The following is a 115,343-nucleotide window of genomic DNA, read 5'->3' on the forward strand; positions in this document are numbered from 1 at the left end:
GACGTTCCAGCAGGTTGATGCACTGGACCAGGGTGCTCTTGCCGGCCCCGCTGGGGCCGATGATCCCGAAGACTTCACCCTGCGCGATATCCAGGTTGATGCCGCGCAGGGCTTCGAACCGGCCATGCGGCGTGGCATAGGTCTTGTTGAGGTTTTTGATGTGAATCATGGCGCGACGACATTGTGAACGAGCGCGATACGTAGCAGAACGACAGTTTCGTGCCGGCCTTATAACTTTTGGTTATAAATCGCGCACGCATGCCGCCCTGCCCCGGTGGGGAGAGCGTGATCGGACGTACGGTATCAGCGGGCCCGGGAAATCCGGACTTCCGCGCCGCGACGCTTGACCTCCAGCCCTTCGGAAGGAAGGATGCGCAGGCCTTCCAGGCCCTTGATATAGCTGGAACCCTGCATTTGCATGACCCGGATCTTGTTGCGCATGACCACGGGGTTGTGCATGGGCATGCCGAACATCCAGACCTCATCGAGGATACGGGCGGAATTGAATTCGCCCGTGTGATGCGCGGCCGGGCCCAGGCACAGCATGTGGCCTTCGCGACCGAATACCGGGTATTGGCCAGGATCGCACGTCACGGTCCAGACCGAGCCGCCTTCGTAACGATGGCCGGTGTTCAGATCCCACCAGGCTTCGCCCTTGGGCAGGTAGACACGGACCTCGTTGCCGGGCTTGACGATGGGCGCGACCAGCAGCGCGGGGCCGAGCAGATACTGCAGATCCCAGGCGTGCGCATCCTCGTCGCCGGGGAAGGCCATGGCCATGGAGCGCTGGACCGGCAGGCCGGTACGCACGGCGTCTTCCACCGCGCCCAGCACGTATGGGATCAGCCGATAGCGCCATTGCAGCCAGGTGCGCGCATGGGCGAGGGTTTCTTCGCCGAAGGCCCAGGGCAGCAGCTTGTCGACGCCTTCGAAGATCAGATTGGAAGAGAACACGCCGAAGGTCAGCCAGCGCAGGTAGAGCTCCGGCGTCATCGCGTCCGTCGAGGCCGCGGCATTGCCGATGGCGTGGACTTGCACGGGCAGGCCGCTGGCGCCGATCGACAAGGCGGTGCGCAGCGTATGCTCCAGGCCCTGCCAGTCGTTGCTGACGCGCGGGCCGTTCTGCCACGGCAGGCGTTGCGCCGCGGGGAAGAGATCGGTGCTCGGCACCACGCCTTCCGGCGGCACCTTGTGGCCGGCGACGGCGTCGAACAGGGCACGCCGGGCCAATAGCGGATAGATGGTGCGGAGCGCCGGGCCGGATTCGCCGCCACGCGCGGTGATGCCGTCGGGTATGGCCAGCTGGATGTCACAGGCCGGCGCGTCCAGACCGTCTTCGATCAACTGGCGCTGCCGTTCCGCCCACAATGCGTAGACGTCGCGGTTGGTCAGGTCCAGCAGCCCGAAGGGCTGTCCCGACGATGCGGCGGTGCCATCGAATACCTGGGCGTTGCCGTCGTCGCGCGCCAACAGCCAGCCACGATCTTCCAGTTCCTCGAACAGCGCCGTATGGCGCAGGATTCCCGGGAATCCGGGCGCGCACACGTGCACGTGATGCTTGTGGAACAGGGCGAACAACTGGCGCGCGTCGGGAAAGCGCGCGGCGTCCCATTCGAGCTGCGGCTTGTCGGCCTGGAATGCCCAGGCGGCCGGCGGCGCCAGCTGCACGGCATCCAGCGGCAGCTCCTGCGCGCGCATGCGTTCGATCAGCGCGGTGGTCTGCGTGGCCATTTCGCCTTCGGCCTGGCGCAGCCAGACCCCCATGGCCCACAGCACGGGCTGGCCGGCGCGGCCGGTCAAGGCCGTGTATTGATTCAGGATTTCAGTGGGCTCGCCGACGAAGAGGAACAGGTCCAGCACCGCGCCGTCCATCGTGACGACGTAGGCGCTGTCGGCAGGCTCCGCGCCCAGCGCATGCTGTACGCGCCGCACGGTGTTGACGTAGACGCCCCAGCCCTTGGGGCTCCACGCGAGCGGCAGCGCGCGATGCTCGGGATCGTCGGATACGACGTGTTCGTCGCGGCGATCGAGATCGCCCGGGGTTTCGCCCAGGCCATAGATACGGTCGGCCCCATCCAGCGCGAAGCTGACGGTCCACACGGCTTCGTCCGCTTCGTCCAGCGCGTTGTGGCCGAAGCCGGGCGCATGCTCGGAGTCATCCGACACGAAGACCTGGGCGTCGCCCTTGAACAGCGCGACGCGCACCGGATCGGTCATGACTTCCAGCGCGGTGTCGCCCTGGGCAATGCGCCAGCCGCCGCCATCGCGCGGCGCGATCGTGGCTTCTCCCACGGCCTCCTGCCGGGCGAGCAGCATTTCGGCAATGGCCTTTTCACGCGTGCTGGGCTTGTCATCCGCCAACGCATGCGGATGTCCACAGCGGATCCGGAAAACGCCCGGCGCGTGCGGCTCGACCACAAAACGCAAACCGTCGCCCGTATCGAAATCAATGCGGCTGGGGCGAGCGGTCAACAGCTCGACGCTTTCGAGCTGGTTTGTATGCGCAAAATCGAACTTGGGCGGCACCTAGCATCCCCCGCTTAGCCAAATAGCACCAAAAGGCGCTATTTTGACGGATTTGTCGTCTGAAATAAACTCGGCATTGGATTTGCGCCTTGCGGGGCTGGCGCCGGACAGGCTGTACTGGCCGTGCCTGGGGCCGAAGCGGCCGCTTACCTCGCCGGCCGGCGGCACGGGCGCCCACCGCCGCCGGCCGAGCGGAGGGCCCAACGCGCGGCAACGTCTGGCAATTTCCGGCTTCCACCCCATTTCGGCTGAGGCGGGTATCGATCAGTCAGGCTTGGCGACGCCAACCCTGGCTACCCCGGATCCGCGGCCCGGCGCGATGGCCGCCATCAGGTCGGATTCCAGGACGGCGGGCTCGCCGCACAGCTGCGCTGCGATGGCGTCCCCCGCCAGGGCGGCCCAGCTCAATCCGCGCGATGCATACCCCGTGGCCAGGTGCAAGCCCGGCGCATGCGCCGCCGGCCCGATCGCCGGCAACCTGCCGGGCAGCACGGCCCGCCATCCCGCCCAGCCCGGCAAGGACCCGGCGGACGCCTCGAAAGCCCGCATCGCGCCTGGCGCGAGCAGGCCCGCCGCCTTGGCGATATTGGTTTCCTGCCCCGCCGCCGTCACGAGGCTTGCCGACGCGCCGTGGGCGTAGGTACTGCCGGCGACGCATGCGCCATCCACGGCGGGCAGCAGATAGCCTTCGCCGCCCACAATGCAGCGCGGGCCACCCGCCAGTCCGCCGGCCGGCAGCAAGGTCACTTCTCCCGCCAGGGCGTGCATACGGGCGACCAGCGGGAAGCTATGGAGCAGCTCGCTCGCCGCCAGGATGTCGCGCGCGCCGATGGCATTGGCCAACACCACGTGGGAAGCCTGCCCGACCTCCCGGCCGGCGTCGTCGTACAGGCGCCAGAGGTCCGCACGATGTTCGATGCGGCGGACCGCGGCCGGTACGAAGGCGGCCGCCGATACGGCGATCAGGGCCTGGATCAAGGCGGGCGGGCGCACCAGCATGCCGGCCGAGAAGTAAAGGCCGCCGCGCGACAGCGGCAAGCCGGCCAATGCGCCAGCCTCGGCCGCGTCGACGCCGCGCACCCATGAATCCGGAAACGCGAGTGCCCGCAGGACCGACGCGGCGTCCGCGGCACGGCCGGCGTCGCGCGACAGCTGCAGGGTTCCGCACTGCCAGGGACGCACTTCGACGGGCAGGCCGCGCCAGCGGGCCTGCACGCGCTGGCTGCCGGCTCGCGACAGGCGCGCGCGAACATTGTCATCGCGCGCGACGAGCGGGGTCAGCGCGGCCGCCGCATGCCCTTGATGCACCGAAACCGGACGCGCATCGAACAGCGTGACGGGAACCCCGCGCAAGCCCAGCGCATGGGCCAGCGCGGCGCCGGCAATCCCCGCACCGACGACCGCGACATGCGACGGCGGCGGCGTGGCAACCGGCCGCGCGCCCGGGTGGACCGCCACCGTCATATGGACCTTGCCCGCGAAGCCCCGCCGTTTGGACACGGCGAAGCCGGCCTCCTGCAGACCGCGGCGCACGGTGCCGGCGCTGCACCAGGTCGCGGCGGTGGCGCCCGCCGCCGCGTGCGCCGCCAGGGCCCGCATCAGGGCTGGCGTCCACATGCCGGGATTGCGGTCCGGCGCGAAACCGTCCAGGAAAAATGCGTCGGCGACGAAATCCAGCGCCGGCACCAGGGCCGCGGCATCGCCGCAGCCGAGTGTCAGCGTCACCGCCCCACCATCGAATTCCAGTCGATGCACGCCCGGCAGCAACGGCGGCCATTGCGCCAGCAGTTCGCTCGCCAGCTCCGCCAGTGGAGCGGCGCCGGCGTAGCGGCGCAGCACGGCCGCCAGATCGTCCGGGCGCAATGGATGGGCCTCGAACGACACCATATGCAGGCGTGCCGGCCGCCGCGGATCGTCACGCCAGGCGCGCCATAGCGCCAGGAAGTTCAGGCCCAGGCCGAAACCGGTTTCGCAGACGGTGAATGCAGCGCGCTCGCGCCAGCGGTCGGGCAAGCCATTGCCCTGCAGGAACACGTATTCCGCCTGCGCCCAGGCGCCGTCGACGGGGTGATAGACATCGTCGTACTCGCGGCTGTACGCGACTCCGCCCTCGTCGATGACGGGATCGGCGGGAATCAAGGGCCGATAAGCAACACTGGAGGACTCGAACATGGGGGGTTACATCGTGTGGATACTATGTGCGGCGTAGAATCGGTCTATCGGGCAGCCATCTTGACCGCCCGCCGCATCGCGCCGCGCGCGACGCGGAACAACCCTGATTATCGCCAGACAAGCATGCAACCCTCCGCGCAAGCCGCTTCCCATCAAGTGCCCATGGATCTGTGCGCAGCCCTGGATGCCGCCGTCAACGCCGCGCACGCCGGAGCCGCGATACTGCAATCGTACGCGCATCACCGTGCCGACCTGGTCATCGACCGCAAGGCGCGCAACGACCTGGTGTCCCAGGCCGATCGGGAAGCCGAAGCCGCCGTCATCGAAGTCCTGCGCGAACGCACGCCGCAGTACGGCATCGTCGCCGAGGAGACCGGCGGCAAGGTCGAGGGCGAGGCCACCTGGTATATCGATCCGCTGGACGGCACCACGAATTTCCTGCACGGCATACCGCACTACGCGGTGTCCATCGCGTTGATCGCGCGCGCGGGAGCCAAGGTGGACGGCGGTGCGCCGCTGGCCGCGGATACCCCTGTGGTGGGCGTCGTCTACGACCCCTGCCGCGAAGAACTGTTCAACGCCATCCACGGCGTCGGCGCATGGCTGAACGGCCATCGCATCGCCTGCTCGCGCACGCCGTCGCTGGACGACGCGGTATTGGCGACGGGTTTCCCGTTCCGGGACTTCTCGTTCGCACAGCAATACATGCCCACGCTGCACGATGCCATCAACCAGACCCGCGGCGTGCGCCGCCTGGGCGCCGCCGCGCTGGATCTGGCGTGGACGGCGGCGGGCCGCTACGACGGCTATTGGGAAATGGGCCTGGCGCCCTGGGACGTCGCCGCGGGCACGGTCATCGTGCGCGAAGCCGGCGGCGTGGCGGAAGATATGCATGGCGTCGACAGCTGGCCCATCGGCGGCTACGTGGTGTCCGGCAACAAGGACATCGCCGCCGCCTTGAAAGCCATGATCGCGCCGCACCTGGTCAGGAAAACAGCGGGCTGAGCCGGTCCGCCCGCGCCAGGCCGCGCCGCGATCCGGGGTGCATCCCCCCGGCACATCCGAACGAAAAATGGACGCGCGCCTCGCTGCCTAGCGGACGGCGGCCTCCCGCGGGGAGCTTGCGCACGAAGCGGCCTGCCCGGCCGCGGGTTCGCGGGCACCGGATTCCCGCGCCGCTGCTTCTCGCAGTTCACGCCGCAGGATCTTGCCGACATTGCTTTTGGGCAGTTCGGTGCGGAACTCGATCTCGCGCGGACACTTGTAGCCCGTCAGCTTCTCGCGGCACCACGCGTTGATTTCGGCTTGCGACAGGGCCGCATCGCGCGGCACGATGAAGACCTTGACCACTTCACCCGACCGTTCGTCTTCCACGCCGATCGCCGCGGCTTCGAGCACGCCGGGATGGGACACGATGACTTCCTCGACTTCATTGGGATAAACCTTGAAGCCGGACACGGTGATCATGTCCTTTTTGCGATCGACGATACGGATATAGCCGCGCTGGTCCATCGTACCGATGTCGCCGGTACGGAAATAGCCGTCCGCCGTCATGACCTCGCGGGTTTCCTGCGGGCGCTGCCAGTAGCCCCGCATGACCTGCGGGCCCTTGATGCAGACCTCGCCGCGCTGGCCTTCCGGCACGGCCTCGCCGCGATCGTCCAGGATGGCGACGTCGGTGGACGGCACGGGCAGGCCGATGGTGCCGGAAAACGCCAGCGTATTGGTGGGATTGACCGTGGCGACCGGTGCGGTTTCCGACAGGCCGTAGCCTTCGATGATGGGGCGCCCGGTGATCGCGCGCCAACGTTCCGCCACGGTGCCCTGCACCGCCATGCCGCCGCCGAACGTCAGGCGCAGCGCGGAGAAGTCCAGCGCGGCAAAGGCGGGATTGTTGGCCAGCGCGTTGAACAGGGTATTGACGCCGGGGAAGATATTCACTGGCAGATCGCGCCAGGCCTTGATCAGCGCGGGCTGGTCACGCGGATTCAGTATGAGCAGGTTGCGCATGCCGGCATGCATGCCATACAGGCCGCAGACGGTCATCGCGAATACGTGATACAGCGGCAAGGCGCTGATGATGGTGAGCTGCCCCGGCACGTCGTGCAGCGCCGGCCAGGCCACGGCTTCGGTCTGCAGCACATTGATCGCCAGGTTGCGATGCGTAAGCATGGCCCCCTTGGGCGTACCCGTGGTGCCGCCGGTGTATTGCAGGACGGCCAGGTCGTCCATGGACAGCACCGGCGGCTCGAAACCGTGCCGCCGGCCGATCGCCAGCGCCCGCGACAAAGGCAGAGCGCCTTCTATCCGCCACTGCGGCACGGCCTTCTTGACGTGCCGCGCCACCAGATTCACCACCGTTTCCTTGACCCCGCCCAGCAGGTCGCCCACCGCGGTGACGACGACATGCCTCAGTTCGCCGCGGTCGGCGACGTCCTGCAGGGTGTGCGCGAAGTTTTCCAGCACGACGATGACCTGCGCGCCGCTGTCCAGCAGTTGCCGCTGCAGTTCGGCAGGCTTGTAGAGCGGATTGACATTGACCAGCACATGGCCCGCGCGCAGCGTACCCAGCATGCAGGCCAGGTAGGCGGGCACATTGGGCATCATCAGGGCGACGCGCGTCCCCTGTTGCAGCCCCAGCGACTGCAGCCATCCGGCGAAACACCTTGCGTGGCGGTCCAATGTCTCGTAACGGATGTCCGTGCCCATCGCCGTGCATGCCACGCGGCTGGCGTAGCGTTCGCAGGCCCGATCCAGCAGATCGACCAGCGAAACATAGGCATCGACCGACACGTCTGCGGGCACGCCGGCGGGATATTCGGCCAGCCATGGACGCTGCATGGTGTTGTCTCCAATTTAATAAAGGCCGTGTTTGATGATACGCTCAATCGTCCAGCCGCCGCCACGCGGTTGCCGGCCGTTCCGACGGCCCCAGGCGACCCCTTGCGGTCTCCTGCCCCAGTCCAATTTTGCCGCGCCCGCGCAGGCGCGCAACCCTATCGGTGCCTCATGAAACTGCTCGAACCCATCATTGCCTGGCAAGCGGAACTCGCCGCCATCCGGCGCGACCTGCATGCCCATCCGGAATTGTGTTTCGAGGAATTCCGGACCGCCGACGTGGTGGCCGGCAAGCTCGAGGAATGGGGTATCCCCGTGCACCGCGGCCTGGGCGGCACCGGCGTGGTGGGCACCATCCGCGGCAATGGCCCGGGCACCCGGGCCATCGGCCTGCGCGCCGACATGGATGCCCTGCCGATGCAGGAAATCAACACGTTCGAACACGCCAGCCGCCACCCGGGCAAGATGCACGCATGCGGCCATGACGGCCATACGGCCATGCTGCTGGGCGCCGCCCGCTACCTGGCCCAGCACCGCGATTTCGACGGCACCGTCTACGTGATCTTCCAGCCCGCCGAAGAACACGGGGGCGGGGCCAAGCGCATGATCGACGATGGGCTGTTCCGTGAATTTCCCATGGAAGCGGTGTTCGGCATGCACAACTGGCCGGGCATGGCGCAGGGCGCCTTCGGGCTGACCGATGGGCCCATCATGGCGTCCAGCAACGATTTCCGCATCACCATCACCGGCAAGGGATCGCACGCCGGCATGCCGCACCTGGGCATCGACCCCGTCATGACGGCGGTGCAGCTGGCGCAATCGCTGCAGACCATCATCACGCGCAACCGCAACCCGCTGGATGCCGCGGTGTTGAGCATCACGCAGATCCATGCCGGCAGTGCCGACAACGTCGTTCCCACGCAGGCCGTCATGCGCGGCACAGTGCGCACCTTCACGGTCGAATCGCTGGACCTGATCGAGGAACGCATGCGCGATATCGCCGTGCATACCTGCGCGGCGCTCGCCTGCGAGGTGGATTTCGATTTCCAGCGCCACTATCCGCCCACCATCAATCACCGCGAGGAAGCCGCGGTGTGCGCGGAGGTGATGCGCGAATTGGTGGGCGCGGACAACGTGAACGACCACGTCCAGCCTTCGATGGGCGCGGAAGACTTCGCTTTCATGCTGCAGGAAATCCCCGGCTGCTACGTCTGGATCGGCAATGGCTGGGGCGACCACCGCGTGGCGGGCCATGGCATGGGCCCCTGCATGCTGCATAACGGCAGCTACGATTTCAACGATGAATTGCTGGGGCTGGGCGCCACGTATTGGGTCCGGCTCGCGCTGGCGCGCCTGTCAGGCGCGGCACATCTCCAGGAATAGCGCGGCCGCGCGCGCCGGGGCGGATGCGTGCGGCAGCAGGATGCTCAAGGTGCGGGTCAGGCCGCCCGCGCCGACGCGCAACGCCACCAGCGCGCCGTCTTCATGGCGCATCGACATGATGGATACGAAGCCGATGCCCAGGCCGGCGCGCACGGCCTGCTTGACGCCTTCCACACCAGCCAGTTCCAGCGCCACATCCGGCGCCAGCCCTTCGGCCTGGAAGGCGCGCTCGACCAATCCCCTCACCCCCGAGCCCTGTTCACGCATCACCAGCGGATAGGCGGCGATGTCGGCCAGCGTGGCGCTGCCATGCGCGGCCAGGGCATGATCGGCCGGCACCACGGCGACGACTTCGTCGGCGCGCCATTCGTACACCGCGGTATCGGCCGGCAAGCCCGCCGGGATATCGCCTTCGATGAACGCCATGTCCAGTTGCGGCAATCGCTGCACGATTTCGCGGGTATTGCCGTCCGATAGCTGTAACGCCACTGCGGGATAACGGGCGCGGAAAGCCGCCACCAGGGCGGGCAGCACGTAGCTGGCGGGCGTGGTGCTGGCGCCCAGTTGCAGCGAACCGGACGCGATGCCGCGCCATGCATCGCGGACGCCGCGCGCCTGCGCATACGCATGGCGCAATTGCCGCGCATGTTCGACCAGGCCTTCGCCAGCGGAGGTCAGCGCGATACCGTGACCGCTGCGGCGGTACAGGGGCTCGCCGAACCATTCCTGCAATGCCCGCAACTGGCCGGATACCGCCGGTTGGGACAGGTGCAGGAGTTCCGCCGCACGGCTGATATTCCCCGCTTCGGCGACATACGCGAAGGTCAAGAGTTGTTCCGGCGTCATCGTCTCGCCAAGATATCGGAATTCCTGATATTAAACATCCGATATGCAAAGTTTTCAAATGAATCGTGCAAACGTAACATTACCACCAGTTATTTAGGTCTGCCGCGCGGTCATAACAGGAAGGGCTTTCCTGTCGCGGCGGGACTTGGGAATCGACGCGTATGAACACCACCACCGCCAGCCTGCCGCTGGCAACCCCCTGGCGCGACAAGCTCAACGGCGTGCTGTTCGTCGGCCTGCTGTCCGCCGCCGTCGTCCAGCTGGCCAGCCTGCCGTTTCTCCGCAACCTGGGCTTTTCGCCCCTGGTCGTCGGCATCGTCTGCGGGATGATCTACGGCAACTTCCTGCGCGGCACCATGCCGCACGACTGGAGCACCGGCGTGAACTTCGCGGCGCGGCGGCTGCTGCGCATCGCCGTCGCGTTCTATGGGCTGAACATCAGCATCCAGCAGATCGCGGCCGTCGGGTTGCCCGGCCTGGCGGTTTCCGTGGCGGTGGTAGTGGGCACGCTGGTCATCGGCACCGTCGTCGGCCAACGCCTGCTGGGCCTGGACCGGGATACCGCCATGCTGACCTCGGCGGGCAGCGCCATCTGCGGCGCCGCGGCGGTGCTGGCCTTCGAGCCGACGCTGCGCGCCCAGCCCCACAAGAGCGCGGTGGCGGTGGCGACGGTGGTGCTGTTCGGCACCTTGTCCATGTTCCTGTACCCGGTCCTCTACCATGCGGGATGGCTGAACCTCGACACCCAGCACCTGGGCATCTATATCGGCGGCACGGTGCATGAAGTGGCGCAGGTCGTCGGCGCGGCCAGCAATGTGGATCCGGCGACGACCGAAGTCGCCACCATCGTGAAAATGACGCGCGTCGCCCTGCTGGTGCCGGTGCTGCTGGTGCTGGGACTCTGGTTGCGCCGGGCTGCCGGGGCCAAGGCCCAGGGCGGTCATGGGGGCGCCACGCGCCTGCCCATTCCATGGTTCGCCGTCGGTTTCCTGGCACTGGCGATCGTCAATTCCTTGAACGTGGTGCCCGCCGACGTAGTGACGCAGGTGCGCAAGCTGGACGTTTTCGCCTTGACCATGGCCATGACCGCGCTGGGCATCGAGACCCGCTTCAGCCAGATCCGCAAGGCCGGACCGCGCGTACTGGCGCTGGGCCTGATCCTGTACGTGTGGCTGGTCTTCGGTGGCTACGGCCTGGTGAAGCTGCTCGGCTGAACGGTCAGGCGGCTGTCACGCGACGACGACGAAATTCCGTCATAATCGGCCGGTTATCCGTAAGGAGCCGGCCCTATGTCCGCCAGTCAAACATCGCCCTTCGTCACCCTGCCCAAGGATCGCGACCCGGTCCTGCGCGTCATGCCCATGCCCGCGGACGCCAATGTGCATGGCGATGTGTTCGGCGGCTGGATCATGGCCCAGGTGGACATCGCCGGATCGATTCCGGCGGCGCGCCGCGCGGCCGGCCGCGTGGCCACCATCGCCGTCAACAGTTTCGTGTTCAAGCAGCCCGTCTTCGTCGGCGACCTGTTGAGCGTATATGCCGACGTGGTCAAGACAGGCACCACGTCCATCACCGTGTCCGTGGAAGTCTACGCCCAGCGCCAGCGCCTGGACGCCGAAGTCGTGAAGGTCACGGAAGCCACCCTGGTCTACGTCGCGACGGACGACGCCCGCCGCAGCCGTCCCCTGCCCGCGCTATGACAGGCGAGCGCGTATGACCGAAGCCGACATCGTGCAAAAGCCGGCCGCCGCGCCGCGCCGCCTCGACCCGGAAGACGCCCAGCACGCACTGGGCGAAGTGCAGGAACTGCTGCGCCGGCAGGAGCTGGTCGCCAGCCTCGTGCATCGCCAGGAAGAAGGCGATACGCGGCAGAACCTGGTCGAACAACTGGTGCAGCGGCAGCACGAAGCCGAACTGAAGGCGCTGGTCGACGGGCTGCACCCGTCCGACATCGCCTTCATCCTGGAATCGCTGCCGAAGGACGAGCGCCAGGCCGTCTGGAAGCTGGTCAGCGCCGAGCATGATGCCGACGTGCTGCTGGAAGTCGAGGACTGGGTCCGCGAGTCGCTGATCGAAGCGATGGATCGCCAGGACCTGGTGGCGGCGACCGAGAACCTGGACGCCGACGAGCTGGCGGACCTGGCGCCCGACCTGCCGGCCGACGTCGTTGCCGAAGTCCAGAAGGGCCTGACCGACGAGGAACGGGCGCAGTTGCTCGAAGCCATGGGCTATCCCGAAGACAGCGTCGGGGCCATCATGGATTTCGAGATGGTCCGGGTGCGTGAGGACGTCACGCTGGAAGTCGTCTTGCGCTACCTGCGCCGGCTGCATGAACTGCCCGATCACACCGACCAGATTTTCGTCGTGGATCGCCAGGACAAGCTGCAAGGCATCCTGCCATTGTCGACATTGTTGGTCAGCGAGCCCGATATCGCCGTGCGCGACGTCATGAGCACCGATTACCTGACACTGGCCGCGCTGGATTCGGACGCCGATGCCGCCGGCGCCTTCGAACGCTACGACCTGGTGTCGGCGCCGGTGGTCGACGACCAGGGCCGGCTGATCGGCCGCGTCACCATTGCCGACGTCGTCGACGTGATGCGCGAAGACTCGCAGGAACAGGCCTTGTCGCGCGCCGGTTTGCAGGAAGAGGACATCTTCGCGCCGGTGGCCATGGCCCTGCGCAACCGCGCGCCCTGGCTGCTGTTCAACCTGTGCACCGCCGCCACCGCGTCCTTCGTCGCCTCGCGCTTCGAGGGTACCGTCAGCCACATCGTCATCCTGGCCTTCCTGATGTCCATCGTGGCCGGCATCGGCGGCAACTCCGGCAACCAGACCATGACGATGATCATCCGTGCCCTGGCCGTCGGCCGGATCACCGGCCGCAACCTGTGGCAGCTGGTCAAGCGCGAGCTGCTGGTCACGCTGCTGGTGGGGCTGTGCGGCAGCCTGGTGGCCGCGCTGTTCGCCTGGGGCATCTCCGGGTCGGTGCCCATCGCGCTGGTGATGATGGCGGCCATGATCTGCAACATGCTGGTGGGCGCCTCGGTCGGCGTCCTGGTGCCCATGCTGCGTGACCGCTTCGGCAAGGACCCCGCGATCGGGTCTTCCGTATTGCTGACCTTCGCCACGGACTCGCTGGGGTTTTTCATTTTCCTGGGCCTGGCCACCCTGTTCCTGCTCTAGGACCCTGGACGCAGCGGCGGGCCCTTGCCATTCGTCAGCGCTCAATCATCGAACTTGACGATCCGCTGTCCCTGTACGCCCAGCCCGGCCATCAGCCCCTCCTGGCCGAAGATGAAGGCATAGACATCGGCCTTCAAGGTCGTGGTCGTCAAGGACTTGGCCGCGCCGACGTCCACCACCACCACGCTGGGTCCCACGCCCAGCGACAAGCCGGCGCCGCTGGTCAGTTCGGTGATGGCTTCATCCGTCATAAGAAACAGCGCCTCCGAGTAGGCCTGCGCGCCGGCCTGCAGCCCATACGAGACGCCTCGCACCCGGTAGTACGCGACCACCTTGCCGTCCCGGTCGAACATCACCCCCTTGCCGCCCTGCGCGCCAAAGATGAATCCCGCCTTGACGATATTGGGAAACACGACGACCGCCTTGGCCTTGGGCCGCACCACGGAATTCGCTTCGGGCGTCTGGGCGAACAGCTGTTCCAGCGCCTGGCGCGCTTCACGGTCCAGGGTCGGATCGCCGCCGGTGGCGACCGTCGGCCCGCCGCAGCCGGTCAGGGCCAGGAGCAAGAAGCAGGCGAAAGCGAGACTCGGAATCCTGTTCATGATGTGCGTTCCTCGTAGAGAACCTGTCGCCACCACGCGGTTCCGCGGATCGACTCGCCGGAAACGCGCTCACGGCAAATACTGAAAGAGGCGGGCGACCCTCACCATTGGACCTTGGTCCAATTGCGGCCTCGATGCCGCTGCGCGTTCATAGTTGGCGGGGCGTTCCGTGCTGAACGACGGTGCGCACATGTCAATGTCCGCCGGGGACGCGACGCGGCCTTCCGGGGTGACGAGCAAATGGGGAAACACCATGAAGACGGAAGCCGCCGGAGACCAGCACCTGGATCACCTATTTTCGAACTCCGCCGCCCGCATGGATCGCTGGCGCGAGCTCAATGCGAAGGCGCAGGCCTGGGCCGCCGACACGCGCAGCGGCAAGAACGGGCGCGTCAGTGCGGCGGTACGCGACGCGCTGGCGGCTGTCCGACCCATGGAAAGCTACTTCGCCTATCCCGGCGCGCAGTTGCTGCACCTGCTCGATGAACGCATCGCGGACGACGACGCCAAAGGCGCCGCACGGCTTGTCCTGCGTATAAGCAGCGCTCTGCTGTCCGGCAGTTATCGATACGAGGAAAGCGCGTGGGACGAGGGCGACGAGGCGGCCGCGGATGTACCCGACCGCATTCCGCCGGGGCTGCGCGGCGATGGCGCCAGACGGCCGTACTTCGAGACACTGTTCGTCACCTCGGCCCCCGCGGCACGCCTGGCGGCGCTGGCGCAGGAGATTCGCCGTCTTCGGCGGCGCGAGGACGTCATGATCTACGAGCCCGTCATGGTCGGGAGCTTCGAGGACGCCTTTCTTGCCACCATCTTCAATGGAAAGCTGGAAGCCGTTGTGATTTACGACGGCATCCCCGTACCGTCGCAGCACGACGTGCCGCTGCTGCGCGATTTCCTGCAGGTGTACCAGCGTCTCGACACCGCCAGCACGGCGCCCCGCGAGGTGGGCGTCAAGCTGGCGCAACTGATCAAGCGCATACGCCCCGAGCTCGACATCTACCTGCTGACCGACCGCAGGGTCGAAGAGCTGGCCGGTGACCGCAATGCCGCGGACATCCGCCGGGTGTTCTACGAGGTAGAGGAGCCGATGGAGGTGCACCTGAATATCCTGGAAGGCGTAATGGATCGCCAGGCCACGCCCCATTTCGACAACCTGAAGCGCTATGCGGCCCGTCCCATCAGCACCTTCCACGCTCTGCCGATCGCCCGCGGAAAATCCATCATCAAGTCCAACTGGATCCGCGATTTTGGCGAGTTCTACGGCCTGAACCTGTTTCTGGCCGAAAGCAGCGCCACGACGGGCGGCCTGGACAGCATGCTGGAGCCCACGGGGAACATCAAGCTGGCGCAGGAAAAGTTTGCCCGCGCGGTGGGCGCCGACCACGTCTTCTTTGTCACCAACGGCACGTCGACCTCCAACAAAATGGTCTACCAGGCGGTCACGAAGCCGGGCGACATCGTCATCGTCGATCGGAACTGCCATAAATCCCACCACTACGGCATGGTGTTGTCCGGGGCGCAACCGCTCTACGTGGAGGCCTTCCCGATGACGGAATACTCCATGTACGGCGCCGTACCGCTGCGCACGATCAAGAAGGCGCTGCTGGACCTGAAGGCCGAAGGCCGGCTGGACCGCGCGGCCATGGTCACCTTGACGAATTGCACCTTCGACGGCCATATCTACAACACCCGGCGCGTCATGGAGGAATGCCTGGCCATCAAGCCGGACCTGATTTTCCTGTGGGACGAGGCATGGTTCGGCTTTGCCCGATGGTCGCCGTTCCTGCGCCCGCGCACGGCCATGGGCGCGGCGGCCGCGTTGGCGCAATGGCGGGAGGATCCCGCGTCCATGCAGGCATGGGAGTCGCAGGCCAAGGAAGTCGGCGAGGACCTGGACCCGGCCGATGAAAGCCTGCTCCACCGGCGTTTGGTCCCCAACCCCAAGACGATGCGGATAAGAGTCTATGAGACCGACTCCGTCCACAAGTCGATGTCCAGCCTGCGGCAGGGTTCCATCGTGGCGGTCCGCGACGACGACTACGACCGCCATGTCTCGGCCTTCCGCGAGGCGGTATTCATCCATGCCTCGACCTCGCCGAACGCCCAGATTATCGGCTCGCTGGACGTGGCGCGCCGGCAGATGGAGCTCGAAGGATACGAGCTCGTCATGCGAGCCATCGAAACCGCGCTGGCGATCCGCCGCGAAGTCGCGAGGCATCCGCTGATTTCCCGGTACTTCAGCATATTAGGCGCCGACAAGATGGTCCCGGAAGAATTCCGGCCGTCGGGATTCGTCGACTACCTTCAACCAGGGGCGAACTGGATGACCGCCGCGAAAGCGCTGATGGAAGACGAGTTCTGCCTCGATCCCACGCGGTTGACACTGGTTTGCGGGACGGCCGGGTTCGACGGCACCACGTTCAAGAACCTGCTGGCGAACCGCTACAACATCCAGTTGAACAAGACGTCGCGCAATAGCGTGCTGCTCCAAAGCAATATCAACAATACGCGCAGCGACGTCGCATTGCTGATCAAGGTCCTGCTGGAAATCGCCGAGGAAATCGAGGCGCGGCTCAAGGAAGAAGGAGACGCCGGCCGCGAGGCATTCGAAAGCAGGGTCAGGGGCCTGATGGAGGACGTGCCGAACCTGCCCAACTTCAGCCGCTTCCATGACGGTTACCGCGACGATCCCGGCAGCGTGACGCTGGAAGGCGACATGCGCTCGGCATTTTTCGCCGCCTACGACGAAAGCGAATGCGAGTACCTGCCGCTCAAAAGCGAAACATTGGACGAGCGGCTCAAGAATGGACCGGAATTGGTGTCCGCGAACTTCGTCATCCCCTATCCGCCCGGCTTTCCGATCATGGTGCCCGGCCAGTTGGTCGACGCCGACACCATTGGCTTCATGCGCAAGCTCGACGTCAAGGAGATTCACGGCTACAACGCCGCGCGCGGTCTCAAAGTGATCAAGCCATCGGCCATCAAGTCCCGCCATCGCGTCGGCTGATGCGTCGCGGCCGCCGGCCCGGACCGCGACGGGCGGCCCACCTTCCTTCAACAAAAACCAGGGAGCAACGGCCATGCAGTGGTTTTTTGAGTTTCTGAAAAGCAGCCCCTACATACTGTTGTTTTTCACCGTTGGACTGTCGGTATGGTTGGGGCGGGTGACGATCAAGGGATATGGACTGGGCATGGTCGCCGGCGCGGTGATCGTCGGCGCCGTGCTCTCCATATGGGCGTCGACCTATGGGGTCAAGTTGCAGCTGGACAACTTCGTGCGGCTGCTTTTTTATTACCTGTTCATGTACGGCGTGGGACTGCGTGTCGGGCCTTCCTTCATCAATAGCCTGGGCCGCGACAGCATAGGCTTTACTTTCCTGGCCATCCTGGCGCCGGTGCTCGGCCTGACCCTGGTCGTGCTTGGCGTGAAATGGGCGGATCTGCCGGTGGGCACCGCGGGCGGCATCCTGGCGGGCAGCCAAACCATGTCCGCGGCCATAGGGTCGGCCGAGCAGGCCATCTCCGATGGCGTCGTCAACCTGCCGGCCGGCATGACGCGCGAGGCCGCCACCGGGATGATCGCGCTGTCCTACGGCATTACGTATATCTGGGGCACGGTGGGCATCATTCTCATCGTGAAATACCTGCCGCGCTGGTGGGGCGTGGACGCCAGGGCCGCCGCCCGGAAATACGAGGACGAAGTCGGTGTGCGCAATGTCGACGACGCGGGCCTGTCCGGCTACCGCGCGGGCGGGTTGCGCGCATACCGGCTCGAAAACCCGCAAACGGCGGGGATGAGCATCCGGAAATTCCGTGAAGCGAACCCGGAGTACCGCGTCGTGAACGTACGGCGCGGCGACCAATCGCTGGGCGCGGACGCGGAGCTGGTGTTGCAGCAGGGCGATATCGTGGCCTTGGGAGGACGCCTGGAAGTGCTGACGGACAAGATGGGCCTGATCGGCCCGGAGGTCGCCGACCCGAAAGCGCTCAATGTCCCGCTGGATCAGGCGGAAATCCTGGTCACGTCCAGCGACGTCGTGGGCAAGCCGCTGAAGTCCTTCCGCGACGCCGACATCGCGGGCCAGGTGCAGCTGACCAAGATCGAGCGGTCCGGCGTGCCGGTGCCGATGGGCCTGGAGACCACGCTGAAAAAGCGCGACGTGCTGTACGTCACGGGCCTGAAGCCAGCGGTGCAGCAGGCTGGGAAGTTGTTCGGAATCATTGCCCGGCCCAGTACGGCAACCGATCTGCTGACGCTGGCGAGCGGCATGATACTGGGCTTCCTCATCGGCAAGATCGAGTTTCCCGCGTTCGGGAGCAAGGTGGGGCTGGGTAATGCCGGCGGCCTGCTGGTATCGGGCATTATCGTGGCGTCCATTTCGTCGCGGCTGCGCTTCTTCGGCAGCACGCCGAACGCCGCGCGCAATATCCTGGAGGATCTCGGCCTGGTCGTCTTCGTGGCCATCGTGGGCCTGAACGCCGGCGCGACGCTGCTCGAACAGTTGACGGGCGCGATTGCGCTCAAGATATTCCTGGTCGGTTTCGTCGCCTGTACCGTGCCCCCCTTCATCGTCTGGGCCATCGGTTACCACCTGCTCAAGACCAATCCCGCCGTGCTGATGGGCGTGACCGCGGGTGCGCGCAGCCATTCGGGTCCGTGCCGGGAAGCGGCAAAGGAAATCGACAGTTCGGTGCCTTGGATGGGCTTTCCTGTCGCCTATGCGATATCGGGCGTGCTGCTGACGATATTCGGGTACTTCGCCATGCTCATGGCGCATTGAGCAATGCCTGCGGCGCGGGAGCCATAGATGTCCTTGGACTGGCTGGTCATCGTCTTGCGCAAATCGCCTGAGCTGGCGATGTTCCTGGCCGTTCCCATCGGCTATGTGCTGGGCAACATCCGGTTCGGCTCCCTTTCGCTCGGAACCGTGACGGGTGCACTGATCGCCGGCCTGGTCATCGGCCAGGCCGGCGTCGACATCAACCGGGAATTGCGCTGGAGCTTCTTCTACCTGTTTCTGTTCGCCAACGGCTACTCGGCTGGGCCGCAGTTCTTCCAGGCCCTCAAGCGGGATGGCGTGAAGCCCATGGTGCTATCCCTGGTGGTCGTGGCAACCAGCGTCTCGCTGGCGGTGGCCATCAGTCGCATAATGGGCCTGGACGCAGGGCTGGCCGCTGGCGTGTTCAGCGGCGCGCTGACGCAATCGTCAGCGATGGGTACCGCCACCGACGCCATCATGAACCTGCCCGTGTCACTGGAAATGCGTCGGATATTGGTCAGCCACGTCGTCGTGGGCGACGCGCTGACCTACGTCTTCGGCGCCATCGGCGGCATAGTCTTCATCAGCATCATCGCGCCCAGGATATTGCGCCTCGACCTGCGCCGCGAGTCGGCCTTGCTCGAAGCCCAGTACGGCATCAAGACCGGGGTGGAAGGCCTGCTCTCCGGCTACCAGCGATTCGCGGTCCGGGCGTACGTGGTCGCACCGGGAAGCGCCATGACGGGCCGGCGGGTCGACCAGGCCGAGCGTGGGGCGGGCGAACATCGTTATTTCGTCGAGCGCATCCGGCGCGGCGGGCACGATATCGACGTCCGGCCGGACGTCACGCTGGCGGACGGCGATGAGCTCGTGCTGTACGGCCGCACGGAGGCGCTGGTCTCGGCCGGGCCGCTCTTCGGCCGGGAACTGCACGAACAGGAATTGCTGGACTTCCCGATCTGCATCGCCAAGGTCATCGTCGCCAATTCCGCCCTGATCGGTCCGACCCTGCAGGAGCTGCTCACCGACAAGACCCTGAACGTGCGCAGCGTAGGCATGCGTTCCTTGACGCGCGGCGGACAGGACATCCCCTTCGGCACATCGACCCGGCTCAGCCGGGGCGACGTGGTGGAACTCATAGGCCCCACGCAGGCCGTCCAGCGCGCAGCGAAAGAAATCGGCCATCCGGTTCCGGCCAGCAGCGCGACCCGGTTGTCGACGCTGGGGTTCGGGATAGTCGTCGGCATCGTGATGGGGCTTCCCTATGTCGATATCGGCGCGTTCAGGCTGACGCTCGGATCCAGTGTGGGCGTACTGCTGGCCGGCCTGCTATGTGGCTGGTTGCGCACGGGTTGGCCCCGGCTGGGAGAAATACCGCGACCGGCCCTGGATTTCATGACGACCTTCGGCCTGGCCGTCTTCGTGGCGGGCGCCGGCCTGCAGGCCGGGCCAGAATTCGTCCATGCGGCCATGACGCTGGGGCCGGGCATCATCCTGGCCGGCGTGATGCTGACCTTGGCGCCCCTGGTGGCGGCTTTTCTGGTGGGGCGCCATGTGCTCAGGATGAATCCGCTGCTGCTGCTCGGCGCGCTCGCCGGCGCCCAGACATTCACCGCCGCCCTGGCGGCGGTACAGGAGAAAGCGGGGAGCAAAATCGCCGTTCTCGGATACACCGTGCCCTACGCCACGTCGAACATCCTGCTTACGACGGCGGGCGCCGTCGTGGCGACGCTGGCGCACGGTTGAGAGCCGCGATGACCTGCGCGATGTCGGCGCTGACATTCGCGAGCGCGCGACTGTGCGCATCGACCAGGGCCTCGTAGTCCTGTCCGCGCACCGACTCTTGTATGGTGGTAAGCCCGCGGCCAGGCGCGGCGCCGTCCGGCGGACGCACCGTCCACAGCGCGACGATCGTTGCGGCTCGACCCTGCGCGGATTCGAAGGTCTGCACATCCACCGACACGTGAAAGGACTGTTCCTGTCCCGCCCATTGCGGCGAGGTGGAGACCACTCCCCCCGGGAAGGTCCGTGCCAGATCGGCCGCCAGGACACCCGCGATCTGCTGTTTCAGCGGCTCGGCCCATCGGGCGAATTCATCCACCCTGACCTCGGCGGGCCCGGTCCGCAATACCATTTGCTGCCGGTCGACGATCTCCGGCACGCGGACTTCGTCGATGACGATGGACAGGGTCGCGGCATCGAACATGTGTACGCGCGGCGCATCGCCGGCCGCGGCTGGCTGCGCCTGGGCGCCATCGCCCCTCTGTGCATGCAAGGTGTAGAAGCGCGCGGGCGGCGAGGATGCGCAGGCGCAAAGCAAGACCACCAGGAGTACCGGGGCCGGACGTGGGCATTTCATGGTCGGGGCTCCGCCTTGCCACGCACCAAGGCCTCGGGGTGGCGCTCCAGATAATCGGCCAGTGCGCGGAAGGCGGCCGCCGTCCTGGAAAGTTCGCGCATGGTTTCGGTCGTGCTCTGCGCCAGTGACGGGACGGGCTGCATGGACCGGCTGGCCGACTCCAAGGCGCTACGCGCCGCCACCAGCGCGGCGCGCGCGTCGGGCGCGACATTCCTGGACAACGTTCTCATCAAGGCACTGGCGTCCTTCATGGCCTGGCGTACGTCCTTCGCCAGATCGTCCAGCGGCAGGCGGTTGACCTTGTCCACGATGCCCGTGATCGAGTCCTGCAGCGACTGCAGGTTGCCGGGAACGGTAGGCAATTCGGGGCGGCCGCTTTCCCAATTCACCGTCGCCTTGGGCGCGTTCGGAAAGAAATCCATGGCGACATAGAGTTGCCCCGTCAGCAGATTCCCCGTCCGCAACTGGCCGCGCAAGCCATTGTCCACCAGCCAACGCGCCATCTCGCGGGGATCGTCGCCCAGACGTCCGCCCCCCTTACCGGATTCGTAGCGCGACGTGAAGCGCTCCGGATACAGCTTGACCTCCACCGGAATACTGAATTCCCGCCTGGCCCGATCGAATCGCGTGTAGATGCCGGACACTTCGCCGATGACGATGCCGCGGAAATCGACAGGGGCGCCGATGGCCAGCCCGCGTACCGATTCCTGGAAATTGAAGACATAGGTGTCGACGATGGCATCCTTGCGCTGCATCGCCTCGGCGCGATTCTGGAACAGCTGGAATTGCGTGTCCGCATCGGCGGCTTGCGCGTTGGCCGCCGCCGGCGGACTCTGGAATGCCAGTCCGCCGCTGAGGATGGCCACCACGGATTCCGTGTTGACCTTCACGCCGCTCGCGTCCAGCGACACATCGACCCCGCTGGCGTGCCAGAAGCGGGTATCGACCTTGACGTAGCGGTCGTACGGCGCGTTGACGAAGATCCGTACCGTGACGCCATTGCCCGCCGGGTCCAAGGCATAGGACACGACTTGCCCCACTTGCAGGCGACGGAAGAAAACCGGCGCGCCGACGTCGAGCGAGCCCAGGCTCTCGCTCTTGAGCACGTATTCACGGCCGGGGACGTCGCTGGTGAATACAGGCGGTTCCCGCAGGCCCACGAAATCGCGGCGTTTTTTCGTCTGTGAGCCACTGTCCATGGCGATGTAGGCGCCCGAGAACAAGGTATTCAGCCCCGATACGGAACCGCCAGAGATGCGCGGGCTCACGACCCAGAAGCGCGTATCGTCCACCAGCAGGTTGGCGGCGCTTTTGGCCAGGTCCGCCGTCGCGATGACGCTTTTGTAGTCCGGTGCCAGATCGACGCCGTTGATGACGCCGATATCGACGTCCTTGAACTTGATCTTGGTCTTGCCAGCCTCCAGGCCCTCTCCCGTGGCGAAGCTGATGGTGATGGTCGGTCCTTTTTCCATGATCGATTGCACCGCCAGCCAGGCTCCGATCAGCACCGCCACCAGCGGCACCACCCATACGAGCAGCGCGCCGCGCCGTGACGGCGGCCTGGTCAAGGCTTCGGGAAGCGCCGCATGGTCCTCGGCGCCTGGGCGTACTCCAGGCGGCTCAGGCATGGACGTTCTCCGTTCGGTCCCAGAGCAGACGGGGATCGAAGGCATGCGCGGCCAGCATCGTCAAGACCACCACGGCGCCGAACGCAATCGCCGCCGGTCCTGCCTTGATGGTTGCCAGCGCGCTGAATTGCACCAGCGCGACCAGGATGGCGATGACGTAGATATCGAGCATGGACCACGGTCCAACGACTTCCAGAACGCGGTAGATGCGTGTGCACCTCAGAGGCATGCGCCACCAGCGGAATTGCACGGTGACCGCCAGGAATCCCAATGCCAGGATCTTCAGCATGGGCACCGCAATGCTGGCGATGAAGACGATGATCGCCAGCGGCCAGGACCCCGAGACCCACAGGTAGACGACGCCGCTCATGATGGTGTCGTTCTGCGCGCCGAACAGCGAACTGGTGTACATCACGGGAAGCACATTGGCCGGCACGTACAGGACGATGGCCGCCAGCAGCAAAGCCCAGGTCCGTGCGATGCTTGCCGGCTTGCGGAAGTGCACGCGGGCCCCGCAGCGCGGACAGTCGCCATCGTGCGCGCCGGGCGACGGCCTGGAAAGCAGACCGCACTCGTGGCAGACGAACAAGCCCGCCGCCGCGGCGGTCGGCGCGGCAACTCCTGTTTCTCCGGCGGGCGCGGCTGCCGCCACGAGCCCGGCGCCGGATGCCGGCCGGTCCTGCCGGCCCGCCTGCCGCATGGCGGCGATCCGCGCCCATGCATCGTCCGGATCGAACGCCAACGCCATGGCGACGATGAAGACCATGGCCGCGCCCAGCGTCCAAAGCCCGATGCCCGGCACCACGCTGGCCAGGTGCACCAGCTTCACCAGCGCGACGAGGATGCCCAAGGTCAGCACTTCGGTCATGCTCCATGGACGGGACGACTGCAGGATCCGGAAAGCCAGGTGAGGACGCGGCGGTACGCGCCGCACGCGCAGGGGAAGCAGCAGATAAAGCACGGCCAGGATCCTGACCAGCGGCATCAACTGGGTGGTGATGAGCACCAGCGCGGCGATCGGCCACATGCCGTCCAGGTACAGCAGGCGTACCGCGCCGAACAACGTGGTCTGGACGATGTTGCCGCTGACTTTCAGGCCCAGGATGGGAAAGGCATTGGCGATGGCAAAGAACACCAAGGCCGCGAGCGCGTAGGCCAGCGATCTGTCCATGCTGTCCGGAAGGTTCCGATAGAGCTCGGCGTTGCAGCGGCGGCAGCGGGCGGTGCCGCCCGGCGGCGGCGACGACGGGCGCTGGAGCAGATCGCATTCGTGGCAGGAAGCAAGGCCGGTGCTGCTCATGGTGTTTCATGTCCGGTTGCCGCCGGCCAGGTTCCGGCGTCGCTATTCGTCGCCATCCGACCGGATGGACGCCTTGATGGCTCGGATGAATACATCGTCATTGAAAGGCTTGCGCAGATAGGCTGCGGCACCGCCCGACAGGGCGTGCTCGCGGACGTCCGCCTCGTCATGCGCCGTGATGAATACCACCGGAATGCCGCTATCGGCCAGCCGCTGCTGCACCTGCAGCCCGTTCAATCCTGGCATCTGCATGTCCAGGACGATGCATGCGGGCCGATAGGACGGAATCGATTCATAGGTCTCCAGAAACGCGTCGCCCGTCGCAAACGTATCCGCCGCCACGCCGACGGAAGACAGCAGCCGCTTGATTGCGCGGCATACCGAAGCGTCGTCATCCACGATGGCGACGAGCGGCTTCGCATTGTTCATGGGGAAGGCTTCCCTGGTCGGTGCCGCGCACGTAGCGTAAACGACGTTGGCCCTAGCTTAGGTCGGCCCCGCGGGGCCCGGTATTGGACCTTGGTCCAAGTCGTGGATGTGCCCGCGGGCGCACATGAGACGATGCGGCTCAGGGCCGCTCGAAAGCGGCCGGCAGCGCGACGCCTGCCTTGTCGGCGGCGCGCGCCAGCTCGACGAGAGTATGGACGTTCATCTTTTCCATCACGTGCGCGCGATGCACCTTGATGGTTTTCTCGGTAATGCCCAGCTCGTAGGCGGCCTGCTTGTTCAGGCGCCCCTGTACCAGCAAGGCCAGCACTTCGCGCTCGCGCGGTGTGAGCCGGTCCAGGCGATGCCGAATCAAGTCCTGTTCCGCCCGCTTATGCAGGTCACTCGCCGCACGGCATAGCGCCTGGTCCACCGCGCGCAGCAGCGCGGATTCCTCGACCGGCTTGGTCAGGAAATCATTCGCGCCCTCTTTCATGGCCTGTACCGTGGTGGCGACGTCACCGTGTCCGGTGATGAAGATGATAGGCAGCGGGGCGCGCGCGGCATTGAGTTCGCGCTGCAGATCCAGTCCGCCCACGCCTGGCATGCGGACATCCAGGACCAGGCAGGCCGGCGTGCGGCCGTCATAACGGTGATCCAGGAACTCGGATGCCGAGTCGAAAGTCATTACACGATGGCCGGCGACGGCGATCAGCCGGGCCAGCGCGCAGCGGACGGCGGCATCGTCGTCCACCAGGAAAACGACGCCCGCGGCGGCGGCCTCGCGCCGGGCGGGGATCGAAGCACAGCATTGCACCTGCCAACTCAGGTCCGGCTGGCGCTCCGGCGCCGCCCCCGCATAATGGCCGGTAAGGTGAAATGAATCGCCGCGCCCTGCCCCTGGTTCTGTTCTACCCATATGTGGCCCCCGTGCAGTTCGACAATCGAGCGGCTGATATACAGGCCCAGCCCAAGGCCTTCGCGCTTGGAGGTGACATAGGGCTTGAAGAGCCGAGGCAACGTATCGCTGGTGAAGCCGCAGCCGCGGTCGCGCACGGTGATACGCACCGTGCCCTCATCGGCCATCATGGCTTCGATGGTCACCATCCGCTCGGGCGACGGCCGCGGCGCCAGCGCTTCGAAGGCATTGAGGACCAGATTCAAGACGACTTGCTGCAATTGCACCTTGTCGCCGGACACCGGCGGTAATCTCGCGGCGACGTTCACGGAAAGCCGTATGCCTCGTACGATCGCATCGCTATGCAGGAGCAGCACGACGTCATCGATGAGATCCGGAAGGTCGACGGGCTCGGTTTCACGGTCGCCGGGCCTGACCAGCAGGCGTATTTTCCGGAGCACTTCACTGGCGCGCCGATTGTCCTTGACCAGGTCGTCCAGGATCTCGCGCAGCGCGTCCAGGTCGGGCGCCATGTCGATGAGACGCTGCGCCGCTTGTACGTTGCTCAGTATGGCCGTCAGCGGCTGGTTCAGCTCATGGGCCAGCGAGCCCGCGAGCTGCCCCAAGGTGGACACACGGGACAGATGAACCAGCGCGCATCGATTGCCATCCAGTTCCTGCTGCACGGTCAGGTCGGTCACCGTCATCAGATAGTCGCAGGCCGTGCCCTCGGACGGCCGCGCGACAGAGAGGCGTACGGAAAACTCCGTGCCGTCCATGCGCCGGGCCACCGTTTCGCCGTCGGTGTCCGACGCCCATCGCGGCAGCAATGCGCCGGCCGGGGTGCCGTTCAAGACTTGGAGGGGATAGCCGAATAGCGCGGCGGCGGCGGGATTCGCGTGGAGGATCGCCTTGTGCCGATCGGCGCAAAGCACGGCGAACGGCAGCAGGTCCAGGATCGCGTGCAGGTTGTCGTCATCGCACGGAGCCGTGCGGCGCGCCGCTGGCGCGCCCGGCAGGCCGACCGACATTTCGCCACGGTGCATCCGGGCACCTGAGCGCCGGCTCGGGTTGGTCCTTGACGCAGCCGGAGAAACCTTATCGTTGGAGATAACCATCAGGTCACGCTCCCGTGTGGAGTCCATCCAACCGGAGCGGGGACACCGTCACCGGGGAGCCGCCGCTGCCATGGTCCAGCTGACGTACAGCTTACGCCCAACCATGGTGCAGGTAAAGGTCCGACGAGGATTTAGCCTATGAGACACCATCCGCGAACGGTGCGCCCCGCCTTATCGGGACGCCGGCGCCGCGGATGCGGCCTCCGCCGCGCCCTGATCTGCCGCTGGCGCCACGACGGCTTCCTCGCCGCCGCTCATTCCGAGCTGGCTCATTTGCTCGGCGTCCTCGACCCAGCCGCCTCCCATCGCCTTGTAAACCCTGACCATGGCCGCGAACACGTATCCCTGCGTCTGGGCATAGGCCAGCTGGGCGTTGAACAGGCTACGTTCCGAATCGAGCACCTCGATGTAACTGGTATAGCCCCCTTCGTAACGCAACCGGGCCATATGCGCATAGGTGCGCAGGGCGTCGACCTGCCGCCCTTGCACCACCTGCGCTTCCTTGGTCTTCTGCAGGCTCACCAGTGCGTCGGAGACCTCCTGGAACGCGACCTGTATGGCTTTCTCGTACTGGTACAAGGCCTGTTGCCGCTGCGCTTCGGCCTGCCTGACCTGCCCCGCGATGGAGCCCGCCGTGAAGATCGGTACGGTCGCCGAGCCGACATAGCTCCATACCTTGGACGGCCCGGTGAAAAGGCTGGAGAATTGTCCGCTCGCGGTACCGAGCAGGCCCGTCAATGAGATCGACGGAAAGTACAGTGCGCGCGCCGCGCCGATCAGCGCGTTGGCGGCGATCAGGTTCTGTTCGGCTTGCCGCAAGTCGGGCCTGCGGACCAGGAGCTCCGACGGCAAGCCGGCCGGTACGACAGGCAGGACCAGCCCGTCCAGCCCGCGGCCTCGTGCGATAGCCGCCGGATTGTGGCCCAACAGCACCGACAGTGCGTCCTCCTGTTGCGCGATCTGCATTTCCAGCTGCGGGATAGTGGCCAGGGAAGCCTCGTATTCGGAGCGGCTCTGCGCCAGCTCCATCTCGGATACCTCGCCGTACTGGAACCGCAGCTCGAATACGTGCACCGATTCCGCCCGGCTTTGCGTGGTTGCCCGGGCGATGTCCAGCTGCCTGTCCAGCGACAGCAGATTCACGTAACTCGAGGCCACCGATGTCACCAGGGTCAGTATCGTGGCGCGCCGCCCTTCTTCCGTGGCCAGCAGGGCGGCGCGCGCGGCTTCGGTCTGCCTCCGGAGACCGCCGAACACGTCGAGCTCCCAGGACGCCGACAACGAAGCGGAAAACCCGTTGAAGACCGTGTCGACGCCTTCGGGCCGGCCTGCCGCGCCGAGCGGCAACCGCCGGCGCTGCGCATCCACGCCAGCGCCGATTTGCGGGAACAGCAGGGCGCGGGTGGTCTCGAACTGGCCCAGGTATTGATCGACGCGCGCCGCCGCAATCTTCACATCCTTGTTCTCCGCCAGCGCAATGGTGATCAACCCGTTCAGCTGGGGATCGCCAAACTGCGCCCACCAACGCGTATCCACGATCTGCCGTGCATCTTTATCGCTGAAACGGAAAGACGCGGGCACCGGCACTTCCGGCCGCTGGTAATCCGGTCCCAACGTACAGCCGCCCAGCGCGACGACAATGACGACCGATGTGGCCAGGGCGCGCATGTCAGTCACCAGGATGCTTGGCGGTCGGGCCCAGGGCGGTCCCGCCCGCCCCGGTTCCGCGCGGCTGCGCCGGCGGGCCGGCGGACGGCGGCGCCACCGGCGAAGCTTCCGTATCGGACGCCGGCCCGGGCGTCTTCTTGCCGCCCCCCTTCCGCTCCGACATTCGTTCGAGCACATAAAAGAACATCGGGATGAAGAAGACCGCGATGACAGTGGCGCCCAGCATTCCGCCGATCACGCCCGTGCCGATGGAATGCCGGCTATTGGCCGATGCGCCGGTCGCGATGGCCAGCGGCACGCAGCCCAGGATGAAGGCCAGCGAAGTCATGACGATGGGGCGCAGACGCTCCCCCGCCGCGATCAGCGCTGCATCGTGGACGGACTTTCCCGCCTCCCGGTTCAGTACGGCAAACTCGAAAATCAGGATCGCGTTCTTCGCCGCCAACGCCACCAGCATCGTCAGCCCGATCTGGAAATACACGTCGTTATCCAGCCCGCGCAGCATGGTCGCGGCCAGGGCGCCGAATATCGCGAAGGGCACCGTCAGCAGCACACCCAGCGGCAGACTCCATTTCTCGTACTGCGCCGCCAGGATCAGGAAAACCATGATGAGGCCGAAGGCGAACACCAGGGCCGACGTGCCGCCGGCCTGCCGCGCCTCGAAAGCCTCTCCGCTCCATCCCGTACCATAGCCCGCCGGCAGCACTTCAGCGGCCACAGCCTCGAGCGCGGCGATGGCCTGCCCGGTGCTGTATCCCGGCGCCGCATCGCAGGTGATCTTGATCGCGGGGAAATTATTGAAGCGTGTCAGCAGGTCCGGACCGGTGACGAACCGGCTGGTGACGACGGACCTGAGCGGCACCATCGTGCCTGTCTTGCTGCGAACGAAAATCTGCTCCAGGTCCTCCGGCCGCAGCCGATACGGCGCGTCGGCCTGCAGAATGACTTGCCACAAGCGGCTGGACCGGTTGAACTGCGAAACGTAAAGCGAGCCGAACATGGTCTGCATGGCGCTATACACTTCCTCGATCGGCACGCCCAGGGTTTCCGATTTGTCGCGGTCCACTTCCACCTGCAGCTGCTGCGACGATGCGTTGAAGGTGGAAGTGATACGTGCCAGCTCAGGCCGCTGCCTGGCCTTCGCGATGTACTGGTCCACCACGGCCGCCAGTTGAGTGATGGTGGCATCGCCCATGCTCTGGATCCACATTTCCGTGCCCCCCGTGGTGCCCAGGCCGGGTATCGCGGGAGGGTTCACCGGCAGAATGATTCCTTCCTGCACCTTGGAAAGATTCTGGTATGCGCCTTGGATGACGGCGCGGGCGTTCTGGGTCTTGATGTTCGCAGAGCTGTAGCGCTCGTCGAAGCCCTTGAAGCCGATGAAGAACGTCGCCGCATTGTTCTTGTTCTGGTTGTCCAGCAGGCTGTAGCCGTCCACCATGGCGACACTGCTGACGGCTGGCTGCTGCAGGAAGTAATCGGTGACGTGCTTCGACACCCCGCCCGTGCGGTCCAGGCTGGCGGCGTCGGGCATGATGACCGCGCCCAGCAGGTAGCCCTGGTCTTCCGGGGGCAGGAACGACGTCGGGACCGCGCGCATCATGACCACCGTCATCGCCACCATGCCGGCGAATACCAGCAGGCCGATCAGGAAGTGCCTGATGACTGCCCTCACGGCCGAGGAATACCGTTCGGTCATTCGCGCGAATGCATTTTCGAACCATCGGAAGAACCCTTTTTTCTCATGATGGCCCGGCTTGAGCAGCAAGGCGGCCAGCGCTGGCGACAAGGTCAGGGCCACCACCCCGGAAATGATCACGGAGATGGCGATGGTGATCGCGAACTGCTTGTACATCTGGCCCGTGATGCCGCCCAGGAATGCCACTGGAACGAATACCGCGCACAGCACCAGCACGATCGCCACCACCGGGCCCGCCACTTCATCCATGGCCCGCTTGGCCGCGGACTTGGGGTCCAGCTGATGCACGGTGATGTTGCGTTCCACGTTTTCGATGACCACGATGGCGTCGTCCACCACGATGCCGATCGCGAGGATCATGCCGAACAGGGTGAGCATGTTGATGGAAAAGCCCAGGGCGAGCATGCCGCTGAACGTGCCGATGATGGACACCGGCACCGCCAGGATGGGGATCAGGGTGGCGCGCAGGCTCTGCAGGAAGACGTACACCACCACAACCACCAGCACCAGCGCCTCGAAGAAGGTATGGACCACGTCCGAAATCGAGGCTCGCGTGAACTCCGTGGTATCCATGGCGATGCTGTAATCCAGCCCTTCGGGGAAGGAGTTCTTCAACTGCGCCAGCATGGCACGCACCTGCTTGGATACCTCCAGGGCGTTCGCCCCCGGTTGCTGGTAGACCGCCATGACCGTCGCCGGCTTGCCCTGGTAGCGGCTACGGATCGAATAGTCCTTCTGCCCCAGCTCGGCACGGCCGATGTCGCGCAGGCGCACGATGGATGCCCCGCCGCTGGCCGCCCGGATGATGATGTTGTCGAATTCCGCCGGTTCGGCAAGCCGGCCCGTCGTCGTCACGGGAAACGACTGCTCGACGGGTCCGGCGGTCGGCGACTGCCCGATGCGGCCGACCGCGAACTGCTGGTTCTGATTGCTGACCGCTTTCTGTACGTCGCCCGCGGTCACGCCCAGTTGCGCCATGCGGTCGGGCTTGAGCCAGATGCGCATCGCATAATCCGGCGTGCCGAAGATGGCCGATTGGTTGGCGCCGGAAATGCGCTTGATGGCGTCCAGCACATAGATGTTGGCGTAGTTGGCGATGTACGTCGCGTCGTAGCGCTCGGTGGGCGAATAGATGGCAATCACCATCATGAACGCCGATGACTTTTTCTGCACCTGCACACCTTGGGCCGTTACGGAGGTCGGCAACTGCGGCAAGGCCAGGTTCACTCGGTTCTGCACATCCACCTGCGCCAGCTCGGGGTTGGTGCCGATCTGGAAGAATGCATTGATCGTCAGGTTCCCCGTCGAAGAGCTGGACGAATTCATGTAGATCATGTTGTCCGCGCCATTGACCTGCTGCTCGATGGGCGCGGCGACATTGTTGGCGACCACATCCGCGTTGGCGCCCGGATAGGTGGCGCTGATGGTGATCTGCGGCGGCGTGATCTCGGGGTATTGCGCGACGGGGAGCGCGAGCATGGCGACCGCGCCGGCCAGCGTGATGACGATGGAGATGACGGACGCGAAAATCGGCCGGTCTATGCAGTAATGAGAGATATTCATACGCCCGCCCGCTCAGTTCTTCTCGCGTTTGTCGGGAGGCGGCTCGATGTCCTTGTTTCCTCCTGGGCCCTCCAGGCGCGCTTCTCCCGTTATTTTCAAAGGCATGTCGGCTACGACGCGCAACGCGCCGTCGACGACGATGCGCTCGCCCGCCTTCAGGCCATCGGTGACGAACCAGTTATCGCCATGCCAGGTCCCGACTTCGACCACCCGCTGCCGCGCTTTCGCATCCGCATCCACCACCCAGACGAAATGGCTTTTCGAACCCTGTAGTACCGCCCTTTGCGGGACCAGCACCGCGTTCTGGCGCACGGCGCCGGAAACGCGCGCGCGGACGAATTGGCCGGGACGAAGGACGCCATCCGGATTCGCGAACGACGCGCGCACCAGGAAGGTCCCGGTCTGGGAACTGAAGGCCGGGTTGGCGAAATTGATGTGTCCGATGGAGGGATAAACGGTGCCGTCCGCCAGCACGACGCGGACGTCAAAGTCCTTGCGTTCGGGGAAGCGCAGCTGCCCTTTCTCGATCTGGTCCCGATAGGCCAGCAGCTCGTTTTCGGAAATACTGAAATTCACCCACATGGGGTCCAGCTGATAGATGTGGGTAAGCAGGCCGCCGGGACCGGCGGTGAGATAGCTGCCGTCCTGCTGCTGGGCGAAGCTGGACAAACCGGTAAGCGGGGACTTGATCACCGTATAGCCCAGGTTCAATTCCGCCGTCTGGACCTGTCCCTGGGCGGAGATGACGGCAGCCGCGGCCTCCTGCTCGTTGCCGACGGCATCGTCCAGGTCCTTTTTACTGATGGCGTTGGCCGCCACCAGCGGACGAACCCGCGCCAGATTCGCCTTCGTCACGGTCCACCGGGCCTGCTGCTGGGCCAGTTGCCCCTTCGCCGTCTTCAGCGCCGCCTCGAACGGTTTAGGATCCATCAGGAATAGGGTTTGTCCTTCCTTCACCAGATCGCCTTCCTGATACACCCGCTTGTCCAGGAAACCATCGACGCGAGCGCGGATTTCGACTTCCCGCGAGCTTTGCGTCTGCGCCGTGAATTCGAACTGGACAGGCGTATCCCGCTGCACGACCGTCAGGACAGTGACCGCGACGGGCTCAGGCGGGGGCCCGCCCGGGGGCTTGTCGCAGGCCGCCAGCAGCAGAAGGGTGGCGGCGAGCGCCAGGCGTATCCGGGCGTCCATGCACTCGCTCCGGGTGCCGATGCGCCCGCCCCTTGCCCGTGAAATGGCCATGTGAAACTCCCACTCGATACCTCGCGCGGCTGGAGCAGCACTGTCCCGATCGATCCTAGCCCCCCTCGGGCCGGCGGCCTATTGGACTTTGGTTCAATGGCGCGGCGGCGCTTTTTGCCGAATCATTCGCGTCGTGCCGGCCGGACTTTCGGCCAGTCCACGAGATCGCGCGGGCGCATGAATGAAAGCCATACTCCAAGCCATGCGGGCAAGCGTCGTCCATCTTTCCGTGCTGTTCCTTTTCTTGGTGCTTGCCACGCCGCTGCTGGCCGCCGATGACCCGCCGCAGCCTCCCCCCTTCCAGCCGGAGGAAATCGAAGCGCTGGTCGCACCCATCGCGCTTTACCCGGATGCGCTGCTGGCCCAGGTGCTGATGGCGTCGACCTATCCCCTGGAGGTGGTGCACGCGGCGCGTTGGGTCAAGCAAAACCCCAAGCTCAAAGGCGACGCGGCGGTCAAGGCGGTGGAGAACCAGCCATGGGACGTGAGCGTGAAGTCGCTCGTCGCCTTCCCGCAAATCCTTGGCCCGATGAACGACAAGCTGGACTGGACTCAACGGCTGGGCGACGCGTTCCTGGCCCAGCAGCAGGACGTCTTCGCCGCAGTCCAGCGCCTGCGCAAACAGGCGCGGGACGCTGGGAATCTGCAGTCCAATGCGCAGCAGAAGGTGTCGGCGCAGCCGGTTTCCGCCGGCGCCACGGACACGGTGGTGCGTATCGAATCCGCCGACCCGGCTGTCGTCTACGTACCGGCGTATAACCCGACGTTGGTATACGGGGCGTGGAGTTCGCCGGCCTATCCGCCTGCGTATTGGGCGCCGCCGCCTGCTTATTATCCCGGCACGGCGCTCATGAGCGGCCTGGCGTTCGGTGTCGGGGTCGCCGCCACCGCGGCCATCTTCAGCGACTGCGACTGGGGCGGCGGCGACGTCGACATCGATTACAACAAGGTGACGAACATCGACCGCAATGTGGACCGCGGCAAGGTGCAGGGACAAAGCGGGCGATGGCAGCATGACCCCGGCCATCGCCAGGGCGTGGCGTACCGCGACAATGCGACGCGGCAGAAAATGGCGGGTCAGGTCCCGGGGGCCGATCAAAGATCGCAATACCGTGGTCGCGAGACTGAAGCGGGCGCAAGCCGCGAGCGACGCGCGGACGGCGCGGCAGCCACGAACAGGACCGCCGGCGGTACGCGGGCGGCGGCCGCGGATCGCCCCGCCGGCCCCGGACCGGGGAGCTCGGCCCGGCGTAGCAACGTGGACGGCGCCCGCAAGAGCAGCTCCAGCCCCGTTGGCGGACAGCGCGACAGCGCGTTTTCCGGCGTGGGCGCGGGGGGCGCCGCGGCACAGCGCAGCCACGACCGCGGCCGGGCCAGTTTTCAAGGATCGGCGGCCGGCCGCTCGTCCGCCGGTGGCGTGCGCGGTGGAGGCTCGCGCGGCGGCGGGGGCCGGCGCTAGGCCGGAAAAGGACGCCGCGCAGCCTGGATGAAGACAGGGAGAACATCATGGTTGAGCCCGCCCGCGATGGGACGCGACGCCGGGGCCCGCCCCTGCCTGGCAGGGTCATGGCGGCCGCCATGACGACGAAGACTGCGATGGCCGCGGTGGCCATGACGGCCGCGATGGCGATCGCCACGGCACATGGGCAGGAAGCATTCCCCTCTCCCACCGCCGCAATGAACGAATTCGGCACCGCCATTGCCAAGCGCGACGAGAGCGCCCTGCGCAGGATCTTCGGCAACGATTTCCGCGCGCTCATCCCCGTCACCGATACGCGTGACCGCGAGGCGTTCATCATGGAATGGGGCCGATCCCACACCATCGAAATGACCGACGCCGATCACGCACTCATTGCCGTGGGCAAGGGCGGCTGGACCTTCCCCATTCCTCTCGTTCGACACGATGGCGGCTGGCGCTTCGACACGCGCGCCGGAACGGAAGAAATGCGCTTGCGCCGTGTCGGTCGCAACGAACTCGCTGTCATACAGGCCATGCTCGCCGTCTACGACGCCCAACGCGAATATGCCCAGACCACGCATGACGGCGGATCGCTTCTGGTCTATGCGTCGAAGCTGGTCAGCTCCCCCGGCAAGCATGACGGTTTGTACTGGCCGACCTTGCCCGGAGAACCCGAAAGCCCCCTCGGGCCGGCATTCGCCGCAGCCGCTTCCAGCAACGCCGCGGAAGGTGGCTTTCACGGATATCACTTCAAGCTGCTCAAGTCCCAGAGCGCGCATGCCCCGGGCGGCGCATACGACTACGTCGTGCGCGGCAAGCTCTTCGGCGGGTTTGCCGTGATTGCCTGGCCGGTACGGTACGGCGATACGGGAATCGAAACCTTCATCGTCAGCCACGCCGGCCAACTCTATCAGCGGGACCTGGGTGCCGACAGCGCTTCGCTCGCGAACGCCATACGACAGTTCGACCCGGGTCCGGGCTGGAGCAAGGTTCCCGAACAGGATAGCCGGCCCTGGGCGGCTGGATCACTGGACCGATCACCTTGACGGCCACTTGACACGGGACTTAACGCTGCGTCAACGGCGACGCGCGGGCGGGCCCGCGCGTCGCCGGGCACTTAAATGTCGCGGGCGTGTCATATAGCGATCGTCCACCCCGTTCGCTAGCAATGATTCGCTCCATCTCGCTCGCCGCCCGGCGCGGCGCCGCCGTCGCCCTGCTGGCAGCCGCCACCGCCCTGCCCTTGACCGCGCAAGCCTGTGACAACGTACCCGACTGGGCCCAAGGCGCGTGCAATCGCCTGGACCAGATCTGGAACCAGGGCAACGACGAGCTGTACATCACCGGCTATGCCTGGCACAACCGGGCCGCGTATTCCGCCGACAAGATCAAAAGCTTTCGCGAGGAAAGCTGGGGCGGCGGCTGGGGCAAGGGCATCTATGACGAAGACGGCGACTGGCAAGGCCTGTATGGCATGGCCTTCCTGGACTCACATGGGCACGTCGAACCCATCGCGGGCTACGGCTACCAGAAGATCGGCCGCGTCGGCGAAAACTGGCGCTTCGGCATCGGCTACACCGCGTTCCTGACCGCGCGCGAAGACATCTTCCACTACATCCCTTTTCCCGGGATATTGCCCCTGGCGTCCGTGGGCTATGACAAGGCGACCTTCTACGCCACCTACATTCCCGGCGGCAAGGGCAACGGCAACGTACTGTTCATGTTCGGCAAATGGACGTTCTGATCAGAACGCCGACACCAGCCGCCGCACCAGCGCCCCCAGGCGGCAATCGCTGATGCCGTGGTCGCGCAGCGCCCGTTCGGTTTCCAGCACGTAATCCAGGCAAGCCCCGGATCGGCCCACGGCGGTGCGGATAACGTCCAGCCGCCGCTCTTCGGCCACGTCGCCGGCATAATCGGCGCACGCCCTGTTCAGAAGAAACGCCAGTCCCGCCACCGGCCCCTGCTCGCTATGGCAGACCAGCCAACGTGGCGTATAGGCCCCGCCTATCATCTCGCGCTCCCACAAGCCGGCGAACGCGGCGGGCACATCGGCCGCGCCGATGCGGAACACGACCCCGCGGCAGCAGCCGCCGCGATTCAGCCCGAACACCAGCCCCGGCGCCTGGTCCGAGCCCCGATGATGGCGCGACCACAGGCAAAGCGAGCGATGGTAGCCGTGGATACTGGCCAGGCGCCGCTCCTGCCAGGGAAAGCCGGGGCGCCAGATCAGGGAGCCGTAGGCGAATACCCAAAGATCCGCCTTGCCATCCCAGCTACCGGGAAATCCGTCCGGCAGCGCGGCCTCGGCACCCGTACGGCCGGTTTCGATGCGTTCTAACAGGGCGCCGGAAAATGGCGCGGCGGGTTCGCCGGAGGGCACCGCGGACATGCTGCTCTATCTCTATCGGCTACGAATTGGAACAAAAATATCGTACGCCCGCGGCAGGGAAAAAACGTTGCAACATGACTGCATTGGAACCGGATGAAATGAAAATTGCGTTCCCGTTGTTTGCCGGCAACGAAAAACCTTTCCATCAATCCGAGAAATTTCGCATTACAGACCGTCCAACGGCAACTCCGTGGTGCTCTTGATGACTTCCATGGAAAAGCTGGCGCTGACGTCCAGCAGGTCCACGGCGTCGATCAGCCGGCGATAGAAGCGGTCGTAGGCCGCCATGTCCTCGACCATGACCTTCAGCAGGTAGTCGATGTCGCCCGCCATGCGGTGGAACTCGACGACATTGGGCAGCGCCTGCACGGCGTCGATCAGCCGCCGGGTCCACTTGGCGCTGTGCTGGCTGGTCTTGATGGTCACGAAGACCGTGAGCTTCAGGCCCAGCGCATTGGGGTCCAGCAGCATGGCATGACGGGCGATCACGCCGTCGTCCTTCAGCTTCTGGATGCGGCGCCAGCACGGAGTCACCGACAAATTGACCTGCTCCGCGATTTCCGCGACCGAACTGGCGGCGTCTTTCTGCAACAGGCTCAGGATCTTGATATCGGTCTGATCCATGGATTTTCCTCGGCGCGGCCGGCGCCGCAACGGGGGCCATCTTGCCCTTTCCGGCGGACGGCGTCCATCGGCGGCGGCCCGGACGCTTTGTGGTAAACCACCGGGATCATGACATCCACCCTGCAACGCTATCCCTCGCTATCGCACTGGGGCGCCTACACGGCCGTGGTGCGCGACGGCCGGCTGGTAGCCTGCGAACCGTTCGCCCGCGATCGTGCGCCATCGCCGATGATCCACGCCATGCCGGACATGGTGCACTCGCCGCTGCGCATCGCGCGCCCCGCGGTACGCGAGGGCTGGCTGCGCCGGCGCGGGACGGACGCGGGGAAGGCCGAGGCGCGCGGCGCGGACCGCTATGTGGAAGTCGGCTGGGACACCGCCCTGAAACTCGTGCACGAGGAGCTCGCGCGCGTGCGGGACGCGCACGGCGCGCAGGCGATTTTCGGCGGGTCCTATGGCTGGTCGTCCGCCGGACGCTTCCACAATGCCATGAGCCAGACGCGGCGCTTCCTGTACGCGGGCGGCGGCTGCACGGACCAGGTCGGCAACTACAGCTGGGGCGCGGCGCAATTCCTGTTGCCCCACGTGATAGGCACCTGGCAGCCACTGACGGGCAAGGTGACGGATTGGAACAGCGTGGCCGCCCACACCCGGCTGATCCTGGCCTTTGGCGGCATGCCGCTGCGCAATGCCCAGGTGATCGCCGGCGGTGCGGGGGATCACACCACTGCCCACCACCTGCGGCGCAGCGTCGACCAGGGTGCGCGCATCGTGGTCATCTCGCCCACGCGTGGCGACATGCCGGACGGCATACCGGCCGAATGGATACCGATCCGTCCCAATACCGACGCCGCGCTGATGATAGGCATGGCCTACGTCCTGCTGGAATCCGGCCGACATGACGCCGGCTTCCTGGATCGGTGCTGCCACGGCTTCGAGCGCTACGCGGCCTACCTGCGCGGCGAGACCGACGGCCAGGCCAAGACGGCGGAATGGGCGGCGGCCATCTGCGGGATCCCGGCCGGCACGGTCAGGCGCCTTGCATTGGACGCCGCCGGCTGCCGCTCGCTGGTGAACTGCACGTGGTCCCTGCAACGGGCCCATCGTGGCGAACAGCCTTATTGGGCCTGCATTGCGCTAGCCGCGATGCTCGGGCAGATCGGCCTGCCCGGCGGCGGCTTCAGCTTCGGGCTGGGATCCATCAATAGTGCCGGCAACCCGCGCACCGACGCCCCGGTACCGCAGCTGCCCGAAGGTTCGAATCCGGCGGCCAGTTCCATACCGGTGGCGCGCATCGCCGACATGCTGCTGGATCCTGGCGGCGCCTATCGCTTCAATGGCCAGGACTGCCGCTATCCCGACATCCGGCTGGTGTACTGGGCAGGTGGCAACCCCTTCCACCACCACCAGGACCTGAACCGCCTGCAGCGCGCCTGGCAGCGTCCGGAGACCATCGTCGTCCACGAAACGTGGTGGACGCCCACCGCGCGGCGCGCCGACATCGTGCTGCCGGCCACCACCACGCTGGAGCGCAACGACATCGGCGCGTCTTCCCGCGACGGCTATGTCTTCGCCATGCACCGCGCCCTGCCGCCGCAGGGGCTCAGCCGCGACGACTTCGACATCTATCGCGAACTGGCGGCGATGGGCGGGTACGAGGACGCCTACGCCCAGGGCCGCGATGCCTGGGGCTGGTTGCAGCACATGTATGCGGGCATGCGCGCGCAGTGGGCCGCGTCGGAGGATCTGCCCGACACGCCGGACTTCGAGGACTTCTGGCGGCGCGGCCATCTGGCCTTGCCTCCGCCGCGACGCGACTTCGTGCTGTTCGAGGACTTCCGCAAGAATCCATCCGGACATGGCTTGCGTACGCCTTCCGGCCGGATCGAGCTCTATTCCGAACGCATCGCCGGCTTCGGCTACGACGATTGCCCGGGCCATCCGGCCTGGCTGCCGCCGGTCGAATGGCTGGGATCCCCCAGCGCCAGCCGCTATCCACTGCATCTGATCACCAGCCAGCCCGAGCGCCGCCTGCACTCTCAGCTGGATCCCGCGCCCTTGTCGAATGCGGGCAAGATCCAGGGACGCGAGCCTGTCCGCATCCATCCGGCGGATGCCGCCGCGCGCGGCATCGCCGACGGCACGCTGGTGCGCATCCACAACGACAGGGGCGCATGCCTGGCGGGCGCCGTGCTGGATGACGCCTTGATGCCGGGCGTGCTGGTCATGTCGACCGGCGCGTGGTTCGACGCGGATGCCGGCAAGGCGAGTTCACTTGATGCGGACGCCGGCGAGGCGAGGCTCGAGCGGCACGGCAACCCCAACGCCCTGACGCTGGATGTCGGCACATCGCAACTGACCCAGGGCAGCAGCGCCCTGTCGGCACTGGTCGATATCGAGCCCTGGAGAGACCCCGCGCCGCCCATGCGCGCCTATGACGTGCCGCTCAAGTCCAACGACGGCGGGGAGGCCGGGAGCAATGACGTTCCAATTTCCTCTGCGCCACCAGGCAAATGAGCAAATTCTTTGCTCAGCAGCACCTTTATCATGGAATTTATCTGCACATTCCGGATAAGCCATGCAATCCCATACCCCGCCCGCCGGGCTCGCTCCGCTCTGCGACGCCATCGTCGCCGCCCGCCACCTGTCCGGCCAGGGCCTGCTCGGGGCGCTGGCCCAGGGCGTGGCCAGTGCGGATCCCGCCTGCGCGCTGGATCGCGTCTGCCCGCAAGCGCTGGCGACGCCCGAAGGCGGCTACTCGCGGCACGTCGCCTATGCCGACCCGCAGGGCCGCTACACGGTGGTGTATCTGGTGTGGCCGCCCGGCCAGTTCAGCCCGGTGCATGGCCACCATACCTGGTGCGCCTATCGCGTCGTCAGCGGCGAACTGACGGAAACCCTGTACCGCTGGGACGAAGACGCACGCTGCGCGCACGTCCTGGAGCAGGCCAGCCGCCGACCCGGCGATATCGTGACCGCCGCGCCCGGGCTGGACCAGGTGCATCGCCTGGGCAACGCGGGCGCCGCCGTTGCCGTATCGCTGCACGTGTACGGCGTCGACGCCCAGGCGCTGACGACGGGCGTGAACCACGTCGTCAACGCCTCGGCCATGCACTAACCCATCCACTGGCTGACCGGCGCCGCGGCATCCTGCAGCGGCTGGGCCACGACATCGACCAGGGCCGGTCCGTCATGCTCCATGGCGGCGCGCAAGGCGCTTTCCAGCTGCGCCGGATCCTCCACGCGCCAGGCCTTGATGCCATAGGCTTGCGCGATGCGCGCGTGATCGGTGCGGTCGAAGTCGACGCTGTAGTAGCGCTGGTCGTAGCCCGCCTTCTGGCTGGCCTTGATCCAGCCATAGACCGAATTGGAAAACACGATCATCAGCAGCGGCGCCTTGTGCCGCACGACGGTCTCCAGTTCGCCGACCGTGAAACCGAAGCTCCCATCGCCCATGACCGACACGCATTTGGACTGGGGCCGTCCGAACCAGGCGCCGAAGGCGGCCGACAGGGAATAGCCCAGCGCGCCGTGGGCGCGATTCGTGATGAACTGCCGGCCCGGCCGCGCCGCGTCGTAGTACGCGGAGAAATACGGGCAAGGCGTGCCCGGGTCCGCGCAGACGATGGCGTCGTCGGGCAACAGGCGGTTGAGCGTCTTGACCACGCGCTCCGGCCGGATGGGCCGTTCGGTGGACGATGCCAGCGCATCCAGCTGTGCCGCCCGGGCCGCCCGCGCCCTGCCCGCCAATACCGCGCCATCGGCGGCATCGGCGCGCCGCCGCGCCAGGCGCGGCGCCAGTTCGGTGTTCAGTGCCTCCAGCGCCAACCGTGCGTCGCCGATCATGCCGACCTCGGTGCGGTAGTTCGTGCCCACCACCATGGGATCGACGTCGATATGCAGGATGGTCGTGTCGCGGCTGGGGAAGCGCCAGTGCTCGGTCGAGGTGGAGCCGGCGCGGCAGCCGACGAACAGCACCACGTCAGCCGCCGCCACCACATCGCGGGTGGCCAGCACGCCGCCATTGGACCCGACCACGCCCGCGTTCAGGGGATGCGTGTCCGCCAGGCTGCCCTGGCCGCTGACGGTGACGCACACGGCCGCCTTCAGCGATTCTGCCAACGTTTGCAGGGCCTCGCAGGCGCCAGCAATGACCACCCCGCCGCCGCAGATGACCACCGGCGCGCGCGAATCCGCCAGGATGGCCGCGGCGCGCGCGACGTCCGCGGGGTCGGGGGCGTAGCGCATGGCGGGAAATCGGCCATGTTCGGGCTGCGCCCAGATATCCGAGGCGTCCACCTGCTGTTTCATGACGTCGTAGGGAAAGCACAGATGCGCGGCGCCCGGCTTGCCACCCGTCATGGCGCGGAATGCCGCGCGCACCATCCCGGGAATCTGGTCGGCGCGATCTATCGTCCGATTCCACTTGGTCAAGGGGCGGTACAGCGCCTCCTGGTCCAGTTCGGTCAGCGGATAGCGGCCACGCGAGCCGACCGCAACGTCCGACGTGATCCCCAGTACGGGAATCGACGATTCGTTGGCCTCCACCAGACCGGGCAGCAGATAGGTGGCGCCACCACCGCTGGGACCTTCGCACACGCCGACCTTGCCGCTGACCCGCGCATAGGCGTCGGCCATATAGCCCGCGCTGCGCTCGTCGCGCGTCAGCACATGGCGCATGCCGTGATCCAGACGATGCAGGGCGTCGTAGAACGGCAGGCTGGTGTCGCCGCACAGCCCGAAAATATGTTCCACGCCATACGCCTGCAGCATGCGCACCATGGCTTCGGCGCCATTGAGTTGGTCCATGTCAGTTTTCCAGATTGATGTGGTTGGTCTTGATGAACTGGTCCCAGCGCTGGTATTCGCGCTGCACGTAGGCGTCCAGCGTCGGGCCGTCGGAACCGATGACCTCGAACCCGGCCTCGGTCAGCTTGCGCCGCACCTCGGGGTCCGCCAGCACCGCCTGGAAGTCGGCGGTCAGCGCCCGCACCGTGGCGGGCGGGGTCTTGGCGGGCGCGAACATGCCGCTCCAGGAATAGGCTTCGAAGCCCGGATATCCGGACTCGGCCACGGTCGGTACGTTCGGCAGGTCGGGCAGGCGTTTTTCTCCCGCAACGGCCAGCGGCTTGATCTTGCCGGCCTGGATCTGGCCGCGCAGCGCGGCATAGCTCAACCAGGTCATGTCCGCCTGGCCTCCCACCACGGCCTGTACCGCCGGCCCGCCACCGCCATAGGGCACATGCAGCAGATCCACGCCGGACAGGCGCTTGAGCTGCTCGGGCGCAAGGTGGTTCAGCGAACCGACGCCGGTCGAGGCGAAGTTGTATTGCTTGCGTGGGTTCTTGCGCGCGGCGTCGAAGAAGGCCGCCAGCGTATCGCCAGGCACGTGGGGGTTGGCGCCGATCACCAGCGGGAAACGCACCGTCTGGCTGATGCCGACGAAATCCTTGAAGGTGTCGTAGGGCAGGTTGCTCTTCGCGGCGGGGTTGATCGCATGGTTGTCGAAGCTGACCAGCAGTGTGTTGCCGTCCGGCGCCGCGCGCGCGACGAAGGCTGTCGCGATCTGGCTGGCCGCGCCGGCGCGGTTTTCGACGATCACGGGACGGCCATGCAGGCGCTCGGAAAGCTTGGGCTGCATGATGCGCGCCAGGATGTCGGTACTACCACCAGGCGGGTACGGCACCACCAGTATCAGCGGCTTTTCCTCGGCCGCGTGCGCGGCGGGCATAGCGGCCAGCGCGCCGCTCAGCGTGGCGCATAGCGCCGCCCCCAGGATCGAACGGCGGCGTGAGATCGCCGCCGTCCCGGCGTGTTTCTTGAGTTCGATCATATATTCCCCTTGTGTTGATCAGGCCTGGTCTTCGAGCTGATCCCGCATATAGATCGTCGAAAATCCAGTACGAATGACGTCGGTGATCTGGTCCAGGCGACGCCCGATATGGTGCGACACCAGTTCCTGCAGCAAAGCATCGTCGCGCGCGCGCAGCGCATGCACGATACGCAGGTGTTCCGCCTGGGTATGGCTACGGCGGCCCTGTTGCATGTCGATCCAGCGAACGAAATGGATGCGCGCGTTCACGCTCTCCAGGCTGCGCACGAACTCTTCATTGCCGGTCAGCCGAGCCAGCGACATGTGGAAGTACTCGTCCAGCGCCAGCAGGCGCACCGCATCGGCGTCCTCCGGCACGTCGCGGGACACCTCGACGGCGGCCTGCAATTCATCGAGCTGATCGTCGGTGGCTCGCTCGCAGGCGGCGCGCACGATGCCGCACTCCAGCACGGAACGGAATTCATACAGGCTGTGGATCTGCTTGGCGTCCAGCGGGCGGCCTATGAATCCGCGATTGACCGCCCGGGTCACGAAGCCTTCCACCATCAACTGGTTCAGCACTTCGCGCAGGGGCGTGCGGCTGACGTTCAACTGGCGGGCCAGCTCGACTTCGTTGATGCGCTGGCCGGGCTTGAAATCGAAACGGACCGCCATGGTCTTGACGGCGTCGTACAGCTCGGAAAGACCGGCGGCGGTACGGTCCGCGTATCGAGGTAATGCCATATGCCACTCCCTGCGGCACCTATCACGGAAAGTGCATACTAAGGTGTATACACTTCATGCCGCCATAGGAGTTACCCGCAGGGCGCCGCTGGGCACGCCCAGCGCAGGCCTCGATCAGGCCTCAGGCTTGTTTGTCGAAATCGGTGTCGAGAACGCTTTGCCGGCCATCGCGATCGACCAGCGTCAGGCTGTCGAGGGCGGTACCCTGGCCTGCCGGCGCAGGCTCGATGCGCAGCCGCGCATGGCCCAGCGGCACCAGCCAGGCGCCGCCGGCCGCGGCGTGCGCGGTGCTGTCGGCAACTTCGGCGAAGCGCGCGGCAAGCGCGGCCGGATCCTGCGCCCGCGCACGGACTTCCACGACCGCGCGAGCACCATTGGCGTGCTGCATCAACGCGGGCTGCCAGACGCACTCGGGCGTCAGGTGGCGGCAGAAATACAACCTGATGCCGGGGATGGGCTGTTCGGCGAACCGCACGGTATGGAAGCGAGCCTCCATGGTCTTGCCGCCGACCTGCGCCGGCCGGGTCAGGACCTGCACGGGATTCACCGCGTAACCCGCCGCGCGCAGCCTTTCGTAGGTCGCCTCGGCATCCTCGGTACGCAGCACCAGGGCTTCCAATCCCAGGGGGGAGTCGGCGATTTCCTTGCGCGCCGGCGGCTTGCCCGGCGGCCATCCCAGCAATTCCACATAGGAATGCTCCAGGACCATCAGGCGATTCCAGGAGCCCAGGTTGTGGACCTCGGTCTCGCTGAGCGTGTAGCCCTGGCGCTCGAAATGGGGCGCCGCCTGTTCCAGACGGTCCCGCACCATGATCACCGCGTGATCGAGTTCCGTCCTGCCGGCGCCCGTTGCCATCGCCTCGCCCCTACGCCAGCTTGCCGTGGCACTGCTTGTACTTCTTGCCGCTGCCGCAGGGGCAGGGATCGTTGCGGCCGACCTTGGGTAGCGCATTGCGCACCGGCTGCTGGCCCTGAGGCCGCTCGTCCTGCCCGGCCGCCAAGGCCTCGTCGTAGTCGGCATGCTGGTACTGGACGTTCTGCACGTGCTGCTGCGCGGCTTCGGCTTCCGCTTCGGCCGCCTGTTCCTGCGACTGGATGCGCACGGTCATCAGCACCTTGACCACGTCGTCGCGGATACGGTCCAGCATGCCCGAGAACAGTTCGAAGGCCTCGCGCTTGTATTCCTGCTTCGGATTCTTCTGCGCGTAACCACGCAGGTGGATGCCCTGCCGCAGATAGTCCAGCGAAGACAGGTGCTCGCGCCAATGCTGGTCGATGGCCTGCAGCATGATGGAGCGTTCGAACTGGCCCCAGGCTTCGGCGCCCACCTGTTCCACCTTGGCGCGATAGGCCGCGGCGGCGGCTTCCTTGACGCGTTCCAGCAGATCGTCGTCCGTCAGGCTGGTTTCCTTTTCCAGCATGTCGGTCAAGGGCAGCGACAGCTGATAGTCGGACTCCAGCGCGCGCTGCAGCCCGGGCACGTCCCACTGTTCTTCCACCGATTCCGCCGGCACGTAGGTGCGGACGAGTTCCTCGACGGCCCCGTCGATCAGGTTTTCCACCGTGGGGCCGACCGTCGTGGCTTCCAGGACTTCGTTGCGCTGCGTATACAGCACCTTGCGCTGGTCGTTGGCGACGTCGTCGTATTCGAGCAGCTGCTTGCGGATATCGAAGTTGCGGCCTTCGACCTTGCGCTGCGCGGTTTCGATCGACCGCGACACCATGCCGGCTTCGATGGGTTCGCCTTCCGGCAGCTTCAGGCGCTCCATGATGGCGCGCACGCGGTCGCCGGCGAAGATGCGCATCAGCGGATCTTCCAGCGACAGATAGAAGCGCGACGAGCCCGGGTCGCCCTGGCGGCCGGCGCGGCCACGCAGCTGGTTATCGATACGGCGCGATTCGTGGCGCTCGGTGCCGATGATGCGCAGCCCGCCCGCCTGTTTCACCTTTTCGTTGGCCGGCTTCCATTCGCTGCGGATCCTGTCGATGCGCGCCTGCTTTTCCGCTTCCGGCACCGATTCGTCGGCATGGATCAGGTCGATCTGCTTGTCCACGCTGCCGCCCAGCACGATGTCGGTGCCGCGGCCCGCCATGTTGGTGGCGATGGTGATGTGGCCAGGCTTGCCCGCTTCGGCGACGATTTCCGCTTCGCGCGCGTGCTGCTTGGCGTTGAGTACCTCGTGCGGCAGCTTCGCCCGCTGCAACAGCCCCGACAGCAACTCGGAGTTCTCGATACTGGTCGTACCCACCAGCACCGGCTGGCCACGTTCATGGCAGTCGCGGATATCCGCCAGGATGGCGTCGTACTTTTCGCGCGCGGTCTTGAAGACCTGGTCGTTCTGGTCCTTGCGGACCATGGGCTTGTTGGTCGGGATGATGACCGTTTCCAGCCCGTAGATTTCCTGGAATTCGTAGGCTTCCGTGTCGGCGGTGCCCGTCATGCCCGACAGCTTGTCGTACATGCGGAAGTAGTTCTGGAACGTGATCGAGGCCAGCGTCTGGTTCTCGTGCTGGATCTTGACGCCTTCCTTCGCTTCCACGGCCTGGTGCAGGCCATCGGACCAGCGGCGGCCCACCATGAGGCGGCCGGTGAACTCGTCGACGATGACGACTTCGCCGTCCTGCACCACATACTGCTGGTCGCGGAAGAACAGCGTGTGCGCGCGCAGGGCCACCATCAGGTGGTGCATCAGCGCGATGTGGCGCGGGTCGTACAGCGATTCGCCTTCCGGCAGGATGCCCACGCGGCTGAGGATGGCCTCGGCATGCTCGTGCCCCGCTTCGGACAAATGGACCTGCTGGCTTTTTTCGTCCACCCAGTAGTCGCCTTCGGGCTCCGGCTCCTGCGGCTTGGGCTCCGATTCCATGCGCTTGAGCAGCGGCGGCACCGCGTTCATGCGGATGTAGAGCTCGGTGTGGTCTTCGGCCTGCCCGGAGATGATCAGCGGCGTGCGCGCTTCGTCGATCAGGATGGAGTCGACTTCGTCGACGATGGCATACGACAGGCTGCGCTGGCGGCGATCCTCGACGCGATACTCCATGTTGTCGCGCAGGTAGTCGAAGCCGAATTCGTTGTTCGTGCCGTAGGTGATGTCGGCGATGTAGGCGGCTTTTTTCTCTTCGTTCGCCTGCTGCGGCACCACGACGCCCGTCGTCATGCCCAGGAAGCGGTACAGGCGGCCCATCCATTCGGCGTCGCGGCGCGCCAGGTAATCGTTGACCGTCACCACGTGCACGCCCTTGCCGGACAGGGCATTCAGGTACACCGGCAGGGTCGCCATCAGCGTCTTGCCTTCGCCAGTGCGCATTTCGGCGATCTTGCCGTTGTGCAGGGCGATACCGCCGAGCATCTGCACATCGAAATGGCGCATGCCGAACACCCGCTTGCCCGCCTCGCGCACGACGGCGAAGGCTTCAGGCAGCAGATCATCCAGCGAAGTGCCCTGTTGGAAGCGGGCGCGGAATTCCTGGGTCTTGGCCGCGAGTTGCTCGTCCGACAGCGCGGCGATGGTGGATTCCAGGCCATTGATCTGGCTCACCACCTTGCGATACTGCTTAAGCAGCCGGTCGTTGCGGCTACCTATGAGTTTTTTTAGCAGAGAAACCATGCGTATGTCCGCGCGCGCCTGCCACCCCGATCCGGGGGCGTCGGTACGCGACTGATATTGTTGTCGATGAGGCGGAAAAGCCCGCCGGGAAACGATCGAGTGTAACGCACCGCGAGGGCAACATTCCCGCCTGGCATAGCGGTGCCGCGCCGGGCTCCACGCCCGGGCCGGCGGGCCGGGCTGGGCGCCTGGCCGGCCGTGTCAGCGGATGACCGTGGCCGTCGCCGCGGCGAGCGCGGGCGGCGCGGTGGGCGGACGCCCGAGGAAGAGACGAGGATCCATGGCCTGGCCGCCCAGGCGGATCTCGAAATGCAGATGCGGGCCTGTCGAGACGCCGGAGGACCCCACGCGAGCGATGAGCTCCCCGCGTTGGATCAGGTCTCCTGCCTTGACCAGCACTTCCGACGCATGCGCGTAGCGCGACACCAGGCCATCGCCGTGGTCGATATCGACCCGCTGGCCATAGCCGGCATCGCGACCCGCCACCACCACCACGCCGCCGGCGGCGGCCAGGATGGGCGTGCCCATCGGCGCGGCGAAATCCAGGCCTTCATGCCGCAGATAGCGGCCGGTGACCGGATGGCGACGCCAGCCATACGAAGAGCTCAGATAGGGATAGTCGGTGACCGGCAGCGAAGACGGCAAGCGCGCCAGGTCGGCGCGGCGGCGGGTCAGCGCCATATCGAACAGCTGCAGGGCGGCCATCCGGCCGGCCAGTTCGTCCGCCAGGACGTCGATGTCGCGGCCCAGGGTCTGCGCCGCGCCCGGCGGGCCGTCCAGCAGGGCCGTGGCCAAGGGGACGGCGTTGGTGGCGATGTCGTCGCCCGCCGCGCGAACGGCGTTATCGGCGGGACTGGTATTACCAGCAGGGCCGGCAGGACCGGCGTCAGCGGCAATCGGCCCGGCATCGGCATCGCCTGCCGCGCCGTTGTCCATCGCCTGGTCCGCATCGGCCACCGTCGCGAAAGTGTCCGGCAAAGGCACCCCCGCCGCAATCGCCAGCCTGCGGCTCAAGGCGTCGACACCGGCCAGGCGCGCCTGGATCGTGCCCACCTTGGCGGCCAGCATCGCCAGCGCCTGGTGCAGGGCGTCGTCGGAATAACCGGCCTGCGGATCCTGCGGAACCGCGCCGGCCCGCGCCGCGGGCAGCACGCTGGCCGGCGCCAACCCGCGCGCGACCAACGCGCCGGCCAGGGCCGCCAGCAGCAGCGCGCCGCTCATCAGCAAGGCCAGCCGGCCGCCTTCCAGGGTGAAATGCCCCGCCGAACCGCGCCGGGCATGCATAATGACAAACTTCAATCGAGTAATCCTGTTGCCTGGCCAAATAAACAAACGGAATGAACAAACGCGCGCCTTTCCGTCCCTCCCGCAAGCCTGCCCGCGGTGAAAACACCGCAATGGGTTGGCTGGGACACGACGCGCGCGGCGCCGGCGTGCTGGCCACGGCGCATCTGCACCTGCAGATCCAGCGCACGGTGGCGTCGGTGGTGCCGCCCGTCCTGGGCAACGTCTGCCGGGTGGCGCGCCTGGAAACCGATCGCCTGCAATTGGCCGTACCGAGCGCCGCCCATGCCGCGAAACTGCGCCAGATGGCGCCGCGGATCGCACAGGCATTGCACGCGGCAGGGTGGAACCTTAACGAAATCGCGGTGAAGGTTCAAGCCGGCTTGCCCGGCGCCGGGATAAAACCGCCACGCGCGCCCAAGGACGTCATGCCGCTGGGCGACACGGCGCTAGGCGCTTTCGAGGCTTTGCGGGAAACGTTGAATCCCGGCCCGCTGGCCGACGCAATAGAACGCCTGCTGCGCCACCATCGACAGAGCTGACCCAGTATCCCGAAGGACGGGTCACTTCATCACGCCCCGCCGCAAAAAACCGGTGCCCCCCACCCGGGGCGCCACGGATCCGGCTCTGCCGGTCCGTCGGCGTCGCCCCCTTGAGGGGGAAGCGCGCAGCGCTTCGGGGGTGATCCTATTACGCCAGCTTCCACTCGTAGCGGAATGCCTGCGGCGCTTCGGCCTGCGACTGGTAGCTGACCAGTTCCCAGGATTCCTGCTGGGCCAGCAGCGCCCGGGCCAGCTGGTTGTTGAGCGCATGGCCGGACTTGCACGCGACGTAGCGCGCAACCAGGGGCTTGCCGAGCAGGTACAGATCGCCGATGGCGTCCAGGATCTTGTGCTTGACGAACTCGTCGTCATACCGCAATCCGTCGCTGTTCAGCACCCGGTATTCGTCCATGACGATGGCGTTGTCCAGGCTGCCGCCGCGTGCCAGGCCCATGGACCGCAGGGCTTCGACTTCATTGACGAAGCCGAAGGTGCGCGCGCGGGCGATTTCGCGCGTATAGGAATGCGTAGCGAAATCGACTTCGGCGAAATTGGCCGTCGAATCGATGGCCGGATGCCGGAAATCGATGGAAAAGGCCAGCGCGAAGCCGTCATGCGGCTCCAGCCGCGCCCATTTTTCGTTGCGCCCTTCGCCTTCGCGCACCTCGATGGGCTTGAGCACGCGAATGAACTGCTTGGGAGCGTTCTGCTCCACGATGCCGGCCGAGCGCAGCAGGTAGACGAACGTGGCCGCGCTGCCGTCCATGATGGGCACTTCTTCCGCCGTCAGGTCGACGTGCAGATTGTCGATACCCAGGCCGGCGAGGGCCGACATCAGGTGCTCGACCGTGGACACCCGCACATTGCCCTGCTGCAGCACAGAAGCCATGCGCGTATCGCCGACGCCAGTGGCCTGTGCGGGCAGATCGACGACCTCGGGCAGGTCGATGCGGTGAAAGACGATCCCGGTGTTCGGCGCAGCGGGACGGAGCGTCAGCTCCACCCGGCGGCCGGAGTGCACCCCGACGCCTGTGGTCTTGACGAGATTCTGTATGCTGCGTTGACGAAACATGGGCTTTATTCGGATTCTTGGTTAGCGGAAAGAAATCCGCCACGCCGTTGTAAGAACAGTATTGTAACCCCGGGCTTACGACCATCCAAGGCAAACAATCCTACGTTCTTGATAGTCTGAAACTATCTGAAACGACCCATTCGTTCCCTTCCCGGCCCGCTCGCGCGGGCCGGGGATGAGGGAGTACTACGAGGCGTGCCGGAGCGGCCGGCGGCTGCCAGCCGGCGCCCGGCGGAGCGCCTGGCTACTTCAGTCCGCCTGCTTGCGCAGGAAAGCCGGGATATCGAAGTGATCCATGCCCGAGCTTTCCAGCGCGCGCACCTGGGCCGACGCCTGCGTGCGCGGGTTGCGCATCACGGACGGCATATCCAGGTTGCGGTAATCGCCCTGGCCCGCGCCATTGTTGGCCACCATGCCGACCATGGGGAAGTCGTCGGTCCCGGTGCGCAGCGCTTCGCCGCGGCTCTGAACCAGTTGCGGACGGCTGGAAGTGCGGCCCAGGCCGGTGGCGACCACGGTCACGCGCAAGCTGTCGCCCATGGACTCGTCATACGCCGTACCGAAGATCACGGTGGCATCCTCGGAAGCATACCCGCGGATGGTTTCCATGATTTCGCGCGTTTCGCGCATCTTCAGGGTGCGGCTGGCGGTGATGTTCACCAGCACGCCGCGCGCGCCGTGCAGGTCGATACCTTCCAGCAGCGGGCAGGCGATGGCGTGCTCGGCGGCCACGCGGGCGCGGTCCACGCCCGAGGCGGTTGCCGTGCCCATCATGGCCTGGCCCTGCTCACCCATGATGGTCTTGACGTCTTCGAAGTCGACGTTGACGTTGCCTTCCACGTTGATGATTTCGGCGATGCCGGCGCAGGCGTTGTGCAGGATGTCGTCGGCCGACTTGAAGCAGTCTTCCTGCGTGGCGTCCTCATCCATCAGTTCGTACAGGTTTTCGTTCAGCACGACGATCAGCGAATGCACGTGCTTGGCGAGCTCGTTGATGCCCTCTTCGGCCATCTTCAGGCGCTTGTTGCCTTCGAACTGGAACGGCTTGGTCACCACGCCCACCGTCAGGATGCCGAGTTCCTTGGCGACTTCCGCCACCACGGGACCGGCGCCGGTGCCCGTGCCGCCGCCCATGCCGGCGGTGATGAAGACCATGTGCGCGCCATTCAGCGCGGCACGGATTTCCTCACGCGCGGTTTCGGCGGACGCCCGGCCCTGCTCGGGCTTGGCACCCGCGCCCAGGCCGGTGCGGCCCAGGCGGATCTGCACGGGCGCGTTCGTAGCGGCCAGCGCCTGCGCATCGGTGTTCGCGCAAATGAAATCGACCCCGCTGACACCGTTGCGGATCATGTGCGCGACGGCATTGCCACCCGCGCCCCCGACACCAACGACCTTGATCACGGTCCCTTTGGTGCTGTTCTCGAGCATTTCAAAGTTCATGATGCGACTCCCTCAAGTCTGATTGCAAATCACAAAAAACAAAAACCCCAACTACCTTTTTTGTGAATCGCTTCAAAGCCGACGCCGACATCTGCTGTCCGCCACGGGTTTGAAGCGTCTCCGCCAGCGCGCCGTTCAATTGCTCGGCACGCCCCGGAATCGCCGGCAGCGCGATCCCTATTCAATTCATGAACCACTCCTTCATCCGCGCCAGCAGGCTCTTGAAGTTGCCTGTTTGCGCGGCCACCTTGCGTCCGCGCATGCGTTGCATGCGCGCTTCCTGCAATAGTCCCATCACCGTCGCGAAACGCGGGTTGCGCATCACGTCGGCCAGGCTGCCTTCGTACTCCGGCACCGCGACGCGCACCGGTTTGAGGAAGACATCCTCGGCAAGTTCCACCATACCGGGCAATTGTGCGGACCCACCGGTCAGGACAACGCCGGAAGCCAGCAGATCCTCGTACCCCGAATCCCGCACCACCTGCTGCACCAGCGTGAACAATTCCTCGATGCGCGGTTCGATAACGGCGCCCAGGGCCTGACGCTTGACCAGCCGCGGACCGCGATCGCCCAGGCCGGGCACCTCCACGGTTTCGTCGGGACTGGCCAGAACCTGCTTGGCGACGCCATAGCGCAGCTTGATTTCCTCGGCGTCGGGCGTCGGGGTGCGCAGCATCGCCGCGATGTCGTTGGTGATCTGGTCGCCGGCGATCGGAATGACGGCGGTGTGCCGGATGGCCCCGCCCGTGAAGATCGCCACGTCGGTCGTGCCGCCGCCGATATCGACCAGCACCACGCCCAGCTCCTTTTCGTCCGTGGTCAGGCAGGCCAGGCTGGACGCCAGCGGCTGCAGGATCAGGTCCTGCACTTCCAGCCCGCAGCGCCGCACGCACTTGACGATGTTCTGCGCCGCGCTGACGGCGCCCGTCACGATATGCACGCGCACTTCCAGCCGCAGGCCGCTCATGCCGATAGGCTCACGTATGTCTTCCTGACCGTCAACGATGAACTCCTGCGTCAGCACGTGCAGTACCTGCTGATCCGTGGGGATATTCACCGCCTTGGCGGTCTCGATGACGCGCGCCACGTCGGTCGCGGTGACCTCCTTGTCCTTGACCGCCACCATGCCACTGGAATTGAAGCTGCGGATGTGGCTGCCGGCGATGCCGGTATAGACGTCGCGGATCTTGCAGTCAGCCATCAGCTCGGCTTCCTCCAACGCGCGCTGGATGGAATTGACCGTGGTTTCGATGTTCACGACCACGCCCTTGCGCATGCCGCGGGATTCATGCTGGCCCAGGCCCAGCACCTCGAATCGGCCTTCAGGCAAGATTTCGGCGACGACGGCCACCACCTTGCTGGTTCCGATATCGAGGGCGACGATTAAGTCCTTGATGTCACGGGTCATGGCGTTAGCGCTTCTTTGGATTGGATTTCGGTTTGGTTTTCGATTCGGCTTCGGGCGGCTGCGCCAGGGCCAGGGCAAAGCCGTTGGGATAGCGCAGATCGGCCTGCAGGATGGCGCGGCCTTCCAGCTTCTGCGTCAGCGCGGGCCAGGCCTGCACGAAACGCTGGATGCGCGCGGCGAACGGCAAGGCGCCGGGCGGGCCGTTCGGATCCGGCGCATCCGCGCCCGGGTCCCGTCCCAGATCCAGCTTCAGGCCATTGGACAGCGTCACGCGCCACGCATAGCGCGGGCTCAGCTCCAGGTCGTTGACGCGCATGTCCAGCGGCGCGAACCACCGGGCCAGTTCCGCATACCGTTGCACGACCAGGCTTTCGCTGCCTTCCGGACCATAGAAGTGCGGCAGCGCGGACTCGTCGTCCAGCTCCCCTGTGTTCGCGGTGAATGATTCCCCCCAGGTGTTGATCATCTGGTTTTCGTTCCAGAGCGCCAGCGGCTGCTGTTCCTCTATCCTGACCCGCAACACATTGGGCCAGATGCGCCGTATCGTGGCGTGGCGCACCCACGGCGCCGATTCGAACAGTTCGCGGGCCTGATCCAGGTCCATGGTAAAGAAATTGCCTTTCAGTCCGCCCGCGATCGTCGCGCGCATGCTGACCGGCGATACGTAATGCAGTTGCGAGCCCGGCGCTGCTTCCAGTTCGATCGCGGTCAGATCGAAATACGGCCGCTTGGCCAGCCACACCAGCCCCGCCCCCAGCATGGCGAGCACCGCCAACACGGCCAGCGTGTTGGCGATCAGGTTGGTGGTGCGAGCGTCGTTCCACACGGATTATCCAGTCAGGTATTGCGGGCGGGGCTGCGCACTTTGCACGTAGCCTCGGACAGTATTGCCACACAGAGTTCGGGATAGGACATGCCCACCGCCTGTGCCGCCTTCGGCACCAGCGAATGGCCGGTCATGCCCGGCGAGGTATTCATTTCAAGCAGCCAGACGCGTTGGCTGGCATCCAGCATCAGGTCGGCGCGCCCCCAGCCTTCGCATCCCAATGCCCGGTAGGCTTCCACGCTGACCCGCTGCACTTCGCGGGCGACCGCGTCCGGCAGGTCGGCGGGGCAGAAGTACTGCGTATCGTCGGAGTAATACTTGTGCTCGAAGTCGTAGTTGCCGTCGGGGGCGACGATCTCGATGACCGGCAGGGCGCGCGCCTTGCGGCCGCCGCCCAGCAGCGCGACGGTCAGTTCGCGGCCGGTGATGAACTGCTCGGCCAGCACTTCGGCATCGAAGCGCGCCGCCTCGGCGTAGGCGTCCTTCATGTCGGAATAGCCGCGCACCTTGGTGATGCCCACGGTCGAACCTTCGTGCGGCGGCTTGACGATCAGCGGCAATCCCAGGTCGTCCGGCACGCGGCGCAGGTCGGTATCCGCGTCCAGGATGGCGAACTCCGGCGTGGGCAGTCCGTGCTGCAGCCAGATCCGCTTGGTCATGATCTTGTCCATCGCGATGGCCGACGCCGCGGGACCGCTGCCGGTATAGGGAATGCCCAGCAGCTCCAGCGCACCCTGCAGGGTGCCGTCCTCGCCGTAGCGGCCATGCAGCGCGATGAAGACGCGGTCGAAGCCGGCGGCTTCCAGGTCGGCGAAGCTCTGCGTGCCCGTATCGAACAGATGCGCATCCACGCCCACGCTGCACAACGCTTCGTGGACGCCCTTGCCCGACATCAGGGAAACCTCGCGTTCCGCCGAGCGGCCGCCGTACAGCACGCCGACCCGGCCCAGCCCGCGGCCGTCCGGTCCGGCCTGCGCGGCGGCGCGAGCGCGGCGCAGGCTGGCTTCGCGCGCGGTGGCGTCGAATTCGTGTTGGCTCATTGCATCGTCCTCCTGTCGCCAGGCTGCCCCTGGGCAACGTTGGCCAGCTCGCCGATCTGCGCCGGCGCCCTGCTGATCGACCCGGCGCCCATGACGATCACCACGTCGCCATCGCGCACGAAGTCCAGCGCGGTCTGCGGCAGTTCCGCGACGTCCTCGACGAAAACCGGCTCGACCTTGCCCGCAACCCGCAGCGCGCGCGCCAGGGCGCGCCCATCGGCGGCGACCAGGGGTGCTTCACCGGCGGCATAGACTTCGGTCAGCAGCACCGCGTCGGCCGTGCCCAGCACGCGAACGAAGTCCTCGAAGCAGTCGCGGGTACGGGTATAGCGGTGCGGCTGGAAAGCCAGGACGATACGGCGGTCCGGCCAGGCGCCGCGTGCCGCGGCCAGCGTCGCCGCCATCTCGACCGGATGGTGGCCGTAATCGTCGATGACGGTGAACGTGCCGCCGTCCCGCGCATTGACGGGAAAATCGCCGACGTGCGTGAATCGGCGATTGACGCCGTTGAAGGATTCCAGCGCGCTGCGGATGGCCTCGTCCGGAACGCCCAGTTCGGACGCCACGGCGATCGCCGCCAGCGCGTTGCGCACGTTATGCAGGCCGGGCAGGTTCAGGCATACCGACAAGGGCGGCAGCTCGATCTCGCGGTCGCGACGCAGGACGTCGAAGCACATGCGCGTGCCGTCGGCCCGGACGTTGCGTCCCGCCACCTGGGCTTCGCCGTCCAGGCCGTAAGTCGTCACCGGACGCGAGATGAAGGGCATGATCTCGCGCACATTGGCGTCGTCGCTGCACAGCACGGCGCTGCCGTAGAAAGGCAGCTTCTGCGTGAATTCGATGAAGGCGCTCTTCAGGCGGGCGACGTCGTGGCCATAGGTATCCATATGGTCGGCGTCGATATTGGTCACGATGGCCATGACCGGCAGCAGATTCAGGAAGGACGCATCGGATTCGTCGGCTTCGACCACGATGTACTCGCCCTGCCCGAGCCGCGCGTTGGCGCCCGCCGAATTCAGCCGGCCACCGATCACGAAGGTGGGGTCGAGGCCGCCGGCGGCCAGCACGCTGGCCACCAGGCTGGTGGTGGTGGTCTTGCCATGCGTGCCGGCAATGGCGATGCCGCGCTTCAGGCGCATCAGCTCGGCCAGCATGATGGCGCGCGGCACCACCGGGATGCGGCCGGCGCGGGCGGCGATGACTTCAGGATTGTCGCCGGCCACTGCCGTCGAGGTCACGATGGCATCGGCGCCGGCGATGTTCGCCGCGGAATGGCCGACGACGATGGACATGCCCAGGCCGGACAGGCGCCGGGTGACCGCCGATTCGTGCAGGTCGGAACCGCTGACGCGATAGCCCAGGTTCAGCAGCACTTCGGCGATCCCGCTCATGCCGGATCCGCCGATGCCGACGAAATGGATATGTTGGATACGATGTTTCATGATGCCTGTTTCACTCCGCCGTCGACGCGCGCCAGCGCGGCTGCTTCGCAGGCGTCGGCAATGTGGCGGGCCGCATCCGGCATGGCGCGGCTGCGCGCGCGGGCGGCGACGGCCTGGAGCTCGTCGCGGCCACGCTGCGCCAGCCAGTCCGCCAGCCATTGCGGGGTCAATTCGTTCTGCTGGCGCAGCCATGCGGCGCCGGCGTCGCTCAGGTAACGCGCGTTCGCGGTCTGGTGGTCGTCGATGGCATGCGGGAACGGCACGAACAGTGCCGCGACGCCCGCCGCGGCGATCTCCGCCACCGTCATCGCGCCCGCACGGCAGATCACTACGTCGGCCGCCGCCAGGGCGCCGGCCATGTCGTCGATGAACGCGCGGCAGTCGGCCTGCACGCCCGCCGCGCCATAGGCCGCGCGCAGCGCATCGATATGCTGCTCGCCAGCCTGATGCGTGACGCGCGGACGCGCGCCTTCGGCCAGCAGCGACAGCGCCTGCGGCACCACGGTGTTCAAGGCCTGGGCGCCCAGGCTGCCGCCGACCACCAGCACGTTCAGCGCGCCGGCGCGGCCGGGATAGCGCTGCTCGGGCACGGCGATGGCGCAGACTTCCCGGCGCACCGGGTTGCCCACCATTTCGCCACGCGGCAGCACGCCGGGAAAGCCGGTCAAGACACGCCGCGCGAGCCGCGCCAGCATGCGGTTCGCGGTACCGGCCACCGCGTTCTGTTCATGCACCACCAGCGGTACCCGGCGCAGCGCCGCCGCCAGCCCGCCCGGGAAGGCCACATAGCCGCCCATGCCGACCACGACGTCCGGCCGCGCCGCCGCCAGGTGCCGCCATGCCTGCCGCGTGGCGGCGTACAGGCGCGCCGGCAATTGCAGCAACGCGGTGATGCCGCGGCCGCGCAGGCCCTGGAAACGCAGTTCCGCCATTTCGATGCCCTGCGCCGGCACCAGGCGACCTTCCATCTTGTCGGGATTGCCCAGCCACAGGACACGCCAGCCGCGCTCGCGCAGCACGGCCGCCAGCGCGAGCCCGGGCATGATGTGCCCGCCCGTGCCACCGGCCATGATCACCGCGGTGCGGCCGCTGCTCATACCCTGCCCCCCCGCATCATCGTGCGGCTTTCCAGGTCGACGCGGATCAGCATCGCCAGGGCCACCAGGTTCATCACGACGCCGGAACCGCCGTAGCTCATCAGCGGCAGGGTCAGGCCCTTGGTAGGCAGCAGGCCCAGGCACACGCCCATATTGATGAAGGCCTGCACGCCGAACCAGATTGCCACGCCCTGCGCCAGCATGCCGGCGAAGGTGCGTTCCATCGCGATGGCCTGGCGGCCGATTTCGAAACCGCGCAGGACGATGATGGCGAACAGCGTGATCACCAGCATCACGCCGGCGAAGCCCAGCTCTTCGCCCACCACCGCCATCAGGAAGTCGGTATGGGCCTCGGGCAGGTAGTGCAGCTTTTCCACGCTGGCGCCCAGCCCCACGCCGAACCATTCGCCGCGGCCCAGCGCGATCAGCGAATGCGAAAGCTGATAGGCGCTGCCGTAGGCGTTGTCCTGGTTCCACGGATCCAGGTAGGCGAACAGGCGCGCACGGCGCCACGGCGACGCCCAGATCAGCAGAAGGAAGGTCCCCACCAGCACGCCCAGCAGGCTGCTGAAGTATTTGCCGTTGATGCCGCCCAGGAACAGGATGCCGATGGCGATGGCGACGATCACCATGAAGGCGCCCAGATCCGGCTCCAGCAGCAGGAACATGCCCACGCCGCCCAGCGCGAAGGCCATGGGCAGGAAGCCGCGCGCGAAATTCTGCATGTGTTCCTGCTTGCGGACCGTATAGTCGGCCGCGTACAGCAGGGCCGCGACCTTCATCAGCTCGGACGGCTGGAAGTTGATCGGACCCAGCGGAATCCAGCGATGCGAACCGTTCACCTCGCGGCCGATGCCGGGCACCAGCACGATGGCCAGCAGGAACAGCGCCAGGATGAACAATGGCACGGCCAGGCGCTGCCAGGCGCGGATCGGCACGGTGATCGCGCAAGCCGCCGCCACGATGCCCACGCTGACGAAGGCCGCATGCCGCACGACGAAATAGTATTGGCCGTAGGCGGCGTAGCGTGGACCGTCCGCCAGCGCGATCGACGCCGAATAAACCATCAACAGGCCCAGCGACAGCAGCGTGCCGGCGGCGATGACCAGCGGCATGTCGAAGCTGCGCATGCGGGTGCGCCCGGGGCGCACCGCGTTGACGCTGCCGGTCAGGTCGGCGAACAGGCTCATGGGGAAACTCTCCCCTGCGCGCGAGCGTGCACCAAGGCGGTCATGCCACTTCTCCCCGATCCAGCGCCAGTTCCTGCGCTTCCTGCGCGAAGACCTGGCCACGATGCACATAGTTGCGGAACATATCCATGCTGGCACACGCGGGCGACAGCAGCACGGCGTCGCCGGGCTGGGCCAGCGTCATCGCCTGGCGCACCGCGTCACGCATGTCGCCGGCCTGCACGCAGGCGACGCCGGTGCTTTCCAGCGCCTTGCCGATCTCCGGACCGTCCTGGCCGATCAGCACCACCCCATGCGCATGACGCTTGACCGGAGCCAGCAGCGGCGAGAAATCCTGGCCCTTGCCCAGGCCGCCCGCGATCAGGACGACGGGCTGGCCCAGGCCTTCCAACGCGGCGACGGTCGCGCCGACATTGGTGCCTTTGCTGTCATTGATGAAGTCCACGTCGCCGATGCGGCGCACGAACTCCACGCGATTGGGTTCGCCGCCGTACTCCCGTGCGGCGCGCAGCATCGGACCCCAGCCGATGTCCAGCGCGCGGCCCAGGGCCAGCGCGGCCAGCGTATTGGTCGCATTGTGCATGCCGCGGATGCGCAGCGCATCCACCGGCATCAGTCGGGATATCCGGCCCGCCGGGCGGGGCGGCGGCGGCGCATCTTTCTTGCGCCGCGTCGGCGCGGGCGCGGGAATATCGAAATCGCTGGCTTCGCAGGCGGTCAGCCACGCCACGCCCTGGCCCTGCTCCAGCCCCATGTCGCCGACCAACGCAGGTGCGTCGCGCCCGAAGCTGCGCACACGCTGGTTGTCCAGGCTTTCCACCATGCCGGCGGTCAAGGGATCATCGCGATTGACGATCGCGATGCGGGCCATGGCAAGCAGGCGCGCCTTGGCCTGCGCGTAGGCCTGCATATCGCCGTGCCAGTCCAGGTGATCCTGGGTGACGTTCAATACGACGGCGGCATCGGCGGACAGGCTATGCGTGGTGTGCAGTTGGAAGCTGGACAGCTCCAGCACCCATGCCTGCGGCAGGCTGTTGTTGTCCAGCGCGTCCATCAGCGCGGTCAGGGCGGCCGGCCCGATATTCCCGGCGGCGCGGGCGCTCAGGCCGGAGGCCTCGATCATGGCGCGGGTCAAGGCGGTGACCGTGGTTTTGCCATTGGTGCCGGTCACGGCCACCAGGCGCGGCCGGTATTCGCGGCTTTCCGCCAGCGTGGCCAGCGCGCGGGCGAACAATTCGATTTCGCCGACGACCTCGATGCCGCGCTTTTCCGCTTCGGCCAGCAGCGCTTGCGCCGGCTCCTGGTTGGGCGCCAGCCCGGGGCTGATCACGACTTGCGTCACGCCGTCCAGCAGCGCCGCGTCGAAGCTGGCGGAGCCCAGGCGATAGTCCGGCTGTTCATCCGCGGCCATGCCGTCGAAAATCGCGCGCAGCGCATCCAGGCCGCCCGGCTGCTCGCGCGTATCGGCGATGCGCAGCCGGGCACCGTTGCGCGCGCACCAGCGTGCGGCGGCAATACCGGTTTCTCCCAGCCCAAGGACCAGGATGCAAGGCGTATCGGAATCGGAAAAATCCGTCGCGCTCATCGCAATTTCAACGTCGAAAGGCCAATCAAAACCAGCATCATGCTGATGATCCAGAAGCGGACGACAACCTGGGTTTCCTTCCAGCCGCCCACTTCGAAGTGATGGTGCAACGGGGCCATGCGAAAGATGCGCCGCCCCTCTCCGTATTTGCGCTTGGTGTATTTGAACCAGGTGACCTGCACCATGACCGACAGCGTTTCCACGACGAAAACGCCGCCCATGATGAACAGCACGATTTCCTGGCGCGCGATCACCGCCACCGTACCCAGCGCGCCGCCCAGCGCCAACGCGCCGACGTCGCCCATGAAGACCTGCGCGGGGTAGGCGTTGAACCAGAGGAACGCCAGCCCCGCCCCCGCTAGCGCGGCACATAGCACCAGCAGTTCGGCCGCGCCGGGCACGTAGGGGAACAACAGGTATTTGGAATAGTCCGCGCGGCCTATCACATAGGCGAAGATCCCGAGGGCACCACCGACCATGACCGTGGGCATGATGGCCAGGCCATCCAGGCCGTCGGTCAGGTTCACGGCATTGCTGGTGCCCACGATCACGAACCAGGTCAATGCCACGAAACCCAGTACGCCCAGCGGATAGCTGACGGTCTTGAAGAAAGGCACGATCAGGTCGGCACGCGTCGGCAATGGCATGATGAAGCCGCTGATCACCCAGTTGCGAAACAGCGGCCACAGCTCGGTATTGGCGGGCGCGGACACGGCGAAGGCCAGATAGACCGCGGCGACCAGCCCGATCAGGGCCTGCCAGAAGAATTTCTGCCGCGCCGGCATACCTTCCGGGTTGCGATGCACGACCTTGCGGTAGTCGTCCACCCAGCCGATCAGGCCGAAGCCGAACGTGACCAGCAACACCACCCAGACGAAACGGTTGCTCCAGTCAGCCCACAGCAGGGTGCTGATGCCGATCGCGATCAGGATCAGCGCGCCGCCCATGGTCGGCGTGCCGGTCTTGACCAGATGCGTTTGCGGTCCATAGGAACGCACGGCCTGGCCGATCTTGAGTTCGGTCAGCTTACGGATCACGCGCGGCCCGAAGAACAGGCCGATGAGCAGCGCCGTCGCGCAGGCGAACACCGCGCGCAGCGTGATGTACTCAAAGACCCCGAAGGTGCGGATATCGTCGGAAAGCCAGCGGGCGATCTCAAGCAGCATGCTGTTCTCCCTGCCCCAGGGGCGCATGTCCATCGGTACTCAAAAACGCCTTCACTACCCGCTCCATGCGCATAAAGCGCGAACCCTTTACCAATACGGCGCGCGCGGCCGAGCCGCGCAGCGCCGTCACAATTTCTTCCACACTCTCGCAGGCCCTTGCCGTGGGTCCGAACGCGATCGCCGCGTCACCCGCGGCTTTTCCCAGCGTAAGGAGCAGATCGATGCCACGATCGCGTGCGTACTCGCCCACTTCGCGATGCATCGCCGGTCCGTTGGCGCCGACTTCACCCATGTCGCCCAATACCAGGACACGGGGTGCCGGCAATTGCGCCAGCACGTCGATGGCTGCTCTTACGGAGTCCGGATTCGCATTGTAGGTGTCATCGACCAGGAGCGTTCCGTCACTCAATTGCTGCCGTTGCATGCGCCCGGATACGGCGCTGAAACCTGCCAGGCCCGCGCATACCGATGCCAGCGGCGCTCCCACCGCCAGCGCACATGCGGCGGCCGCCAACGCGTTGCGCAGATTGTGCATGCCGGGGACCGGCAGCTCCAGCATCGCTATGCCAGCAGGTGTGACCAATTGGCACCGGGTGCCCAAGGCGTCGGCCTGGATTTGTTCGGCATAGACATCCAGTCCCGCCTGCAGGCCGAAACGCAGGACGCGCGGCGTGGCGCTCATCGCGTCCCAGGTCGCCGTATGCGCGTCGTCGCCGGGATACACCGCATAGCCATCCCGCGGCAGCGCGGCCAGCACGGCGCCGTTTTCCTCGGCGACGGCCTGCACCGTATGCATGAATTCCTGGTGCTCGCGCTGCGCGTTGTTCACCAGGGCCACCGTGGGCGCGGCCATGCGCGCCAGCAGCGCGATTTCGCCGGGATGATTCATGCCCAGTTCGAACACCGCCGCGCGATGCTCGGCGCGCAGCCTGAGCAGCATCAGCGGCAGGCCGATGTCGTTGTTGAAATTGCCCGCGCTGGCGAGACGCTGGGCGGCACCAAGCCAGTCCGCCAGGATGGCCGATATCATTTCCTTCGTGGTGGTCTTGCCGTTGCTGCCCGCCACCGCGATCACCGGCAGCGCGAAGCGCGCGCGCCACGCGGCGCCGATGCGTCCCAATGCCACGCGGGTATCGCCGAGCACCAGCTGCGGCATCCGCACGCCGTCGACGCGGCGCGCGACGATCGCGGCCACCGCGCCCTGGTCCTGCGCCTGGGCCAGGTAATCGTGGCCGTCGAAACGTTCGCCCGCCAGCGCCAGGAACAGCTGGCCAGGCCCGATGGTGCGCGTATCGGTGGACACCGCCGATACGCCTGGCAGCAGCAGCGCCAGCCGCGCCCATTCCCGGTCGTCGAACGGCAATTTGACGCCGTCGATTTCCTGGTAGGTCTCGTGGCCCTTGCCGGCCAGCAGCACGATGTCTTCCACGCGGGCGGCCCAGACGGTCTGCATGATCGCGCGGGCGCGGTCGGCTTCGATGGTGACGGCGGCATCGTCGGCGATGCCGGCGCGTATCTGCGCCAGGATGGCGGCCGGATCTTCGCTGCGAGGATTGTCGCTGCTGAGCACGACATGGTCGGCGCCCTGCGCGGCGATGGCGCCCATGACCGGGCGCTTGCCCGCGTCGCGGTCGCCCCCGCAGCCGAAGAGGCACAGCAGCCTGCCGCCGCGCGCCTGCGCGACCGGACGCAAAGCCGCCAAGGCACGTTCCAGCGCATCCGGCGTATGGGAATAATCGACCACCACCATGGGCCCGGCGGGCGTGGCGGCGGACGCGGACACGTCGATGGGGGTGACGATTTCCATACGCCCGTCCACCGGCGCGGCGGCCGCCAGTTCACGAGCGATGTCGGCCAGGCTCCAGCCCAATGCCTGCAGCACGCCGGCGACCAGGAGCAGGTTCGACACGTTGTGACGGCCCAGCAGGCCGGTCATGATCTGCACTTCGCCTTGCGTGGTGGCGAGCGTGAAAATCTGCCCCTGCCCCGTCACCGCCAGATCGCGCGCCTGCAGATCGGCGGACGTTTGCAGCCCGTAAGTCAGCACGCGCGCGCGATCCAGCGATGCGATCAGGCGCCGGCCGGCCTCGTCGTCGGCATTGACGACCGCGCCGGTCAGGCCTGGCCATGCGAAGAGGCGAGCCTTCGCGGCCTCGTACGAGGCCATGGTGCCGTGGTAATCGAGATGATCGCGGCTCAGGTTGGTGAACGCGGCGATGTCGATGCGCAGGCCGTCCATGCGGCCTTGCTCGATGCCGATGGACGAAGCCTCCATCGCCACCAACTGGGCGCCGGCCTGCCGCATCTGCGCCAGCAGGCGATGCAGCGCCAGCACATCGGGCGTCGTCAGGCTGCCGGGCAGCACCTGGCCGTCGGGCAGGGTCGCGCCCAGCGTGCCGATCGCGCCGCACGGCTTGCCGGCATGCGTCAAGGCATGCGCCAGCCACTGTACGCAGGACGTCTTGCCATTGGTGCCGGTGATCGCGATCACGGCCAGGGCCGCGGACGGCCGGCCATACCAGATGTCGGCCAGTTCGCCCAGCATGCCGCGCAGGCCATCGATCACCCGCAGCGCCACGCCGGACGCGACGGCTTCGGGCAGCGACGCACGCGGCCCTTCGACCAGGATGGCGGCCGCGCCACGCGCGACAGCCTGCTGTATATATAGGCTGCCATCGCTGGCGCGGCCACGGCATGCGACGAAGACATCGCCGGCGTTGACCTCGCGCGAATCCAGCCGCAGATCCGCTCCGTCCGCGACATGGGCTCGCAACCATGCTACGACGCCGTCCGCATCGGACGGCGTCGTGACGGGCGTATCCAGTATCGTCGCGTTCATCTCATCCGCTCCTGCAAGCCCGCCACGACGGTGGACTCGAACGGAGCGTCCGGTTGAACATTCATGAGCCGCAGGGCGCCGCCGACGATGGTCGAGAAGACCGGCGCGGCGACCGCGCCCCCATAGTAGCCCCCGGTCTGCGGCTCGTCGATGGTGACAGCGACGACGATGCGCGGGTCGGAAACCGGCGCGAAACCGACGAAGGAGCTGCGATAGCGGCTGGTGCTGTACTTGCCGTCGACGATCTTGCGCGCCGTACCGCTCTTGCCGGCCACGCGGTATCCCTGTACCTGAGCAAGCTTGGCGCCATCCGGGCCGGCGGCGGCTTCCAGGAAGCCGCGGATCATCGCGGCCACCTTGGGCGGATAGACCTTGACGCTGGTCGGTTCGCTGTCGCGCTTGACCAGGGTCAGCGACACCATGTCGCCGTCGCGGGCGAATACGGTATAGGCGCGCGCCATCTGCAGCAGGGACACCGACAGGCCGTAACCGTAGGCCATGGTGGCTTTCTCAATCAGGCGCCAGCGGTCCCAGGGCCGCAGGCGGCCCGGCGCGGCGCCGGGAAAGCCCAGCTGGGGCGCCTGCCCCAGGCCCAGCTCGGTGAAGCGATCCCACATTTCGCGGGCTTCCAGCTTTTCCGAAATCAGGGTCATGCCGATATTGCTGGAACGGCGCAGCACGTCGGCCACGTTGATGGTGCCGTTGCGGCTGACGTCGCTGATGGTCGAACCCTGGTAGCGGAAATGGCCATTGCCGGTATCGAACATGGTCGACGTGGTGATCCGGCCGAGGTCCAGGGCCAACGCGGCCGTGAACGGCTTCATGATCGAGCCGGGCTCGAAGGTATCGGTGATCGCCTGGTTGCGCAGCGAGTCCGAATCCAGCTTGCTGCGATCGCCCGGATCATAGGTGGGCAGGCTCGCCATGCTGAGGATTTCGCCGGTATGCGCATCCAGCACCACGGCCGCCGCGCCGCGGGCGTGATGCAGCGCGATCGCGTCGCTGAGCGCCTTGAACACCAGGTACTGCACGCGCGTGTCGATGGACAGGCGCAGATCCTTGCCGTTGACCGGTTCCGTGACGGCCTGCACATCCTCGATCACGCGACCCAGGCGATCCTTGATGACACGCCGCGTGCCGGGGCGGCCGGACAGTTGCTTGTTGAACGCCAGTTCGACGCCTTCCTGCCCCTGGTCCTCGACGTTGGTGAAGCCCACCACGTGGGCCATGACCTCGCCTTCGGGGTAATAGCGTCGGGTTTCCGGCTGCTGATGGATGCCCGGCACGCCCAGCTGCTTGATCTTGTCGGCGACATCCATCGGTACCTGGCGCTTCAGGTACACGAAGTTCTTGTCCTCATCGGCCAGGCGCTTGTTCAGGTCAGCGACCGGCATGTCCAACAGTTTGCCCAGCGCGGCCAGCTGCTGCGGCGGCGCGCCGCGCGCGTCGTCCGGAATGGCCCAGATGGCGCGCGCCGGAACGCTGGAAGCGAGCACGACATTGTTGCGGTCCAGGATCTTGCCCCTGGTGGCGGCCAAGGTCAGCGTGCGCTCGTAGCGCCGTTCACCCTGCTGCTGCAGGAATTCGGTGGTGATGCCTTGCAGGAACAGGGCGCGCGCGGCCAGCGTGCCGAAACCCAGGAAAAGCAGGATCAGCACCAGCCGCGAACGCCAGGCCGGCAGTTGCCCGCGCAGCACGGGGCTATTGAAGAAGGGCAACCGCTTCATTGCGCGCCTCCCGGGACCGGGGCCTGATTGAGATAGATCGTCCGGTCAGGCACGATGGGGATCATTTTCAGGTCGTCACGGGCGGCGCGGTCGACGCGCGCATTGCGCGCCAGCTCGGCGCGGTCCAGTTGCAGGCGCCGCCAATCGTTGTCCAGGTCGCGAGCCTGGGCCTGCGACCGGTCGAAGTCGATGAACAGCTGGCGGGCCTGATAGCGGCTGGTCACAAGAGAGATGGCGCAGAACATGAGCACGGCGGCCAGGAGCAGGCTGATACGGCCCATCAGCGCTTCCCCTTGCCGGCGCGGCGCGCGCGCGCCGCGGACAGCGGTTCGGCGCCGACGAAAGCAGCGCCGCCGCCCGTGGGCAGCGGCACATCGGTACGTTCGGCCACGCGCAGGATGGCCGAGCGGGAACGCGCATTGGCCGTCACTTCATCGGGCTCGGCCAGCACCCGGCCCAGGCTGCGCAACAGGGGCTGCGGCATTTCGCTCTCGCGCAAGGGCAGGCGGGAATGCGCCGCTCCCGGCCTGGCGGCGGCCGCGATGAACTGCTTGACCATACGGTCTTCAAGCGAGTGGAAACTGATCACCGCCAACCTCCCCATCGGCGCGAGCAGATCTAAAGCTGACGCGAGGGCGCGTGAGAGCTCTTCGAGTTCCCTATTGAGGTAAATCCGTAAAGCCTGAAAGGTGCGCGTGGCCGGATGCTGCCCCTTTTCGCGCGTGCGGACGGCGCCTGCGACGAGCTCGGCAAGCTCGAGCGTGGTGCGCAGCGGCCCTGTTGCGCGGCGAGCTGCAATCGTTTTTGCAATCTGAAAAGCAAACCGTTCTTCGCCATATTCCGCAATGACCTCCCGCATCTCATCCACACTGGCCTCGGCCAGCCATTCAGCGGCCGTGGGGCCGCGTGTCGTATCCATGCGCATATCCAGCGGGCCTTCGCGCATGAAAGAAAACCCCCGCTCGGCGTCATCGATCTGGGGCGACGACACCCCCAGATCCAGCATGACGCCATCCACCCGTTCCACACCCAGATCGCTCAGCGCTTCGCGCATGGTGGCGAAGCCGCCATGCACTACCGCCACGCGGGCATCGGCGGCGGCCAACTGCCGCGCCACCGCGATCGCGCTGGGATCCTTGTCGAACACCACCAGCCTTGCATCGGGCGACAGGCGCGCCAGCAGTGCGCCGGAATGCCCGCCACGCCCGAACGTGCCATCGACATAGACGCCGCCCAATCGGCGCCGCGCCCCGTCGACATCGTCCTGGCCGCGGCCGGCGGCTTTGCGGATGCCGAAGTCCGGCAACAACAACGCGTCCACCGTCGGCGCCAGCAGCACGGGCCGATGCTCGAGTTCCATATCGGCGTCAGAACGAAAACTGATTCAGCACTTCCGGCATCCCCTGAGCCAGATCTTCCGCCTCGCGGCGGGCCAGGGAAGCGGCATCCCACAACTCGAAGTGCGCGCCCATACCGAGCAACATCGCTTCGCGCGTCATACCTGCGGCATTGCGCAGTTCGGGGGCGATCAGGATGCGGCCGGATCCGTCCAGCTCGACATCCTGGGCATTGCCCAGCAGCAGCCGTTGCAATGCCCGGGCGGACATGGGAAGCGCGGCGATGACTTCACGCTTCTTTTCCCATTCCTGGCGAGGGTAGAGCAACAGGCAACCGTCCGGGTGGCGGGTCAGCGTGAGCCGGCCCTCCGCCTGAGCGACCAGGGCGTCACGATGCCGGGTCGGGATCGAGATCCTCCCCTTCGCATCCAGCGTGAGTGCGCTGCTTCCCTGGAACACCCATTCCTCCCACTTAATTGCACAAAAACCTACTTTTTCCCACTCTACGGGAAGGGAAACCCGCGGTCAAGCAACCGGACACAATTTTTTCAATCACAACAAGGACTTAGGCGTCACCGTTGAAAACACAAAATAAAAACCCCCTGATAAATCAGGGGGTTGCAAAATGATCTAAAAGTCCTACCTGAGGCTGCCGGGAAAGAAGAACTTTCGCGTGGCGTTCATCCCGGCTTTGAGAGCGAAGAAACCCTACGTAAGGAAGGCAGGACGGGTCTGTAGGCCGGATTCTGTACGCCGGAGAGCCCCCGGCGGGCAATCATTCCTCTGGCCCGGCCATTGCTGACCGGATCTAGCCATCTACCCGCATGCTCGGACGAGCCGCCCTTCCCGGTCCGAAGACCGTGCGCATGCCTATTTGATGTTGCTCCCGGTAGAGGTTGCCGCGTTTCACCCTGCGACGCCGCGCCCGTTACCGGACGCGCGGCACGGAAGTCGCCGTGCCTGTGCGCGGTGTGACCCGCGCCCGCTTCGCAGACTCGTCTCTGTGGCCCTGTTCCTCAGGCGCGCGCCGGTTGCCCGCCGCGCGCCCGGACGGCCGTTAGCCGCTACCGCGCCCTATGGAGTCCGGACCTTCCTCGATGCATGCGCACCGCGATTGCCCGACCCGTCCTGCTGACGCCATTTTAGCCTGACGCGGCAATGCCCGCGTTCAGGTCAGGCTGGGGTCGAGAATTTCGCTCATATCGCCCTGGTCCACGCCCGAGTTCTGCTTGAGCGCGTTGCGGCGCGTCGTGATACCAGGCAGCTCCGGCAAGGACCAGCGGCGCGTGATGAAGCGCAGGATGGACGTCGTATCCAGCATCGTGTGATCGACATAGCCCTGGCGCACAGTGGGACCCGCGACAATGGTGGGCACGCGCGAACCCGGCCCGAAGCGGTCGCCCTTGGGCGGCGCGATGTGGTCCCAGAGCCCGCCGTTCTCGTCGTACGTCACGATGACCAGCATATGGCCCCACTGCGGGCTCTTTTCCAGTTCGGCGATGATATCGGCGATCGCCTGGTCGCCACGCAGCACGTCGGCGTAGCCGTTGTGCTCGTTCAGGTTGCCGACCGGCTTGTAGAACGACACGGGCGGCAGCTTGCCGGCGCGGATATCGGCGATGAAGTTCTCGCCGTTCACGCCCGCGTCCTTCAGATGCTCGGAGCGCTGGGCGACGCCATCCGGCGTGGTCGGATCGAAGCGCTTGAAGTAATTGAAGGGCTGGTGATGGAACTGGAAGTTCACGAAAGGCTGGCCGTTGGACTGCAGCGCGGTGCCCGTGTAGTCCGAGCCCACCCAACCCGCGGGATTGGTGGAACGCGCGGACTGGAAGGCCCAGCCGCCGCTGTACCAGGCCCACTCCACGCCCTTCTGGCTGAGTAGGTCACCGATGTTCTGCTGTGTCTGCGGCGGCACCGTCGTCGCGTTGGCGGGGTCGGCCAGCACGCCGGCGGTGACGCCTTGCGCGTTGGCCGCGGGCTTGTTGCCGCTGGGCTGGTACGGCGGCTGCATCGTGTTGATGCCGAAGCCGTCCGGCGTCAGCGTGGCGCTGCTGGTCACGAAAATCGACGTGGCCGGGCCGCTCAATGCCGAATCCGCGCCCTGGGCGGCGGGGTTCACCGCCAGGTGCGACCCCTGCGGGCCGTCCGACAGCGTGGCGACCTTGCTCTTGTTGTTGTCGTTGATCGGCACGACGGGCGGCGTGGCGGCGATCAAGTATTGGTGGTTCAGGAACGAACCGCCGAAGGCGCCCATGAAGAAATGGTCGGCCATCGCATACTTCCGCGCCACCTTCCACAAGGGCAGCGTGTTGGCGTTGCCGGTGAAGTGGCCCATGACCAGCCCGCCGGCGCTATCGGCCCAGGCGACGAACTGATCGTTCTTGCCGCCATCGATCTGCATCTGGTTTTGATAGAAGTTGTGCCACAGGTCCGCGTTGACCGCCCGCAGGTCGACGCCGGGATAGGTGTCGTTGATCGAGAAGGGCTTGTTCGGCATCCCTTGCGTCTGCGAGGTAGTGACGACCGGCACGGTGGAATCGAACTGTGCCTTGGCATTGGTCAGTCCGGCCCATACCGGCGGCAGCGCGCCCAGCACGGTCTTGCCGTCGCGATCGACCTGGGGCGCATAGGTGGCCGTGGCCAGCGGGCTGTCCACGCCCGGGAAGTCGCTGTACAGGTTGTCGAAGCTGCGGTTCTCCGCGTAGATCACCACGACGTTCTGGATGTTGTCCACGGCGCGATCCTGCGCGCGCGCGGCCACATCCGACGCGGAGTCTCCACCATCGCCGCCACAGGCGGCCAGCGAACCCAGGACTGCTATTGCGGCCAGCGGCCGTAGCGATGAAACGCACATGGTGCGGAAAGTCGGCTTCATACCAGCAAGTTCCTCTCGATGAATGGCATGCGAAAAACGCCGCCATGGTCGGACACCAAGATGTGAACTTCATGAAGCTTTACTGAACGTGAACTGAAGCCCTGGCACGTCGTTCAGGGCGTGGTAAGCGCAGCCTCCATGAACGGAAATATTGCGCTGCTAGCCTCACGCGCAGTCCGTCCCGCAGTCCGCCCGCTCCTCGCCTTGTCCGCCCATGCCCTTCGTACGTATCGCCGCCAAGTACCGCGCACGCTTCCGCTTCCTTTTCGTGCCGGCGCTGCTGGCGACCGGCGCCATATGGGGTTATGCCGCGGCGCAGTCCGGGACCAGCCAGACCCGCTATCCCCCTCCCCCGGCCACCTTCGATCGTGCCTATGCGAAACAGCGGGCCGCCGACCTGTCCGCACTCGGGCAGACCCTGTTCATGGATCCGCGCCTGTCCGCGTCCGGCCGCCAGTCCTGCGCCAGTTGCCATAGCCCGCAGAATCACTTCGGTCCGCCCGACGGCATGTCGGTGCAGCCAGGCGGATCGGCCATGACCCAGACCGGCGTGCGCGCCGTACCGTCCTTGATGTACCTGCAGCAGGTACCGCCCTTCAACGAGCACTTCGTCGACAGCGAGGAAGAAGGCGACAACAGCACGGATGCCGGCCCCACTGGCGGCCTGACCTGGGATGGCCGCGTGAACCGGGCCGACGCGCAGGCGCGCATACCCTTGCTGGATCCGCGCGAAATGGGCAACAAGGACCCCGCCGCCGTCGTCGCCCGCGTGCAATCGGCGCCCTATGCGGACACGGTGCGCCGCCTGTATGGCAGCCAGATCTTCGACGATACCGACAAGGCGTTCGCGGCGATCGCCCAGGCGCTCGCCTACTACCAGGACACCCCGTCGCTGTTCTTTCCCTATAGCAGCAAGTACGACGCGGTGGCCATGGGGCGCGCGAGCTTCACCGAACAGGAGGCGCGCGGCCTGCGGCTGTTTGCCGCCGAGGACAAGGGCAACTGCGCGAGCTGCCACCGCTTCAGCGTGCCGGGCACCCTGCCGATATTCAACGACTACGGCCACATCGCCTTGGGCGTACCGCGCAATCCCGCCATTGCCGATAACGGCGACCCCGCCTATTTCGACCTGGGCCTGTGCGGCCCCTATCGCAAGGACCTGGCCGACCACGCCGACTATTGCGGCCTGTTCCGCTCGCCCACGCTGCGCAACGTCGCCACACGCAAGGTGTTCTTCCACAACGGCGTGTTCCATACCCTGCGGGACGTCGTCGAGTTCTACGCCACCCGGGACGTCCAACCCGAACGCTGGTACCCGCGCCGCGCCGATGGCACGGTGGACAAGTTCAACGATCTGCCGGCGCGGTATCACGAGAACATCAATATGGATCCGCCATTCGGCGGCAAGCCGGGCGACAAGCCTGCCTTGACGCCGCAGGAGATCGACGACGTGGTCGCCTTCCTGGGGACGCTGACGGACGGTTACTTCGATCCGCGCCCCACGTCCGCGGCCGGCACAGGCGCGCCCGCACACTGAGCACGCCGGCAGCGGCCGGGGCTTCCTGCGACAATAGCGGTCTCAAGCAGATTTCCGTACCGCTCCATGGCCCCTGCCACCCTGATTACCTTCACCGGCGTCCAGCTCGCCTTCGGCCACCACCCGCTGCTGGACGGTGCCGACTTCTCTATCCTGGCCGGGGAGCGCATCGGCCTGATCGGCCGCAATGGCGCCGGCAAGTCATCCATGCTCAGGCTGCTGGACGGGCGCACCGATCCGGACGATGGCGACATCACGCGCGCGGCCGGATTGAAGGTCGCCACGGTCGAGCAGGAGCCTGTGCTGGAAGAGGACGTCACCATATTCGAAACGGTGTGCGGTCCTCTCGACGATAACGAGGATTGGCAACGGCCCGCCCGCGTTCGTGCCTTGCTGGAGCGGCTGCGCCTGCCTGGCGACAGCCGCATCGCCGGCCTGTCCGGCGGCACACGCAAGCGCGTCGCGCTGGCTCGCGCGCTGGCGGACGAGCCCGATCTGCTGCTGCTCGACGAACCGACCAACCACCTGGACTTCGACGGCATCGCCTGGCTCGAACAGGTACTGGCGGACTGGAAAGGCAGCGCGGTCATCATCACGCACGACCGCCGCTTCCTGGACAACGTCGCGACCCGCATCGTCGAACTCGACCGCGGCCGGCTGCTCAGCTTTCCCGGAAATTTCTCGCAATGGCAGGACCGCAAGGCGCAATGGCTGGAGTCGGAACGCCTGGAACAGGCGCGCTTCGACAAACTGCTGGCGCAGGAAGAAGTCTGGATACGCAAGGGCGTGGAGGCGCGCCGCACCCGCAACGAAGGGCGCGTGCGCCGGCTCGAACGCCTGCGCGTGGAACGCGCCGAACGCCGCGAAAGACAGGGCAACGTCAGCCTGGCGATTGCCGAGGGTCAGCGCTCGGGCAAGCTGGTCGCGGAATTGCAGCACGTCCGCAAGGCCTATGGCGATCGCGTCGTGGTCGACGATTACTCCACCACCATCCTGCGCGGCGACCGCATCGGCATCATCGGCGCCAATGGCGCGGGCAAGACCACCCTGCTGCGCATCATCCTGGGCCAGCTGGCGCCGGACTCGGGCACGGTGCGCATGGGGTCCAACGTGGCCGTCGCCTATTTCGACCAGATGCGCGCGCAGCTGAATGAAACCGACACCCTGGCCGATGTGATCAGTCCGGGCAGCGAATGGGTGGAGATAGGCGGCACCCGCAAGCACGTGATGAGCTACCTGGGCGACTTCCTGTTTTCGCCCGCGCGCGCCGGTTCGCCCGTCAGCAGCCTGTCCGGCGGCGAACGCGCGCGCCTGCTGCTGGCCCGGCTGTTCGCCCGGCCGGCCAATGTGCTGGTGCTGGACGAACCCACCAATGACCTGGATATCGAAACGCTGGAGCTGCTGGAATCGCTGCTGCAGGAATATACGGGCACCGTGCTGCTGGTCAGCCACGACCGGGAGTTTCTCAACAACGTCGTGACGCAGACCATCGCCAACGACGGCGCCGGCCTGTGGAAAGACTACGTGGGCGGTTATGACGACTGGCTCGCCCAGCGCCCCGCGCCCGTCGCCGATGCGACGGGAGGCACGGCATCCGTGGCGGACCAGGCGGACAAGCGGGAAGCGGACGACAGGGCCGGCGGCCAGGGCAAACCCAAGGCCGCGCGGGTGAGCCGCCTGAGCACCTGGGAAATCAAGGAACTGGACATCCTGCCCGACGCCATCGCGACGATCGAAGCCGAGCAGGCGGCGCTGTCCGCCCGGCTGGCCGACGGCTCGCTGTATCGCGACGCGCCCGACGAGGTCGAACGCATCAACCAGAAACTGGCGGAGCTGGACCGCGCCCTGGAAGAGAAATTCAACCGCTGGGAGCAGTTGGAAGCGCGCCGCGCAACCACGTCGTGACGGCCATGGACGCCCTGACGCGCCGCCAACGCGCCAGGGTCACGCCTGCACGCGCCAGGCGAGCGATTCTCCGGCCGCCAGGGGCACCAGCGTGTCGGCGCCGTAAGGTACTTCGTCAGGGATGACGTATTCCTGACGCTTGAGCGTCAACGTCGTCGTATTGCGCGGCAGGCCATAGAAATCCGGACCGTAATGGCTGGCGAATGCCTCCAGCTTGTCCAGGGCATCGGCCTGTTCGAAGGCCTTGGCGTACAGGGCCATGGCATGCAGCGCCGTGTAGCATCCGGCGCAACCGCAGGCATGTTCCTTCAGGCCGCGGGCATGTGGCGCGCTGTCCGTGCCCAGGAAGAAACGCTTGCTGCCGCTGGTGGCGGCCGCCACCAGCGCCTGTCGATGCACTTCGCGCTTCAGGATCGGCAGGCAATACATATGCGGGCGCATGCCGCCCTGGAACAGCGAGTTGCGGTTGTACAGCAGATGCTGCGGCGTGATCGTGGCCGCGACCGGGCCTTCGGCGTCCCGCACGTATTCCGCGCCGTCCTTGGTGGTGATGTGCTCGAATACCACCTTCAAGGCGGGGTAAGCGGCGCGCAGCGGCAGCATGACGCGCTCGATGAACAGGGCTTCGCGATCGAACACATCGACCTGCGGATCCGTGACTTCGCCATGCACCAGCAAGGGCATGCCGCATTTTTCCAGCGCGTCCAGGGCCGGGCGGCACTTGCCCAGCAAATCCGTCACGCCCGCATCGGAGTTCGTCGTGGCGCCCGCCGGGTAGAGCTTGACCGCATACACGCTGCCGGACTCGCTCGCGCGGCGGATCTCGTCGGCGGAGGTGTTGTCGGTCAGGTAGAGCGTCATCAAGGGCGTGAACGAACCGGCGGATACGCCGGCGGCAGCCAGCGCGCGTTCGATACGCTCGCGATAGGCCAGTGCCTGTTCCGTCGTGGTGACCGGCGGTTTCAGGTTCGGCATGATGATGGCGCGCGCGAATTGACGCGCCGTGTCGCCGACCACCGCGGCCAGGGCATCGCCATCGCGCAGATGCAGATGCCAGTCATCCGGACGCGTGATGACCATGGTATCGAAGGACTGTGTGGACATGAAGTTCCCAGTGTGGATGTTGGCGCCCACGGCCCGCGCCAGGAGGCCGTTGGAGGTAATGTGAAGAATGATGCAGCCGTCTCTATTCCGATAAAGGCATGCCGCGTTCGGCCAGCGCGCAGAACATCGCCGCGCCCAGCGGAATGACGGCATCGTTGAAATCGAAATGGCTGTTGTGCAGCGTGCAGCCGGACTCCGCGCCGCCCTGCCCCAGGCGGAAATACGCGCCTGGCCGGGCTTGCAGCATAAAGGAGAAATCCTCCGACCCCATGGACGGCACCAGATCGCGGACGACGTTCTCCTTGCCTATCATCTCGGTGGCGATGTCCGCCACCAGATTGGCATGCCCCGGCGTGTTCAGCGTGGCGGGGTAGATCCGCTCGTACCTGACTTCGGCCGTCGCGCCGAACGCGCCGGCGATCGACGTCGCCAGTTCGGTCATGCGCTTCTCGACCAGTTCCTGCACGGTCTTGCGAAACGTGCGCACGGTCCCGACCATGCGGGCCTCGCGCGGAATAACGCTCATGGCGCCGGGGTGGCCCGCCTGCACCGAACCGACGGACAACACCGCCGAATCGAGCGGATTGATATTGCGCGCGACGACGCTTTGCAAGGCAGTGATCAGATGCCCCGCGACGACGACCGGATCGATGGTCTGGTACGGATGCGCGCCATGGCCGCCACGTCCGTTGATGACGATTTCGAAGCGATCCGCCGCTGCCATCATCGGCCCGGGATTGATGCCTATCGTGCCTGGCGGCAGCCCGGGCCAGTTGTGCAGCGCGTAGATGGCGTCGCAGGGAAAGGTGTCGAACAGACCATCTTCCATCATGGCCTTGGCGCCACCACGGCCTTCTTCCGCCGGTTGGAAGATCAGCACCGCACTGCCGTCGAAGTTGCGCGTCTGCGCCAGGTAGCGTGCGGCGCCGAGCAGCACCGCGGTATGGCCATCGTGTCCGCAGCCGTGCATCAGGCCGGGCTTGGTCGACTTGTGGCCGAAGGCGTTGTCTTCCGTCATGGGCAACGCGTCCATATCGGCGCGCAATCCGATCATGCGCCCACTATCCGTACCACGTCCGCGGATCACACCGACGACGCCTGTTTTGCCGATTCCGCGATGCACCTCGATGCCCAAGGCCTCAAGCGCGCCCGCGACAATGCCCGATGTTCGCACCTCTTCGAATCCCAACTCGGGGTGGGCATGCAGGTCGCGTCGCAGCGCCGTTAGTTCGTCATGGAATAAGCGTATCGATTCAAGCGGAGAACGCGGATACATAGTCCGTCACGGATTACAAAGTTGCGGAGTTTAGTGCGTCATTTTAGTTGCTACAGACGATAAATGCCTTTGTCTTTAGGGCGCAGACACGTTATGCTCCGGCCGCAGGATCAATTTTCCAACACTCAGAGAAGGAGAGCCGCATTATGGCCACACCCTCCAAAACCGCGTCCGCCCGCAAGCCGAATGCTGCTTTCATGAAGCCGCTCACGCCGAGCGCGGATCTGGCTGCGGTCATCGGTCCCGAGGCGGTGCCCCGCACCGAGGTCACGAAAAAGATCTGGGAATACATCAAGAAGCACAACCTGCAAGATGCCAGCAATAAGCGCAACATCAACGCAGATGACAAGCTGCGCCCGCTGTTTGGCAAAGACCAGGTTTCGATGTTCGAACTGACCAAGCTGGTCAACGCGCATCTCAAGTAAAGGTCCTCTCCGGTCCTTTCGCCCGCTCCATCGCTGGGCCAAATCGGACCGTGCTGTTCGTCAGCAGGTTCTACCTAGCGGACCCCGGCATACGATAAGCGCCGCGACGCAATTCGTACCAGCAGGCGCCGTGCCAGGGAACATGCGCAACGACATCATCGCGTAGCGCTGATCACCGCCCGGGAACGGAATAAAAAAACGGCTGGCAATGTGCCAGCCGTTTTCATTGGGTTGCAGTGACACGTGACACGCATGCATGCGCCTCCAGGGCGCATGCGGTCACGCACATTCACGCATATGCCGTGGGCGCGCGACCTTCCATCAGTGCAAGCCAGCCTTTGATCAGGCGGTAAAGCACCCAGATTACGGTCGCGGCGACACCAATCCAACCGATGAAGATCAAGGTGGCGATCGCGCTGATCGCCAGCCACAACAGCGCCCACCAGAATGTGCGCAGCAGCCAGTCGAAGTGCGACGCATAGTAGGTGCCGGCGGCATCGGCGCGCTTGATATAAACGAGCACGACAGCCGCGAGCGTGGCGATGGCGAGAAAGCCGCCGGTCACGAAGCCCAATGCGTACAAGCCATACGCGACATGCGTAATGGTGCGCAGGTCAGGACTGCTGGTGGTCACAGGGATCTGGGGCTCACTCACGATAACCGCTCCTTCTGGTCGATCGGATTATGTTACCGCACAACATCCGGCAGTTCGGCCGCCCCGCCTCGCCGGGCTGTTGAACGTTGTTATTTGCGGACGGCGTTCGAATGCGGTGCTTTGGAAAAGCAAAACCCCGCTGCGTTGAGCAGCGGGGTTTTGGGGATAAGAGCCTGACGATGACCTACTTTCACAGACGTCCGTCCACTATCATCGGCGCGAAGGCGTTTCACTGTCCTGTTCGGGATGGGAAGGAGTGGGACCACCTTGCTATGGTCGTCAGGCGTAAAGGGTTGCGCGGCGCGCGTCCTCTTGGAAGCGCGACACGCCAATCTGGTAGAAGCACGCCGGGTCGGCAGCGCGGGGGCTGTCGGCCTGGTTGAGGGTATTGGGGGTATTGCTGAATTCGGGTTGAGACTGCATTGCAGCGAGCGTTGACTCGCTCGCGTGGGCACTACGCAAGCATCATGGCTTTTGGCAAGCCGCTTGCTTTGGATGGTGCTTTCTAACCATCAGGGTTATAGGATCAAGCCGCACGGGCAATTAGTATCGGTTAGCTTAACGCATTACTGCGCTTCCACACCCGACCTATCAACGTCCTGGTCTTGAACGACCCTTCAGGGGGCTCGAGGCCCCGGGATACCTAATCTTCAGACGAGTTTCCCGCTTAGATGCCTTCAGCGGTTATCTCTTCCGTACATAGCTACCCGGCAATGCCATTGGCATGACAACCGGTACACCAGAGGTACGTCCACTCCGGTCCTCTCGTACTAGGAGCAGGCTCCGTCAAGTATCCAACGCCCACGGCAGATAGGGACCAAACTGTCTCACGACGTTTTAAACCCAGCTCACGTACCTCTTTAAATGGCGAACAGCCATACCCTTGGGACCGGCTACAGCCCCAGGATGAGATGAGCCGACATCGAGGTGCCAAACACCGCCGTCGATATGAACTCTTGGGCGGTATCAGCCTGTTATCCCCAGAGTACCTTTTATCCGTTGAGCGATGGCCCTTCCATTCAGAACCACCGGATCACTATGTCCTGCTTTCGCACCTGTTCGACTTGTCAGTCTCACAGTCAAGCACGCTTATGCCATTGCACTATCAGCACGATTTCCGACCGTACCTAGCGTACCTTCGAACTCCTCCGTTACGCTTTGGGAGGAGACCGCCCCAGTCAAACTGCCCACCATGCACTGTCCCCAACCCGGATAACGGGCCAAGGTTAGAACCGCAAACAGACCAGGGTGGTATTTCAAGGTCGGCTCCACCGAATCTGGCGACTCGGTTTCCGCGCCTCCCACCTATCCTACACAGGCCGGTTCACAGTCCAATGCAAAGCTACAGTAAAGGTTCATGGGGTCTTTCCGTCTAGCCGCGGGTAGATTGCATCATCACAAACACTTCAACTTCGCTGAGTCTCGGGAGGAGACAGTGTGGCCATCGTTACGCCATTCGTGCAGGTCGGAACTTACCCGACAAGGAATTTCGCTACCTTAGGACCGTTATAGTTACGGCCGCCGTTTACCGGGGCTTCGATCAAGAGCTTGCACCCCATCACTTAACCTTCCGGCACCGGGCAGGCGTCACACCCTATACGTCGACTTTCGTCTTTGCAGAGTGCTGTGTTTTTAATAAACAGTCGCAGCCACCGATTCTCTGCGACCCCATCATGCTCAGCGCGCAGGCGCCTCACACTACCGGGGCATACCTTCTCCCGAAGTTACGGTATCAATTTGCCGAGTTCCTTCTCCCGAGTTCTCTCAAGCGCCTTGGAATATTCATCCCGTCCACCTGTGTCGGTTTGCGGTACGGTCTCGTACAGCTGAAGCTTAGAGGCTTTTCTTGGAACCACTTCCAATCACTTCGCGAGACATGCTCGCTCGTGCCACACCCTTGAGTCACGCGCCCGGATTTGCCTAAGCGCCCTCTCTAATGCAGCAACAGGGACATCCAACACCCTGATGATCTTCCGCAATCCGTCCCCCCATCGCACTGTACGATGGTGCTGGAATATTAACCAGCTTCCCATCAGCTACGCATCTCTGCCTCGCCTTAGGGGCCGACTCACCCTGCGCCGATGAACGTTGCGCAGGAAACCTTGGACTTACGGCGAGGGGGCTTTTCACCCCCTTTATCGCTACTCATGTCAGCATTCGCACTTCTGATACCTCCAGCAACCCTTACGAGTCACCTTCACAGGCTTACAGAACGCTCTCCTACCGCGTACACCCTAAGGTGCACACCCGCAGCTTCGGTTTATCGCTTAGCCCCGTTACATCTTCCGCGCAGGACGACTCGATCAGTGAGCTATTACGCTTTCTTTAAAGGATGGCTGCTTCTAAGCCAACCTCCTGACTGTCTAAGCCTTCCCACTTCGTTTCCCACTTAGCGATAATTCGGGACCTTAGCTGGCGGTCTGGGTTGTTTCCCTCTTGAGTCCGGACGTTAGCACCCGGTGCTCTGTCTCCCAAGCTGGACTTGCGGGTATTCGGAGTTTGCCATGGTTTGGTAAGTCGCCATGACCCCCTAGCCATAACAGTGCTCTACCCCCCGCAGTCATACTTGAGGCACTACCTAAATAGTTTTCGGAGAGAACCAGCTATTTCCAGATTTGTTTAGCCTTTCACCCCTATCCACAGCTCATCCCCTAGTTTTTCAACACTAGTGGGTTCGGTCCTCCAGCACGTGTTACCGTGCCTTCAACCTGGCCATGGATAGATCATCTGGTTTCGGGTCTACACCCAGCGACTGAATCGCCCTATTCGGACTCGCTTTCGCTACGCCTTCCCTATCCGGTTAAGCTTGCCACTGAATGTAAGTCGCTGACCCATTATACAAAAGGTACGCCGTCACCCCACAAGGAGGCTCCGACTGTTTGTATGCATACGGTTTCAGGATCTATTTCACTCCCCTTCCGGGGTTCTTTTCGCCTTTCCCTCACGGTACTGGTTCACTATCGGTCGATCACGAGTATTTAGCCTTGGAGGATGGTCCCCCCATCTTCAAACAGGATTTCACGTGTCCCGCCCTACTTCTCTTACGCCTAGTTCCACGCATTGCATTTCGCCTACAGGGCTATCACCTGCTACGGCCGGGCTTTCCATCCCGTTCGACTATACAACGCGCTAAATCGTAAAGGCTCTTCCGATTTCGCTCGCCACTACTTTCGGAATCTCGGTTGATTTCTGTTCCTCGAGTTACTGAGATGTTTCAGTTCACCCGGTTCGCCTCCTGGAGCCTATGTATTCAGCCCAGGATACCGTCTTGCGACGGTGGGTTTCCCCATTCGGATATCTGCGGATCAATGCTTGTTTGCCAGCTCCCCGCAGCTTTTCGCAGGCTACAACGTCCTTCATCGCCTGTGATCGCCAAGGCATCCACCATATGCACTTAGTCGCTTGATCCTATAACGCTAATGGCTATAGAACACTTCCCAAGCAACCGTCTTGCTCTGACATGATACTTTGCGTTTGTGCCGTTCAAATTCACTTGAGTTTGAACTACTAATGCAATCACAACCCGTATTCAACGACGCGCTCATTTCCCATCGATATCGCTATCAAAGGGGATGAACACACCGCCAATACTTCTCGTTGTGCTTCTTCCAGATTGTTAAAGAACGAGTAAAACTGTCGAGTTAAAAACCCAACGATCAAGATTCGATCTGCTCTTTCCTGAACAGATCAAACACTGATCGTTGAACTCTTTTTTCTCGCGGACCCTTCGACGCTGCACCCGCCTGATTAAAAGGCAATTGGTGGAGGTGAACGGGATCGAACCGATGACATCCTGCTTGCAAAGCAGGCGCTCTCCCAGCTGAGCTACACCCCCAGATAAAACCTTGGTGGGTCTGGTTGGATTCGAACCAACGACCCCCGCCTTATCAAGACGGTGCTCTAACCGACTGAGCTACAGACCCAATTCGCATCGGATCCGCTTTCGATCCAGTCTTACATCAACAACCGATAAGTGTGGCCGCTTAACAAACGCAAACGCTTGCTCTGAAAGGAGGTGATCCAGCCGCACCTTCCGATACGGCTACCTTGTTACGACTTCACCCCAGTCATGAATCCTACCGTGGTAATCGCCCTCCTTGCGGTTAGGCTAACTACTTCTGGTAAAACCCACTCCCATGGTGTGACGGGCGGTGTGTACAAGACCCGGGAACGTATTCACCGCGACATGCTGATCCGCGATTACTAGCGATTCCGACTTCACGCAGTCGAGTTGCAGACTGCGATCCGGACTACGATCGGGTTTCTGGGATTGGCTCCCCCTCGCGGGTTGGCGACCCTCTGTCCCGACCATTGTATGACGTGTGAAGCCCTACCCATAAGGGCCATGAGGACTTGACGTCATCCCCACCTTCCTCCGGTTTGTCACCGGCAGTCTCATTAGAGTGCCCTTTCGTAGCAACTAATGACAAGGGTTGCGCTCGTTGCGGGACTTAACCCAACATCTCACGACACGAGCTGACGACAGCCATGCAGCACCTGTGTTCCGGTTCTCTTGCGAGCACTCCCAAATCTCTTCGGGATTCCAGACATGTCAAGGGTAGGTAAGGTTTTTCGCGTTGCATCGAATTAATCCACATCATCCACCGCTTGTGCGGGTCCCCGTCAATTCCTTTGAGTTTTAATCTTGCGACCGTACTCCCCAGGCGGTCAACTTCACGCGTTAGCTGCGCTACCAAGGCCCGAAGGCCCCAACAGCTAGTTGACATCGTTTAGGGCGTGGACTACCAGGGTATCTAATCCTGTTTGCTCCCCACGCTTTCGTGCATGAGCGTCAGTGTTATCCCAGGGGGCTGCCTTCGCCATCGGTGTTCCTCCACATATCTACGCATTTCACTGCTACACGTGGAATTCCACCCCCCTCTGACACACTCTAGCCCGGTAGTTAAAAATGCAGTTCCAAGGTTAAGCCCTGGGATTTCACATCTTTCTTTCCGAACCGCCTGCGCACGCTTTACGCCCAGTAATTCCGATTAACGCTTGCACCCTACGTATTACCGCGGCTGCTGGCACGTAGTTAGCCGGTGCTTATTCTGCAGGTACCGTCAGTTACGCCAGGTATTAGCCGGCGCCGTTTCTTTCCTGCCAAAAGTGCTTTACAACCCGAAGGCCTTCATCGCACACGCGGGATGGCTGGATCAGGGTTGCCCCCATTGTCCAAAATTCCCCACTGCTGCCTCCCGTAGGAGTCTGGGCCGTGTCTCAGTCCCAGTGTGGCTGGTCGTCCTCTCAAACCAGCTACGGATCGTCGCCTTGGTGAGCCGTTACCCCACCAACTAGCTAATCCGATATCGGCCGCTCCAATAGTGCGAGGTCTTACGATCCCCCGCTTTCCCCCTCAGGGCGTATGCGGTATTAGCTACGCTTTCGCGTAGTTATCCCCCGCTACTGGGCACGTTCCGATACATTACTCACCCGTTCGCCACTCGCCACCAGACCGAAGTCCGTGCTGCCGTTCGACTTGCATGTGTAAGGCATCCCGCCAGCGTTCAATCTGAGCCAGGATCAAACTCTTCAGTTCAATCTCTGTTTCGTACAACCCAAGGTCCATCGACCCGGACTGTCTTTCGCTTAGCGCTCTCAAAGGAAGTGATAGAACCCAGACGATCTTGCGACCATCTGATTCCTGACACTTACTTCTGTGAGCACTTGATTTCTTCGGCCCTGGCCCGCCCTACGCTCGAACTGTTACGTCCGCACGCCAGACCGGCTCAGGTGCGCCTACATCCATCAAGCGCCCACACTTATCGGTTGTTTGGTTTTTAAAGAGCAGCTCCGCTTTCTTGCTGACACCGCCGCTTGGCTGTTTGCTTTGCGTCGTTGCCGTGTCAGCAGCAGAGAAACGAGATTATGAAGCGTTTTTTTGGGGCTGTCAAATCGAGCGGCGGGTTTTTCGAAAATATTTCCTCACCCCGCCCCGGCTGCCTTCCCCGGGCCTCACCATCAAGTCCGGTCCAATCACGCAACCGGAACCCGAAATGATAGCACGCACGCGCGGGCCTTACAGCGCCAGCTCGGTCGTCTCCTTGAGCGTCTGCAGCGCGAAGCTGGAGCGCATATCGATGACGGCAGGGTGCTGCATCAGCGTATCCATGGCGAAGCGGGAAAAGTGGGCCAGGTCGCGCACCTGGATGCGCAGTAGATAGTCCATGTCGCCCGTCATCGCGTAGCAGGCCACGACCTCGGGCCAAGCCTGGACGTCGCGCGCGAAGTCCGACATGGGCGCGTGGCTGGAGCCGCTGTGCTTATTGAGGCGGATCGTGATGTAGGCGAGCAGGCCGAATCCGACTTTCTCGGCGTCCACCAGCGCCACATAGCGGCCGATATAGCCCTCCTCTTCCAGGCGCCGGACCCGGCGCAGGCAGGGACTGGGAGACAGCGAGACCCGGTCCGCCAGTTCCTGGTTCGTCAGCCGCCCATCCCGCTGCAGCTCGGCCAGGATTTTGCGATCGGTCCGATCCAACGCTTCTGTTGACATTTTATGCCCCTAAAACTTGATAGTGAGCATTTTAATGCCGTTTTCCATGGATTATGGGCCATTTTCGCAATCAGATGCTTGGGCAAGTTGCCTACAATTTTTCGGACTTTGCTCACCCGGACAACCTCATAACAGGATGCCTAATATGACTGAACCTTTCCGCCCCTGGGACAACCCGATGGGTACCGCCGGTTTCGAATTCGTCGAGTACGCGGCCCCCGATCCCGCGGCCCTGCGCCGGGTGTTCGAGCAACTGGGCTTCAAGGCCATCGCGCGGCATCGCCATAAGGACGTGATCCTGTATCGCCAGGGCGGCGTCAACTTCCTGGTGAATGCCGAGCCGGATTCGTTTGCCCAGCGCTTCGCCCGCCTGCATGGGCCATCCATCTGTGCCATTGCGTTCCGGGTCCAGGACGCGGCCGCGGCCTACCGTCGCGCGCTGGAGCTGGGCGCCTGGGGCTTCGACTCCCACAGCGGCCCCATGGAATTGAACATACCCGCGATCAAGGGCATCGGCGACTCGCTGATCTATCTGGTGGATCGTTGGCGCGGCAAGGACGGACATGGCGGGATCGGCGACATCAGCATCTACGACGTCGACTTCGAGCCCATCGACCCTCGGACGGCGGAAAGCGATCTGACGTATGCCGGCGCGGGGCTGACGATGGTCGATCACCTGACCCACAACGTGCACAAGGGACGCATGGCGGAATGGGCGGAATTCTACGAACGCCTGTTCAACTTCCGCGAGGTGCGGTATTTCGATATCGAAGGCCAGGTCACCGGTGTGAAGTCGAAGGCGATGACCTCGCCGTGCGGCAATATCCGGATTCCCATCAACGAGGAAGGCACGGAACAGAAAGGCCAGATCCAGGAATATCTGGATCTCTATCGCGGCGAAGGCATACAGCATATCGCCATGGGTACCGACGACATCTATGCGACGGTGGAAGCGCTGCGCGCTCGCGGCGTTACCTTCCTGGACACGCCGGATACTTACTACGAGCTGCTCGACCGGCGCATTCCGGATCACGGCGAGCAGACCGCGCGCCTGGCAAAGAACCGCATCCTGCTGGATGGCGCCCCGGGTGGCGGGCTGCTGCTGCAGATCTTCACCGAAAACCAGGTGGGCCCGATCTTCTTCGAGATCATTCAACGCAAGGGCAATGAAGGCTTTGGCGAAGGCAACTTCAAGGCGCTGTTCGAGTCCATCGAGCTGGACCAGATGCGGCGCGGGGTGCTGAAGCCGGTGGAGACCGCCGGCAAGGACTGAGCCGTCAGGTCAGGGCTTTTTCTGTTCCGGCGCGAGCGTGAGGATCCATTTGGCGATCTCGTGCGCTTCTTCCGGACTGACCTGCGGTTGGGCCGCCATCGACAGCTTGCCCCAGCGATAGCGGCCGCCGCTGCGTATGGAATTGGCCAGGTATGCCTCGGCGTCGGGTTGCCCGGCGTAGCGCTGCGCCACCGCCCGGAACGGCGGCCCGACGCGGGGCGTGTCCACCTGGTGGCAGCCCAGGCATATCCTGCTTTTAACCAGGGACTCTCCGACGGTCTGGGCCATGGCGCCCTGCGCCAGGAGCAAGCCCAGCGCGGCCACGGCCACGGCCACGCGACGGCGTATTCCTTCAATCTTCAAATGCATCGGTGACGGCTCCGCGACTGGCAGTGCCGGCCAGCTTGCCGAACTTGGCCAGCACGCCGCGCGTATAGCGTGGCTTGGGCGGCGTCCAGGCTTTGCGGCGATCGGCCATTTCCTCGTCGCTGATATTCAATTGCAGCAGTAGTCGGTGGGCATCGATGGTAACCGAATCGCCTTCCCGGATGAGCGCGATGGGGCCGCCCACGAAGGCTTCGGGCGCCACGTGGCCGACCACCATGCCCCAGGTGCCGCCGGAAAACCTTCCGTCGGTAATCAAGCCCACGGTTTCGCCCAGCCCCTGGCCGACCAGGGCGGAGGTCGGCGACAGCATCTCGCGCATGCCGGGTCCGCCCTTGGGGCCTTCGTAGCGTATGACCACCACATCCCCATCGACGATCGCGCGCGCCATGATGGCGTCCATGGCGGCATCCTCGGAATCGAAGACGCGCGCGCGGCCGGTCATCACGGGGTTCTTCAGGCCCGTGATCTTCGCCACGCAGCCTTCCGGCGCCAGATTGCCCTTGAGGATCGCCAGATGCCCCTGCGCATAGAGCGCCTGGTCAATGGGCCGGATCACGTCCTGCCCGGCCGGTGGCGCGTCAGACACGTCCCGCAGCGTTTCGGCGATGGTCTTGCCGGTGATCGTGGGGCAGTCGCCATGAAGCAGGCCCGCGTTGAGCAGCAGCTTCATCACCTGGGGAATGCCGCCGGCACGATGCAAATCGGTGGCCACGTAGCGGCCGGAAGGCTTCAGGTCGCAGATGACCGGAATGCGGCGGCGCATGCGCTCGAAATCGTCGATGGTCCAGTCGACTTCCGCCGCGTGGGCGATGGCGAGAAAATGCAGCACCGCATTGGTGGATCCGCCGGTGGCCATGATGACGGCCACCGCGTTTTCAATGGAGCGGCGCGTGATGAGGTCGCGCGGCCGTATCTGGCGCCTTACCGCTTCCACGAGCACGCGAGCGGACTCGGCCGCCGAAGCCGTTTTTTCGGCGTCCTCGTTGGCCATGGTGCTGGAATACGGCAAGCTCAAGCCCATCGCTTCGAACGACGCGCTCATGGTGTTGGCCGTATACATGCCGCCACAGGAGCCCGACCCCGGCACCGAGCATTTCTCGATCTGCTTGAAGTCCGTTTCGTCCATGCGGCCCATGGTGTATTCGCCGACTGCCTCGAATACCGAGACGATGGTCAGATCCTTCCCTTTGTAATGGCCCGGCTTGATGGTGCCGCCGTACACGTAGATGGCCGGCACGTTCATGCGGGCCATGGCGATCATGCCGCCCGGCATGTTCTTGTCGCAGCCGCCGATGACGACCACGCCGTCCATCCACTGGCCCTGGACGGCCGTCTCGATGCAATCGGCGATGACCTCGCGCGATACCAGCGAGTACTTCATGCCTTCGGTACCCATGGACATGCCGTCGGAGATCGTCGGCGTGCCGAAGGTCTGCGGGTTCGCACCCGCCGCCCGCACAGCATCCACCGCCGCATCGGCCAGCCTCTGCAGGCCGCTATTGCATGGCGTAATCGTGGAATGGCCGTTGGCCACGCCGATCATGGGCTTGTCGAAATCGGTTTCGCGATAGCCCAGGGCGTAGTACATGGCGCGATTCGGCGCGCGTGCCACACCTTGCGTAATATGCCGGGAACGTTCGTTAGCTGCCATGTTCTGACTCCTGGCCGGCGTGCGGGCCGGTATCGGGACGATCCAGGCGGAAGCCGATGCGGCATCCGCCTGGCGGAAGCACCAAGGCCGGTTATGATCGGGCCACCCTGTTTTATACATCCAACCCATGCTGCGCTATCCTCAATTCGATCCCATCGCAATCCGCATCGGGCCGCTGGCCGTACATTGGTATGGACTGATGTACCTGGTGGGCTTCGGATTGGTCTACCTGCTGGGGCGTTGGCGCATCGCGCATGGCAAGGTCGCCGGCGGATTCACGGCGCGCGACCTGGAAGACCTGATCTTCTATAGCGTGGTCGGCGTGGTGGCGGGCGGACGGCTGGGCTATGTGCTGTTCTACAAGCCGTCGCACTACTTCTCGCATCCGCTGGAAATCTTCTACTTATGGGAAGGCGGCATGTCCTTCCATGGGGGATTGCTGGGCGTGATCCTGGTCATGCTGTATTTCGCGCGCAAGCGAGGCGTGTCCTTTTTCACGGTCAGCGACTTCATTGCCCCGCTGATCCCCCTCGGCCTGGCCATGGGAAGACTGGGCAACTTCATCAACGGCGAACTGTGGGGCCGGCCCACCGACGTGCCCTGGGCCATGGTGTTCCCGCAAAGCGGCGATGGCATCCCGCGCCATCCCTCGCAGCTGTATGAACTGGGGCTGGAAGGCATCACGCTGTTCATCGTGATGTGGTGGTTCGCCCGCAAGCCGCGCCCCACCGGCCAGGTTAGCGCCCTGTTCCTGATCGGCTACGGCACCTTCCGCTTCCTGGTGGAGTTCACCCGGGAACCGGACAACTTCCTGGGCCTGCTGGCCGGGGGGCTCAGCATGGGCCAGTGGCTGTCGGTCCCCATGGTGGTCATCGGCGTGCTGCTGTTCGTGCTTACTGCAAAACGATCGTCCCGTTGATATCCACGCTGACGGTGACCATGTCGGCCTGCAGAGGAACGTCAGCGGCCGGCGCGGGAGCCGGGGCGCCCTTGGCCATGGCCATATAGGCGCGCGGCGCGACCGCGCCGACGCCGCCCAGATCGATTTTCTTGAGGCGATAGCCGCTGAATCCGAATGCCGACGCCGCCGCCAGCGCACGCTCGCGGAAGGCCTGGGCCGCCTGGTTCAACAGCTTGCGCTCCACGGCCTCGCGCGCCTTGCGCGACAGGGTGAAGCCGATATTGGAGATCGCGCTCTTGTCGCCCATCCTGGTCGCCAACGCCGATGCCGCGTCGAAATTGGTCGATTCGAGGACGATGGAGCCTTCGCCCTGCCAGCCGACGATCTTGCCCTTGGTATTGCTATTCGGCCAGACGCGGTAGCTGCCGGTGCGCGCGCTGACGTCGGCGTTGCTCTTGGCGGTCTTCATCAAGTCGTCCAGCAGGGCGTTCAGCTTCTTTCCGACCCCGGCCTGGTCAGGCGCTTCGACCTGTGCGCTGACGGTGATCTGCACCGTGTCCTGGCGAACTTCCTCGGTGGCCGCGGCCTGCAGCGTCAGCAAGGGACCGGCGTCCTGCCTGTCGTCGCCGTGCGTCGCATGGGCGCTTGCATCGACGGATGGCGCGGCTTGCGCCATCGTCGCGGACGGCAAGGCGATGCCGGCACCGCAGGCAAGGACCAGGGCCAGCGCGGTGGACGCGCGGAAATGACCGAGACGAAATGGCGGCGAGCGATCAAGCATGTGTGTAGGCCTCTTTCTATGACGATCGCACCGGGGATTCGGCGCGAGATCGCGGCGACGCCGACAGGCATCGCGCGGCATCGCCGGAAATTCTAGGCGATACGCCGGGTACCATGGTTGAGCGAATGAAAGCCCTGGCAACGAAGCTGCTGCCGGTATCAGGGCTCGGGAGGAGGGCCGCGGCGGTATACGCGCGGGCCTGGGGGCCGCGCGGAACCTGCATGCAAGCAGGCCCCGCGAGATAGATGCCCCGCCTGTGCCGTCAGGACCGGCATCTCGAACCGTGAGGTTCAAGGTGGTCGCGATCAGAAGGGCGTCGGGTTCGTCTGACAGTGAGACGATCACACCAGCCCCTACATTCACGCAACCTGTATGCCATAAGACATAGGTTCAGAGAATGTATGGTCCAGTCACGAACACGGCAGGGACAAACCGAAAAACCGTGGAAGAACAAAAAGCACTACGAAGGACAACGATGGGTGCGGCGCGGTTGCCTGGAAAGGCCGCAGACTACAGCAGCTTTTCCTGCCCCGAGAGGGCGTCATCCAACATCGAATTCATGTCCTCAATTCTACGCTTGAAGTCGCCGACCGCCAAGCCGCCGAGCGGACCATCGGGCGCTTTCATGGAAAGCAATTCCCCGGCAACCTGCAACGCGGCCATCACCGCGATGCGTTCGTTGCTGGTCACCTTGCCGGTGCCCTGTATGCGCTGCATGAGCTGATCCACATGCCGCACTGCGGCCAGCAAGGTGGGCTTTTCTTCGGCCGAGCAGGCCATCGAATATTCGCGGCCCAGGATGTTTACGTCTACGCGTTCCATACTTTATTGATGCTCCTCGACCGGGGCGCCCGGCAGACGCGCCAGGACGGCATCGATACGCTCGCGCGCGGCCACCGCGGCCACGCGCAAACGCTGCAGGTCGGTTTCACGCGCGCTCAGGCGGTTCTGCCACGCGGTTTCCTGCGCGGTCAGCTGATTTTCCAGCGCCTGGCGTTGTTCCGCATGCTTTTCGAGTTCGGCCCGCAGGCGGGCTTCGTTTTCCTCGGACTGCGCGAGCTTGGCGGCGAGTTCGCTGTCATGCGTTTGCAGGCGCGCCTGCAACGCCTGCAAGCGGGCTTCGGCGTCTTCGCAATGTTCTCGCAGCTTGCGGGAATCCTGTTCTGCCTGGCTCAGGCGGGATCGCAACGCATCCCGTTCGCTATGAAGCTGACGGGTGCGTTGCACCAGTTGCCCGATGCGGGCAGCGAGTTGATCGAGGTCTTGCAGCATGGGCGCTATCGTAAACCATTCACTGCCCCGCTACATGGTCATATGCACCATGTGATACCTGGCAATATTTCGCCAGAACTCCATCACCGCGGGTCGAGTTCAACGCCTGGACGCCTCGACCGATGGAACCGGGGCGGACGCCACCGCCGATCGCCGTCGCGCCGGGTCGTGTGGTCATCCCACCACGCGCGCCTGGGACCGGCTTTCCCTTCTCTTTCTAAAAACTTTCAAAAAGCTTTCATTCGCCTGCCACGACCACCCCTTTGTTACGACTCAGGTACCTGGCGGGTTCAATTCTAGGGAAAACCATAGGCATTCAGCCAAATTACAGGGTTTCATCCCTGAAAGCCGTCCATTACCATGGCGCCATTCGCAGACCTGTGAGTTTACTTTCATCAAGCACACTCAAACCTGAAATTAAGCAAACGGCCGGCTGAACGGTTTTTCTATCACATGCTGTATTAGGAGCAGACAATCATGCAGCTACGTAACAGACAGGACTTCTGGTCCGGGATAATGTTCATTGTCCTGGGACTGGGGTTCGCCACGCAAGCGACCAGCTACCAGATGGGTACCGCTGCTCGCATGGGACCGGGGTACTTCCCCTTTTGGCTGGGCGTGGTCCTGGCGCTATTGGGCGCCATCGTCCTGATCGGCTCGCTTTCGAAGAAAGCCACCGAGACACATGTCGACAAGTTCGAATGGCGGATCGCCTTCCTGGTGCTGGGCTCCGTGGTGCTCTACGGCGTCGTCCTGCGCTTCCTGGGCGTCTACATCTCCGTCTTCCTGCTGGTGGTGGTAAGCAGCCTTGCCAGCCATGAATTCAACTGGAAAGTCGCCGTCGCGAACGGCATCTTCCTGGTGGTGTTCGTCTGGCTGGCATTCATCAAGGGCCTCGGTTTGATCTTCCCGCTTTGGCCGTCCTTCATTGGCGCGAACTAAGGAGCACCGGCCATGGAATTGTTGAACAACCTGATGCTGGGCTTCTCGGTGGCGATCTCGCCCGAGAACCTGGCCTACGCCCTGCTGGGCTGCCTGCTGGGCACGCTGATCGGCGTGCTGCCGGGCATCGGCCCCGTCCCGACGATCGCAATGTTGCTGCCGATCACGTACGTGCTGCCGCCGGTGGCCGGACTGATCATGCTGGCCGGTATTTACTATGGCGCCCAGTACGGCGGGTCGACCACCGCCATCCTCGTGGCGCTGCCAGGTGAGACATCCGCGGTGGTGACCGTCCTGGATGGCCACCAGATGGCGCGCAACGGCCGCGCGGGAGCCGCGCTGGCGATCGCCGCGCTGGGTTCCTTCTTCGCCGGCTGCGTGGCCACCGTGCTGCTGGCCGCCTTCGCGCCCCCGCTGGCCGAGGTCGCCTTCAAGTTCGGTCCCGCGGAGTATTTCTCCCTGATGGTGCTGGGCCTGGTCGGCGCCGTGGTGCTGGCGTCCGGTTCGCTGCCCAAGGCGATCGCCATGATCCTGCTGGGCCTGCTGCTGGGCATGGTGGGTACGGACGTGAACTCCGGCGTGGCGCGCTATGACTTCGGCATCCCGGAACTGCAGGACGGCATCGACTTCGCAATCGTCGCCATGGGCGTGTTCGGCTTCGCCGAAATCATGACCAACCTGGAGCAGAAGGAAAACCGCGTCGACATCACCGACAAGATCGGCAGCCTGTACCCGAACAAGACCGAGTTCAAGGAAGCCTACCCCGCGGTTATCCGCGGCACGGCCCTGGGTTCGGCCCTGGGCATCCTGCCCGGCGGCGGCGCGGTGCTGTCCTCGTTCGCGTCCTACACGCTGGAAAAGAAGATCTCGCGCAATCCGCAACGCTTCGGCAAGGGCCACCCGGCCGGCCTGGCGGGTCCGGAATCGGCCAACAACGCCGCGGCGCAGACCTCCTTCATTCCCTTGCTGACGCTGGGTATCCCGGGCAACGCCGTGATGGCGCTGATGGTCGGCGCGATGACCATCCACAACATCCAGCCCGGACCGCAGGTCATGAGCAGCCACCCGGAACTGTTCTGGGGCCTGATCGCGTCGATGTGGATCGGCAACCTGATGCTGGTGATCTTGAACCTGCCGCTGATCGGCCTGTGGGTCAAGCTGCTGAAGGTGCCCTACCGCGTGCTGTTCCCGGCCATCCTGGTGTTCTGCACGATCGGCGTGTACTCGCTGAACTACAACACCTTCGATATCTTCATGACGGCGGCATTCGGCCTGGTGGGCTATGTGTGGTCGAAGCTGAAGTGCGAAGGCGCCCCGCTGCTGCTGGGCCTGGTGCTGGGACCCATGATGGAAGAAAACTTCCGTCGCGCCCTGCTCCTGTCGCGTGGCGACTTCACGACCTTCGTGACGCGGCCCCTGTCGGCTTCGCTGCTGGCCGCGGCGATCGCGCTGGTGGTGATCGTGGCGCTGCCGTCGATCCGTAAAAAGCGCGAAGAGACCTTCGTCGAAGAAGGCTGATCGCGTGCTTGTGCCGAGGGCGATCCCGCGTTGTCCTCAACCTTGGAAAAGCGCCCCGCGGGGCGCTTTTTTTATGGACGGAATAATATGGTGCAGTGCACACAATCTCTTACGTTAAAGTAGGGGTTTACCCCGTCTCGAAAGCCGCTCCGATCCCCTATGACCTTTGATTGGCAGAATCCCTACAGGACTGCGCGCACGCCCGTGTTCGCGCGCAATGTCGTGGCGACTTCCCAGCCGCTGGCCGCGCAGGCCGGCCTGCGCATATTGGCCGCCGGCGGCAACGCCGTCGATGCGGCCATCGCGGCCGCCGCGACCCTGACCTTGACGGAACCGGTCAGCAACGGCCTCGGGTCCGACTGCTTCGCGATCGTGTGGGATGGCTCGCGGCTGCATGGCCTGAACGCGTCGGGTACGGCGCCCGGGGCATGGAATCCCGACTATTTCAAGCGCAAGCACAACGGCGTGATCCCGATGCGCGGCTGGGACAGCGTGACGGTGCCGGGATGCGTGGCGGGCTGGAGCGCCTTGCATGAAAAGCTCGGATCGCTGTCGTTCGAGGACATATTGGCGCCGGCCATCGATTATGCGGAGCGGGGCTACGCGGTATCGCCCGTGGTGCAGCAGAAGTGGGCCGCGCAGGCAGACGTCCTGCAATCGCTGCCTGGCTTCGCCGAACACTTCCTGCCGCGCGGACGCGCGCCGGCGGTGGGAGAACACTTCGTCCTGAAGGGCGCGGCCAGCACGCTCAAGCGCATCGCCGCCACCGGCGGCCGCGATTTCTACGAAGGCGAGACGGCGCACAAGCTGGTGGCGCATGCGCAGGCGCACGACGCCGCCATGACGCTGGCCGACCTGCGCAACTACCAGCCGGAGTGGGTGACCCCGCTGGGGCAGGACTACCGCGGCTATACGCTGCACCAGATTCCCCCCAACGGCCAGGGCATCGCCGCGCTGATCGCGCTGGGCATCCTGCAGAATTTCGACGTGGCGTCACGCCCGGTCGATCATCCCGAAACGCAGCATCTGCTGATCGAAGCGATGAAGCTGGCGTTCGCCGACGTCTACGCGCACGTCGGCGACTCGCGGCACATGTCGGTATCGCCGGAGCAGATGCTGGCGCCAGACTACCTGGCCGCGCGCGCCAAGCTGATCGACATGCGGCGCGCAAAGCTGTTCACCACGGGCCATGCGCCGGTGGGCGGCACCATCTACCTGACCGCGGCCGATCGCAACGGCATGATGGTCAGCTTCATCCAGTCCAACTACATGGGTTTCGGCTCCGGCGTGGTCGTGCCGGGCACGGGCGTCAGCCTGCAGAACCGCGGCCATGGCTTCACGCTGGAGGCCGGGCATCCCAATGTCGTCGGCGGCGGCAAGCGGCCTTTCCACACCATCATCCCGGGCTTCCTGATGAAGGAAGGCGCGCCGGTGATGAGCTTCGGCGTGATGGGCGGCAATATGCAGCCGCAGGGCCATCTGCAGACGCTCGTGCGCATGCTGGACTTCGGGCAGCAGCCGCAGGCCGCCTGTGATGCACCGCGCTGGAAATGGAACCACGGCATATCGGTGGATATCGAGCCCGACATGCCGCAACAGGTGCTGGACGCGCTGCGCGCGCGCGGACACCTGCTGGAAGGCCTGGAAGATCCCTATATGGACTTCGGCTCGGGCCAGTTCATCTGGCGCCTGGGCGACCCGGCGGTCGATGGCTACGTGGCCGCGAGCGATAGCCGCCGCGACGGCCTGGCGGCCGGCTTCTGATACCTGACCTTCAAATCCAACCCCCCGAACTCGGAGATCCCATGGCTTCCATCGGCAATAAAACCTATGACGCGGCACCATCGAAGAAAGTCGCCTTCCTGGGCCTGGGGGTCATGGGCTTTCCCATGGCGGGGCACCTGGCCCGCGCCGGCCACCAGGTGACCGTGTACAACCGCACCGCCGCCAAGGCCCAGGAATGGGCCAAGGAATTCGGCGGCAAGACCGCCGCCACGCCACGCCAGGCGGCCGAAGGCGCGGAAATCGTTTTCTGCTGCGTGGGCAATGACGACGACCTGCGCAGCGTCGTGCTGGGCGACGACGGCGCCTTCGCCGGCATGGCGAAGGGCGCGGTTTTCGTCGACCACACCACCGCGTCGGCGCAGATCGCGCGCGAGCTCTATGCCGAAGGCCAGGGCCGCGGCCTGCACTTCGTCGATGCGCCGGTATCGGGCGGCCAGGCAGGCGCCGTCAATGGCGTGCTGACGGTGATGTGCGGCGGCGAGCAGGCGGTGTTCGACCGCATCAAGCCGGTCGCGCAGGTCTTCGGCCGTGCCGTGACGCTGGTGGGCGCGCCGGGCGCGGGCCAACTGGCCAAAATGGTCAACCAGATCTGCATCGCGGGCATCGTGCAAGGGCTTTCCGAAGGCATCGCTTTCGGGCAGGCCGCCGGCCTGGACATGAAGCTGGTGCTGGACGTCATCAGCAAGGGCGCGGCGCAGAGCTGGCAGATGGAAAACCGCGGCTCGACCATGGTGGACGACAAGTTCGACTTCGGCTTCGCCGTGAACTGGATGCGCAAGGACCTGGGGCTGGTGCTGGAAGAAGCGCGCGCCAACGGCGCGCGCGTGCCGGTGACCGCGCTGGTCGACCAGTTCTATGGCGACGTGCAGAAACTGGGCGGCGGACGCTGGGACACGTCCAGCCTGGTCAAGCGCCTGCGCGACTGAGCCGGGCGGCGCGCCGGCAGCCCCCGCGGGCTGGGTTGCTCGGGTAACTGCGCCGCATGTGCTGGCTGCCGCGCAACCCGTGCGTCCCGCGGGCCGCGGGCGGCTTCAGTAGCCGCGCTGCGAGGTGACGACGCCGGAGATGGCTTCGCCGCGCGCGAGCTGGCGGATCTTCGCGGAGATCTGGGCGATGGCCTCCGCCCGCAAGGTGCTGGCGGCGATGTGCGGCGTGACGTGCACGCGCGGGTGCGTCCACAGCGGATGGCCGGCAGGCAGGGGCTCGACGTCGAACACGTCCAGCGTGGCGCCTTCCAGCCTGCCTTCGTTCAGCAAGGCCAATAGATCCGCTTCGTTCACATGCCCGCCGCGGCCGACATTGATCAGGTGCGCGCCTGGCATCAATTGCGACAACATGCGCCGATCGATCATGCCCGTGGTCTCGGGCGTCAAGGGCAGCACATTGACCAGCACACGCGTGCGGCCCAGGAATTCCGGCAACTGGTCCGCGCCCGCGTAAGTCTGCACGCCTTCGACGCTGCGCGGCGAACGCGACCAACCCAGCACGGGATAGTCGAAGGCCGCGATGGCCTGGGCCACCCGGCCGCCCATTTCACCCAGGCCCAGCACCCCGACCGGCCACTGTTCGCGGCGCAGTCCCGGCATGGGCGACCAGCGCCCGGCAGCCTGCTCCTGCTCGTAACGGCCGAAACCACGCGCCGCGCGCAGCAGCGCGTACAGGGCATATTCCGCCATCTGCACGGCCATCCCAGCATCTTCCAGCCGCACGATCTGGATGTGCGGCGGCAGATCCATCCCCAGCAAGGCATCGACCCCGGCGCCCAGATTGAACAAGGCCTTCAGATTGGGCTCGTGTTCGATCAGGGCCGCGGGCGGCTTCCACACCAGTGCGACATCGGCGTTCGACGGCGGACCGGATGGATCCCACACCGAAATCCTGCAATCGGGCAGCTCGGCCTGCAGGCCGGGCAGCCAGTCATCGGGATTGTTATGGGGGCAGGCGAAGAGAACGTGCATGGTTCGTAGGAGAAGGTTGGCGAAGGCCAAAACCTTAGCATGCCGCGCGCGCCCGAAGCCGAAATAAAACCCCAAATAAAAACCGCCGCGCCCTTGCGGGACGCGGCGGCTTCGACGACAGGCTTCGGACCGGTCAGGCGGTCTTGGGCAGCATCGGCTTGTCGCGCTTCTTGAACTTGCGGCGCGCGTGCGCAATGATCTGCACCAGGATCAGCAGGGCCGAGATACCGACGAACCAGGCGCTGATCGGACGCTGCAGGAAGATCATCATGTCGCCGCGCGACAGCAGCAGCGCGCGACGGAAGTTTTCTTCCACCATGGGTCCGAGCACGAAGCCCAGCAGGATAGGCGCAACCGAGAAATCGAGCAGCATGAAGACCGCGCCGATGACACCGAAGGCCAAGGCTTCCCAGATCTGGAACAGGCTGTTCTGCGTACTGAACACGCCCACTGCGATGAAGAACAGCGCGGACGGGAACAGATAGCGGTAAGGCACTTGCAGCAGCTTGACCCAGATGCCGATCAGCGGCACGTTCAGGATGACCAGCAGCACGTTACCCACCCAGAAGCTGGCGATCAGGCCCCAGAAGATGTCCGGGTGCTCGGTGATCAGCTGCGGACCAGGCTGAATGCCCTGGATCAACAGGCCGCCGAGGATCAGCGCCATCACCGCGTCGCCGGGAATGCCCAGGCTCATGGTGGGGATGAAGTCGACCTGCGTCTTGGAGTGCGATGCGGCTTCGGGCGACGCCACGCCCGCCAGCATGCCGGTGCCGAAGCGCTCCGGCGTCCTGGAAATCTTGCGTTCCAGGGCATAGGCGATGAACGTGGTGATGGTCGGGCCGGTGCCGGGCATGGCGCCGAACACGGTGCCCACCAGCGTACCGCGCACCAGCGGCAGGAAGGACTGCTTCAATTCCTTGGCCGACGGACGCATATCGCGCAGGCGCAACTTGGCGCCGGTGCCGATGATGCTCATGCGGTTGACGCTCATGATGAAGTCGGCGACGCCGAACAGGCCCATGGCGATGGCCACCAGTTCCAGGCCGTCGGACAGGTCCAGGATACCGAAGGACAGGCGGATGGTACCCGTGTTCACGTCCGTGCCGACCACGCCGCACAGCAGGCCGAACAAGGTCATGCAGATGCCTTTCAAGGGCGAGCCGCGCGACATCGTCGAACCCGCGATCAGGCCCAGCAGCATGATGGAGAAGATTTCCGTCGGGCCGAACTTGAAGGCGATTTCCACCAGCAGCGGCGAGAAGAAGATCATCACCAGGATGCCGACCGACGCCGCGAAGAACGACGCGATCATGGTGATGCCCAGCGCCGTGCCGCCCTTGCCCTGCTTGGTCAGCGGATAGCCGTCCAGGCAGGTCACCGCATGCGGCGGGTGCGAAGGCAGGTTCAACAGGATGGCGCCGATGGCGCCGCCGTATTGCGAGCCGTAGAAGATACCCGCCAGCATCATGATCGCGGGGACCGGATGCATGACGTAGGTCAGCGGAAGCAGGATGGAAATGGCCGACAGCGCGCCCATCCCCGGCAACACACCGATGAGGTTACCCACCAGCACGCCGAAGAAGGACCACATCAGGTTGTGCGGTTCGAAGGCGACGCCGAATCCGAACCAGAGATCAGTTAGTGCTTGATGCATGGCGTATCAACCCCACTGGAACAGCGGGAGCTGCAGTTGCAGCGCCCACCAGAACACGACCACGGCGATGACCACCATGCCCAACGAAAGAACCAAGGCCTGCTTCACCGTGTTCTTGCGGTCGCCCAGCGCCGAAATGAACGTAATGGCGAACGTCGCGGGCAACAGCCCGCCGTAGTGGCCAAGGAAAATGAAAGCCAGGATGCCGATGATGATGCAGATGGCGCCGCGCATGTCGGGCATGCCCGTGGGATGCGACGAAGGAACGTGCGTACCTTCACCGGCTGCCTTTTCTTTCGCGCCCGTCTTGCCGCCGATGGCGATCAACAGGCCCGTGAATGCCAATAGTCCCCCTACCGCTGCCGGGAAGAACCCGGGCCCCATATGGCTTAGCGTACCGATCTGATAGTTCAGACCACCGTATATCGACCCCAGGCCGATCAGGACCATCAGCGCTCCGCCGTAGTAGTCCTTGTTGTATTTTTTCAGTGTTTCCACTGCATTCCTCCGTGTACTAGGCTTACACCAGCCTTTATAGGAAGTGCTCAGGGTGAGCACGTCCCTCTCACAAAGCACCGTGAGCCTGGAGGGCAGAATAAGGAGGGAAGCTGCTAATCCGCTTTCTTTAGACTGTCGGGTTCCTGAATCCCAGGGTTATCCCCTAACAGGGGTATCCATAGGATGGCGCAGAGTCCCACGCCGCCCTGGGCATTCGTTTCACCGTCGGCCAGGACGATATCGCCGCCGTTGCGGCGGGCGTAGGCCTGCGCGATGGCGAGGCCGAGGCCGGAGCCCGATGTAGGCGCGCCGCCGGCCTCCACGCCCGCGCGATCGAAGCGCGCGAAGGCCCGCGCGCGCAAGGCCGGGTTGAGTCCCGGCCCGTTGTCGGACACGCGGACCTCGACGCGTGTCGCGTCGCGCACGACCGATACCGTGATGCGCGCGCCGCGCGGCGCATAGTTCACCGCATTGTGGACCAGGTTGGCAATGGCTTCGTGCAGTTCGACCTCGGAACCGGCCACGGGAGCCGCCGGGCCTGTCATACCGCTTTCACCCGTATCGCCGCGCGCATCGCTCCAGCCGAGGTCCTGCTGCTTTTCGTGGGCGAGCGGCAGATATTGCAGGACCACCTCGCGCGCGACGTCATTCAGATCGAGCACGCGCTGCGGCGCTTCGCCGCCCTGGCTGGCGTGCGCGAGCTGCAGCAGCTGTTCGGTCAGGCGGCGCGTACGCCCCAGCTGCGCGACGATGGCACGCAGGCCGTCGCGTATGAGCGCGGGATCGCGCTCGCGCAGCGCGTATTGCGCCTGTGTCGACATGATGGCCAGCGGCGTGCGCAGCTGGTGCGAGGCATCGTCCAGGAATCGCGATTGTTCGTCCAGCATGTGCCGGTGCCGGGCGATGTGATAGTTGACGGCCTCCACCAGCGGCGTGACTTCGGAGGGGACGCGGCTGGCGTCGAGCGGCGTCAGGTCGTCGGCCGACCGCGCACGGATCTCGTTGCGCAGCCTGGCCAGCGGCCGCAGGGCCCATGCCACGCCCCACCACACCATGAGCACGACCAGCGCCAGCATGCGACCGTCGCGCAGCAGCTCCTTGCGGCGCGCGGCGTCCTCGGCCTCGATACGCTTGCCGGTGCTCTCGCCTACCAGTATCAGTACCTGGCGATGGGTGCCGTGGTAGTAGAGATCGCGTACCAGCGCCACCATGCGGACCGGATCGTTGCGGTATGCGCCGTCATAGAAGGTGGGCTGGCCGTCGCTGCGCGGCCAGACCGGCGGGCGCGGGATGTCCGGCATGCCGAGCAGGGCCAGGCCGGGGGTGGCGGGAGCCTGGCCGGAGGGCAGCGGCGGCTCGATTTCTTCAATGCGGAAGTACTTGCGCAGGCCGGCGCGCGATTCCAGCATGACCTGGGCATACAGCGGAGTCACGACCTGCAGGGCGCCGTCGGGCGTGAACTCGATACTGCTTTCGAGCACGCGCGCCGGCTCCAGCAAGGCGGTGTCGTAGGCGTCGTTGGTGATGTCGGCCAGCGTCTGGTAGTCGTTATAGCTATCGATCACCAGCAGCGCGATGACGCCGGGCAGCAGCAGCGTGATCAGCAGCGCCCGTATGCCGACCCGGGAATACCACGGGCGGCCGAGATCGCGCGTGCCGGACGCGCCCGGCGGCGGGAGATGCGCTGACACAGCCGGGACCGGGCCCTTCAAGCGTCAGCGGATTCGGATGCGCTGGCCACGCTTTCGAGCATGTAGCCGAGCCCCCGCACGGTCACGATGCGGATATCGCTGCCCGCCAGCTTTTTGCGCAGGCGATGCAGGACGACTTCGATGGCGTCGGGGTTGGCCTCGCTATCGTGGTTGAAGACCTTGCCGAACAGCTGCGATTTGTCGACCGGATAACCGCTGCGCGTCAGCAAGGCGGCCAGGGCGGCGTGTTCGCGCGGGGTCAGGAACAGCAGGGAGCCATCCAGCGTGAAGGCGCGGCTTTCGCTGTCGTACGACAGCGAACCGCATTGCAGGCGCGGATGCTGCCGCCCCCGGCTGCGCCGGACCAGTGCGGTCAGGCGCGCTTCCAGCTCTTCCAGCGCGAACGGCTTGGTCAGGAAATCGTCGGCGCCCAGGTTCAAGCCGCGCACGCGGTCCTGCAGGGCGCCCTGCGCGGTCAGCACCAGCACGGGCGTGCGGTCGTCGCGGTTGCGCATTTCGCGCAATACGACCAGGCCGTGCTTGTCGGGCAGGCGCAGGTCCATGACGATGGCGTCATATTCGGTACCCGCCATGAAGGCTTCGGCCGTGCGCGCGTCGGGCGCGTGATCCGGCACGAAGCCGCTCTGGGCCAGCGCGCGCACCAGCCAGGACGCCATGTCCCTTTCGTCTTCAACCAGCAATATGCGCATGGCCGTCAGGCCCTCCCGCCAGATTCTCGGCCGCGCGCTGACCATGCACGCGTTGGCGCAGGTAGCGTGTTTCGTGATGCCGCCTGAACAGGATAGCCGAGAGCTCGTTCAGTGCCTGCGTGTAGACATCCCGCTTGAATTCGATGACGGCATCCAGCGGAACCCAGTACTGGCTCCAGCGCCATGCATCGAATTCAGGATGCTGCGTGGCGCGCAGGCAGACATCGCTGTCGCGCCCCACCAGCCTGAGCAGGAACCAGATCTGCTTCTGACCTTTGTAATGGCCACGCCATTCCCGCCGGACGAAATGATCCGGGACGTTGTAGCGCAGCCAATCGCGTGTGCGCCCCAAAATGCGGACATGCTCGGGCTTCAAGCCCACTTCTTCATGGAGTTCGCGATACATGGCCTGCACCGGGCTTTCGCCATACTTGATGCCGCCCTGCGGAAACTGCCAGGCATGTTCCCTGATCCGCTTGCCCCAAAAGACCTCGTTTCTGGTGTTGACGAGAATGATGCCGACATTGGGACGGTAGCCTTCGCGGTCCAGCATGGGCCACCCCCACCAAATTCAATACAATTACGCCTGATTATACGTACCTGCCGCCTCCTGGAAACCATGCGCGCCTCCAACTACCACATCAATACACTCAAAGAAGCGCCCGCCGAGGCCGAAATCGTCAGCCACCGCCTTATGACGCGGGCGGGCATGATCCGCAAGCTGGCGGGTGGGATTTATACCTATATGCCGCTGGGGCTAAAGGTGATCCGCAAGATCGAGAAGATCGTGCGGGAAGAAATGAACGCCGCTGGCGCCATCGAGCTGCTGATGCCGGTGGTCCAGCCTGCCGAGCTCTGGCAGGAATCCGGGCGGTGGGTCCAGTACGGCCCCGAACTGCTGCGCATCAAGGACCGGCACGAGCGCGACTTCGTGCTGCAGCCGACGTCCGAAGAGGTCATCACCGACATCGCCCGCAACGAGATCCACAGCTGGCGCCAGCTGCCGGTGAACTTCTATCACATCCAGACCAAATTCCGCGACGAGCGGCGGCCCCGCTTCGGGCTGATGCGCGGCCGCGAATTCACGATGAAGGACGCGTATTCCTTCGACCGCGACGAAGCCGGCGCCCTGCGCAGCTATGACGCCATGTACGAAGCGTATATGCGGATTTTCCAAAGGCTGGGGCTGGAATTCCGCGCCGTGGCCGCCGATACCGGTTCCATCGGCGGCAGCCGCAGCCATGAATTCCAGGTGATCGCCGACACCGGCGAGGACCTGCTGGTCTATAACCCGGAAACCCAGTACGCCGCCAATATCGAACTGGCGGAAGCGGCGCCCCTGCTAGCCCAGCGCCAGGCGCCCGGCCGGGCGCTGGAAGCCGTGCCGACACCCGGCGCGGCCAAGTGCGAGGAAGTCGCGGCGCAGTTGGGCATCCCGCTGGAAACCACCGTCAAGTCCATCGTGCTGGCGACCGAGCCGGAGGCCGGCCAGGTGCGCATCTGGCTGCTGCTGCTGCGCGGCGACCACGTCCTGAACGAGATCAAGACGGCCAAGGTGCCCGGGCTGGACCAAGGCTACCGCTTCGCGACCGAGGATGAGATCGTCGAGCATTTTGGCTGCAAACCCGGGTATCTCGGCCCTATCCAGACGCAAAAGCCCGTCACCGTGGTGGCGGACCGCACCGTCGCCAATATGGGCGACTTCGTCTGCGGCGCGAATCGGGAAGGCTTCCACTACGTCGGCGCCAACTGGGGCCGCGACCTGCCCGAACCGGCCCACGTGGCCGACCTGCGCAACGTGGTGGCGGGCGACCCCGCGCCGGACGGCAAGGGCACCCTGGCCATCCAGCGCGGCATCGAGGTGGGCCACGTGTTCTACCTGGGCACCAAGTACTCGTCGGCGCTGAAGGCGACCTACCTGGACGAAACCGGCAAGCCCGCGCTGCTGGAGATGGGCTGCTACGGCATCGGGGTCACCCGCATCGCCGCGGCGGCCATCGAGCAGAACCACGACGAGCGGGGCATCATCTGGCCACGTGCGCTGGCGCCCTTCGAAATCGTGATTTGTCCGGTGGGATGGGGCAAAAGTGAAACTGTTCGTAACACCGCGGTAGCACTCTACGAGGCGCTGCTCGCCCGCGGCGTGGACGTCATTCTTGATGACCGTGATGCCCGGCCGGGCGTGATGTTCGCTGAATGGGAGCTTATAGGCGCTCCGCTGCGCGTAACAGTTGGAGAACGTGGGCTCAAGGACGGTGTGGTCGAATTGCAGGCCCGCCGGGAAGCCAGCGCCAGTACGGTGCCGGCGGACCAGGCGCTGGAGCAAGTACTGGCCAAGCTGGAAAACCTTTGACCGCCCCGTTGTCATCGCAGCGATCCCTGGAATCGACCCTGGATATCCGTGTGTATTACGAAGACACGGATGCCGGCGGCGTCGTTTTCTATGCCAACTACCTGAAGTTCATGGAGCGCGGCCGGACCGAATGGCTGCGCGCGCTGGGCTTCGAACAAGCCAACCTGGCGCGGACGGACGGCAGGATGTTCGTGGTGGCCGGGCTGGACATGGCCTACCGCAAACCCGCCCGACTGGATGACATGCTTACCATACGTTCGCGTGTTACACGAGTCGGCCGGGCTTCGATACACTTCGCGCAGCGGGCGGAACGCAGCGGGGAACTGCTGGCCGAGGGCAACATCCAAGTGTGCTGCGTGGATGCGACCACCCTCAGGCCCGCGGAACTGCCTCCGGGATTGCGCGCAACACTCGATTCTATTCAGGGATAAAAATGCAAGTCTCCAACGACCTGTCGTTGTTCGCACTGATCGCACATGCGAGCGTGCCGGTCCAATTGATCATGCTGCTGCTCCTGGGCATTTCCATCATGTCCTGGACGTACATCTTCGCCAAACGCCTGGCTATCAGAAGGGCCCATCAACAGACGCGCCGTTTCGAAGACGACTTCTGGTCCGGCGGCGACCTGTCCATGCTGCAGCAGGCCGTGGCCAACCGCCGCGCCGAACAAGGCGCCCTGGCGCGGATCTTCGACGCCGGGATGACGGAGTTCCTGAAAGCCCGCCGCGCCGCCGCCAACGACGCCAACGCGGTCCTGGACGGCGCCCGCCGCGCCATGCGTGCCGCGTACCAGCGTGAAATGGATGCGCTGGAATCCCATCTGAACTTCCTGGCCTCGGCCGGCTCCGTCAGCCCTTACATCGGCCTGCTGGGAACGGTGTGGGGGATCATGCACGCGTTCATCGGCCTGTCCAACATGCAGCAGGCGACCCTGGCCTCGGTCGCGCCCGGCATCGCCGAAGCCCTGATCGCTACCGCCATCGGCCTGTTCGCGGCCATCCCCGCGGTGGTGGCCTACAACCGCTTCACCAACGATATCGACCGGCTGTCCATCCGCTTCGACAGTTTCGTCGATGAGTTCCTGAATATTCTGCAACGGCAGGTGCGCTGATGTCCTCGGTACGCTCGGGCGGCCGTTCCAGCCGCCGCATGAAGGCCGACATCAACGTCGTTCCCTATATCGACGTGATGCTGGTCCTGCTGGTGATCTTCATGGTCACCGCCCCCCTGATCACGCCCGGACTGATCAACCTGCCTTCGGTGGGCCAGGCGTCCGATGTCCCGGTCAAGCCGCTCGAAGTGCAGATTTCGGAGAACGGCGACATCGCGCTGCGCATGCGCGAGCCCGGCGCCAATCCGGAGAACATCGGCCGATCGGAACTGGTCAGCCAGGTCCGCGCGCGCATCACCGCGGACACCCCGGTGGTGATCGCGGCCGACGGCAAGGTGCCGTATGAATCCGTCGTGAAAGTCATGGACGAACTGCGCACGAACGGCGTGACGCGCCTGGGCCTGCTGGTCGACCAGCAGTCGTCCACGGGCGCCGCCGCCGCGGCGGCGGGACAACCGCAGCAGCGACCCGCCGCGACCAAGCGCTGATCGGCGCCCTATCCACTCGACTCGATGACGCCTCCTCTAATCAAGCACTCCAGCCGCGCGCCGGAAGCGCCGCCAGCGCAGGACAATCGGAAAGCATTCGGCCTGGCCGTGCTGGTCCACGCCATTCTGGTCCTGGTCCTGGTGCTCGGCGTGAACTGGCGCACGGAAAATCCGGGCCCCGTACAGGTGCAATTGTGGGCCAACGGCGATTCGCCGGTTTCGCCGCCCCCGCAGCCCCAGCCGCAACCGCAGCCTACTCCCCAGCCGCAACCCACGCCGGAACCGCCGCCGCCCCCGCCGCAGCCGCAACCGGCGCCGCCGCCTCCCCCGCCGCAGCCGCAGGCGCAGCCCAAGCCGGACGACACGCCCGATCCCGAGATCGCGTTGCAGGAAGCGCGCAAGAAGAAAGAACAGGAAGAGAAGGAACGCCAGGCCGCCCTGGCCGAACAGGCGCGCCTGGAAAAGGAACGCCAGCAGGCCGCGCTGGAAGAAAAGCAGCGCCTGGAGAAACAACGGCAGGATGCCGAAAAAGCCGCCGCGGCCAAGGCTGCGGCGGAAAAGGCGGCCGCCGACAAGGCTGCCGCCGAGAAAGCGGCGGCTGAAAAGGCTGCCGCGGACAAGGCGGCCGCTGAAAAGGCCGCCGCCGACAAGGCCGCCGCCGACAAGAAGGCCAAGGAAGACGCCGCCAAGAAGGCCGCGGCGGAAAAAGCCGCCGCTGACAAGGCAGCCGCCGAGAAAGCCGCCGCCGAGAAGGCCGCGGCGGAAAAGGCTGCTGCCGAGAAGGCGGCCGCCGCCAAGAAGGCCGCTGCCGACCGCGCGCTGAAGGAAGCCTTCCGCAACGACGCCCTGGGCGCGGCCGGGATTCCTGGCGGTACCGCCGACCGCAACCAGGCGGGCGGCGGGCGCGACGATGGCTACGGCGCCAAGGTGCGGGCCTGCATCCAGCCCGGCGTTTCGTATCCGACGCCCCCGCGGGCCGGCTCGTCCAACCCCACCGTTCAATACCGGGTACAGTTGAACTCCAGCGGCGCCGTCACCTCGGTGAGCCTGACGTCGTCGTCCGGCAATTCCGGCTTCGACCGTGCGGTGGAAACCGGCATCCGTCGCTGCAACCCCTTCCCGAAACCTTCGACCGGAAGGTACGAACCGGTAATCGACGTTATTTACCGTATGTATGACTGACAGGAGATTGCTTACCATGACTCCAGCCCATCGCCGACCCTCGATCCAGGCTGCGCTGAGGACCTACGGTTTCGGCCTGTTGGTGTTGCTGGCGATCCTGCTGGCAGGCCGGCCGGCCCACGCCCAATTGCGCGTGGACATTTCCGGAACGGGGGCGACCCAGTACCCCGTGGCCATCGCCGACTTCGCCGGCGACACCACCAGAGGCCATGCGTTGGCCGAAGTCATCCGCGCCGACCTGAACCGCACCGGGCAATTCCGCCTGATCGACGGTTCGAACGCCGGACTGACGGTGGACAGCACCGTCAGCTATGACGATTGGCGCGGCAAGGGGGCCGATTTCCTGGCCTACGGCAGCATCAACCAGACGCCCGACGGCCGCTACGATATCCGCTATCGCCTGGCCGACACGGTCAAGCGCGGACAACTGGATGGCGTGGCGTTTTCAGGTTCCGAACAGGAACTGCGCCGGGTGGCCCACCAGATCGCCGACCGTATCTACGAAAAAATTACGGGCGTGCGCGGGGTCTTCTCGACCCGGATCGCCTATGTCCTGAAGCAGGGCAGCACCTACGAACTGCAGGTCGCCGACGCCGACGGGCAAAATCCCCAGGTGGCGCTGCGGTCCCGCGAGCCCATCATTTCGCCGCGCTGGTCCCCGGACGGTACCCGCCTGGCCTATGTGAGTTTCGAATCCGGTAAGCCGGTGGTCTATGTCCACACCCTGGCCACCAGCGCCCGCGTTCCGGTCGCCAACTACAAGGGCAACAACAGCGCACCGGCATGGTCGCCGGATGGCAGCATGCTGGCCATCGTGCTGACGCGGGACGGACTGTCGCAGATTTACACCATCAGCGCGGACGGTTCCAACCTGCGCCGGGTGACCCGCTCGCCCGGCATCGATACCGAGCCTACCTTCACGCCGGACGGCGGTTCCATCATCTTTACCAGCGACCGCAGCGGCGGCCCGCAGATTTACCAGGTGAGCGTCGGGGGCGGCGAGCCCCGCAGGCTGACGTTTAATGGTGGTTACAACGTCTCACCGCGTATTTCGCCCGATGGTTCCACGCTCGTGTACGTTGCAAGACGCGACGGGTCATTTCGCATCGCTTCGCTGAATTTGTCCAGTGGCACCGAGACTTTGCTGACTAATGGCAACGATGACCAATCTCCCAGTTTTGCGCCGAATGGAATGCAAGTACTATACGCGGCTATCCAAGGCGGACGTAACGTTCTTGCCGTGGTATCGAGCGACGGCCGCGTGCGGCAGACGCTTTCGGTACTGAACGGGCAGATCAACGAACCGACTTGGGGCCCGTTTACCCGCTAACACGTGTGACTCACTTATCAACAAAGGAACCATCATGAAGTCGCGCATTGCCAAAAGCCTAACCGTTGCAGCGCTCGTAGCAACTCTGGCCGCTTGCAGCTCCGTCCCCCTGGATGACAAGGGAGGCCAGGGCTCTGGCTCGGCGGGCACCGCCGGCGGCGGCTCGGGTCCGGTCATGGACCCGTTCAACCCCTCCAGCCCCCTTGCTCAGCAAAAGAGCGTGTTCTTCGACTTTGACAGCTACACCGTCAGCGACCAGTACAAGCAGCTGGTGCAGATGCACTCCGGCTACCTGACCGGCCATACTTCGCAGCGCGTCCGCATCGAGGGTAATACCGACCCGCGCGGCAGCTCGGAGTACAACCTGGCGCTGGGTACCCGTCGCGGTAACGCCGTGGCCGACCTGATGAAGCTGAACGGCGTCAACGCCGGCCAGATCGAAGTCATCAGCTTCGGCAAGGAACACGCCACGGGTACGGACGAAGCCGGCTACGCCCAGGATCGCCGCGCGGACATCAACTACCAGCGTTGATTCCGACGGCTGATACGTCAGCAGTCCAAGGCTGATATTCTTGCCTTACAACATGCGTCGGGATGGCCGAATGGCCGCCCGGCGCATGTTTTTATCTTGACCCAGGAATTCTCATGAACGACCGAGTCCCGTCTTTGCGTATCCTGGTGGCCTCCGCCGGCTTGGCTTTCGCCGCCCTGTCCTCCCCCGCCCATGCGTTCGCGGACGACGACGCGCGCAATGCGATCCTGGACCTGCGCAAGCAGATCCAGCAGATGAAGCAGATCAATGACAATTCGCGCATGCAACTGGCGGACCAGATCCAGTCGCTGCAGCAGCAGGTGACCGAGCTGCGCAACCAGGTCGAGCAGGCCACGCACCAGGCCGTGCCGCGCGCGCCGGCCAATGGCAGCCAGTCCGATACGGGCGGGGCGACGGCCGGAGACCCGCAGGAACAATCCACCTACGATGGTGCCATCGACCGCTTCCGCAACGGCCAATACAAGGAAGCCGCCGAAGCGCTGACCGCCTTCCTGGCGCTCTACCCCAACAGCCAGCTTGCGCCTACCGCGCAGTTCTACCTGGGCAGCAGCCGCTACGCGACCAAGGACTACAAGGGCGCGATCGACCAGTTGAGCACCATGGTCAAGAACGCGCCCGACAATGCGCGCGCGCCCGATGCGCTGCTGGTCATCGCCGGCAGCCAGATCGAGATGAACAACCGCGCCGGCGCCAAGTCCACCTTGCAGCGCATCGTCAAGGACTACCCCAATACGCAGGCCGCCGACACGGCGAAGAACCGCCTGCAGCTGCTGCAATAAGGCGTGGCCACCGCCGACCCGGTGGCGGCCTACCGGCGCCTGCTGCGGCGCCGCGCGCTGCTGATATCCGCCCTGGTCGCGCTTATCCTGGTGGCGATGCTGGGCGATTTCCTGATCGGGGGCAGCGACGTACCGGTGTCGACCTTGCTGGCGGCCCTGCTGCATCCGGATGGCGCGCCACCGGTCGACCGCGTCATCGTGTGGACCTTGCGCATGCCGCAGGCAACGTCCGCGGTGCTGGTCGGCATGGCCCTGGGCCTGGCTGGCGCGGAGATGCAAACCGTCCTGAACAATCCCCTGGCCAGCCCCGATACCCTGGGTGTTTCCTCCGCCGCCGCGCTGGGTGCGTCGGTGGCGATCGTGTTCGGCGGCTGGCTGCTGCCGTGGATCGCGCCGGACTGGGCCATCGCGGCCTGCGCTTTCGTGTTCGCGGCCGCCGGCGCGCTGCTGCTGGACACCGTGGCGCGCCGCGGCGGCATGCGCGCCAGCGGCGTGGTGCTGTTCGGTATCGCGCTGGTTTTCCTGTGCAACGCGGTGGTTTCGGCGATCCAGTTCGTGGCCAGCGCCCAGGCCCTGCAGAACCTGGTGTTCTGGACCATGGGTAGCCTGGGGCGTATCGGCTGGATGCAGTTGAGCGTGTTGGCGCTGGCGCTGGCGGCGGCACTGCCGTTCTCGCTGCGGGCGGCCTGGCGGCTGACGGCGCTGCGGCTGGGCACCGAACGCGCCGCCAGCTTCGGCGTGGACGTGCGCCGCCTGCGATTGGGCGCGCTGGCGCGCATCAGCCTGCTGTCGGGCCTGGCGGTGTCGCTGGCGGGCGTCATCGGCTTCATCGGGCTCGTGGCGCCCCATATCGCGCGGCGCCTGTTCGGCGAGGACCATCGCTACTACCTCGCGGGCAGCGCGCTGGTGGGGGCCGTGGTGCTGTCGCTGGCCTCCATCCTGTCCAAGTGGCTGGTGCCGGGGCTGGTACTGCCGATCGGCATCGTGACGGCCCTGGCGGGACTGCCGGTTTTCCTGGCGGTGATCCTGCGGCGGCAGTTGCCATGACGGCCGCCGCATCGATGGCTGGCGCGCCGGGCCCGGACGGCCTGTCGATCCGGGACATACGCGCCGGGTACGGCGCGCGGGAAGTCCTGCGCGGAGTCTCGCCGCATGCGCTGCCGCCCGGACGGATCACCGCGGTGCTGGGGCCCAATGGCTGCGGCAAATCCACCTTGTTGAGAACGCTGGCGGGGCTGATGCCCTTGCGCCACGGCGCTATCGCGTGGGAAGGCCGCGACCTGGCGGCGCTGCCGCCGGCCGACCGCTCGGCGCTGGTGGCCTACATGCCGCAGGATCTGCCGGACGCCGTGCACCTGCGGGTACTCGAGGCCGTGGTGGCGGCGGCGCGCGCGCGATCGGGCCGGCTGGGCGGGCGGGCGGATGTCGAAGCGGCGCAGGCGCTGCTGGCGCGGCTGGATATCGGCCACCTGGCGATGCGGCACCTGGATGAGCTGTCCGGCGGCCAGCGGCAATTGGCGGGACTGGCACTGGCGCTGGTACAGCAGCCTCGCGTCCTGCTGCTGGATGAGCCTCTCTCCGCGCTGGACCTGCGGCACCAGTTCGAGGTGATGGAGCTGCTGGCGCGCGAAACGCGCGAGCGGCGCCTGGTGACCCTGATGGCGACGCATGACCTGGCGATCGCGCTGCGGCATGCCGAACACGCGGTCCTGCTGCATGACGGATCGTTGGCGGCCGAAGGCGCCCCGGCGGATGTGCTGCGGCCCGCCATGCTGGCGGACGTGTATGGCGTACGCGGGCGCGTCGGCCGCACGGACGTGGGCACACCCTATGTCGTCATCGAGGGCCTCAACGAGGCCCCGGACCCGCACCGAGCAGACGGTCCAGGCACTTGAAGCGGCGCAGCGCCGGCAAGTCGAAGGGATTGATCACGCTGCCCGCGTCCAGCTCCAGCGACACGCGTTTGCCGGAAAGGTCGAAATCCAGCTTGTAGCGGTCGCTGCGCACCTGTTGCAGATTGCCCAGATCGAGCAGCCGGAACAGCGCCCAGGGTCCGCTGACGGCGTGGCCATCGCGCCCGCCGGGGTCCGCCGGCTCATAGCCGATACGGCCGGACTGCGCGGCGCCGCTGTCGGGCCAGACAAAACTGACCGGGACGGCCGGGCCATGCGCATAGTCCAGGCCCTGGTTTCCCAGCGCCAGGGTGAATCGCGTGAAATACGAATCCAGGAACAGCGGCAGCAGCTGGAAACGGACCGCCATGGTCTTGCCGCCGTCCGGAAAGAAGGCCTGGCGTATGGTGGCGGCATCCTGGAACACCTGCAGGGCGGCGCGCGAGAAACCCAGGCGCACGGCGTTCGGCCGCCAACGCCAGGGCGTCACGCTCATATCGACATAGGTCAGCAGGTTGGCCTGGAAGAAGCTCGCGAGCAGGCCGGCGGGTCCGAACAGGCGGTTGAAGTCGTCCTGCGTCATGTCCTGGCTGGAACGCGGGTCGACCGGATAGCGGTTGTCCAGCGCGGCATGGCAGAACGGCGCCACGTCGGCGCGCCATAGTTCGTCTATGCGGCGCCGGATGTCGTCCACCGCCACCGCCTTGCCGTCGTTCGCCAGCTGCTGCAGCATGTCGCGCAGCGGCGGCGGCTGGCCTTCGGCGGCATCCTGCAAGGCGCCGATCGCGTCGGCCGGCGGCGCGGGCACGCCATGCTGGCGGGCGGCGTCGACGCCATCCAGGAACTGCGCCACGCCCTCGATACTGGCCTGGATCCGTGCGATCGGCGGCGCGGCGCCGTTCGGCCCCTGGAACAGTTGATGGAGGGCGCCGAAGTGGCGGTCGACCGGGGTCGGCGGCGAGCCCTTGCCGGCCAGGTCGGTCTGTGTCGCGACGGCTTGCAGGAAGCGGCGCAAGGGAGAGTCCGCGCCGGCCAGGACATGCATTTCGGCGGCGCCGTCGCGCGCGTCGGGCGGCATCGCGCCGACGCGCACGTCGTTCAGCAGCGCATCCCAGGCTTCCACGTAGCGCGAAAAATAGCTTCTATCGAGCGACTCGCGCAAGCGCTCGGCATTGCCGGCGGAAACCGGGCGCCGCAGCACCCACCCATCCCTTTCGCTACCCGCGATGAGCTTGTCGCGCACGGCCGGGTACAGGTGGTAGCCGGACAACGTGTACATCCCCGGCACGCCGTCGGACAAGGGCAGCCCGCTGGGACGGTGCAAGGCCAGCGGCGTGTCCATGCCTTCCAGCTGGGCGACCGACAACGGTTCCGGCACCGCCTCCGCCAGGTCCGCTTGCAGCATGTCGTACAGGCGGTCGGCCAGGGGCCGCGCACCGAGTTCGGCGCGGACGCGCGCGACCCGTTCGCCGTCGAGCGGGGCGCTCGCTTCGAAATCGGGCACATCCAGCAGGGCGCGCGCGTGGGACAGGAGTTTCGTGCGTCCCGCGTCGGTCAACGGCAAGGCGCGCGCGTCATGCGCGAGCCATGCCATGACGGCGGCCGCATCGAAGTGCTCGGCATCGCCCAGCATCAGATAGGTGCGCAAGGCTCGGAAACGCGGCATGTCGCCTTGCGCCGGGTCGATCATCGCTTCGCGCGCCCGGGCCTGGACGAAGGGCAACAGGGCCTGCCGCAGCAGCGTGCGGTATTCGGTCCGGGCCGCGTCTTTCAATCTTTCGCCCTGGTACAGGCCGACCCACCGCTCCAGTACCGATTCGGTCGGCGACCGGACCGGCGGCAGCGCCGGCTGCATGGCGGCGTCGAGCAAGGCCAGCATCCTGGGCAGTTCGTCGGCCGTGCCGCCGGTGTCGACGTTGGCGGCCAGCGCGGCCAGGCGTGCCGTGTCGGCATGTACCGCGCGCGTCATCACGCGGTTGCAGTCGTAACCCGCCAGCAGCACGAGCGCGATGGCAAGCACCGTCACAGCCAATGCCGCCGGCGTCAGGTAACGCGACGTGTGCCGCCTTGCGCTCGCCGCCGCGCGCTCGGCCAGGCCGGCTTCGCGGAAGACGACGTCGCGCAGAAGGCCGGCGACGAAGTAGCCGTGCGGCTGCGCGGATCCCCGAGGACGCGCGGGGGCATGGGCGCGCACCGCGGCCGCCAGCGGGCTGGCCGAAACGGGGCGTTCTTCGCCATCGCACGCGGCGCTGGTGAAGTACACGCCGCGCAGCCATGCGGGCGACGCCTGATAGGAGCGGGCGAACACATGGCCCAACAAACCGTAAAGCGGCTCTGCCAGCGATTCGAACTGCGCGGGAAAGCCGTAGATGGCGCCCGCCTGGACGTCGTCGCCCGCGGTGGCGGCCAGATGCACGACGCGATCCTGCAGGCGGCGGACCAGGGCGACGAACTCCGACGTGAACGTGGCCAGCCGCGCCTCGTCGGCGAGCGGTGCCGCGCCGGCGAACGTGACGCCCCAGGGCTGTTCGGCGCCACCGCGGTCGAGGTGGGTGAAGAAGGCGTCGAAGCCGGCCAGGCGGTCGCATTGCGTGACGACGACGTACACCGGGAAGGGGCGCCGGAAGCAACGCTGCATGTCGCGCAGGCAGGCGCGGATCTCGCTGGCGCGCGCCAGGGCGCCTTGCTCGCCGCCGAGCAGGTCCTGCACGTCGATCGCGACGATCACGCCGTTGACCGGGCATAGCCGGCGCGCCTGCCGCAGGCGCTTCAGCAGGTGTTGCCACATCGTCCCGTGCGCGCCGGACGTCTCGATCAACAAGGCGCGGTCGCCGAGCCAGAAACGGCAGGGGTCGCCCGGTCGCCATTCGGCTTCCGGTGCCGGCGCGCCAAGGCCGAGACGCGACGCCGCGAGCAGCAAGGTCTTGCCGCTGCCGGGGCCGCCCAACGCCAGGTACCACGGCAAGCGATACAGGCTGTGTCGGCGCAATCGCCACAGGGGACCGTCCTTGCGCAGTACGCGCAGGGTGGCACGGAACAGGGCGTTCAGCCGGTCGCGCGCCGCCACCAGGGGACCGTCGTCGGAGGCCGCCGGGGCGGGTTCCGCTGGCGCCGGTTGCCAGGTGATGCGCAGGCGATCCAGCCGCCGCACCAGCGCCAGCACGCCATAGGCGAATATCCACAGCAGGCACAAGGCCAGCGTCAGCCACGCCCGCGCCACCGGCGTTGCGAATGGCGCATATCCCCCGTAGGAGACGCGCGGCGATTGCTGCACGACGAAAGCGATGCCGAGCAGCACCAGCACGGCCAGCGCGATGCGGCGTAAGGTCAGGCCGCCGAAGGGATTCTTGAGCATGTTGCGCAATAAGTGAGCGACGAGAGGCGCTATGGCGTAGCGCCCGGCGCCAGCAGGGTGATGACGACGCGCCGGTTGCGAGCCTGACCCGCGGGCGTGTCGTTGGACGCCACGGGTTCGCTACTGCCCTTCCCTTGCGCCAGGAAGCGTTGCGGCTGGTCGGTTTCCTGGCGCAGCAGCTCGACCACCTGCGTGGCGCGGGCCAGCGAAAGCGCCCAGTTCGACGGCGCGCCGGGCGCCGGCCGCTGGTCGTCGGTGTGCCCGACGACCACGACCTGTCCCGGTACGGTGCGCAGGGCATCGCCGATGCGGCGGATCAAGGGCAGATCGGCGGCGGGAACGCGCGCGCTGCCGGAGGCGAACAAGGCATCGCTGCCCAGCGTCAGGACGACACGATCCGTCTGGTGGTCGATGCGCAGGCGCCGCGCATCGATGTCGGCGGCGAGGATACGGTCGAGATCGGGCGCGAACGATGCCTGCGACGGCGCTCGAGTCGGTGCGGGTGCCGGTGCGGGCGCAGCGGCGTCGCGTTCCGGCGGCACGAGGATGTGCACCTTCACCCGCACGGCCTCGCGCGCCAACGCGACGGTTTCGGTCCGCTGGCGCAAGTGCAGCTCCAGCCAGCCATAGAAAGACACCAGGGCGAAGAACAGGCCCGCCATGACCCACCACAGCGGCCGCAACAGGCCGACGCGACGGTTGCCCGCCTTGTCGCCGCGCCAGTGTGGCGACAAGGCGGCATCCGGCGCGCCCCGCACATTGCGGATCAGGCCGCGCAGTTTCTGGCGGACCTGCCCCAGCGCGGCCACGCCCTGCGGCGACAGGCGATACCGGCCCTGCATGCCCAGCGCCAGTATCACGGACAGGAGTTCCAGCGCATCGATGTTGGCCGAAGGGTCGCGCGACAGTTCATGCAGGATGGTGAAGAAGCGCTCGCCGCCCGAGGATTCGCCGTGGAAGATGACCAGCAGGCTGCGCGCGGACCAGGCCTCGCCGCCCCAGGGCGTGGCGGCGATGGCTTCGTCCAGAAAGGTGCAGAGGCAATAGCGGGCGGCCGCCACGATATCCGTCGGCACATGGGCGCAGGCATCGACGAAATTGCGCACCATCATCGCCAGCCGGCGGCGCAGCTCTTCCAGCGGCAGCGGCGGCGGCTGACGGCCGTGACGCAACAGTGTGCCGAGTTCGAGCAGGGGATGCGCGGCCTCGACCAGGGGATTCAGCGCGTGGCGCGGCAGGAACAGCGGCCTGGCGGCGACGGCGGCGTCGAGAATGGCGGCGTTGTCCGTCGATACCGCCAGCGGTGCCGGATAATCCACCATCCTCATTGCCGTATGGCCCACAGCTCGAGGCGCAGGCCGGGGAAGTCGCCCGCCACGTGCAGGGCGACGCCGGCGGAAAGCGGCAGGTCCGCCCATAGTTCATCGGATGCGTCCAGGGCGAAATAACAGCGGTTTGCATGAAACGGCAATTGCCGCGGCGCCACCGGCAGCGTGCGCAAGGCGATGCCCGGCAATTGCAGCGTGACCAGGTCGTGGATTTTTTCCACCGGCCCGACCTTGAGCTTGGCGGGCAAGCTGGCCCACAGCGCGTCGGCCGGCAGGTCCGCGCCCGCCGCGAGCACGAAGCTGGCGGTACGCAGCAAACCCACGTCCGGGATGCGCCCCACGCGCATCCCGAACTGGCCTTCTTCCAGCGGGATCGGTATGGCCTGCGGCTCGATTACGGCCGACAGCGCGCGCCGCAGGTATTCCATAAGCGGCTGGAAGCAGCTGTCCAGGCCATCGTGCCGGTAGGGCGGCAGCTTGGGCGGCCGCCGGTCGCCCTGGCTGAAGCAGGCCAGCTCGCCCGCCAGGCGCAGCATCTCGCGATACAGGTGTTCCGGATGCAGGCCGCCGGCCGCCGCCAAATGCGCGAAAAAGGGTTCGGCGCGATTGACCAGCTGCAGCAGCAGGAACTCGGCGATCTCCGCCGTGCCGTGCGCCGTCGGCCGCACCAGGCGATCAGCCAGCGCCGCGCCGCGCTGGCCCAGCAGGCCGACGAGTTCGTCCATGATCCGGACCAGGCGCGGCGCGGCGCGGCAGTCGATCACCGGCGGGCAGTAGGCGCGATCCAGTATGACCGTGCCGTCGGAACGGCGTTCGAGTAT

At 65.5% G+C, this 115,343-nt stretch carries 90 protein-coding genes, 2 tRNA genes, 3 rRNA genes and 2 other RNA genes (2 of these 97 cut by a window edge); 33 read left to right on the forward strand and 64 right to left on the reverse strand.

Going from position 1 to position 115,343, the window contains the following annotated elements; translation table 11 throughout:
- From CAL12_RS22195 to mnmD, 3 genes are all read right to left on the reverse strand, one after another.
- Window positions 1–169, reverse strand: the start of a protein-coding gene (locus CAL12_RS22195) for a methionine ABC transporter ATP-binding protein (protein WP_086066600.1). 923 nt of this gene lie to the left of the window's left edge; 169 of the gene's 1,092 nt are visible here — the first part of the coding sequence; the start codon lies at window positions 167–169; its stop codon lies beyond the left edge, outside the window.
- A 134-nt stretch (window positions 170–303) separates the two neighbouring features.
- Window positions 304–2,526 (reverse strand): glycoside hydrolase family 31 protein, encoded by a 2,223-nt coding sequence (locus tag CAL12_RS22200; protein ID WP_086066601.1) that lies wholly within the window; start codon window positions 2,524–2,526, stop codon window positions 304–306.
- 264 nt (window positions 2,527–2,790) lie between these two features.
- The gene (gene mnmD / locus CAL12_RS22205; protein ID WP_198298299.1) at window positions 2,791–4,698 is read right to left on the reverse strand and encodes a tRNA (5-methylaminomethyl-2-thiouridine)(34)-methyltransferase MnmD; all 1,908 of its coding nucleotides are present in this window, start codon (window positions 4,696–4,698) and stop codon (window positions 2,791–2,793) included.
- Between the two features lie 123 nt (window positions 4,699–4,821).
- Between mnmD and CAL12_RS22210 the strand changes: the two genes are divergently transcribed.
- On the forward strand, window positions 4,822–5,703 hold the full coding sequence (locus CAL12_RS22210) for an inositol monophosphatase family protein (RefSeq protein WP_086068049.1): 882 nt from the start codon (window positions 4,822–4,824) through the stop codon (window positions 5,701–5,703).
- Window positions 5,704–5,790: 87 nt separating this feature from the next.
- Here the strand turns inward: CAL12_RS22210 and CAL12_RS22215 are convergent, their stop codons facing one another.
- A complete protein-coding gene (locus tag CAL12_RS22215) occupies window positions 5,791–7,539 on the reverse strand; it encodes an AMP-binding protein (protein ID WP_086066602.1) in 1,749 nt (582 codons plus the stop codon).
- Window positions 7,540–7,707: 168 nt separating this feature from the next.
- Between CAL12_RS22215 and CAL12_RS22220 the strand changes: the two genes are divergently transcribed.
- Complete coding sequence (locus CAL12_RS22220) at window positions 7,708–8,919, forward strand: M20 aminoacylase family protein (protein WP_086066603.1); 1,212 nt, start codon at window positions 7,708–7,710, stop codon at window positions 8,917–8,919.
- Here the strand turns inward: CAL12_RS22220 and CAL12_RS22225 are convergent.
- Entirely contained in the window at window positions 8,893–9,765 is an 873-nt protein-coding gene (locus CAL12_RS22225) for a LysR family transcriptional regulator (protein WP_086066604.1), read from the reverse strand. The genes CAL12_RS22220 and CAL12_RS22225 overlap by 27 nt on opposite strands.
- Before the next feature lie 161 nt (window positions 9,766–9,926).
- On the opposite strand from CAL12_RS22225, the gene CAL12_RS22230 reads away from it, so the two are divergent.
- The 3 genes from CAL12_RS22230 to mgtE all read left to right on the forward strand — a co-directional run bounded on the left by CAL12_RS22230 (window position 9,927) and on the right by mgtE (window position 12,951).
- A complete protein-coding gene (locus CAL12_RS22230; protein WP_086066605.1) occupies window positions 9,927–10,979 on the forward strand; it encodes a YeiH family protein in 1,053 nt (350 codons plus the stop codon).
- Between the two features lie 75 nt (window positions 10,980–11,054).
- Window positions 11,055–11,465, forward strand: coding sequence for an acyl-CoA thioesterase (locus CAL12_RS22235; RefSeq protein ID WP_086066606.1), 411 nt, complete (start codon window positions 11,055–11,057; stop codon window positions 11,463–11,465).
- Window positions 11,466–11,478: 13 nt separating this feature from the next.
- Window positions 11,479–12,951: a magnesium transporter gene (gene mgtE / locus CAL12_RS22240; RefSeq protein WP_086066607.1), complete on the forward strand. Its 1,473-nt coding sequence runs from the start codon at window positions 11,479–11,481 to the stop codon at window positions 12,949–12,951.
- A gap of 41 nt (window positions 12,952–12,992) precedes the next feature.
- Here mgtE and CAL12_RS22245 read toward each other — a convergent pair whose 3' ends face one another.
- On the reverse strand, window positions 12,993–13,553 hold the full coding sequence (locus CAL12_RS22245) for a YSC84-related protein (protein WP_086066608.1): 561 nt from the start codon (window positions 13,551–13,553) through the stop codon (window positions 12,993–12,995).
- A 253-nt stretch (window positions 13,554–13,806) separates the two neighbouring features.
- Between CAL12_RS22245 and CAL12_RS22250 the strand changes: the two genes are divergently transcribed.
- From CAL12_RS22250 to CAL12_RS22260, 3 genes are all read left to right on the forward strand, one after another.
- On the forward strand, window positions 13,807–16,563 hold the full coding sequence (locus CAL12_RS22250; RefSeq protein WP_086066609.1) for a decarboxylase: 2,757 nt from the start codon (window positions 13,807–13,809) through the stop codon (window positions 16,561–16,563).
- A gap of 73 nt (window positions 16,564–16,636) precedes the next feature.
- Window positions 16,637–18,337: an aspartate:alanine exchanger family transporter gene (locus CAL12_RS22255; RefSeq protein WP_086066610.1), complete on the forward strand. Its 1,701-nt coding sequence runs from the start codon at window positions 16,637–16,639 to the stop codon at window positions 18,335–18,337.
- A 27-nt stretch (window positions 18,338–18,364) separates the two neighbouring features.
- A complete protein-coding gene (locus CAL12_RS22260) occupies window positions 18,365–20,062 on the forward strand; it encodes a TrkA C-terminal domain-containing protein (RefSeq protein WP_086066611.1) in 1,698 nt (565 codons plus the stop codon).
- Here CAL12_RS22260 and CAL12_RS22265 read toward each other — a convergent pair.
- The 9 genes from CAL12_RS22265 to CAL12_RS22305 form a co-directional block, all read right to left on the reverse strand.
- Window positions 20,019–20,675: a PqiC family protein gene (locus CAL12_RS22265; protein ID WP_086066612.1), complete on the reverse strand. Its 657-nt coding sequence runs from the start codon at window positions 20,673–20,675 to the stop codon at window positions 20,019–20,021. The genes CAL12_RS22260 and CAL12_RS22265 overlap by 44 nt on opposite strands.
- Complete coding sequence (locus tag CAL12_RS22270; protein ID WP_086066613.1) at window positions 20,672–22,303, reverse strand: PqiB family protein; 1,632 nt, start codon at window positions 22,301–22,303, stop codon at window positions 20,672–20,674. Before CAL12_RS22270 ends, CAL12_RS22265 begins: the two co-directional genes overlap by 4 nt.
- Window positions 22,296–23,603 (reverse strand): paraquat-inducible protein A, encoded by a 1,308-nt coding sequence (locus tag CAL12_RS22275; protein ID WP_086066614.1) that lies wholly within the window; start codon window positions 23,601–23,603, stop codon window positions 22,296–22,298. Before CAL12_RS22275 ends, CAL12_RS22270 begins: the two co-directional genes overlap by 8 nt.
- Before the next feature lie 42 nt (window positions 23,604–23,645).
- The gene (locus tag CAL12_RS22280; RefSeq protein ID WP_086066615.1) at window positions 23,646–24,032 is read right to left on the reverse strand and encodes a response regulator transcription factor; all 387 of its coding nucleotides are present in this window, start codon (window positions 24,030–24,032) and stop codon (window positions 23,646–23,648) included.
- Window positions 24,033–24,171: 139 nt separating this feature from the next.
- On the reverse strand, window positions 24,172–24,846 hold the full coding sequence (locus CAL12_RS22285; RefSeq protein ID WP_232464599.1) for a response regulator transcription factor: 675 nt from the start codon (window positions 24,844–24,846) through the stop codon (window positions 24,172–24,174).
- Window positions 24,847–24,854: 8 nt separating this feature from the next.
- Window positions 24,855–26,045 (reverse strand): sensor histidine kinase, encoded by a 1,191-nt coding sequence (locus CAL12_RS22290; protein ID WP_198298300.1) that lies wholly within the window; start codon window positions 26,043–26,045, stop codon window positions 24,855–24,857.
- A 171-nt stretch (window positions 26,046–26,216) separates the two neighbouring features.
- Entirely contained in the window at window positions 26,217–27,713 is a 1,497-nt protein-coding gene (locus tag CAL12_RS22295; protein WP_086066618.1) for an efflux transporter outer membrane subunit, read from the reverse strand.
- 1 nt (window position 27,714) lies between these two features.
- Window positions 27,715–30,975 carry an efflux RND transporter permease subunit gene (locus CAL12_RS22300; protein WP_086066619.1) on the reverse strand — a complete coding sequence of 1,087 codons (3,261 nt, stop codon included), beginning with the start codon at window positions 30,973–30,975 and terminating at the stop codon, window positions 27,715–27,717.
- A gap of 12 nt (window positions 30,976–30,987) precedes the next feature.
- Entirely contained in the window at window positions 30,988–32,169 is a 1,182-nt protein-coding gene (locus CAL12_RS22305) for an efflux RND transporter periplasmic adaptor subunit (protein WP_232464600.1), read from the reverse strand.
- A 232-nt stretch (window positions 32,170–32,401) separates the two neighbouring features.
- Here CAL12_RS22305 and CAL12_RS22310 point away from each other — a divergent pair, with 232 nt between their 5' ends.
- The 3 genes from CAL12_RS22310 to pagP all read left to right on the forward strand — a co-directional run bounded on the left by CAL12_RS22310 (window position 32,402) and on the right by pagP (window position 35,423).
- Window positions 32,402–33,679: a DUF3300 domain-containing protein gene (locus CAL12_RS22310; protein ID WP_086066621.1), complete on the forward strand. Its 1,278-nt coding sequence runs from the start codon at window positions 32,402–32,404 to the stop codon at window positions 33,677–33,679.
- 119 nt (window positions 33,680–33,798) lie between these two features.
- Window positions 33,799–34,725, forward strand: a complete 927-nt coding sequence (locus tag CAL12_RS22315) for a DUF2950 domain-containing protein (RefSeq protein WP_232464601.1) — start codon at window positions 33,799–33,801, stop codon at window positions 34,723–34,725.
- 122 nt (window positions 34,726–34,847) lie between these two features.
- The gene (pagP, locus tag CAL12_RS22320) at window positions 34,848–35,423 is read left to right on the forward strand and encodes a lipid IV(A) palmitoyltransferase PagP (RefSeq protein WP_086066623.1); all 576 of its coding nucleotides are present in this window, start codon (window positions 34,848–34,850) and stop codon (window positions 35,421–35,423) included.
- Here the strand turns inward: pagP and CAL12_RS22325 are convergent, their stop codons facing one another.
- The gene (locus tag CAL12_RS22325) at window positions 35,424–36,071 is read right to left on the reverse strand and encodes a gamma-glutamylcyclotransferase (protein WP_086066624.1); all 648 of its coding nucleotides are present in this window, start codon (window positions 36,069–36,071) and stop codon (window positions 35,424–35,426) included. It lies immediately after the preceding gene.
- 165 nt (window positions 36,072–36,236) lie between these two features.
- Window positions 36,237–36,695 carry an Lrp/AsnC family transcriptional regulator gene (locus tag CAL12_RS22330; RefSeq protein ID WP_086066625.1) on the reverse strand — a complete coding sequence of 153 codons (459 nt, stop codon included), beginning with the start codon at window positions 36,693–36,695 and terminating at the stop codon, window positions 36,237–36,239.
- A 108-nt stretch (window positions 36,696–36,803) separates the two neighbouring features.
- Here CAL12_RS22330 and CAL12_RS22335 point away from each other — a divergent pair, with 108 nt between their 5' ends.
- Both CAL12_RS22335 and CAL12_RS22340 read left to right on the forward strand, forming a co-directional pair.
- Window positions 36,804–39,212, forward strand: coding sequence for a molybdopterin-dependent oxidoreductase (locus CAL12_RS22335; protein WP_086066626.1), 2,409 nt, complete (start codon window positions 36,804–36,806; stop codon window positions 39,210–39,212).
- Window positions 39,213–39,273: 61 nt separating this feature from the next.
- Window positions 39,274–39,813, forward strand: coding sequence for a cysteine dioxygenase family protein (locus CAL12_RS22340; RefSeq protein ID WP_086066627.1), 540 nt, complete (start codon window positions 39,274–39,276; stop codon window positions 39,811–39,813).
- Here the strand turns inward: CAL12_RS22340 and CAL12_RS22345 are convergent.
- The 6 genes from CAL12_RS22345 to CAL12_RS22370 form a co-directional block, all read right to left on the reverse strand.
- Window positions 39,810–41,504 carry a thiamine pyrophosphate-binding protein gene (locus tag CAL12_RS22345; protein ID WP_086066628.1) on the reverse strand — a complete coding sequence of 565 codons (1,695 nt, stop codon included), beginning with the start codon at window positions 41,502–41,504 and terminating at the stop codon, window positions 39,810–39,812. The genes CAL12_RS22340 and CAL12_RS22345 overlap by 4 nt on opposite strands.
- A gap of 1 nt (window position 41,505) precedes the next feature.
- Entirely contained in the window at window positions 41,506–42,426 is a 921-nt protein-coding gene (locus tag CAL12_RS22350; RefSeq protein ID WP_232464961.1) for a tripartite tricarboxylate transporter substrate binding protein, read from the reverse strand.
- A 120-nt stretch (window positions 42,427–42,546) separates the two neighbouring features.
- A complete protein-coding gene (locus CAL12_RS22355; RefSeq protein ID WP_086066630.1) occupies window positions 42,547–43,251 on the reverse strand; it encodes a GntR family transcriptional regulator in 705 nt (234 codons plus the stop codon).
- A 121-nt stretch (window positions 43,252–43,372) separates the two neighbouring features.
- Window positions 43,373–44,107, reverse strand: coding sequence for a VOC family protein (locus tag CAL12_RS22360; protein ID WP_086066631.1), 735 nt, complete (start codon window positions 44,105–44,107; stop codon window positions 43,373–43,375).
- A gap of 10 nt (window positions 44,108–44,117) precedes the next feature.
- Window positions 44,118–46,859, reverse strand: coding sequence for a preprotein translocase subunit SecA (gene secA, locus CAL12_RS22365; protein ID WP_086066632.1), 2,742 nt, complete (start codon window positions 46,857–46,859; stop codon window positions 44,118–44,120).
- A gap of 201 nt (window positions 46,860–47,060) precedes the next feature.
- Window positions 47,061–48,158, reverse strand: coding sequence for a M23 family metallopeptidase (locus tag CAL12_RS22370; RefSeq protein ID WP_420042737.1), 1,098 nt, complete (start codon window positions 48,156–48,158; stop codon window positions 47,061–47,063).
- A gap of 38 nt (window positions 48,159–48,196) precedes the next feature.
- Between CAL12_RS22370 and CAL12_RS22375 the strand changes: the two genes are divergently transcribed.
- Window positions 48,197–48,685 (forward strand): DciA family protein, encoded by a 489-nt coding sequence (locus tag CAL12_RS22375; RefSeq protein WP_086066634.1) that lies wholly within the window; start codon window positions 48,197–48,199, stop codon window positions 48,683–48,685.
- 148 nt (window positions 48,686–48,833) lie between these two features.
- Here CAL12_RS22375 and lpxC read toward each other — a convergent pair whose 3' ends face one another.
- The 17 genes from lpxC to acpA form a co-directional block, all read right to left on the reverse strand.
- A complete protein-coding gene (gene lpxC / locus CAL12_RS22380; protein ID WP_086066635.1) occupies window positions 48,834–49,757 on the reverse strand; it encodes a UDP-3-O-acyl-N-acetylglucosamine deacetylase in 924 nt (307 codons plus the stop codon).
- Window positions 49,758–50,006: 249 nt separating this feature from the next.
- Window positions 50,007–51,200 carry a cell division protein FtsZ gene (gene ftsZ, locus CAL12_RS22385; RefSeq protein ID WP_086066636.1) on the reverse strand — a complete coding sequence of 398 codons (1,194 nt, stop codon included), beginning with the start codon at window positions 51,198–51,200 and terminating at the stop codon, window positions 50,007–50,009.
- Between the two features lie 178 nt (window positions 51,201–51,378).
- Window positions 51,379–52,605, reverse strand: coding sequence for a cell division protein FtsA (gene ftsA, locus CAL12_RS22390; RefSeq protein ID WP_066654970.1), 1,227 nt, complete (start codon window positions 52,603–52,605; stop codon window positions 51,379–51,381).
- Window positions 52,606–52,609: 4 nt separating this feature from the next.
- Window positions 52,610–53,431, reverse strand: a complete 822-nt coding sequence (locus CAL12_RS22395) for a cell division protein FtsQ/DivIB (RefSeq protein WP_086066637.1) — start codon at window positions 53,429–53,431, stop codon at window positions 52,610–52,612.
- 11 nt (window positions 53,432–53,442) lie between these two features.
- Window positions 53,443–54,471, reverse strand: coding sequence for a D-alanine--D-alanine ligase (locus CAL12_RS22400; protein ID WP_086066638.1), 1,029 nt, complete (start codon window positions 54,469–54,471; stop codon window positions 53,443–53,445).
- Window positions 54,468–55,913: a UDP-N-acetylmuramate--L-alanine ligase gene (gene murC / locus CAL12_RS22405; protein WP_086066639.1), complete on the reverse strand. Its 1,446-nt coding sequence runs from the start codon at window positions 55,911–55,913 to the stop codon at window positions 54,468–54,470. The genes CAL12_RS22400 and murC overlap by 4 nt, the downstream gene beginning before the upstream one ends.
- A complete protein-coding gene (murG, locus tag CAL12_RS22410) occupies window positions 55,910–57,010 on the reverse strand; it encodes an undecaprenyldiphospho-muramoylpentapeptide beta-N-acetylglucosaminyltransferase (RefSeq protein ID WP_086066640.1) in 1,101 nt (366 codons plus the stop codon). Before murG ends, murC begins: the two co-directional genes overlap by 4 nt.
- Window positions 57,007–58,200 carry a putative lipid II flippase FtsW gene (gene ftsW / locus CAL12_RS22415; RefSeq protein WP_086066641.1) on the reverse strand — a complete coding sequence of 398 codons (1,194 nt, stop codon included), beginning with the start codon at window positions 58,198–58,200 and terminating at the stop codon, window positions 57,007–57,009. Before ftsW ends, murG begins: the two co-directional genes overlap by 4 nt.
- Before the next feature lie 40 nt (window positions 58,201–58,240).
- The gene (murD, locus tag CAL12_RS22420; protein ID WP_086066642.1) at window positions 58,241–59,785 is read right to left on the reverse strand and encodes a UDP-N-acetylmuramoyl-L-alanine--D-glutamate ligase; all 1,545 of its coding nucleotides are present in this window, start codon (window positions 59,783–59,785) and stop codon (window positions 58,241–58,243) included.
- Window positions 59,782–60,951: a phospho-N-acetylmuramoyl-pentapeptide-transferase gene (gene mraY, locus CAL12_RS22425; protein ID WP_086066643.1), complete on the reverse strand. Its 1,170-nt coding sequence runs from the start codon at window positions 60,949–60,951 to the stop codon at window positions 59,782–59,784. Before mraY ends, murD begins: the two co-directional genes overlap by 4 nt.
- Entirely contained in the window at window positions 60,941–63,790 is a 2,850-nt protein-coding gene (gene murF, locus CAL12_RS22430; RefSeq protein ID WP_086066644.1) for a bifunctional UDP-N-acetylmuramoyl-L-alanyl-D-glutamate--2,6-diaminopimelate ligase MurE/UDP-N-acetylmuramoyl-tripeptide--D-alanyl-D-alanine ligase MurF, read from the reverse strand. Before murF ends, mraY begins: the two co-directional genes overlap by 11 nt.
- Window positions 63,787–65,517 carry a peptidoglycan D,D-transpeptidase FtsI family protein gene (locus CAL12_RS22435; RefSeq protein WP_086066645.1) on the reverse strand — a complete coding sequence of 577 codons (1,731 nt, stop codon included), beginning with the start codon at window positions 65,515–65,517 and terminating at the stop codon, window positions 63,787–63,789. Before CAL12_RS22435 ends, murF begins: the two co-directional genes overlap by 4 nt.
- Window positions 65,514–65,798: a cell division protein FtsL gene (ftsL, locus tag CAL12_RS22440; protein WP_086066646.1), complete on the reverse strand. Its 285-nt coding sequence runs from the start codon at window positions 65,796–65,798 to the stop codon at window positions 65,514–65,516. The genes CAL12_RS22435 and ftsL overlap by 4 nt, the downstream gene beginning before the upstream one ends.
- Window positions 65,798–66,877: a 16S rRNA (cytosine(1402)-N(4))-methyltransferase RsmH gene (rsmH, locus tag CAL12_RS22445; protein ID WP_086066647.1), complete on the reverse strand. Its 1,080-nt coding sequence runs from the start codon at window positions 66,875–66,877 to the stop codon at window positions 65,798–65,800. Before rsmH ends, ftsL begins: the two co-directional genes overlap by 1 nt.
- 7 nt (window positions 66,878–66,884) lie before the next feature.
- Entirely contained in the window at window positions 66,885–67,313 is a 429-nt protein-coding gene (mraZ, locus tag CAL12_RS22450; RefSeq protein ID WP_179283420.1) for a division/cell wall cluster transcriptional repressor MraZ, read from the reverse strand.
- Between the two features lie 260 nt (window positions 67,314–67,573).
- Window positions 67,574–67,984: RNase P RNA component class A (gene rnpB / locus CAL12_RS22455), an RNA gene on the reverse strand.
- Between the two features lie 38 nt (window positions 67,985–68,022).
- Window positions 68,023–69,729, reverse strand: a complete 1,707-nt coding sequence (gene acpA / locus CAL12_RS22460; RefSeq protein WP_232464602.1) for an acid phosphatase — start codon at window positions 69,727–69,729, stop codon at window positions 68,023–68,025.
- A 214-nt stretch (window positions 69,730–69,943) separates the two neighbouring features.
- On the opposite strand from acpA, the gene CAL12_RS22465 reads away from it, so the two are divergent.
- Both CAL12_RS22465 and CAL12_RS22470 read left to right on the forward strand, forming a co-directional pair.
- Window positions 69,944–71,266: a cytochrome-c peroxidase gene (locus CAL12_RS22465; protein WP_086066649.1), complete on the forward strand. Its 1,323-nt coding sequence runs from the start codon at window positions 69,944–69,946 to the stop codon at window positions 71,264–71,266.
- Between the two features lie 66 nt (window positions 71,267–71,332).
- A complete protein-coding gene (locus tag CAL12_RS22470; protein WP_086066650.1) occupies window positions 71,333–73,171 on the forward strand; it encodes an ATP-binding cassette domain-containing protein in 1,839 nt (612 codons plus the stop codon).
- 39 nt (window positions 73,172–73,210) lie between these two features.
- Here CAL12_RS22470 and pyrC read toward each other — a convergent pair whose 3' ends face one another.
- Both pyrC and CAL12_RS22480 read right to left on the reverse strand, forming a co-directional pair.
- On the reverse strand, window positions 73,211–74,275 hold the full coding sequence (gene pyrC / locus CAL12_RS22475; protein WP_086068051.1) for a dihydroorotase: 1,065 nt from the start codon (window positions 74,273–74,275) through the stop codon (window positions 73,211–73,213).
- Between the two features lie 82 nt (window positions 74,276–74,357).
- Entirely contained in the window at window positions 74,358–75,551 is a 1,194-nt protein-coding gene (locus CAL12_RS22480) for a M20 aminoacylase family protein (protein WP_086066651.1), read from the reverse strand.
- Between the two features lie 146 nt (window positions 75,552–75,697).
- On the opposite strand from CAL12_RS22480, the gene CAL12_RS22485 reads away from it, so the two are divergent.
- Complete coding sequence (locus tag CAL12_RS22485) at window positions 75,698–75,976, forward strand: SWIB/MDM2 domain-containing protein (protein WP_066639945.1); 279 nt, start codon at window positions 75,698–75,700, stop codon at window positions 75,974–75,976.
- Between the two features lie 289 nt (window positions 75,977–76,265).
- Here CAL12_RS22485 and CAL12_RS22490 read toward each other — a convergent pair whose 3' ends face one another.
- The 7 genes from CAL12_RS22490 to CAL12_RS22520 all read right to left on the reverse strand — a co-directional run bounded on the left by CAL12_RS22490 (window position 76,266) and on the right by CAL12_RS22520 (window position 83,127).
- Entirely contained in the window at window positions 76,266–76,631 is a 366-nt protein-coding gene (locus CAL12_RS22490; RefSeq protein WP_086066652.1) for a DUF4870 family protein, read from the reverse strand.
- A gap of 171 nt (window positions 76,632–76,802) precedes the next feature.
- Window positions 76,803–76,915 (reverse strand): 5S ribosomal RNA (rrf, locus tag CAL12_RS22495).
- Between the two features lie 238 nt (window positions 76,916–77,153).
- Window positions 77,154–80,039 (reverse strand): 23S ribosomal RNA (locus CAL12_RS22500).
- A gap of 351 nt (window positions 80,040–80,390) precedes the next feature.
- Window positions 80,391–80,466 (reverse strand) — tRNA-Ala (locus CAL12_RS22505).
- Window positions 80,467–80,477: 11 nt separating this feature from the next.
- Window positions 80,478–80,554: transfer RNA gene (locus CAL12_RS22510), tRNA-Ile, on the reverse strand.
- 85 nt (window positions 80,555–80,639) lie between these two features.
- Window positions 80,640–82,170 (reverse strand): 16S ribosomal RNA (locus CAL12_RS22515).
- Together the 16S, 23S and 5S rRNA genes with 2 tRNA genes alongside form the textbook arrangement of a ribosomal RNA operon.
- A gap of 480 nt (window positions 82,171–82,650) precedes the next feature.
- Window positions 82,651–83,127, reverse strand: coding sequence for an Lrp/AsnC family transcriptional regulator (locus CAL12_RS22520; RefSeq protein WP_086066653.1), 477 nt, complete (start codon window positions 83,125–83,127; stop codon window positions 82,651–82,653).
- 145 nt (window positions 83,128–83,272) lie between these two features.
- Between CAL12_RS22520 and hppD the strand changes: the two genes are divergently transcribed.
- Window positions 83,273–84,400 carry a 4-hydroxyphenylpyruvate dioxygenase gene (hppD, locus tag CAL12_RS22525; protein WP_086066654.1) on the forward strand — a complete coding sequence of 376 codons (1,128 nt, stop codon included), beginning with the start codon at window positions 83,273–83,275 and terminating at the stop codon, window positions 84,398–84,400.
- A gap of 9 nt (window positions 84,401–84,409) precedes the next feature.
- Here hppD and CAL12_RS22530 read toward each other — a convergent pair whose 3' ends face one another.
- A complete protein-coding gene (locus CAL12_RS22530; protein WP_086066655.1) occupies window positions 84,410–84,769 on the reverse strand; it encodes a c-type cytochrome in 360 nt (119 codons plus the stop codon).
- The gene (ilvD, locus tag CAL12_RS22535; RefSeq protein WP_086066656.1) at window positions 84,753–86,438 is read right to left on the reverse strand and encodes a dihydroxy-acid dehydratase; all 1,686 of its coding nucleotides are present in this window, start codon (window positions 86,436–86,438) and stop codon (window positions 84,753–84,755) included. The genes CAL12_RS22530 and ilvD overlap by 17 nt, the downstream gene beginning before the upstream one ends.
- 127 nt (window positions 86,439–86,565) lie before the next feature.
- Between ilvD and lgt the strand changes: the two genes are divergently transcribed.
- Entirely contained in the window at window positions 86,566–87,357 is a 792-nt protein-coding gene (gene lgt / locus CAL12_RS22540) for a prolipoprotein diacylglyceryl transferase (RefSeq protein ID WP_086066657.1), read from the forward strand.
- Here lgt and CAL12_RS22545 read toward each other — a convergent pair.
- The 4 genes from CAL12_RS22545 to CAL12_RS22560 all read right to left on the reverse strand — a co-directional run bounded on the left by CAL12_RS22545 (window position 87,332) and on the right by CAL12_RS22560 (window position 89,392).
- The gene (locus CAL12_RS22545) at window positions 87,332–88,015 is read right to left on the reverse strand and encodes an SIMPL domain-containing protein (protein WP_086068052.1); all 684 of its coding nucleotides are present in this window, start codon (window positions 88,013–88,015) and stop codon (window positions 87,332–87,334) included. The genes lgt and CAL12_RS22545 overlap by 26 nt on opposite strands.
- A 348-nt stretch (window positions 88,016–88,363) precedes the next feature.
- A non-coding RNA gene (gene ssrS / locus CAL12_RS22550) (6S RNA) lies at window positions 88,364–88,551 on the reverse strand.
- Between the two features lie 79 nt (window positions 88,552–88,630).
- Window positions 88,631–88,942 carry a cell division protein ZapA gene (locus CAL12_RS22555; protein ID WP_086066658.1) on the reverse strand — a complete coding sequence of 104 codons (312 nt, stop codon included), beginning with the start codon at window positions 88,940–88,942 and terminating at the stop codon, window positions 88,631–88,633.
- A 3-nt stretch (window positions 88,943–88,945) separates the two neighbouring features.
- Complete coding sequence (locus tag CAL12_RS22560; RefSeq protein ID WP_086066659.1) at window positions 88,946–89,392, reverse strand: hypothetical protein; 447 nt, start codon at window positions 89,390–89,392, stop codon at window positions 88,946–88,948.
- 477 nt (window positions 89,393–89,869) lie between these two features.
- Here CAL12_RS22560 and CAL12_RS22565 point away from each other — a divergent pair, with 477 nt between their 5' ends.
- From CAL12_RS22565 to CAL12_RS22580, 4 genes are all read left to right on the forward strand, one after another.
- Window positions 89,870–90,334, forward strand: coding sequence for a tripartite tricarboxylate transporter TctB family protein (locus tag CAL12_RS22565; protein ID WP_086066660.1), 465 nt, complete (start codon window positions 89,870–89,872; stop codon window positions 90,332–90,334).
- Between the two features lie 12 nt (window positions 90,335–90,346).
- The gene (locus CAL12_RS22570; protein WP_086066661.1) at window positions 90,347–91,852 is read left to right on the forward strand and encodes a tripartite tricarboxylate transporter permease; all 1,506 of its coding nucleotides are present in this window, start codon (window positions 90,347–90,349) and stop codon (window positions 91,850–91,852) included.
- Window positions 91,853–92,011: 159 nt separating this feature from the next.
- Window positions 92,012–93,616, forward strand: coding sequence for a gamma-glutamyltransferase family protein (locus CAL12_RS22575; protein ID WP_086066662.1), 1,605 nt, complete (start codon window positions 92,012–92,014; stop codon window positions 93,614–93,616).
- 41 nt (window positions 93,617–93,657) lie between these two features.
- Window positions 93,658–94,563 (forward strand): NAD(P)-dependent oxidoreductase, encoded by a 906-nt coding sequence (locus tag CAL12_RS22580; protein ID WP_086066663.1) that lies wholly within the window; start codon window positions 93,658–93,660, stop codon window positions 94,561–94,563.
- Between the two features lie 105 nt (window positions 94,564–94,668).
- On the opposite strand, the gene CAL12_RS22585 is transcribed toward CAL12_RS22580, so the two are convergent.
- The 6 genes from CAL12_RS22585 to CAL12_RS22610 form a co-directional block, all read right to left on the reverse strand.
- Window positions 94,669–95,595 (reverse strand): 2-hydroxyacid dehydrogenase, encoded by a 927-nt coding sequence (locus CAL12_RS22585; RefSeq protein ID WP_086066664.1) that lies wholly within the window; start codon window positions 95,593–95,595, stop codon window positions 94,669–94,671.
- 133 nt (window positions 95,596–95,728) lie between these two features.
- Complete coding sequence (locus CAL12_RS22590) at window positions 95,729–97,252, reverse strand: tripartite tricarboxylate transporter permease (RefSeq protein ID WP_086066665.1); 1,524 nt, start codon at window positions 97,250–97,252, stop codon at window positions 95,729–95,731.
- A gap of 6 nt (window positions 97,253–97,258) precedes the next feature.
- On the reverse strand, window positions 97,259–97,750 hold the full coding sequence (locus CAL12_RS22595; RefSeq protein ID WP_420042738.1) for a tripartite tricarboxylate transporter TctB family protein: 492 nt from the start codon (window positions 97,748–97,750) through the stop codon (window positions 97,259–97,261).
- A gap of 113 nt (window positions 97,751–97,863) precedes the next feature.
- On the reverse strand, window positions 97,864–99,366 hold the full coding sequence (locus CAL12_RS22600) for a sensor histidine kinase (RefSeq protein WP_232464966.1): 1,503 nt from the start codon (window positions 99,364–99,366) through the stop codon (window positions 97,864–97,866).
- Window positions 99,367–99,458: 92 nt separating this feature from the next.
- Window positions 99,459–100,151, reverse strand: coding sequence for a response regulator (locus CAL12_RS22605; protein WP_086066667.1), 693 nt, complete (start codon window positions 100,149–100,151; stop codon window positions 99,459–99,461).
- The gene (locus CAL12_RS22610; RefSeq protein WP_086066668.1) at window positions 100,132–100,704 is read right to left on the reverse strand and encodes an RNA pyrophosphohydrolase; all 573 of its coding nucleotides are present in this window, start codon (window positions 100,702–100,704) and stop codon (window positions 100,132–100,134) included. Before CAL12_RS22610 ends, CAL12_RS22605 begins: the two co-directional genes overlap by 20 nt.
- Before the next feature lie 66 nt (window positions 100,705–100,770).
- On the opposite strand from CAL12_RS22610, the gene CAL12_RS22615 reads away from it, so the two are divergent.
- From CAL12_RS22615 to CAL12_RS22660, 10 genes are all read left to right on the forward strand, one after another.
- Entirely contained in the window at window positions 100,771–102,504 is a 1,734-nt protein-coding gene (locus tag CAL12_RS22615) for a proline--tRNA ligase (protein ID WP_086066669.1), read from the forward strand.
- Complete coding sequence (ybgC, locus tag CAL12_RS22620; protein WP_420042739.1) at window positions 102,501–102,935, forward strand: tol-pal system-associated acyl-CoA thioesterase; 435 nt, start codon at window positions 102,501–102,503, stop codon at window positions 102,933–102,935. The genes CAL12_RS22615 and ybgC overlap by 4 nt, the downstream gene beginning before the upstream one ends.
- A gap of 2 nt (window positions 102,936–102,937) precedes the next feature.
- Window positions 102,938–103,615 (forward strand): protein TolQ, encoded by a 678-nt coding sequence (tolQ, locus tag CAL12_RS22625; RefSeq protein WP_086066670.1) that lies wholly within the window; start codon window positions 102,938–102,940, stop codon window positions 103,613–103,615.
- Window positions 103,615–104,103 (forward strand): protein TolR, encoded by a 489-nt coding sequence (gene tolR, locus CAL12_RS22630; protein WP_086066671.1) that lies wholly within the window; start codon window positions 103,615–103,617, stop codon window positions 104,101–104,103. The genes tolQ and tolR overlap by 1 nt, the downstream gene beginning before the upstream one ends.
- Before the next feature lie 24 nt (window positions 104,104–104,127).
- Window positions 104,128–105,285: a cell envelope integrity protein TolA gene (tolA, locus tag CAL12_RS22635; protein ID WP_086066672.1), complete on the forward strand. Its 1,158-nt coding sequence runs from the start codon at window positions 104,128–104,130 to the stop codon at window positions 105,283–105,285.
- A 16-nt stretch (window positions 105,286–105,301) separates the two neighbouring features.
- On the forward strand, window positions 105,302–106,615 hold the full coding sequence (gene tolB / locus CAL12_RS22640) for a Tol-Pal system beta propeller repeat protein TolB (protein WP_086066673.1): 1,314 nt from the start codon (window positions 105,302–105,304) through the stop codon (window positions 106,613–106,615).
- Window positions 106,616–106,649: 34 nt separating this feature from the next.
- Complete coding sequence (locus CAL12_RS22645) at window positions 106,650–107,147, forward strand: OmpA family protein (RefSeq protein WP_086066674.1); 498 nt, start codon at window positions 106,650–106,652, stop codon at window positions 107,145–107,147.
- A 113-nt stretch (window positions 107,148–107,260) separates the two neighbouring features.
- Complete coding sequence (gene ybgF / locus CAL12_RS22650) at window positions 107,261–107,947, forward strand: tol-pal system protein YbgF (RefSeq protein ID WP_086066675.1); 687 nt, start codon at window positions 107,261–107,263, stop codon at window positions 107,945–107,947.
- Window positions 107,948–107,950: 3 nt separating this feature from the next.
- Entirely contained in the window at window positions 107,951–108,994 is a 1,044-nt protein-coding gene (locus CAL12_RS22655) for a FecCD family ABC transporter permease (protein WP_232464603.1), read from the forward strand.
- Window positions 108,991–109,842, forward strand: a complete 852-nt coding sequence (locus CAL12_RS22660; protein WP_198298302.1) for an ABC transporter ATP-binding protein — start codon at window positions 108,991–108,993, stop codon at window positions 109,840–109,842. The genes CAL12_RS22655 and CAL12_RS22660 overlap by 4 nt, the downstream gene beginning before the upstream one ends.
- On the opposite strand, the gene tssM is transcribed toward CAL12_RS22660, so the two are convergent.
- The 3 genes in view from tssM to tssK are tightly spaced (at most 29 nt apart) and all read right to left on the reverse strand, a layout consistent with a single transcriptional unit that may run on beyond the window.
- Complete coding sequence (tssM, locus tag CAL12_RS22665; RefSeq protein ID WP_086066676.1) at window positions 109,796–113,194, reverse strand: type VI secretion system membrane subunit TssM; 3,399 nt, start codon at window positions 113,192–113,194, stop codon at window positions 109,796–109,798. The genes CAL12_RS22660 and tssM overlap by 47 nt on opposite strands.
- Before the next feature lie 29 nt (window positions 113,195–113,223).
- The gene (icmH, locus tag CAL12_RS22670) at window positions 113,224–114,516 is read right to left on the reverse strand and encodes a type IVB secretion system protein IcmH/DotU (RefSeq protein WP_198298303.1); all 1,293 of its coding nucleotides are present in this window, start codon (window positions 114,514–114,516) and stop codon (window positions 113,224–113,226) included.
- A 2-nt stretch (window positions 114,517–114,518) separates the two neighbouring features.
- Window positions 114,519–115,343: the 3' portion of a type VI secretion system baseplate subunit TssK gene (gene tssK, locus CAL12_RS22675; protein WP_086066678.1), read on the reverse strand. Its footprint extends 567 nt past the window's final position; 825 of the gene's 1,392 nt are visible here — the last part of the coding sequence; its start codon lies beyond the right edge, outside the window; its stop codon occupies window positions 114,519–114,521.

Origin of the sequence: Bordetella genomosp. 8 (assembly GCF_002119685.1) — a bacterium.
Taxonomy (GTDB): domain Bacteria; phylum Pseudomonadota; class Gammaproteobacteria; order Burkholderiales; family Burkholderiaceae_B; genus Bordetella_C.

Coding starts and splice junctions, on each gene's coding strand:
- CAL12_RS22585 (WP_086066664.1), bottom strand. CDS start 95,595: ATGCACGTTCTCTTCGCCTGCCCCCATAACAATCCCGATGACTGGCTG.
- murC (WP_086066639.1), bottom strand. CDS start 55,913: ATGAAACATCGTATCCAACATATCCATTTCGTCGGCATCGGCGGATCC.
- CAL12_RS22660 (WP_198298302.1), top strand. CDS start 108,991: ATGACGGCCGCCGCATCGATGGCTGGCGCGCCGGGCCCGGACGGCCTG.
- CAL12_RS22305 (WP_232464600.1), bottom strand. CDS start 32,169: ATGGACGCCCGGATACGCCTGGCGCTCGCCGCCACCCTTCTGCTGCTG.
- CAL12_RS22545 (WP_086068052.1), bottom strand. CDS start 88,015: ATGGCGCAAGCCGCGCCATCCGTCGATGCAAGCGCCCATGCGACGCAC.
- rsmH (WP_086066647.1), bottom strand. CDS start 66,877: ATGGAACTCGAGCATCGGCCCGTGCTGCTGGCGCCGACGGTGGACGCG.
- CAL12_RS22315 (WP_232464601.1), top strand. CDS start 33,799: ATGACGACGAAGACTGCGATGGCCGCGGTGGCCATGACGGCCGCGATG.
- CAL12_RS22480 (WP_086066651.1), bottom strand. CDS start 75,551: ATGTATCCGCGTTCTCCGCTTGAATCGATACGCTTATTCCATGACGAA.
- CAL12_RS22215 (WP_086066602.1), bottom strand. CDS start 7,539: ATGCAGCGTCCATGGCTGGCCGAATATCCCGCCGGCGTGCCCGCAGAC.
- CAL12_RS22265 (WP_086066612.1), bottom strand. CDS start 20,675: ATGAAATGCCCACGTCCGGCCCCGGTACTCCTGGTGGTCTTGCTTTGC.
- CAL12_RS22590 (WP_086066665.1), bottom strand. CDS start 97,252: ATGCATCAAGCACTAACTGATCTCTGGTTCGGATTCGGCGTCGCCTTC.
- CAL12_RS22645 (WP_086066674.1), top strand. CDS start 106,650: ATGAAGTCGCGCATTGCCAAAAGCCTAACCGTTGCAGCGCTCGTAGCA.
- CAL12_RS22610 (WP_086066668.1), bottom strand. CDS start 100,704: ATGCTGGACCGCGAAGGCTACCGTCCCAATGTCGGCATCATTCTCGTC.
- murG (WP_086066640.1), bottom strand. CDS start 57,010: ATGAGCAGCGGCCGCACCGCGGTGATCATGGCCGGTGGCACGGGCGGG.
- CAL12_RS22565 (WP_086066660.1), top strand. CDS start 89,870: ATGCAGCTACGTAACAGACAGGACTTCTGGTCCGGGATAATGTTCATT.
- CAL12_RS22235 (WP_086066606.1), top strand. CDS start 11,055: ATGTCCGCCAGTCAAACATCGCCCTTCGTCACCCTGCCCAAGGATCGC.
- CAL12_RS22435 (WP_086066645.1), bottom strand. CDS start 65,517: ATGAAGCGGTTGCCCTTCTTCAATAGCCCCGTGCTGCGCGGGCAACTG.
- pyrC (WP_086068051.1), bottom strand. CDS start 74,275: ATGTCCACACAGTCCTTCGATACCATGGTCATCACGCGTCCGGATGAC.
- CAL12_RS22245 (WP_086066608.1), bottom strand. CDS start 13,553: ATGAACAGGATTCCGAGTCTCGCTTTCGCCTGCTTCTTGCTCCTGGCC.
- tolQ (WP_086066670.1), top strand. CDS start 102,938: ATGCAAGTCTCCAACGACCTGTCGTTGTTCGCACTGATCGCACATGCG.
- murF (WP_086066644.1), bottom strand. CDS start 63,790: ATGAACGCGACGATACTGGATACGCCCGTCACGACGCCGTCCGATGCG.
- ilvD (WP_086066656.1), bottom strand. CDS start 86,438: ATGGCAGCTAACGAACGTTCCCGGCATATTACGCAAGGTGTGGCACGC.
- CAL12_RS22345 (WP_086066628.1), bottom strand. CDS start 41,504: ATGGACCAACTCAATGGCGCCGAAGCCATGGTGCGCATGCTGCAGGCG.
- mgtE (WP_086066607.1), top strand. CDS start 11,479: ATGACCGAAGCCGACATCGTGCAAAAGCCGGCCGCCGCGCCGCGCCGC.
- CAL12_RS22260 (WP_086066611.1), top strand. CDS start 18,365: ATGTCCTTGGACTGGCTGGTCATCGTCTTGCGCAAATCGCCTGAGCTG.
- CAL12_RS22520 (WP_086066653.1), bottom strand. CDS start 83,127: ATGTCAACAGAAGCGTTGGATCGGACCGATCGCAAAATCCTGGCCGAG.
- CAL12_RS22350 (WP_232464961.1), bottom strand. CDS start 42,426: ATGCCCGCCGCGCACGCGGCCGAGGAAAAGCCGCTGATACTGGTGGTG.
- CAL12_RS22275 (WP_086066614.1), bottom strand. CDS start 23,603: ATGAGCAGCACCGGCCTTGCTTCCTGCCACGAATGCGATCTGCTCCAG.
- CAL12_RS22615 (WP_086066669.1), top strand. CDS start 100,771: ATGCGCGCCTCCAACTACCACATCAATACACTCAAAGAAGCGCCCGCC.
- tssM (WP_086066676.1), bottom strand. CDS start 113,194: ATGCTCAAGAATCCCTTCGGCGGCCTGACCTTACGCCGCATCGCGCTG.
- CAL12_RS22580 (WP_086066663.1), top strand. CDS start 93,658: ATGGCTTCCATCGGCAATAAAACCTATGACGCGGCACCATCGAAGAAA.
- CAL12_RS22555 (WP_086066658.1), bottom strand. CDS start 88,942: ATGGAACGCGTAGACGTAAACATCCTGGGCCGCGAATATTCGATGGCC.
- CAL12_RS22310 (WP_086066621.1), top strand. CDS start 32,402: ATGAAAGCCATACTCCAAGCCATGCGGGCAAGCGTCGTCCATCTTTCC.
- ftsW (WP_086066641.1), bottom strand. CDS start 58,200: ATGAGCCTGTTCGCCGACCTGACCGGCAGCGTCAACGCGGTGCGCCCC.
- secA (WP_086066632.1), bottom strand. CDS start 46,859: ATGGTTTCTCTGCTAAAAAAACTCATAGGTAGCCGCAACGACCGGCTG.
- CAL12_RS22570 (WP_086066661.1), top strand. CDS start 90,347: ATGGAATTGTTGAACAACCTGATGCTGGGCTTCTCGGTGGCGATCTCG.
- CAL12_RS22280 (WP_086066615.1), bottom strand. CDS start 24,032: ATGAACAATGCGAAGCCGCTCGTCGCCATCGTGGATGACGACGCTTCG.
- mnmD (WP_198298299.1), bottom strand. CDS start 4,698: ATGTTCGAGTCCTCCAGTGTTGCTTATCGGCCCTTGATTCCCGCCGAT.
- CAL12_RS22355 (WP_086066630.1), bottom strand. CDS start 43,251: ATGGCATTACCTCGATACGCGGACCGTACCGCCGCCGGTCTTTCCGAG.
- CAL12_RS22400 (WP_086066638.1), bottom strand. CDS start 54,471: ATGAGCCAACACGAATTCGACGCCACCGCGCGCGAAGCCAGCCTGCGC.
- CAL12_RS22220 (WP_086066603.1), top strand. CDS start 7,708: ATGAAACTGCTCGAACCCATCATTGCCTGGCAAGCGGAACTCGCCGCC.
- CAL12_RS22340 (WP_086066627.1), top strand. CDS start 39,274: ATGCAATCCCATACCCCGCCCGCCGGGCTCGCTCCGCTCTGCGACGCC.
- lpxC (WP_086066635.1), bottom strand. CDS start 49,757: ATGTTTCGTCAACGCAGCATACAGAATCTCGTCAAGACCACAGGCGTC.
- ybgF (WP_086066675.1), top strand. CDS start 107,261: ATGAACGACCGAGTCCCGTCTTTGCGTATCCTGGTGGCCTCCGCCGGC.
- CAL12_RS22605 (WP_086066667.1), bottom strand. CDS start 100,151: ATGCGCATATTGCTGGTTGAAGACGAAAGGGACATGGCGTCCTGGCTG.
- hppD (WP_086066654.1), top strand. CDS start 83,273: ATGACTGAACCTTTCCGCCCCTGGGACAACCCGATGGGTACCGCCGGT.
- acpA (WP_232464602.1), bottom strand. CDS start 69,729: ATGAAGCCGACTTTCCGCACCATGTGCGTTTCATCGCTACGGCCGCTG.
- CAL12_RS22330 (WP_086066625.1), bottom strand. CDS start 36,695: ATGGATCAGACCGATATCAAGATCCTGAGCCTGTTGCAGAAAGACGCC.
- CAL12_RS22360 (WP_086066631.1), bottom strand. CDS start 44,107: ATGGCAACGGGCGCCGGCAGGACGGAACTCGATCACGCGGTGATCATG.
- CAL12_RS22560 (WP_086066659.1), bottom strand. CDS start 89,392: ATGCTGCAAGACCTCGATCAACTCGCTGCCCGCATCGGGCAACTGGTG.
- CAL12_RS22325 (WP_086066624.1), bottom strand. CDS start 36,071: ATGTCCGCGGTGCCCTCCGGCGAACCCGCCGCGCCATTTTCCGGCGCC.
- ftsA (WP_066654970.1), bottom strand. CDS start 52,605: ATGACCCGTGACATCAAGGACTTAATCGTCGCCCTCGATATCGGAACC.
- tolA (WP_086066672.1), top strand. CDS start 104,128: ATGACGCCTCCTCTAATCAAGCACTCCAGCCGCGCGCCGGAAGCGCCG.
- CAL12_RS22210 (WP_086068049.1), top strand. CDS start 4,822: ATGCAACCCTCCGCGCAAGCCGCTTCCCATCAAGTGCCCATGGATCTG.
- CAL12_RS22530 (WP_086066655.1), bottom strand. CDS start 84,769: ATGCATTTGAAGATTGAAGGAATACGCCGTCGCGTGGCCGTGGCCGTG.
- CAL12_RS22255 (WP_086066610.1), top strand. CDS start 16,637: ATGCAGTGGTTTTTTGAGTTTCTGAAAAGCAGCCCCTACATACTGTTG.
- CAL12_RS22270 (WP_086066613.1), bottom strand. CDS start 22,303: ATGCCTGAGCCGCCTGGAGTACGCCCAGGCGCCGAGGACCATGCGGCG.
- CAL12_RS22375 (WP_086066634.1), top strand. CDS start 48,197: ATGAACAAACGCGCGCCTTTCCGTCCCTCCCGCAAGCCTGCCCGCGGT.
- mraY (WP_086066643.1), bottom strand. CDS start 60,951: ATGCTGCTTGAGATCGCCCGCTGGCTTTCCGACGATATCCGCACCTTC.
- CAL12_RS22295 (WP_086066618.1), bottom strand. CDS start 27,713: ATGCGCGCCCTGGCCACATCGGTCGTCATTGTCGTCGCGCTGGGCGGC.
- ftsL (WP_086066646.1), bottom strand. CDS start 65,798: ATGGGCCGTATCAGCCTGCTCCTGGCCGCCGTGCTCATGTTCTGCGCC.
- CAL12_RS22485 (WP_066639945.1), top strand. CDS start 75,698: ATGGCCACACCCTCCAAAACCGCGTCCGCCCGCAAGCCGAATGCTGCT.
- CAL12_RS22250 (WP_086066609.1), top strand. CDS start 13,807: ATGAAGACGGAAGCCGCCGGAGACCAGCACCTGGATCACCTATTTTCG.
- tolB (WP_086066673.1), top strand. CDS start 105,302: ATGACTCCAGCCCATCGCCGACCCTCGATCCAGGCTGCGCTGAGGACC.
- CAL12_RS22465 (WP_086066649.1), top strand. CDS start 69,944: ATGCCCTTCGTACGTATCGCCGCCAAGTACCGCGCACGCTTCCGCTTC.
- CAL12_RS22470 (WP_086066650.1), top strand. CDS start 71,333: ATGGCCCCTGCCACCCTGATTACCTTCACCGGCGTCCAGCTCGCCTTC.
- CAL12_RS22575 (WP_086066662.1), top strand. CDS start 92,012: ATGACCTTTGATTGGCAGAATCCCTACAGGACTGCGCGCACGCCCGTG.
- icmH (WP_198298303.1), bottom strand. CDS start 114,516: ATGGTGGATTATCCGGCACCGCTGGCGGTATCGACGGACAACGCCGCC.
- CAL12_RS22230 (WP_086066605.1), top strand. CDS start 9,927: ATGAACACCACCACCGCCAGCCTGCCGCTGGCAACCCCCTGGCGCGAC.
- CAL12_RS22225 (WP_086066604.1), bottom strand. CDS start 9,765: ATGACGCCGGAACAACTCTTGACCTTCGCGTATGTCGCCGAAGCGGGG.
- CAL12_RS22335 (WP_086066626.1), top strand. CDS start 36,804: ATGACATCCACCCTGCAACGCTATCCCTCGCTATCGCACTGGGGCGCC.
- lgt (WP_086066657.1), top strand. CDS start 86,566: ATGCTGCGCTATCCTCAATTCGATCCCATCGCAATCCGCATCGGGCCG.
- murD (WP_086066642.1), bottom strand. CDS start 59,785: ATGAGCGCGACGGATTTTTCCGATTCCGATACGCCTTGCATCCTGGTC.
- CAL12_RS22300 (WP_086066619.1), bottom strand. CDS start 30,975: ATGAATATCTCTCATTACTGCATAGACCGGCCGATTTTCGCGTCCGTC.
- CAL12_RS22290 (WP_198298300.1), bottom strand. CDS start 26,045: ATGGTTATCTCCAACGATAAGGTTTCTCCGGCTGCGTCAAGGACCAAC.
- pagP (WP_086066623.1), top strand. CDS start 34,848: ATGATTCGCTCCATCTCGCTCGCCGCCCGGCGCGGCGCCGCCGTCGCC.
- tolR (WP_086066671.1), top strand. CDS start 103,615: ATGTCCTCGGTACGCTCGGGCGGCCGTTCCAGCCGCCGCATGAAGGCC.